The 115,343-nt window shown below is 28.8% G+C and carries 122 protein-coding genes, 4 tRNA genes and 1 other RNA gene (2 of these 127 running past the window's edge); 48 read left to right on the top strand and 79 right to left on the bottom strand.

The annotated features are described in order from the left end of the window. On the top strand, nucleotides 1-911 hold the final stretch of the coding sequence (locus MARPI_RS08165; protein ID WP_014297124.1) for a DUF1858 domain-containing protein. 961 nt of this gene lie to the left of the window's left edge; only the last 911 of its 1,872 coding nucleotides appear in the window; the start codon falls outside the window, past its left edge; the stop codon is at nucleotides 909-911. A gap of 179 nt (nucleotides 912-1,090) precedes the next feature. On the opposite strand, the gene MARPI_RS08160 is transcribed toward MARPI_RS08165, so the two are convergent. From MARPI_RS08160 to MARPI_RS11335, 6 genes are all read right to left on the bottom strand, one after another. Next, nucleotides 1,091-1,813 (bottom strand): ABC transporter ATP-binding protein, encoded by a 723-nt coding sequence (locus tag MARPI_RS08160; protein WP_014297123.1) that lies wholly within the window; start codon nucleotides 1,811-1,813, stop codon nucleotides 1,091-1,093. Between the two features lie 11 nt (nucleotides 1,814-1,824). Continuing rightward, entirely contained in the window at nucleotides 1,825-2,637 is an 813-nt protein-coding gene (locus MARPI_RS08155; protein WP_014297122.1) for an ABC transporter permease, read from the bottom strand. 163 nt (nucleotides 2,638-2,800) lie between these two features. After that, nucleotides 2,801-2,950: a hypothetical protein gene (locus tag MARPI_RS11155; protein WP_014297121.1), complete on the bottom strand. Its 150-nt coding sequence runs from the start codon at nucleotides 2,948-2,950 to the stop codon at nucleotides 2,801-2,803. Nucleotides 2,951-2,963: 13 nt separating this feature from the next. Beyond that, a complete protein-coding gene (locus MARPI_RS08150; protein ID WP_014297120.1) occupies nucleotides 2,964-4,292 on the bottom strand; it encodes a radical SAM/SPASM domain-containing protein in 1,329 nt (442 codons plus the stop codon). A 538-nt stretch (nucleotides 4,293-4,830) separates the two neighbouring features. Further along, nucleotides 4,831-4,974 carry a hypothetical protein gene (locus MARPI_RS11150; RefSeq protein WP_014297119.1) on the bottom strand — a complete coding sequence of 48 codons (144 nt, stop codon included), beginning with the start codon at nucleotides 4,972-4,974 and terminating at the stop codon, nucleotides 4,831-4,833. Nucleotides 4,975-5,065: 91 nt separating this feature from the next. Continuing rightward, complete coding sequence (locus tag MARPI_RS11335) at nucleotides 5,066-5,197, bottom strand: hypothetical protein (protein WP_255370588.1); 132 nt, start codon at nucleotides 5,195-5,197, stop codon at nucleotides 5,066-5,068. Nucleotides 5,198-5,493: 296 nt separating this feature from the next. On the opposite strand from MARPI_RS11335, the gene MARPI_RS08145 reads away from it, so the two are divergent. Further along, the gene (locus MARPI_RS08145; RefSeq protein ID WP_014297117.1) at nucleotides 5,494-6,936 is read left to right on the top strand and encodes a hypothetical protein; all 1,443 of its coding nucleotides are present in this window, start codon (nucleotides 5,494-5,496) and stop codon (nucleotides 6,934-6,936) included. Nucleotides 6,937-6,983: 47 nt separating this feature from the next. Here MARPI_RS08145 and MARPI_RS08140 read toward each other — a convergent pair whose 3' ends face one another. The 26 genes from MARPI_RS08140 to MARPI_RS08015 form a co-directional block, all read right to left on the bottom strand. Beyond that, the gene (locus MARPI_RS08140) at nucleotides 6,984-8,591 is read right to left on the bottom strand and encodes a permease (RefSeq protein ID WP_014297116.1); all 1,608 of its coding nucleotides are present in this window, start codon (nucleotides 8,589-8,591) and stop codon (nucleotides 6,984-6,986) included. Nucleotides 8,592-8,603: 12 nt separating this feature from the next. Beyond that, complete coding sequence (locus tag MARPI_RS08135; RefSeq protein WP_014297115.1) at nucleotides 8,604-9,356, bottom strand: ABC transporter ATP-binding protein; 753 nt, start codon at nucleotides 9,354-9,356, stop codon at nucleotides 8,604-8,606. A gap of 21 nt (nucleotides 9,357-9,377) precedes the next feature. Next, nucleotides 9,378-10,124: a LytR/AlgR family response regulator transcription factor gene (locus MARPI_RS08130; protein WP_014297114.1), complete on the bottom strand. Its 747-nt coding sequence runs from the start codon at nucleotides 10,122-10,124 to the stop codon at nucleotides 9,378-9,380. Further along, on the bottom strand, nucleotides 10,121-11,143 hold the full coding sequence (locus MARPI_RS10810) for a sensor histidine kinase (protein WP_014297113.1): 1,023 nt from the start codon (nucleotides 11,141-11,143) through the stop codon (nucleotides 10,121-10,123). Before MARPI_RS10810 ends, MARPI_RS08130 begins: the two co-directional genes overlap by 4 nt. Continuing rightward, on the bottom strand, nucleotides 11,133-11,777 hold the full coding sequence (locus MARPI_RS08120) for a hypothetical protein (protein WP_014297112.1): 645 nt from the start codon (nucleotides 11,775-11,777) through the stop codon (nucleotides 11,133-11,135). The genes MARPI_RS10810 and MARPI_RS08120 overlap by 11 nt, the downstream gene beginning before the upstream one ends. 14 nt (nucleotides 11,778-11,791) lie before the next feature. After that, nucleotides 11,792-12,433 carry a hypothetical protein gene (locus MARPI_RS08115; RefSeq protein ID WP_014297111.1) on the bottom strand — a complete coding sequence of 214 codons (642 nt, stop codon included), beginning with the start codon at nucleotides 12,431-12,433 and terminating at the stop codon, nucleotides 11,792-11,794. A gap of 13 nt (nucleotides 12,434-12,446) precedes the next feature. Next, nucleotides 12,447-13,277, bottom strand: a complete 831-nt coding sequence (locus tag MARPI_RS08110) for a hypothetical protein (protein WP_014297110.1) — start codon at nucleotides 13,275-13,277, stop codon at nucleotides 12,447-12,449. Between the two features lie 12 nt (nucleotides 13,278-13,289). Next, on the bottom strand, nucleotides 13,290-13,928 hold the full coding sequence (locus MARPI_RS08105; protein WP_014297109.1) for a hypothetical protein: 639 nt from the start codon (nucleotides 13,926-13,928) through the stop codon (nucleotides 13,290-13,292). Nucleotides 13,929-14,086: 158 nt separating this feature from the next. Then, on the bottom strand, nucleotides 14,087-14,815 hold the full coding sequence (locus MARPI_RS08100; RefSeq protein ID WP_014297108.1) for an AIR synthase related protein: 729 nt from the start codon (nucleotides 14,813-14,815) through the stop codon (nucleotides 14,087-14,089). Continuing rightward, nucleotides 14,812-15,363 carry an alpha-ribazole phosphatase gene (cobC, locus tag MARPI_RS08095; protein WP_014297107.1) on the bottom strand — a complete coding sequence of 184 codons (552 nt, stop codon included), beginning with the start codon at nucleotides 15,361-15,363 and terminating at the stop codon, nucleotides 14,812-14,814. The genes MARPI_RS08100 and cobC overlap by 4 nt, the downstream gene beginning before the upstream one ends. Continuing rightward, nucleotides 15,363-16,103, bottom strand: coding sequence for an adenosylcobinamide-GDP ribazoletransferase (cobS, locus tag MARPI_RS08090; RefSeq protein WP_014297106.1), 741 nt, complete (start codon nucleotides 16,101-16,103; stop codon nucleotides 15,363-15,365). The genes cobC and cobS overlap by 1 nt, the downstream gene beginning before the upstream one ends. Nucleotides 16,104-16,113: 10 nt before the next feature. Beyond that, nucleotides 16,114-16,674 carry a bifunctional adenosylcobinamide kinase/adenosylcobinamide-phosphate guanylyltransferase gene (cobU, locus tag MARPI_RS08085; protein ID WP_014297105.1) on the bottom strand — a complete coding sequence of 187 codons (561 nt, stop codon included), beginning with the start codon at nucleotides 16,672-16,674 and terminating at the stop codon, nucleotides 16,114-16,116. 141 nt (nucleotides 16,675-16,815) lie between these two features. After that, complete coding sequence (gene rpsB / locus MARPI_RS08080) at nucleotides 16,816-17,622, bottom strand: 30S ribosomal protein S2 (RefSeq protein ID WP_014297104.1); 807 nt, start codon at nucleotides 17,620-17,622, stop codon at nucleotides 16,816-16,818. Nucleotides 17,623-17,718: 96 nt separating this feature from the next. Next, nucleotides 17,719-18,078 carry a ribosome silencing factor gene (rsfS, locus tag MARPI_RS08075; protein WP_014297103.1) on the bottom strand — a complete coding sequence of 120 codons (360 nt, stop codon included), beginning with the start codon at nucleotides 18,076-18,078 and terminating at the stop codon, nucleotides 17,719-17,721. 15 nt (nucleotides 18,079-18,093) lie between these two features. Beyond that, on the bottom strand, nucleotides 18,094-19,920 hold the full coding sequence (gene glmS, locus MARPI_RS08070) for a glutamine--fructose-6-phosphate transaminase (isomerizing) (RefSeq protein ID WP_014297102.1): 1,827 nt from the start codon (nucleotides 19,918-19,920) through the stop codon (nucleotides 18,094-18,096). A gap of 12 nt (nucleotides 19,921-19,932) precedes the next feature. Further along, complete coding sequence (plsX, locus tag MARPI_RS08065; RefSeq protein ID WP_014297101.1) at nucleotides 19,933-20,925, bottom strand: phosphate acyltransferase PlsX; 993 nt, start codon at nucleotides 20,923-20,925, stop codon at nucleotides 19,933-19,935. A gap of 2 nt (nucleotides 20,926-20,927) precedes the next feature. Continuing rightward, nucleotides 20,928-21,113 (bottom strand): 50S ribosomal protein L32, encoded by a 186-nt coding sequence (gene rpmF / locus MARPI_RS08060; RefSeq protein WP_014297100.1) that lies wholly within the window; start codon nucleotides 21,111-21,113, stop codon nucleotides 20,928-20,930. A gap of 32 nt (nucleotides 21,114-21,145) precedes the next feature. Beyond that, a complete protein-coding gene (locus tag MARPI_RS08055; protein WP_014297099.1) occupies nucleotides 21,146-21,700 on the bottom strand; it encodes a YceD family protein in 555 nt (184 codons plus the stop codon). Between the two features lie 70 nt (nucleotides 21,701-21,770). Further along, entirely contained in the window at nucleotides 21,771-22,694 is a 924-nt protein-coding gene (locus MARPI_RS08050) for an RluA family pseudouridine synthase (protein WP_014297098.1), read from the bottom strand. Continuing rightward, nucleotides 22,673-23,131 (bottom strand): signal peptidase II, encoded by a 459-nt coding sequence (gene lspA, locus MARPI_RS08045; RefSeq protein WP_014297097.1) that lies wholly within the window; start codon nucleotides 23,129-23,131, stop codon nucleotides 22,673-22,675. The genes MARPI_RS08050 and lspA overlap by 22 nt, the downstream gene beginning before the upstream one ends. 2 nt (nucleotides 23,132-23,133) lie before the next feature. Then, nucleotides 23,134-23,952 carry a CheR family methyltransferase gene (locus MARPI_RS08040; RefSeq protein WP_014297096.1) on the bottom strand — a complete coding sequence of 273 codons (819 nt, stop codon included), beginning with the start codon at nucleotides 23,950-23,952 and terminating at the stop codon, nucleotides 23,134-23,136. 11 nt (nucleotides 23,953-23,963) lie between these two features. Continuing rightward, nucleotides 23,964-24,752: a hypothetical protein gene (locus MARPI_RS08035; protein ID WP_014297095.1), complete on the bottom strand. Its 789-nt coding sequence runs from the start codon at nucleotides 24,750-24,752 to the stop codon at nucleotides 23,964-23,966. 63 nt (nucleotides 24,753-24,815) lie between these two features. Continuing rightward, on the bottom strand, nucleotides 24,816-25,568 hold the full coding sequence (locus MARPI_RS08030; RefSeq protein WP_014297094.1) for a YebC/PmpR family DNA-binding transcriptional regulator: 753 nt from the start codon (nucleotides 25,566-25,568) through the stop codon (nucleotides 24,816-24,818). 12 nt (nucleotides 25,569-25,580) lie between these two features. Beyond that, nucleotides 25,581-26,993, bottom strand: coding sequence for a PP2C family protein-serine/threonine phosphatase (locus MARPI_RS08025; protein WP_014297093.1), 1,413 nt, complete (start codon nucleotides 26,991-26,993; stop codon nucleotides 25,581-25,583). Next, nucleotides 26,986-27,354, bottom strand: a complete 369-nt coding sequence (locus MARPI_RS08020; protein WP_014297092.1) for a response regulator transcription factor — start codon at nucleotides 27,352-27,354, stop codon at nucleotides 26,986-26,988. The genes MARPI_RS08025 and MARPI_RS08020 overlap by 8 nt, the downstream gene beginning before the upstream one ends. Beyond that, nucleotides 27,347-27,901: a TIGR03936 family radical SAM-associated protein gene (locus MARPI_RS08015; protein ID WP_014297091.1), complete on the bottom strand. Its 555-nt coding sequence runs from the start codon at nucleotides 27,899-27,901 to the stop codon at nucleotides 27,347-27,349. The genes MARPI_RS08020 and MARPI_RS08015 overlap by 8 nt, the downstream gene beginning before the upstream one ends. 89 nt (nucleotides 27,902-27,990) lie before the next feature. Between MARPI_RS08015 and MARPI_RS08010 the strand changes: the two genes are divergently transcribed. The 5 genes from MARPI_RS08010 (at nucleotide 27,991) to MARPI_RS07990 (ending at nucleotide 33,693) form a co-directional block, all read left to right on the top strand. Continuing rightward, the gene (locus MARPI_RS08010; RefSeq protein WP_014297090.1) at nucleotides 27,991-29,979 is read left to right on the top strand and encodes a transglycosylase domain-containing protein; all 1,989 of its coding nucleotides are present in this window, start codon (nucleotides 27,991-27,993) and stop codon (nucleotides 29,977-29,979) included. 4 nt (nucleotides 29,980-29,983) lie between these two features. Continuing rightward, on the top strand, nucleotides 29,984-30,820 hold the full coding sequence (locus tag MARPI_RS08005; protein WP_014297089.1) for a cyclic nucleotide-binding domain-containing protein: 837 nt from the start codon (nucleotides 29,984-29,986) through the stop codon (nucleotides 30,818-30,820). Between the two features lie 2 nt (nucleotides 30,821-30,822). Then, a complete protein-coding gene (locus MARPI_RS08000; RefSeq protein ID WP_014297088.1) occupies nucleotides 30,823-31,317 on the top strand; it encodes a hypothetical protein in 495 nt (164 codons plus the stop codon). A gap of 141 nt (nucleotides 31,318-31,458) precedes the next feature. Then, on the top strand, nucleotides 31,459-32,496 hold the full coding sequence (gene tdh / locus MARPI_RS07995) for an L-threonine 3-dehydrogenase (RefSeq protein WP_014297087.1): 1,038 nt from the start codon (nucleotides 31,459-31,461) through the stop codon (nucleotides 32,494-32,496). A 12-nt stretch (nucleotides 32,497-32,508) separates the two neighbouring features. Then, entirely contained in the window at nucleotides 32,509-33,693 is a 1,185-nt protein-coding gene (locus tag MARPI_RS07990; RefSeq protein ID WP_014297086.1) for a glycine C-acetyltransferase, read from the top strand. A gap of 46 nt (nucleotides 33,694-33,739) precedes the next feature. Here MARPI_RS07990 and MARPI_RS07985 read toward each other — a convergent pair whose 3' ends face one another. Further along, complete coding sequence (locus MARPI_RS07985) at nucleotides 33,740-34,915, bottom strand: ABC transporter permease (RefSeq protein WP_014297085.1); 1,176 nt, start codon at nucleotides 34,913-34,915, stop codon at nucleotides 33,740-33,742. Between the two features lie 116 nt (nucleotides 34,916-35,031). Between MARPI_RS07985 and upp the strand changes: the two genes are divergently transcribed. Further along, on the top strand, nucleotides 35,032-35,667 hold the full coding sequence (gene upp / locus MARPI_RS07980) for a uracil phosphoribosyltransferase (protein WP_014297084.1): 636 nt from the start codon (nucleotides 35,032-35,034) through the stop codon (nucleotides 35,665-35,667). 33 nt (nucleotides 35,668-35,700) lie between these two features. On the opposite strand, the gene MARPI_RS07975 is transcribed toward upp, so the two are convergent. From MARPI_RS07975 to MARPI_RS07965, 3 genes are read right to left on the bottom strand one after another with little or no spacing between them, the layout of a single operon-like run. Further along, entirely contained in the window at nucleotides 35,701-36,798 is a 1,098-nt protein-coding gene (locus MARPI_RS07975; protein ID WP_014297083.1) for an extracellular solute-binding protein, read from the bottom strand. Beyond that, the gene (locus MARPI_RS10805; RefSeq protein WP_014297082.1) at nucleotides 36,795-38,255 is read right to left on the bottom strand and encodes an HD-GYP domain-containing protein; all 1,461 of its coding nucleotides are present in this window, start codon (nucleotides 38,253-38,255) and stop codon (nucleotides 36,795-36,797) included. Before MARPI_RS10805 ends, MARPI_RS07975 begins: the two co-directional genes overlap by 4 nt. Nucleotides 38,256-38,257: 2 nt before the next feature. Then, nucleotides 38,258-39,373: a THUMP domain-containing class I SAM-dependent RNA methyltransferase gene (locus MARPI_RS07965; RefSeq protein ID WP_014297081.1), complete on the bottom strand. Its 1,116-nt coding sequence runs from the start codon at nucleotides 39,371-39,373 to the stop codon at nucleotides 38,258-38,260. Between the two features lie 148 nt (nucleotides 39,374-39,521). Here MARPI_RS07965 and MARPI_RS07960 point away from each other — a divergent pair, with 148 nt between their 5' ends. Beyond that, nucleotides 39,522-41,303: an ABC transporter permease subunit gene (locus MARPI_RS07960; RefSeq protein ID WP_014297080.1), complete on the top strand. Its 1,782-nt coding sequence runs from the start codon at nucleotides 39,522-39,524 to the stop codon at nucleotides 41,301-41,303. Then, nucleotides 41,303-43,912 (top strand): sugar ABC transporter permease, encoded by a 2,610-nt coding sequence (locus MARPI_RS07955; protein ID WP_014297079.1) that lies wholly within the window; start codon nucleotides 41,303-41,305, stop codon nucleotides 43,910-43,912. The genes MARPI_RS07960 and MARPI_RS07955 overlap by 1 nt, the downstream gene beginning before the upstream one ends. Before the next feature lie 62 nt (nucleotides 43,913-43,974). On the opposite strand, the gene MARPI_RS07950 is transcribed toward MARPI_RS07955, so the two are convergent. Both MARPI_RS07950 and MARPI_RS07945 read right to left on the bottom strand, forming a co-directional pair. Then, nucleotides 43,975-45,618 (bottom strand): ATP-binding cassette domain-containing protein, encoded by a 1,644-nt coding sequence (locus MARPI_RS07950; RefSeq protein ID WP_041638577.1) that lies wholly within the window; start codon nucleotides 45,616-45,618, stop codon nucleotides 43,975-43,977. Between the two features lie 5 nt (nucleotides 45,619-45,623). After that, the gene (locus MARPI_RS07945; RefSeq protein ID WP_014297077.1) at nucleotides 45,624-47,180 is read right to left on the bottom strand and encodes an ATP-binding cassette domain-containing protein; all 1,557 of its coding nucleotides are present in this window, start codon (nucleotides 47,178-47,180) and stop codon (nucleotides 45,624-45,626) included. A 547-nt stretch (nucleotides 47,181-47,727) separates the two neighbouring features. Between MARPI_RS07945 and MARPI_RS07940 the strand changes: the two genes are divergently transcribed. Continuing rightward, entirely contained in the window at nucleotides 47,728-49,335 is a 1,608-nt protein-coding gene (locus MARPI_RS07940) for a hypothetical protein (protein ID WP_014297075.1), read from the top strand. A 42-nt stretch (nucleotides 49,336-49,377) separates the two neighbouring features. Here MARPI_RS07940 and MARPI_RS07935 read toward each other — a convergent pair whose 3' ends face one another. Continuing rightward, entirely contained in the window at nucleotides 49,378-50,904 is a 1,527-nt protein-coding gene (locus MARPI_RS07935; RefSeq protein WP_014297074.1) for an AAA-like domain-containing protein, read from the bottom strand. Between the two features lie 178 nt (nucleotides 50,905-51,082). Between MARPI_RS07935 and MARPI_RS07930 the strand changes: the two genes are divergently transcribed. Both MARPI_RS07930 and MARPI_RS07925 read left to right on the top strand, forming a co-directional pair. Next, nucleotides 51,083-51,820, top strand: coding sequence for a hypothetical protein (locus tag MARPI_RS07930; RefSeq protein WP_014297073.1), 738 nt, complete (start codon nucleotides 51,083-51,085; stop codon nucleotides 51,818-51,820). A gap of 36 nt (nucleotides 51,821-51,856) precedes the next feature. Further along, nucleotides 51,857-52,468 (top strand): hypothetical protein, encoded by a 612-nt coding sequence (locus MARPI_RS07925; RefSeq protein ID WP_014297072.1) that lies wholly within the window; start codon nucleotides 51,857-51,859, stop codon nucleotides 52,466-52,468. A 41-nt stretch (nucleotides 52,469-52,509) separates the two neighbouring features. Here MARPI_RS07925 and ssrA read toward each other — a convergent pair. From ssrA to MARPI_RS07910, 4 genes are all read right to left on the bottom strand, one after another. Then, nucleotides 52,510-52,870, bottom strand: a transfer-messenger RNA (tmRNA) gene (gene ssrA, locus MARPI_RS10960). A gap of 31 nt (nucleotides 52,871-52,901) precedes the next feature. Then, on the bottom strand, nucleotides 52,902-53,939 hold the full coding sequence (gene mtnA, locus MARPI_RS07920) for an S-methyl-5-thioribose-1-phosphate isomerase (protein ID WP_014297071.1): 1,038 nt from the start codon (nucleotides 53,937-53,939) through the stop codon (nucleotides 52,902-52,904). Further along, the gene (locus MARPI_RS07915) at nucleotides 53,936-54,757 is read right to left on the bottom strand and encodes an Mrp/NBP35 family ATP-binding protein (RefSeq protein WP_014297070.1); all 822 of its coding nucleotides are present in this window, start codon (nucleotides 54,755-54,757) and stop codon (nucleotides 53,936-53,938) included. Before MARPI_RS07915 ends, mtnA begins: the two co-directional genes overlap by 4 nt. Before the next feature lies 1 nt (nucleotide 54,758). After that, on the bottom strand, nucleotides 54,759-55,175 hold the full coding sequence (locus MARPI_RS07910) for an OsmC family protein (RefSeq protein ID WP_014297069.1): 417 nt from the start codon (nucleotides 55,173-55,175) through the stop codon (nucleotides 54,759-54,761). A 187-nt stretch (nucleotides 55,176-55,362) separates the two neighbouring features. On the opposite strand from MARPI_RS07910, the gene MARPI_RS07905 reads away from it, so the two are divergent. Next, nucleotides 55,363-56,409, top strand: coding sequence for a hypothetical protein (locus MARPI_RS07905; protein ID WP_014297068.1), 1,047 nt, complete (start codon nucleotides 55,363-55,365; stop codon nucleotides 56,407-56,409). On the opposite strand, the gene MARPI_RS07900 is transcribed toward MARPI_RS07905, so the two are convergent. Continuing rightward, nucleotides 56,393-57,406, bottom strand: coding sequence for a polysaccharide pyruvyl transferase family protein (locus MARPI_RS07900; RefSeq protein ID WP_014297067.1), 1,014 nt, complete (start codon nucleotides 57,404-57,406; stop codon nucleotides 56,393-56,395). The genes MARPI_RS07905 and MARPI_RS07900 overlap by 17 nt on opposite strands. 62 nt (nucleotides 57,407-57,468) lie before the next feature. Between MARPI_RS07900 and flgB the strand changes: the two genes are divergently transcribed. From flgB to MARPI_RS11190, 4 genes are read left to right on the top strand one after another with little or no spacing between them, the layout of a single operon-like run. Beyond that, nucleotides 57,469-57,873, top strand: a complete 405-nt coding sequence (flgB, locus tag MARPI_RS07895) for a flagellar basal body rod protein FlgB (protein ID WP_014297066.1) — start codon at nucleotides 57,469-57,471, stop codon at nucleotides 57,871-57,873. A 5-nt stretch (nucleotides 57,874-57,878) separates the two neighbouring features. After that, entirely contained in the window at nucleotides 57,879-58,304 is a 426-nt protein-coding gene (gene flgC / locus MARPI_RS07890; protein WP_041639029.1) for a flagellar basal body rod protein FlgC, read from the top strand. Nucleotides 58,305-58,320: 16 nt separating this feature from the next. Then, entirely contained in the window at nucleotides 58,321-58,629 is a 309-nt protein-coding gene (gene fliE, locus MARPI_RS07885) for a flagellar hook-basal body complex protein FliE (protein ID WP_014297064.1), read from the top strand. A gap of 16 nt (nucleotides 58,630-58,645) precedes the next feature. Next, nucleotides 58,646-59,128 (top strand): cupin domain-containing protein, encoded by a 483-nt coding sequence (locus MARPI_RS11190; protein WP_014297063.1) that lies wholly within the window; start codon nucleotides 58,646-58,648, stop codon nucleotides 59,126-59,128. 32 nt (nucleotides 59,129-59,160) lie between these two features. On the opposite strand, the gene MARPI_RS07875 is transcribed toward MARPI_RS11190, so the two are convergent. Both MARPI_RS07875 and tig read right to left on the bottom strand, forming a co-directional pair. Beyond that, a complete protein-coding gene (locus MARPI_RS07875; protein WP_014297062.1) occupies nucleotides 59,161-61,314 on the bottom strand; it encodes a Tex family protein in 2,154 nt (717 codons plus the stop codon). Nucleotides 61,315-61,395: 81 nt separating this feature from the next. Then, a complete protein-coding gene (gene tig / locus MARPI_RS07870) occupies nucleotides 61,396-62,682 on the bottom strand; it encodes a trigger factor (RefSeq protein WP_014297061.1) in 1,287 nt (428 codons plus the stop codon). Nucleotides 62,683-62,978: 296 nt separating this feature from the next. Here tig and MARPI_RS07865 point away from each other — a divergent pair, with 296 nt between their 5' ends. The 3 genes from MARPI_RS07865 to purB are packed head-to-tail and all read left to right on the top strand — an operon-like array spanning nucleotide 62,979 to nucleotide 66,579. Next, the gene (locus tag MARPI_RS07865; protein WP_041638575.1) at nucleotides 62,979-64,577 is read left to right on the top strand and encodes a GGDEF domain-containing protein; all 1,599 of its coding nucleotides are present in this window, start codon (nucleotides 62,979-62,981) and stop codon (nucleotides 64,575-64,577) included. A gap of 46 nt (nucleotides 64,578-64,623) precedes the next feature. After that, entirely contained in the window at nucleotides 64,624-65,283 is a 660-nt protein-coding gene (locus MARPI_RS07860; protein WP_014297059.1) for an MBL fold metallo-hydrolase, read from the top strand. A 3-nt stretch (nucleotides 65,284-65,286) separates the two neighbouring features. Beyond that, complete coding sequence (gene purB, locus MARPI_RS07855; RefSeq protein WP_014297058.1) at nucleotides 65,287-66,579, top strand: adenylosuccinate lyase; 1,293 nt, start codon at nucleotides 65,287-65,289, stop codon at nucleotides 66,577-66,579. 35 nt (nucleotides 66,580-66,614) lie between these two features. Here the strand turns inward: purB and atpC are convergent, their stop codons facing one another. The 11 genes from atpC to MARPI_RS07800 are packed head-to-tail and all read right to left on the bottom strand — an operon-like array spanning nucleotide 66,615 to nucleotide 74,160. Continuing rightward, nucleotides 66,615-67,010 carry an ATP synthase F1 subunit epsilon gene (gene atpC, locus MARPI_RS07850; RefSeq protein ID WP_014297057.1) on the bottom strand — a complete coding sequence of 132 codons (396 nt, stop codon included), beginning with the start codon at nucleotides 67,008-67,010 and terminating at the stop codon, nucleotides 66,615-66,617. 12 nt (nucleotides 67,011-67,022) lie between these two features. After that, entirely contained in the window at nucleotides 67,023-68,432 is a 1,410-nt protein-coding gene (atpD, locus tag MARPI_RS07845) for a F0F1 ATP synthase subunit beta (protein ID WP_014297056.1), read from the bottom strand. Nucleotides 68,433-68,456: 24 nt separating this feature from the next. Beyond that, on the bottom strand, nucleotides 68,457-69,293 hold the full coding sequence (gene atpG / locus MARPI_RS07840; RefSeq protein WP_014297055.1) for an ATP synthase F1 subunit gamma: 837 nt from the start codon (nucleotides 69,291-69,293) through the stop codon (nucleotides 68,457-68,459). Between the two features lie 14 nt (nucleotides 69,294-69,307). Further along, nucleotides 69,308-70,825: a F0F1 ATP synthase subunit alpha gene (atpA, locus tag MARPI_RS07835; RefSeq protein WP_014297054.1), complete on the bottom strand. Its 1,518-nt coding sequence runs from the start codon at nucleotides 70,823-70,825 to the stop codon at nucleotides 69,308-69,310. A 6-nt stretch (nucleotides 70,826-70,831) separates the two neighbouring features. Then, on the bottom strand, nucleotides 70,832-71,386 hold the full coding sequence (gene atpH / locus MARPI_RS07830; protein WP_014297053.1) for an ATP synthase F1 subunit delta: 555 nt from the start codon (nucleotides 71,384-71,386) through the stop codon (nucleotides 70,832-70,834). Continuing rightward, nucleotides 71,383-71,874: a F0F1 ATP synthase subunit B gene (atpF, locus tag MARPI_RS07825; RefSeq protein ID WP_014297052.1), complete on the bottom strand. Its 492-nt coding sequence runs from the start codon at nucleotides 71,872-71,874 to the stop codon at nucleotides 71,383-71,385. The genes atpH and atpF overlap by 4 nt, the downstream gene beginning before the upstream one ends. A 44-nt stretch (nucleotides 71,875-71,918) precedes the next feature. Next, complete coding sequence (locus tag MARPI_RS07820; protein ID WP_014297051.1) at nucleotides 71,919-72,215, bottom strand: F0F1 ATP synthase subunit C; 297 nt, start codon at nucleotides 72,213-72,215, stop codon at nucleotides 71,919-71,921. Nucleotides 72,216-72,257: 42 nt separating this feature from the next. Next, the gene (atpB, locus tag MARPI_RS07815; protein ID WP_014297050.1) at nucleotides 72,258-73,082 is read right to left on the bottom strand and encodes a F0F1 ATP synthase subunit A; all 825 of its coding nucleotides are present in this window, start codon (nucleotides 73,080-73,082) and stop codon (nucleotides 72,258-72,260) included. Nucleotides 73,083-73,098: 16 nt separating this feature from the next. Beyond that, a complete protein-coding gene (locus MARPI_RS07810) occupies nucleotides 73,099-73,458 on the bottom strand; it encodes a hypothetical protein (protein WP_148265164.1) in 360 nt (119 codons plus the stop codon). Then, entirely contained in the window at nucleotides 73,394-73,693 is a 300-nt protein-coding gene (locus tag MARPI_RS07805; RefSeq protein ID WP_014297048.1) for an AtpZ/AtpI family protein, read from the bottom strand. The genes MARPI_RS07810 and MARPI_RS07805 overlap by 65 nt, the downstream gene beginning before the upstream one ends. Continuing rightward, nucleotides 73,690-74,160, bottom strand: coding sequence for a chemotaxis protein CheX (locus MARPI_RS07800; protein ID WP_014297047.1), 471 nt, complete (start codon nucleotides 74,158-74,160; stop codon nucleotides 73,690-73,692). Before MARPI_RS07800 ends, MARPI_RS07805 begins: the two co-directional genes overlap by 4 nt. A gap of 209 nt (nucleotides 74,161-74,369) precedes the next feature. On the opposite strand from MARPI_RS07800, the gene MARPI_RS07795 reads away from it, so the two are divergent. The 4 genes from MARPI_RS07795 to MARPI_RS07780 all read left to right on the top strand — a co-directional run bounded on the left by MARPI_RS07795 (nucleotide 74,370) and on the right by MARPI_RS07780 (nucleotide 78,254). Next, nucleotides 74,370-75,392: a 6-phosphofructokinase gene (locus MARPI_RS07795; RefSeq protein ID WP_014297046.1), complete on the top strand. Its 1,023-nt coding sequence runs from the start codon at nucleotides 74,370-74,372 to the stop codon at nucleotides 75,390-75,392. Nucleotides 75,393-75,423: 31 nt separating this feature from the next. Continuing rightward, nucleotides 75,424-76,320, top strand: coding sequence for a riboflavin biosynthesis protein RibF (gene ribF / locus MARPI_RS07790; protein ID WP_014297045.1), 897 nt, complete (start codon nucleotides 75,424-75,426; stop codon nucleotides 76,318-76,320). A gap of 146 nt (nucleotides 76,321-76,466) precedes the next feature. Then, complete coding sequence (locus MARPI_RS07785; protein WP_014297044.1) at nucleotides 76,467-77,069, top strand: hypothetical protein; 603 nt, start codon at nucleotides 76,467-76,469, stop codon at nucleotides 77,067-77,069. Nucleotides 77,070-77,090: 21 nt separating this feature from the next. Beyond that, nucleotides 77,091-78,254: a S41 family peptidase gene (locus MARPI_RS07780; RefSeq protein WP_014297043.1), complete on the top strand. Its 1,164-nt coding sequence runs from the start codon at nucleotides 77,091-77,093 to the stop codon at nucleotides 78,252-78,254. 11 nt (nucleotides 78,255-78,265) lie between these two features. Here the strand turns inward: MARPI_RS07780 and lepA are convergent, their stop codons facing one another. Next, nucleotides 78,266-80,086, bottom strand: coding sequence for a translation elongation factor 4 (gene lepA, locus MARPI_RS07775; RefSeq protein ID WP_014297042.1), 1,821 nt, complete (start codon nucleotides 80,084-80,086; stop codon nucleotides 78,266-78,268). A 145-nt stretch (nucleotides 80,087-80,231) separates the two neighbouring features. Between lepA and MARPI_RS07770 the strand changes: the two genes are divergently transcribed. Genes MARPI_RS07770 through MARPI_RS07730 form a run of 9 tightly spaced genes read left to right on the top strand, consistent with a single transcriptional unit; the run spans nucleotide 80,232 to nucleotide 87,833 of the window. After that, nucleotides 80,232-81,071 (top strand): hypothetical protein, encoded by an 840-nt coding sequence (locus tag MARPI_RS07770; protein ID WP_014297041.1) that lies wholly within the window; start codon nucleotides 80,232-80,234, stop codon nucleotides 81,069-81,071. Then, on the top strand, nucleotides 81,061-82,197 hold the full coding sequence (hemW, locus tag MARPI_RS07765; protein WP_171814213.1) for a radical SAM family heme chaperone HemW: 1,137 nt from the start codon (nucleotides 81,061-81,063) through the stop codon (nucleotides 82,195-82,197). Before MARPI_RS07770 ends, hemW begins: the two co-directional genes overlap by 11 nt. After that, the gene (locus tag MARPI_RS07760; RefSeq protein WP_014297039.1) at nucleotides 82,194-82,715 is read left to right on the top strand and encodes a deoxycytidylate deaminase; all 522 of its coding nucleotides are present in this window, start codon (nucleotides 82,194-82,196) and stop codon (nucleotides 82,713-82,715) included. Before hemW ends, MARPI_RS07760 begins: the two co-directional genes overlap by 4 nt. Before the next feature lie 14 nt (nucleotides 82,716-82,729). Next, entirely contained in the window at nucleotides 82,730-83,557 is an 828-nt protein-coding gene (locus MARPI_RS07755) for a 2-oxoacid:ferredoxin oxidoreductase subunit beta (RefSeq protein ID WP_014297038.1), read from the top strand. After that, nucleotides 83,554-84,150, top strand: a complete 597-nt coding sequence (locus MARPI_RS07750; RefSeq protein ID WP_014297037.1) for a 2-oxoacid:acceptor oxidoreductase family protein — start codon at nucleotides 83,554-83,556, stop codon at nucleotides 84,148-84,150. The genes MARPI_RS07755 and MARPI_RS07750 overlap by 4 nt, the downstream gene beginning before the upstream one ends. Then, complete coding sequence (locus tag MARPI_RS07745; protein ID WP_014297036.1) at nucleotides 84,150-84,593, top strand: diacylglycerol kinase family protein; 444 nt, start codon at nucleotides 84,150-84,152, stop codon at nucleotides 84,591-84,593. Before MARPI_RS07750 ends, MARPI_RS07745 begins: the two co-directional genes overlap by 1 nt. Then, on the top strand, nucleotides 84,586-85,632 hold the full coding sequence (locus MARPI_RS07740) for a protein-glutamate methylesterase/protein-glutamine glutaminase (protein ID WP_014297035.1): 1,047 nt from the start codon (nucleotides 84,586-84,588) through the stop codon (nucleotides 85,630-85,632). Before MARPI_RS07745 ends, MARPI_RS07740 begins: the two co-directional genes overlap by 8 nt. Next, nucleotides 85,632-86,456: a LysM peptidoglycan-binding domain-containing protein gene (locus MARPI_RS07735; protein ID WP_014297034.1), complete on the top strand. Its 825-nt coding sequence runs from the start codon at nucleotides 85,632-85,634 to the stop codon at nucleotides 86,454-86,456. Before MARPI_RS07740 ends, MARPI_RS07735 begins: the two co-directional genes overlap by 1 nt. A 3-nt stretch (nucleotides 86,457-86,459) precedes the next feature. After that, on the top strand, nucleotides 86,460-87,833 hold the full coding sequence (locus MARPI_RS07730; RefSeq protein WP_014297033.1) for an N-acetylmuramoyl-L-alanine amidase family protein: 1,374 nt from the start codon (nucleotides 86,460-86,462) through the stop codon (nucleotides 87,831-87,833). Nucleotides 87,834-87,961: 128 nt separating this feature from the next. Here MARPI_RS07730 and pgl read toward each other — a convergent pair whose 3' ends face one another. After that, a complete protein-coding gene (gene pgl / locus MARPI_RS07725; protein ID WP_014297032.1) occupies nucleotides 87,962-88,654 on the bottom strand; it encodes a 6-phosphogluconolactonase in 693 nt (230 codons plus the stop codon). A 202-nt stretch (nucleotides 88,655-88,856) separates the two neighbouring features. On the opposite strand from pgl, the gene MARPI_RS07720 reads away from it, so the two are divergent. Next, complete coding sequence (locus MARPI_RS07720) at nucleotides 88,857-89,426, top strand: methionine synthase (RefSeq protein ID WP_014297031.1); 570 nt, start codon at nucleotides 88,857-88,859, stop codon at nucleotides 89,424-89,426. 4 nt (nucleotides 89,427-89,430) lie between these two features. Next, nucleotides 89,431-91,779 carry a homocysteine S-methyltransferase family protein gene (locus tag MARPI_RS07715; RefSeq protein WP_014297030.1) on the top strand — a complete coding sequence of 783 codons (2,349 nt, stop codon included), beginning with the start codon at nucleotides 89,431-89,433 and terminating at the stop codon, nucleotides 91,777-91,779. A gap of 16 nt (nucleotides 91,780-91,795) precedes the next feature. Here MARPI_RS07715 and MARPI_RS10800 read toward each other — a convergent pair whose 3' ends face one another. The 18 genes from MARPI_RS10800 to MARPI_RS07625 form a co-directional block, all read right to left on the bottom strand. Beyond that, complete coding sequence (locus MARPI_RS10800) at nucleotides 91,796-93,763, bottom strand: peptidylprolyl isomerase (RefSeq protein WP_014297029.1); 1,968 nt, start codon at nucleotides 93,761-93,763, stop codon at nucleotides 91,796-91,798. Between the two features lie 83 nt (nucleotides 93,764-93,846). After that, nucleotides 93,847-94,821: a thiamine pyrophosphate-dependent enzyme gene (locus MARPI_RS07705; RefSeq protein ID WP_014297028.1), complete on the bottom strand. Its 975-nt coding sequence runs from the start codon at nucleotides 94,819-94,821 to the stop codon at nucleotides 93,847-93,849. Nucleotides 94,822-94,836: 15 nt separating this feature from the next. Further along, nucleotides 94,837-96,006 (bottom strand): 2-ketoisovalerate ferredoxin oxidoreductase subunit alpha, encoded by a 1,170-nt coding sequence (porA, locus tag MARPI_RS07700; RefSeq protein WP_014297027.1) that lies wholly within the window; start codon nucleotides 96,004-96,006, stop codon nucleotides 94,837-94,839. 15 nt (nucleotides 96,007-96,021) lie between these two features. Then, the gene (locus tag MARPI_RS07695; protein ID WP_014297026.1) at nucleotides 96,022-96,330 is read right to left on the bottom strand and encodes a 4Fe-4S binding protein; all 309 of its coding nucleotides are present in this window, start codon (nucleotides 96,328-96,330) and stop codon (nucleotides 96,022-96,024) included. Next, entirely contained in the window at nucleotides 96,323-96,898 is a 576-nt protein-coding gene (locus MARPI_RS07690) for a 2-oxoacid:acceptor oxidoreductase family protein (protein WP_014297025.1), read from the bottom strand. The genes MARPI_RS07695 and MARPI_RS07690 overlap by 8 nt, the downstream gene beginning before the upstream one ends. Nucleotides 96,899-96,922: 24 nt before the next feature. Beyond that, entirely contained in the window at nucleotides 96,923-98,509 is a 1,587-nt protein-coding gene (locus MARPI_RS07685) for a glycoside hydrolase family 57 protein (protein WP_014297024.1), read from the bottom strand. Next, nucleotides 98,506-99,300, bottom strand: a complete 795-nt coding sequence (locus MARPI_RS07680) for a DUF4912 domain-containing protein (RefSeq protein WP_014297023.1) — start codon at nucleotides 99,298-99,300, stop codon at nucleotides 98,506-98,508. The genes MARPI_RS07685 and MARPI_RS07680 overlap by 4 nt, the downstream gene beginning before the upstream one ends. Nucleotides 99,301-99,440: 140 nt before the next feature. After that, the gene (locus MARPI_RS10795) at nucleotides 99,441-99,896 is read right to left on the bottom strand and encodes a ComF family protein (protein WP_148265163.1); all 456 of its coding nucleotides are present in this window, start codon (nucleotides 99,894-99,896) and stop codon (nucleotides 99,441-99,443) included. 148 nt (nucleotides 99,897-100,044) lie between these two features. Continuing rightward, on the bottom strand, nucleotides 100,045-101,319 hold the full coding sequence (locus MARPI_RS07670) for a HEAT repeat domain-containing protein (RefSeq protein ID WP_014297021.1): 1,275 nt from the start codon (nucleotides 101,317-101,319) through the stop codon (nucleotides 100,045-100,047). Between the two features lies 1 nt (nucleotide 101,320). Next, the gene (locus MARPI_RS07665; protein WP_014297020.1) at nucleotides 101,321-101,761 is read right to left on the bottom strand and encodes a type II secretion system protein; all 441 of its coding nucleotides are present in this window, start codon (nucleotides 101,759-101,761) and stop codon (nucleotides 101,321-101,323) included. After that, the gene (locus tag MARPI_RS07660) at nucleotides 101,758-102,300 is read right to left on the bottom strand and encodes a hypothetical protein (protein WP_014297019.1); all 543 of its coding nucleotides are present in this window, start codon (nucleotides 102,298-102,300) and stop codon (nucleotides 101,758-101,760) included. Before MARPI_RS07660 ends, MARPI_RS07665 begins: the two co-directional genes overlap by 4 nt. Beyond that, on the bottom strand, nucleotides 102,300-102,542 hold the full coding sequence (locus tag MARPI_RS07655) for a DNA-directed RNA polymerase subunit omega (protein ID WP_014297018.1): 243 nt from the start codon (nucleotides 102,540-102,542) through the stop codon (nucleotides 102,300-102,302). The genes MARPI_RS07660 and MARPI_RS07655 overlap by 1 nt, the downstream gene beginning before the upstream one ends. 2 nt (nucleotides 102,543-102,544) lie before the next feature. Next, on the bottom strand, nucleotides 102,545-103,168 hold the full coding sequence (gmk, locus tag MARPI_RS07650; protein ID WP_014297017.1) for a guanylate kinase: 624 nt from the start codon (nucleotides 103,166-103,168) through the stop codon (nucleotides 102,545-102,547). Next, the gene (locus MARPI_RS07645; RefSeq protein WP_014297016.1) at nucleotides 103,165-103,458 is read right to left on the bottom strand and encodes a DUF370 domain-containing protein; all 294 of its coding nucleotides are present in this window, start codon (nucleotides 103,456-103,458) and stop codon (nucleotides 103,165-103,167) included. The genes gmk and MARPI_RS07645 overlap by 4 nt, the downstream gene beginning before the upstream one ends. Nucleotides 103,459-103,487: 29 nt before the next feature. After that, the gene (locus MARPI_RS07640; RefSeq protein ID WP_014297015.1) at nucleotides 103,488-104,363 is read right to left on the bottom strand and encodes a YicC/YloC family endoribonuclease; all 876 of its coding nucleotides are present in this window, start codon (nucleotides 104,361-104,363) and stop codon (nucleotides 103,488-103,490) included. 52 nt (nucleotides 104,364-104,415) lie between these two features. Beyond that, nucleotides 104,416-105,750 (bottom strand): sensor histidine kinase, encoded by a 1,335-nt coding sequence (locus MARPI_RS07635; RefSeq protein WP_041638569.1) that lies wholly within the window; start codon nucleotides 105,748-105,750, stop codon nucleotides 104,416-104,418. Then, on the bottom strand, nucleotides 105,725-106,387 hold the full coding sequence (locus MARPI_RS07630; protein ID WP_014297013.1) for a response regulator transcription factor: 663 nt from the start codon (nucleotides 106,385-106,387) through the stop codon (nucleotides 105,725-105,727). The genes MARPI_RS07635 and MARPI_RS07630 overlap by 26 nt, the downstream gene beginning before the upstream one ends. Before the next feature lie 10 nt (nucleotides 106,388-106,397). Beyond that, nucleotides 106,398-106,847: a hypothetical protein gene (locus tag MARPI_RS07625; RefSeq protein ID WP_014297012.1), complete on the bottom strand. Its 450-nt coding sequence runs from the start codon at nucleotides 106,845-106,847 to the stop codon at nucleotides 106,398-106,400. Between the two features lie 120 nt (nucleotides 106,848-106,967). Between MARPI_RS07625 and hslV the strand changes: the two genes are divergently transcribed. The 3 genes from hslV to ispE are packed head-to-tail and all read left to right on the top strand — an operon-like array spanning nucleotide 106,968 to nucleotide 108,849. Then, entirely contained in the window at nucleotides 106,968-107,501 is a 534-nt protein-coding gene (gene hslV, locus MARPI_RS07620) for an ATP-dependent protease subunit HslV (protein ID WP_014297011.1), read from the top strand. Beyond that, a complete protein-coding gene (locus MARPI_RS07615) occupies nucleotides 107,498-108,082 on the top strand; it encodes an NUDIX domain-containing protein (protein ID WP_014297010.1) in 585 nt (194 codons plus the stop codon). Before hslV ends, MARPI_RS07615 begins: the two co-directional genes overlap by 4 nt. Beyond that, nucleotides 108,082-108,849 carry a 4-(cytidine 5'-diphospho)-2-C-methyl-D-erythritol kinase gene (gene ispE, locus MARPI_RS07610; RefSeq protein WP_014297009.1) on the top strand — a complete coding sequence of 256 codons (768 nt, stop codon included), beginning with the start codon at nucleotides 108,082-108,084 and terminating at the stop codon, nucleotides 108,847-108,849. Before MARPI_RS07615 ends, ispE begins: the two co-directional genes overlap by 1 nt. A gap of 10 nt (nucleotides 108,850-108,859) precedes the next feature. Here ispE and MARPI_RS07605 read toward each other — a convergent pair whose 3' ends face one another. Then, nucleotides 108,860-109,390, bottom strand: a complete 531-nt coding sequence (locus MARPI_RS07605) for a GNAT family N-acetyltransferase (protein ID WP_014297008.1) — start codon at nucleotides 109,388-109,390, stop codon at nucleotides 108,860-108,862. A gap of 879 nt (nucleotides 109,391-110,269) precedes the next feature. On the opposite strand from MARPI_RS07605, the gene mnmE reads away from it, so the two are divergent. The 9 genes from mnmE (at nucleotide 110,270) to MARPI_RS11145 (ending at nucleotide 114,477) form a co-directional block, all read left to right on the top strand. Continuing rightward, nucleotides 110,270-111,613 carry a tRNA uridine-5-carboxymethylaminomethyl(34) synthesis GTPase MnmE gene (mnmE, locus tag MARPI_RS07595; RefSeq protein ID WP_014297007.1) on the top strand — a complete coding sequence of 448 codons (1,344 nt, stop codon included), beginning with the start codon at nucleotides 110,270-110,272 and terminating at the stop codon, nucleotides 111,611-111,613. Between the two features lie 11 nt (nucleotides 111,614-111,624). Beyond that, nucleotides 111,625-112,332, top strand: coding sequence for a hypothetical protein (locus MARPI_RS07590; RefSeq protein ID WP_014297006.1), 708 nt, complete (start codon nucleotides 111,625-111,627; stop codon nucleotides 112,330-112,332). 92 nt (nucleotides 112,333-112,424) lie between these two features. Then, nucleotides 112,425-112,500: transfer RNA gene (locus tag MARPI_RS07585), tRNA-Pro, on the top strand. A 20-nt stretch (nucleotides 112,501-112,520) separates the two neighbouring features. Beyond that, nucleotides 112,521-112,596, top strand: a tRNA-Gly gene (locus tag MARPI_RS07580). Then, nucleotides 112,597-112,673: transfer RNA gene (locus tag MARPI_RS07575), tRNA-Arg, on the top strand. 20 nt (nucleotides 112,674-112,693) lie between these two features. Further along, nucleotides 112,694-112,768 (top strand) — tRNA-His (locus tag MARPI_RS07570). A gap of 252 nt (nucleotides 112,769-113,020) precedes the next feature. Beyond that, nucleotides 113,021-113,605, top strand: coding sequence for a CPBP family intramembrane glutamic endopeptidase (locus MARPI_RS07565; RefSeq protein WP_014297005.1), 585 nt, complete (start codon nucleotides 113,021-113,023; stop codon nucleotides 113,603-113,605). 99 nt (nucleotides 113,606-113,704) lie between these two features. Continuing rightward, the gene (locus tag MARPI_RS07560) at nucleotides 113,705-114,322 is read left to right on the top strand and encodes a hypothetical protein (RefSeq protein WP_014297004.1); all 618 of its coding nucleotides are present in this window, start codon (nucleotides 113,705-113,707) and stop codon (nucleotides 114,320-114,322) included. Between the two features lie 11 nt (nucleotides 114,323-114,333). Further along, nucleotides 114,334-114,477: a hypothetical protein gene (locus tag MARPI_RS11145; RefSeq protein WP_014297003.1), complete on the top strand. Its 144-nt coding sequence runs from the start codon at nucleotides 114,334-114,336 to the stop codon at nucleotides 114,475-114,477. A 63-nt stretch (nucleotides 114,478-114,540) separates the two neighbouring features. On the opposite strand, the gene oraE is transcribed toward MARPI_RS11145, so the two are convergent. After that, nucleotides 114,541-115,343, bottom strand: the 3' portion of a protein-coding gene (gene oraE, locus MARPI_RS07555; RefSeq protein WP_014297002.1) for a D-ornithine 4,5-aminomutase subunit OraE. It continues 1,396 nt past the right edge of the window; only the last 803 of its 2,199 coding nucleotides appear in the window; the start codon falls outside the window, past its right edge; the stop codon is at nucleotides 114,541-114,543.

The following is a 115,343-nucleotide window of genomic DNA, read 5'->3' as shown; positions in this document are numbered from 1 at the left end:
AAGATAATGGAAAACCAACAGTAACTATTCAATCTGCAACACCTGTGGGATATCCGATAATAATGAGATTATTACAGTCAAAACGATTAAAAAAGGTTGTAAACATTAAAGAGTTAAAAATCTGGGAAGAAACGGAAAAACATCTTGGCTGGATTGTAAATGGCAAAGCTGATATTAGTTTTTCTGCTTTAATTACTGCAGCAAAATTAAGAGACGTTGATGTAAAAATGCCTGTTGTATTTGTATGGGATAATTTTTCTATTATAACTCGCGGTTATAAGGCTAAAAGCCTTGAAGATTTAAAGGGCAAAACCATACATCTACCTCTTTTTGAAGATGCACCACCAGCAAAAATAACAAAATACTTAATTCAGGCAAAAGGTTTAAATATAGAAGATTTCAACTTTTCATACGGTAATCCTTTTGGAAGACCAAAGGAGATTATGATGGATTTCCTTTCAGGGAAAGTTGATACCGTATTATTAAGAGAACCAGAAGCAGGTTTTGTTATGCAGGCACTCGAAGAAAGTAATATAGAATATTCTGAACTTGATTACGGAAAGATCTGGAATGAAATTAATGATGGTTTTGGTTTGTTACCAAATGCTGGAATGGTTTTAAAAGGCGATTTAGTTAGAAACTATCCTGAAATTACAAAGGTATTATTGGAAGAATTGGAAGCTGCTATAAACTGGGTAAATGAAAATAGAAAAGAAGCTGCAAAACTTTCATTTGACATGATGAGAGCACCTATAAAGAATGTAGAAAAATTCCTTGAAAGGGTAACCTTTAAATATGTTTCTGGCAAAGAATTGGAAGAAAAAGTATATAATTTCTACGATATCCTCATAAAAAACGATATTATAAACGCTACACTCGATGAAGAATTAATGGAGATATTTAGAATTTAATTTTATAAAAACAGAGCCATTTCTTTGATAAACTCATTAAGAGGTTTTTAAAATAACCTTTCCAGAAATCTGGAAGGGTTATTTTAATTCAATTTCGACGGACTTTCAAAGTTCGTTTTTATAAACCACACATTCTACTCTTCAATTATACCATATCAAAGCAAAATGAGGCTTTCGCCTCATTTGATTAATTCCAGCAATTTTTCTTCATTTTTTCTCGTTGTTTTTTCCAGGATTTCTCCTGTTTTTTTATCTGCTGTTATTTTCCCTTTTTTTAATACCACTATCCTGTCTGTTTTTTCTATTTCACTTACATCATGGCTGGCTAAGATTATTGTTTTTCCTTTTTGACTTAATTCTTCCATTATTTCATATATCTTTATTTTCGTTTCTATATCCACTCCATTTGTCGGTTCATCAAGTAAATATATTTCCGCTTCTTTTATTAATGCCCTTGCTAGATTTAATCTCCTTTTCATCCCCGTTGATGCTTCCATATACTTTATTTTCCTGGTTTCGTATAGCCCCATTTCTTTTAATCCTTTTTCCACTTTCTTTTTTAATTCTTTTCCTGTTAGGTTGTTTAACATTCCAAAGAAGTTTAGATTTTCTTCTAAGCTTAATCTGTAATAGAATGACCTTTCATTTGATGTCGCTATTGATATTAATTTTTTTATTTTTTTTGATTCTTTTTTTATGTTATATCCTTTTATTGTTATTTTTCCTTTATCCGGTATTATGAACATTCCTATTGTTTTTATTAATGTTGTTTTTCCTGCTCCATTTGGTCCAAATATTGTTATTTTTTCTCCTCGGTTTATTGTTAGATTTATATTTTCCAGTGCTTTTATTCCATTTTTGTATATTTTTGTCAGGTTTTTGATTTCTATTATTTTTTCCATTGTTTCACTTCCTAATACTGCGATATTGTGCCATATTTCCTGGCTTTGTTAAATGATTCTCTGAACCAGTATATCCCTATTGGTAATATTATTGCTGTCATTATTATCAGGATTATTATATCCTCTTTTATTTCGTATAGACTGTATCCTTTTATTAATGTTTTTCTCAATCCATCCATTGCATATGTTGTTGGTAGTATATACGATACTCCCCTTATCCATTTTGGCAATATTTCCACCGGATAGTATATCCCTGAAAACATTCCTGTTAAGAATGAATATACCCAACTTACCGGGTCTCCTTTTTTGGTTAGCATTATGAACCCTGCACTTAATAACCCTATTCCACTTAAACTTATCATTGTTATTATCAATAATATTATTGATGCTATTATATTCATTTTTATTTCTACATCAAATGTGTATATTAAGAATATAAATACTATTCCTGTGTTTATTATTGTAAATACCAATCTTGAGAAGATTGTGTATATAAATACTTCCCATAATGGTGTTTCCGACAGGAGCAGGTATTCTATTGTTCCCATTACCTGCTCCTGTCTTATTACACTTTTGAATGTTGTTAAGGAGAGAGTAGTGTAACTCATGAATACGCTTCCTGATATGAAATATGCTAGTATGTTTCCTCCATACTGCTCTATCATTGGAAAGTAATTCCCCTGGGCTATAAACCTTCCCATGAATCCAAATTGCAATAATCCCAGGAATCCACTCAGTATCCCCAATACTGCCTGTGTTTTGTAGCTTTTCCATATTAATACATCTCTTACCAGAAAATACAGGAATTTTTTTATTGTTTTCATGGTTTCACCGGATTAATTAAAATTTTTTTTACAAAAGTTTTCACCTTTACAATCACATAAAATTATACATAGTTCACACCAATGTATTAAACAATGAGGTCCTTTACAAGGACACCATATTTCTTCTGAGAATTCATCATTTCTCTCAATCCACTTCATTATTTCACTCCCTTACTTCAAGACAAACTCCTTCGCCTTCACAATTACATTCAAAAATATGAAAAGTATGTTTAAACCAATCAAAAAAATCGTCTAACCATTTGAACCAGCAAATTTTTTCTTCTGGTTTTTTTGGTTCCTCTATCCATGACATAAAAATCCCCTCCTTATTTTACTGGTATTGGTAAAAAGCCTTTTTTCAATTTTGCTTTCAGATGCATTTTTAACATTTCTTCGAGATTATATTTATACATTGTACATCCTTCTTCTTGTATTCCATTATACTTAAATAATGTTTTATCCGGACAGCCCCCCATACATAATGGTAAAAACTTACAATTTTTACATTCTTTGTAATTTAAAGGATTAAATGTATTCCATTTTAAATATCTATCAAAATTTTTATTCTTTTCATTTCCTTTTATATTCCCTATCGCTAATGCTTTTATTCCCACTTCATGCCAGCATTTATACATATATCCTTCTGGATCTATTACAAAACTATTTGGTTTTACTGCACCGCATTGCGAATACATAGGAGTTGGATATTTTATAATATTTATACCTTCTTCATACGCCTCTTTTACTCTTTCTATCATATATTCTGAACGATTTTTTATATCAATACAATTTATTTCTATATCTCTACATACTTCTGTCGATACATCTACAAATGCAAGATATGGGCTACAATTTTCTTCTGTTAATCCTTCATTTTTTAAATATTTTAACAATTCAATTATTTTACCTTCGTTTGTTTTATCTATGTTAATCCTTATACTTATATGTTCAAAATATTCCTTTGCTCCTTTTATATTATTTATTATAGTTTCAAAGCTTCCTTTTCCATTTATTAAAGGTCTTCTTTTATCATGAATTTTTTTTGGACCATCTATTGTTATTTGAACAGTTTTTATTTCTAAATTTTTCAATTCTTTTGCTACTTTTGAATTTAATAAATATCCGTTTGTTACTATTGATGCGGTGTATTTTATATTATTACTTTGACACAATTTTATAAATTCTTTTGACAGTTCTTTTATAGTTTTTAAATCTAGTAAAGGTTCTCCGCCATACCATGACACTGATAAATAATTTATTTCATTTATATTTTGTTTTACAAAATCCACAATTGAGTTTTTTACTTCTTTATCCATAAATACTTTTTTTCTTAGTTCGTAACAATATTCACATGCAAAATTACAATTCATTGTTGGGGCAATGGTTAACCCTAATCCTTTTTTTTCAAATTTTAATGAGTTATATATAAAATTTATATATTTTAATTCATCAAAATCAACAATAAATTTCCCTTTTTTTAATTCTTTATAGATTTTTTTATTTTTTTCTTTGTTTATAAATTCTTCTAAATCTTTTTCTGAAGATAATGCTTTCTTAACTTCTGGTTCAATTATTGCAAAACCTCCGCTCAAAGCATTATATATAAGAATATTTTTTTCATATTCAAATATAAAATTATATTTTGAAGGTTTCATATTTCTCACCCTTTCTCATTACATATTCCATTTCCATCGCAATTACATGCAATTAAACATTGAATACCGAAACACAAACAAATAAATTTTAAAATTTTACATCCTCCACACATAAAATAATCATTATAATTTTTTTCGATCCATTTCATATTTATTCCCCTTTCTACATTTTAAGGAGTTAATTGAGAATAGCATACATGTTTCCATTCGCAATGATATTTACACGCCCCGCCATAACAGGTGCAACTTTTAAACAAACATATTTCTCCTCTACAAGGACACCAAAAACTATTTAATAAGTTATTATTTTCATCATTTTCAATCCAATACATTATCAATCCCCTTTCTACCTTAATTATTGCTTAAATTAAAAATGTTGCTCATGACATGAATGATCTCCCTGACAATGACACTTAAACAAGCAACTTTCCCCATAGCATGGACAAACGATTGGTAAAATATTACAAGAAAATTTAAAATCAAGTTCAAATTCATTGTCTTTTTCAATCCATTTCATAAATTCCACCTCCAAAAATTCTTATTGAACTATTGTACAGGCTTCATAACATCCTCCTGGTCCATTACAAGTACATAATATCCAACAATCTAAAAAACACACAGGTCCTTTGCATGGACACCAGAATTCTTCTGAATATTCATCATTTCTCTCAATCCATTTCATTTTATCACACCTCCTTTCTCCTATTTTGGTATTGTATATTTTTTGATATAATATCTACGTAGATATAAAATAGAAAATAGATTTTAGTTGATTACTCAGAAAATTCAATTTGGATTTGAGGATTGTATGAATCTGTTTTATATTTTTTATCGTTATCTCCTGCTAATACTATTGATGAAAACATGATTATTCCTATTAATATTAAAATAATTATCTTTTTCACTATCCCACCTCCTGCTTTAAATTTTACCATTTCTAACATGGTTTTCAAGTGTCTTTTTCAAAATAAAAATCCGCTTTTTATCAGTGTTTCAAAATTTCATTTTTGTTGTATTTTTATTAATTTTCTTTTTCTTAATCTTCGTAATTTAACCGTAAAGTTTTTATGCAGGGCTTATTTACGTTTTTTTAGATATTTCACATTTTCATCTGAGATTTTTTATATTCTAATTAAGCTTAAGTTCCTTAGATTTTTATTTTGTATGTAACAAAATAGTTAATTTAAAAAGGGTGATTGATATGAACTCTTCTACGAAGAATATTATTGATATTATTAGTTTTGGATATTTTTCTTATCCCGTAATCAATTTTTTATTTGAGAATACAAAAGATATTTCTTTAAAATTTTATTTTCTGTTATTAAAATCAAAATGGAAAAGAGATTTTGATTCTGCTATATTTTATGCAAATAAAACTATTTCAACAACAACAACAACAACAATATTAAAAGAATTAGCAAGATTTGAACTCATTTCTTTGTACTATAAAATAGGAAAATCTGATTTAGCGAAAAAAGAAGTTATTATATTAAGAAACAATTTTGAAAACCTTCCAGCTTATGCAAGATGTTTAATATTACCAGGATTGAATCTATTTAATAAATCATATAATATAACTAATGATTTTAAAATATATTCTGATAATTATGAAAAAAATAATGTAGATAAGGCTATTTTAAAATATTCTCATGCAAGAGAACATATTAAAAATGAAGAATATAATAAAGCATATGAATTATTCATAGAAGGTTATTTTCTTGCAGAAGACTTTCCACATCCAACTATGATGTGTAATGGTTTAAATGGTGCTGCATGGTGGATGAGAAATGAAGATAAAAAGAAGGCTTTAATTCCTGCAAATTTACTTGAATATTATATTGGCTATTATTTCGATGATTTAAATTATACCTATAACTGGTTTGATACGATTTTTGAGGTATATAAAATAAATAAGTCTTTAAATTTATTTGATATTTCATCCGTTGTTATGAATTATAAGAATAATGTATCTTTTGAGATTAAATCTGATTTTGAAGAGGTTTATAATAATAAAAGCTTTTTCAGAAATAGAAGTTTTAAAAAAATTATCTCTCATAATTTCAGAGATAACCTTTCCATCATAGAAAAAATTAAAAATCATAAAATCCCAATATTATTCTTCTCAGCATATACAGCATTAATAGAAAAACCATTTTTTACAAAGAGTCATATTTTGAAATTGATTTTTGAAGGTAATAAAGATAAAATCATTAAATTCTTTTCTGCTAATTATGAGAAGATGTATTTTTTTAATGTTATGATGAGTGATTTTAATTTGAAGAAAGTTGAAAGAAGATTATTGAATTCTGAAGATGTTGAAGATGCGGAATATAATATTTCACCATTTTATTTAGCAAGAAAAAAACTCATCACTGAGCTTTTTAAGAAAACAAAGAACTTTAAGGAATTTGTTTTTAATTATTTTAAGCTCAGTGATGAGGAAATGAGAATATTTGATGTGTTTTTAAGAAATTGCGTTCGATACGATATTAAATGGCCCATTACTCCTTATCCAAAAGGAAAGGTTCGTGATTTTGCTCTTAAATATGGTTTAGGCTATAAGCGTGTTGCTCTTGGTTATTACTCTTTTGAAGATGATGAAAGAGTTTTACTTGATGATATTATTGAGAGGTTTTTAAAATAACCCTTCCAGAATTTCTGGAAGGGTTATTTTTAACTTCTCAAATTTTTTTATTCCCATGAAATAAGTAACTTGTGAATTTTCTTTGTTTCCTTTACAATTAGATATATTGTAAGGCAGAGTAGAAATATTGGTATCCCGGCGCCTATAAAATGATATAAAAATGGCGAATCAAAAAGCCAGTCTATAAATTTATCTTTCATTGAAGGGTTTTTTAATGATGCAATATAAAGATTTCCAAGAACAAAAATACCTAAAGTAAAACTTAAACTAATTCCTTCAAGAATAAACACTTCTTTACCATTGAGAACATTTTTTTGCGATAAGTCTCTTTTTGGATTTTTTAAATACATACTTACTCCCAAAATAGCTGAATATAATATAATAAGAAATATTGGAATTATACTATAAAATATAATAGATGATGATTTTTTCATTAAAATTATAGCTATCACTAATATTACATATTCCAATGTAAATATAAATACTGGTATCAAAACCTTAGAAAATATAAGTTCCCATGGTTTTAATGGATACAATTTTGGAATTGGCCAAATTTTTCCTTCATAGGTTACCGAATATAATGCAATCATAGCAGCATACATAGAGGATAATAAAACATACATTGTTCCTATCATTTCAAGTGATTCAGATGTAAAAATAAATATTATTGGCAAAAATATTGGATATAAAATTAAAAAGAATGTTTGTGAATCTCTAAATAACAACTTGAAATCTTTTTTAAACATCGGGAATTTTGAATGTTTTATAGATATTTCTTTTTGAGAATGCTTTTCCTTTTTTCCTGAAGATGTATTAAACTCCATTGTATTAGATATTCCATATATAAAATAACCAAGAATAGATATAACTACATATAAAATTGCTAAAAAGGTAATGCTCCCATTCATAGCCTTTAAAACCCATGTATGTGGCCAGAAATCATTTAATATGAGCCCTATAGTTTTATTAAACGCAGCTACAAGTTCTTCAAGGCTATTATCAGCAACAAGTGAAGGTAATAGATTAGTCCCGCCAACATATAAAAATATACTTACAAAATACATTATCATTGTCCAGCGTTTTGCAGAAGTTTTTGTTAAGAATCTTGAAAGAATTACTCCGCCAAAATTCGATAATAACATAAGAAATAAAATATAACCTAATCCAGCTAATATCGTTAAAATTATATTTGTTTTCATGAGCATAGCATATACAACAAATACTGGTATCATCATTCCCAAAGGTATTCCAGCCATTATAAGGCTATCTATCGCACTTGCTGTATATATTTCAAATCGTTTTACCGGCATTACAAGGAGCAACTGTGTAATTTCACTTTCAAATAAATTCGCAACTATCGCCGGAGAATAGTTTAAGAAAAACATAAATCCCATTGTAAGAAACCACATTCCAAAAATTATATCAAGCAAATTCCATGGAGTATTCATACCAAATTGCGATAATGGTACATTTAGATTTTTAAACATGAAATAAACTATAGGTGCTAAAGTTCCCCCAAATATAACCATTGGGAATAAATATGCAAACAATGCACCCCATGGACCTCTTCTTTTAATAATACCTTTTTTATTTTTTCTGGGTCTTACTTTATTTTGATATGAATATTTTAATATTAACCATATTTTGCTTTTCATTTTTTCACCCCATTATAGCTCTTTTATTATGTCATCCAATTCTCCAGCACCAGTTAATTCAAGGAATAAATCCTCAAGTGATTGTTTTTCGTCTGTTTCAGATAAATGCTTTAATTCTTCCAATGTACCCTCGGCTATAAGTTTTCCTTTTGAGATAATCCCTATTCTATCACACATTTTCTCTGCTATTTCTAAAATATGTGTTGTCATAAATATGGTTGCACCTTCTTTAGCATACTTTTCTATTAACATTTTTAAAAGTTTTGCCGATTTTGCGTCAAGTCCAACTGTAGGCTCATCAAGGAATATTACTTTCGGTTTTCTCATTAATACAGAAGCCACCATTAATTTTTGTTTCATACCATGTGAATAATCTCCTATAAATGAATCGAGATAATTTATTTCAAATATTTCACATATTTCGTCAAATCTTTTTTTTGCTTCTGTTTTATCCACTTCATATATATTCATTATGAATTCTATAAATTCTGTTCCTCTAAGATTTTCGTACATTCTTGGTTCATCTGGAACTACTCCTATATTTGCTTTTATTTCAATTTCTTTTTCTTTCATGTTCATGTTCAATATTTCAACTTCACCACTTGTAGGTCTTAAAGTACCTGTTAGCATTCTTATAGTTGTTGTTTTTCCTGCTCCATTTGGTCCAAGAAATCCATAAATTTCTCCTGGTTTAATATTAAGACTTACATTATCAACTGCTGTAAAATCTCCAAATTTTTTTACTAAGTTTTTTGCTCTTATCACTAATTACACCCCCAGAATTTATTAAAATCCAAATTTTTCTTTTAATTCATGCAAATAGCTTCTTCCTATCTTTAACTCTGTGTTTTTTAAATCATTTAATTCAACGATATATTCTCTTATAAATAATCGTTTGAATTTTTTTATATAATTTATTGAAACTATATAGCTTTTATGTATTCTTATAAATACTTCTGGATCTATTTCACTTTCTAGTTGCTTTAATGTTCTGTTGTAATAATATTCCTTATTTTTGGTGCATAAAAAGACGTATTTTTCTTCCGCTTTAAAATATACTATATCCTTTTCCGGTATTACCAGTATTTCATCATTATCTTTTACTGTAAAAATCTTCTGGTAGTTCGCTTTTTTATTTATGAATTCATCGATTTCAACAATTTTTTCTTTTTTAATTCTTGGTTTTCGTTCATATATTCTTTCAATTGAGCTTTTTAATCTTTTTAAATCAAATGGTTTTAATAAATAATCTATAGCATTTTCTTCAAATGCTTTTATAGCATATTCCTGATATGCCGTTATAAATATCACAAATGGTTCATAGGAAATGGATTTTAAAACTTCAAATCCATTTTTTCCAGGAAGATTTATATCTAAAAATACAAGTTCTGGTCTTTCTTTTTCGATAAGTTCAACGCCTTCATCTCCATCAAATGCTTTACCGCATATCTGTATATCTTCAAAATTTCCCAACATCTTTTCAAGCCTATTTGAAGCATGAATTTCATCTTCAATTATAACACATTTTATCATTGTTCATTCCCCTTTATATTTTTTATTAAAATAATCACTTTTACGCCAGAAGGTTTATTTTTTAATATTTTTACTTCAGCATTATTTTTATATATAAGATTTAATCGCTCTATTACGCTGTTTATTCCAAAACCATACTGAATATTTTTATGTGTTCCTGAACCATTATCCCAAATTTCAAGAAAAAGCGTATTTTTTTCTAAGTATGTTTTTATTGTTATGATTCCTCCTTCTTTTTTTGGAGATATTCCATGAATAACCGCGTTTTCAACAAAAGGTTCCAGAATAAATGGAGGAATTTTTAATTTTAATGTTTCTTTTGAAATTTCAAAATTACATTTTAATCGACTTCCAAATCTAATTTTTTCAATTTCAAGATATTCTTTTATCAAAGATATTTCTTCCTCTACTGTACAAAAATCCTTATCTGATGAATATAATACCTTTCTATATATATCTGAAAGGTTTATCACCACCTGTTCAACCTTTTCTGGTGATGTGTACGCAAGATCAATTATGGTATTTAACGTGTTAAATAAAAAATGCGGATTTAGCTTTGAACGCAATGCTTTTAATTCAGCTTTTAACTTTTCCTGTTTTAACTTTTCATTTTCCTCTATCTTATTTTTAAGCTTATAATATATTATTATCAAAAGTAAAGTTAATATCAATACAATTATGCTATATATTAAAAGAACATACTTCTCCGTAGAAAAAAAAGTATATGATAGCAATCTTGAAATGAGGTCTTCAGCAATAAATACCCCTGAAAAAAAGCTAAATACAAAAATAAGAATTTTTATTATACGTCTTAAAAATTTTATTTCTATTTTTACTGTATGAAACAACATTTCTGTTGAGATATAGTATATTACACCTATAGTTGTAACAAATAATTCCGTAATAATCAGACTAATTTGTATATTAAAATATGGCGTATAAAGATATATAAAATATGTAATTGATAAGGCTATTAATTGTGTTATCAACAAAACCTTTAATAATCGTCTATTTTTCATCATACACCCTTTTATAATATATAGAATTTTTATACTCTTTTAATTCGTTAAAATATTTTTGAGATTTTATAGGAGAAACTTTTTTATATAATATTCCCAATTTATATAGTACTTCTCCAAAGTCATACCTTTTTAAAAATTCTTTCTTTTCCTGAACTCTTAAATATATGTATTCAAAATCTTTTAATGAAATTTCATGTGCAAAATTATATTCGGATATATCATATGCTGTTTTTGCACGAATATATCTATATGTTAAATTATCAAAATCCTCTTCTATTACATGTTTCATTTCAAGCATCCCGGTATATATATAATAATATTTTAAAGGTAAGAACCATTCATATTTTGCTTTTTTTACCAATAAGCTTCCCCTGATTTCTTTTAAAATAGCATATGAACAGGTATCTATTATTTCACTGTTTAACTCAAGCAATTTATCTATTAGTGATATATTTAAATCATTAAAATTCTTTATGTAAAAATCTTCCAGATCCTTTATGTATTCTTTTTTAAAAGGATTACTTTTAAGATTATTTTCTATTTTTTCAAACTCTTTTTCAATTGGAGTTGAAAAGGTAATAATATTTATCAGATATATAATTAAAAATATATAAATATTTTTATTTTTCACTTATCCATCCCCTTTTAAAATCCCCACATTACACCTGCACCTATTGTGTAATAATAATAATTAGTTGGTAATGTATCTTTTAAATTATATGTATTTTCTATTTTCCAGCCATCTGATGAAAAGCCATATATAAAATTACCATGTACTATTATACTAAAAAATTCAGCAAGATTTAAATATATTTTAGCCTGTGTATTTAATGCAAACATATCTGTATTTAAAGATACTATATAAGGCACTTTTTGAGGTGAATTTACGAAATCATCTATAGTATTTGCATCTCCATCAACAAATTTTTTTATTGCTATTTCGCTTCCACCAAATCCCAGACCAACTTCAAAAGATAATATTTTAAATGGATTTAAATGTGTTCCGAACATAAAGAAACCCTGATTTATACTAATTTCATATTCGCCTGTTCTTAAACTACCAGATTCACCCTGGCCTCCAATATAAATTCCATTTGCAATTCTTCCTGCACCACTGCCACCATATAATACCATTCCTCCATTAATTTTTAAATCATTTAAAGGTATTAATTGTTGCAACGAGCTTTCTGGAATAAACTGTATCTGGGAACCTCCCCAACCAAAATTAAATGCGAAAATTATACTGGTAGAAAGAATCATCATTAAAATTATTATATTTTTTTTCATAGAATTCACCTCTTTAATATTTTTTTATTTTTCCCTTGAAATCAATTATTCCGGGATTTTCTTTTTTTACATATATAATTAAATTATTTGAAATTTCATTACTTTCTAATCTACGAATTCCATCCCACATATCAAGATAATATATTTCACCACTAAGTGTTGTTGATGAAATTTTTATATTTTTTAAATTTTTACATTTAAAGTTAAGTTTAACACTTGTTCCATCTATATATAATTCATGTACATTTATTTCCCCTTCAACACTAATAGTTGTTCCATCAAGATCTATTAAATCAGCTGTTATTAGAGTATTTAAAAATTTTAAAGATGTTGTATCCATATATATCTTTTTGGTTTTAATATAACTGTTGATTATAGAAACGCTTGTTCCATCCACTTTAAATTCTGTATTGTTATTAATTTCAAAATCTCGAAATTTGATGTTCATAGAATCAATATCAAAAAATTCTGTATTTAACTTTCCATATATCTCTGCTGAAGCTGTATCTATAATTACATTTTTATATCTTTTTTTAGTCCCGATAACAATTTCAATAATGTTCTGACTTCCAAATAATGACGGGTTACTACTTCTTACTTCAACCATATTTTCTTTTTTCACAAGTATTATTTTATCTGAAAAATATATTTTATTACTTTCGGGATCAAATTTTATCCTAACCGCTGGATAATTAATCTTTATAATATCTATTCCATTAATTTCAATTGATTTATTCGGTTGTATTACCTGAGAACTCACATTATAATTTTCCAGATTAAAAGAGAAAATCATTAATATTAATGCTGTTATCGGAAATAAAAACCAATATTCTCTGATATTCATTTTGTTCCCTCCTTAATATAAGGAACCAATTTCAAGAAAGACAGAAATATCATACCATTTTAAAAAGTTATTCGTTTCACTGCTATCTCTTACTATATACAATGAAGGATCATCTTCAAAATACCATCCAGATTGAGAATATCCAAAATTATATGCTCCCTTTAAAAATAATCCAAAATGTTTTGTAAAATAAATATGCATTCCCATTGATGGAGATAATATATAATAATCTTTCGAAAGCTTTATATAATGAATAGCAGTATTATTTTTAAAATCTTCTAATGTCTTCCCACCATCAACTACTTTTAGAAAACTTTGAGTGTAATGTCCTCCTAATATCCCAAGATCCACTCCTATTTTGTTAAATATATTAAAAATATATCCAACTTTTCCTCCTTCATAAGATATTTGAAGACTATTGGTATTATTTTCCATATTCATAGTTCCTTCAATACCAAAATAAAATTTATCTACATTCATCCTAAAACCATACAAAGGATATAATACTCCATCATGTAAATCAATTGAATTATCAGGACTTTTTATTTCTGATACAGGAATATACGACATTCCCAAATAAAATCCACTGCTTCCTCCAAATACGATAAGTGATAATAAAAATATTATAATCAATAACCACTTAGGCTTCATTTTATCACCTCCACAATTACTATAATATATAAAAAATATTTTTAAAAACTTTTTCTGATATTCTGTCATTTATTGGAATAAAATTATTTTATTTCTTTTTATTCTGTCATAATACATAAAAACCGGTTTTATCACAACCGGTTTTTATGTGGAATTATTTACACTAACTTTCCTATTTCAACAACTGGAAGACTTATAGCTTTTTTTAATTCTGGAATATTTTCTTTTTTTAATGTAACCAGCACACATGTCGAAGGTCCTGCGCTTTTTGATAAATCTATTTTTATGTTTTTATTAAAAACAAATTTGTATTTCCCTGATTTTTCAATTTCCTTTATTTCATGAGTTATTCCTTTTGAACCAACTGGTATCATCTCATGCACAAATTCCAGATTTCTTATTTTTAATATATCTTTGATTGTCACAATATCCCTACTTTTTAGCACTTCTTCTCCAACACGCGGAATTCCAATTGCAACACAATAATCATTTTTATTTGATACAAATTCTATACCTTTATTGGTAATTCCTATAATTGTCACACCTATTCCGGTTTGAACGGTAGGAAAATTTTCTTCGGTACTGCCTGTTATAATATTTTCTTCAATATTTATTTCCTTTAATAATTTTTTTATTCCATTTATAATCTTTTTTCCTGTATTATTCATTTCAACAGAAAGAGTATTAACTACAACTATTGGTTTAGCACCATAAGAAATAATTTCAGCCATTGCAACATGAGTAGCATAATATCCAACTATTTCAGGTTCTGTTTTTACTATATCAAATTCTTTATCACCTACTGCCCCTGAAGAATCGCAGGCTATTACAAGTTTTTTATTTTCCATATCAATAATAGTTAAATCTCTAAATTTTTTTATTTTCATTTTATATTCACCTCTATATATTTTCCATTTTCACATTGTATCTCCCACATTTTATCAATATCCCAATTATATATTTTTGTTAATATTACTCTAATTACACCAAGATGAGTAACTATTAGATATGTCTTATTTGCACCTTTTTCGATGCTTTTCAGGAAATAAGAAATTCTTTCATTAAAATCTTCAAAACTCTCACCTTCAGGAAATTTAAAGGTCTTATAATTATCCAACCATTGTTTACATTCATCAGGAAATTCTTTTTCTATTTCCTGGAAGGTTTTTCCTTCAAACTTTCCAAAATTAATTTCTTTTAATTCTTCATATACTCTCACTTTAATTTTCTTCTGTTCAGCAATTATTTTTGCAAGATTATATGCTCTTGGCAATGGGCTGGTAAATACCCTATCAACAGGTATTTTTTCCAATTCTTTTACTATATTTTTCATCTGTAATTTCCCTTTTTCAGTTAATGGATAATCTTTCCAACCATTAAATATACCTTTTATATTTGCTACTGTTTCTGGATGTCTTAGCAATAATAATTTCATTAATTTACTCCTAATAAAATTATATATGATAAAAATAAATATATTCCTTGAGATGATTCTATAATTAACCCGGCTATATCTCCTGTTATTCCGTTTATTCTTTTTTCAATATACTTTAAAATCACAAACGAAAATATGTATGTTCCTATAACGGCAAAAATTAATTTTATGTTTAAGAAAACAGCTACTAAAATTACCATTAAAAATGAAATTATGGATTTTTTTAAATTACAATTGTCTATAAAAATATTTCCTAATCCATCCTTTTTACCTGCATATATTGTTATTGAGGATATAAATATAAGCACACTTCTACTAACCATAGGCATTATAATTACAGAATATGTTGAATAATAACTCATAAGGATTTCAAATCCCAAAACAATTAATAGCCCAATCACTCCAAATGTTCCTATTCTACTGTCTTTCATAATTTCAAGAATTCTTTCTTTTTTTCTATTGCTAAACAACCCATCAAAACTATCTGCAACACCATCAAGATGTATTCCACCTGTAATCCATATATAAAAAATCCATGTAAAAAATATCACTATATTTCTATCAATATAATTGGATAATTTCAATATTAAAAACATAAGTTCTCCTATAAATAATCCTATAATTGGAAAAAATATTATTCCCTTTTTAAAGTACTTTTCAGAAAATTCAAATTCATATTTTATTGGTATTCTTGTAAAAAAGGTTATTATAAGAATTATCCCTTTCATAATATCTTTCATTTTTACACCCCTATTTTAATTTAAGTGGTATACCTGAAATAGTGATATATACTTCATCTGCTCTTTTGGCTATATATTGATTCACTCTTCCTGCAATATCTCTGAAAATATTTCCAGACATATATGCCGGGACTATACCCATTCCCACTTCATTTGTTACTATTACTATATATTTATTATATTTTCTCACTAAATCCAATATAACCTCAACTTCTTTTATAATCTTTTCTTCTATATTTTCAAGCTTTTTATAGTCAATGTTTTCAAAATCTATCTTTTCATCCATTAAAATATTGGTTATCATTAGAGTAATGCATTCAAAAATAATCCCATTTGCATTTAAGAATTCTGGTTTTCTCTCAATATTTTCAAAGTTTTTGTATTGTTCTATTGTTTTCCATGTTTTTGACCTCATTTCCTGATGTTTTTTTATTCTATCTTTCATTCCTGCATCAAAAGGTATTGCAGTGGCTATATATAAGATATTTTTATATTTTTTGCTTATTATTTCCTGCGCAAATGTACTTTTTCCACTACGAGCTCCGCCTGTAATTAAAATAATTTTGGCCATTTTTCACCTCTTTATTTTATTATTAACTCATTTATTTTTCATTTAATCAACTAATATTATATCATGAATATTCAGTTTATGTATATAATATAAAAAATCCCGAGAATAAAATATTCTCGGGATTTATGTTAATTGTTATTATTACTCTTCTTCTTCAACAACATCTCCGTATTTTTCTTCTGCTTCTACTTTAGCTTTTGTTACTTCTTCTACTGCATCTACAACTTCTTCTTCTGCTGCTTCTGCTGCAGCTTCTTCTCCCATTCTTCCTTCTCTTCCTTCGATGTATGCATCTGCAATTTTTGAAGAAATTAATTTTATTGCTCTAATTGCATCATCGTTTCCTGGAATTACTATATCTATTGGATCAGGATCACAGTTTGTATCAACTAAAGCAATGATAGGAATACCTAACATATTTGCTTCAGCAACTGCAATTTGTTCCTTTCTTGGATCGATTAAGAATAATAAGTCAGGAATTCTTTTCATTCCTCTTAAACCACCAAGGTTTTTGTCAAGTTTTTCGTATGTTTTCTTGATTTTACTCTGTTCTTTTTTAGGTAATTTTTCAAATTCTTCTGAATTTACAAATTCATCTAATTCTTCTAATTTTTTAATTCTCTTTTTGATTGTTGGGAAGTTTGTTAATAACCCCCCTAACCATCTGTTATTTACGTAGTATGCTCCTGCTCTTTTTGCTTCTTCAGCAATAATTTGCTGTGCCTGTTTCTTTGTACCAACGAACATAATAACCTTACCTTCTGCTGCTTGATCTCTTACAAATTCGTAAGCTTCTTCTACAGCCTTTAATGATTTTTGTAAGTCAATGATGTAAATGCCTTTTCTTTCTGTGAAAATATAAGGTTTCATTTTAGGATTCCATCTTCTTGTTCTGTGACCGAAGTGAACACCTGCTTCTAATAACTGTTTCATGCTAATAACTGCCATTTAAAAACACCTCCATTTTGGTTTTTACCTCCGCCGTTTTTCTGGCTTCCGACCCTTTTAAGGGCACCGGGGAAACCATATACCCGGCGTGCGAGGTTAATCTATTTTAATTCTTTCTGATTCCACCCATAATCCTTCTAAATCATAAAATTCTCTTGCTTTTTCACTAAATAAATGAACAACTATGCTACCGCCATCAACTATAATCCAATCTGTTATTCTATCTCTATCGTAATATAATAATTGATGATCATTTTTCTTAAACTCTTCAACAACAGCTTCTTTTATTGCATTTAAATGTGTTTCTGAATTTCCTGTTGCAATTATAAAGTAATCAACAAGAAGAGGGCTGTTTTTCATATCCAATACTTTTATATTTATTCCGTCTTTTTCATCAATTACTTTATATATTTTTTTTGCCAATTCAAAAATTTCCTCTTCTGATTTTATCTTCACTAATTTTCACCTCCATTACTCTACTGTAACACTTTTGGCAAGGTTTCTTGGTTTATCAGGATCTAACTTCCTTAATACTGCTACATAATATGAGAATAACTGTATAATCGGCGCTATTACTAATGGATATAACGCTTCTTCTGCTTCTGGTACAAATAGATATTCATTTGTAAGTTCTTTTATTTCGTCGTTTCCTTCTGTTGTTATTGCTATTATATTTGCGTTTCTTGCTCTTGATTCCATTAAGTTTGATTTCATTTTTTCATATAATGAGTCTTTGGGTATTATTGCAAATACTGGAAATTGTTCATCTAATAATGCTATTGGTCCATGTTTTAATTCTCCTGCCTGATATCCCGCTGCATGTATATAACTGATTTCTTTGAGTTTTAACGCTCCTTCTAATGCTGTTGGATATCCAAATCCTCTTCCTATATACATCATGTGCTGATAATTTACATATTCTCTTGATAGTTCTTTTACTTTTTCTGCATTTTTTAATACTTCTTCATATATTTCTGGCATTTTTTCTATATCTGATAATATTTTTTCTATTTCTTCTGTTAATCCTTCTGTTATTTCTATTATTTTTGCACCCAATGCATATAATATTGCTATTTGTGCTGTATATGTCTTTGTTGCTGCTACTCCTATTTCTGGTCCAGTATTCATGTATATTGCACCATGTGATTCCCTTGGTATTGTTGATCCAAATACATTGCTTATTGTTACTACTTTACTTCCTTTTTCTTTTGCTATTCTTATCCCTTCTAGTGTATCTATTGTTTCTCCTGATTGGGATATTGCTATTACTAATGTATTTTCATTTACATGTGGATTCATGTACCTGAATTCTGAGGCTACTTCTATATCCACGTCTATTTTTGAATATCTGTTCATGAAGTATTTAAATGCTAATCCTGCATGATAACTTGTCCCACAGGCTACTATGAATATCTTTTTTAAATCTTTTTTTATGAATTCTTCTAATTCTTTTATTTCTGATATTATTGGTTTCCCATTTTTTATCCTTCCAGCTATTGCCGATTTTAATGCTTCTGGTTGTTCAAATATTTCTTTTAACATAAAGTGTTCGTATCCGCCTTTTTCTGCTGCTGCTTCATCCCAATCTATGTGTACAGGTTCCTTTTCTATTTTTTCACCATTTACGTTATAAAATTCTATCTTTCCTGGTTCTAATACCGCCATTTCATTGTCATTCATAAAATATACGTCTTTTGTATATTTTAATATTGGTGTCACGTCTGATGCCAATAATGAATAATTTTCATTATGTGCAACTACTAACGGACTTCCTTTTCTAACTGATACTATTTTCTTTTCTTCAGCATGTATTACTCCTATGGCATATGCCCCATCTAATCTTTTTATTGCTTTTAATACCGCTTCAAATAAATCTCCCTCATAATATTCTTCGACTAAATGCGCTATTACTTCTGTATCTGTTTCTGATTTAAATTTATGTCCTTTTTCTTTTAATTCTTCCCTTAATTCCTGAAAGTTTTCTATTATTCCATTATGAACCAATGAAATTTTTCCTGTACAATCTGTATGTGGATGTGCATTTTCATCTGTTACTCCTCCATGCGTAGCCCACCTTGTATGTGCGATACCTATATTTATTTCTTTTTCTAATTGAGAGTTTAATTCTTTTCTTAGATTTTCTATTTTCCCTGTTTTTTTAACAAGCTCTACCTTCCCATTATTTGAAAATGCTATTCCTGCAGAATCATATCCTCTATATTCTAATTTTTGTAATCCATTTATTATATCCTTTACTTTTGCTTCTTTTTTCCCTACAAGTCCCACAATTCCACACATTTTTAATTCCTCCTATAACAATTCCTTTATCTTTGACACTATATCTTCTTCCACTGCTTTTTGAGCTACTTTTAGTGCATTTGCAATGGCCTCAGAATCAGAAGAACCATGTGCCTTTACAAGTATTCCGTTAATCCCTAAGAAGAAGGTTCCTCCGTATTGTCTATAGTCAAGACTGGATTTTAAGCCTTTTAATGCATTTTTCATTAATAACGCACCTATTTTTGCAAAAAATCCACCTTTTGATATTTTTTCCTTTAATTCAGAAAGAATATAATATGCTGTTCCTTCTACTGTTTTTAAAACTGTATTTCCTGTAAAACCATCTGTAACTATTACATCTACATTTTCTTCAAAAATGTCTCTTCCTTCAACAAATCCATCATATACTATTTTTGAATCTTCTTTAAATATTTCTGAAACTTCTTTAACCAATTTTGTTCCTTTTTCCTCTTCGGTTCCTATATTTAATATTTTTACTTTTGGATTTTCTATTCCCAGAAACTTTGCAAAGGCAATTCCTTCTTTTGCCAACGAAACAAAATGTTTTGGTTTTAATTCTGCATTTGCTCCGCCATCAACAAGAACTCTTACCTTTCCTTTTTTCCCAGGTAATGGTATTACCAATGCTGGTCTATCAATTCCCTTAATTCTACCACAAACAAATGTTCCCGCTGCCAATAAAGCGCCTGTACTTCCAGCACTAACAAATGCATCTATTTCACCATTTTTCATCATTTCATTACCTATATAAATAGAACTTGTTTTTAGTTTTAATACATCTGTTGGTTTGGTATTATTGGTAACTGTGTTTTCTGCTTTTATAAATATAAATTTTTTATGTAATTCTTCTGGTATTTTTTCTTTTAAACTTTGATCTCCCCCAATTAAGTATACAGAATCGACAAAGTTATTTTTTAATGCAAAAATCGCGCCCTCAAGTGTAGCGTTGGGCGCGTTATCTCCACCAAATAAATCCAAGCCGATTCTGGCTTTTTCAGGCATTATTATTCTCCTATTTCTAAGATCTGTTTTCCGTTATAGTATCCGCAGTTTAAACATACTCTGTGGGGGAGTTTTGGTTCGCCACAGTTTGGACATTTTACTACATTAACCTTTACTGCTTTGTATAAATTTGCTGCTCTTCTTCTGTGTGTTCTTGCTCTTGATGTTTTTTGCTTAGGTACAGCCATTTATAATCCCTCCTAAAATTTATTTATTTTTATTATTCTTCGTCGCCAAATATATCAAGCAATTTAGCCATTCTTGGATCTATATACTGCTCTTCATGTTTATGATCTGGATTTTCGTTTAAATCTATCCCGCATATTGGACATAATCCTTTACAATCTTCTTTACACAATGGTTTTTCTGGAATTTCCATCATTATTGCTTCTATTATCCTATCGGTTATATCAACCTTCATATCAGAATAGAATATTATGTTATCCAGTGTTTCCAATTTTTCATTTTTGGTGAATATATCCTGAAGCCTATCGTCTATATAATATGCTTCTATCTCACCATTTATATCCTGCTCATATTCTTTTAAGCATCTTGAACAGACAAGTTTTACAGTTGTTTTTAGATTACCTTTTAATATATATCCCTGAGATGTTTTTGTTATATCAAATTGTATTTTTATAGGTTTTACTATATCCACTACACCTTCTGGTGTATCTAATTTTTCCCATGTTATTTCAAATGTATATTCTTCTTTTTCTTCTATTTTATCAAGATCATATATTAATTTTTGGTCATGTAATTTATCATTTAACATAAAATAACACCTCGCGCTTTATTTTACGACAATATCTTTTAATATATAACAAGAGTATGTTAATTTTCTGTTATAATTTTTCTATATTGACAATAGCTTTTTTAAAATCTTCTGGTAATGGTGCCACAAATTCCATCCATTCACCGGTTCTCGGATGAAAAAGACCTAATTTTAATGCATGAAGCATCTGTCTTTTTATTCCATATTTATAATCTTCATATGCTTTACCATATACTTCGTCACCAAACAATGGATGCCCAATATATTTAAAATGTACTCTTATTTGATGCGTCCTTCCTGTTTTAAGGTGTATCCATGCAAGCGACGCTTTATCTCCAAATTCTTTTATTATTTTATATACCGTAATTGATTCTTTTCCTCCCGGCACAACCGCCATTTTTATTCTTATTTGAGGATGTCTCGCAAGTGGTTGATTTATTTCACCCTGCTTTTTCTTTAAAATACCTTTTACCAAAGCTATATATGTTTTTTTAGTTTTTCTATCCTTAAACTGAGCACTTAGCGATTGATGTGCTCTATCATTTTTAGCAACTACAATTGCACCTGAGGTATCTTTGTCCAGTCTATGAACTATACCCGGTCTAATTTCTCCGCCTATTCCCTGTAAATCTTTGCAATGATAAAGTATAGCATTTACAAGTGTTCCACTAACCTTATTTGCAACTGGATGAACTATCATTGAAGGTGGTTTATTTATTACTATAATATCTTTGTCTTCATATATAATATTTAAAGGTATGTTTTCAGGTAACACCTCTATTGTTGGTGGTTTATCTGGAACTTCTATTGAAACCACTTCACCATTTTTTACTTTATATGATGGTTTTTTCAGTTCTCCATTTACTATTATTTGCCCCTGTTTAATAGCTTTTTGAACATATGTTCTTGATATCCAATCAGGAACCTTTTCCACTACAAATTTATCAAGTCTCCACCCATCTTCTCTATTAGTTACCAGGAAGTTTTCTTCCACGTATAATTTCTCTCCTTTTTTATAAAATATATTGCCAGTAAAATACCTCCAATTGTAACAAATGAGTCAGCAACATTAAAAACTGAAAAGTATTTTACACTAAACATATCAACAACATATTCAAATCTTATTCTATCATAAAGGTTTCCCATAGCTCCCCCTATAATAAAAACCGTGGCTATGTCAAATAATAACGACTTGTTATTATTCATATAAATTTTTCTATAAATATATATAATTGTCACAATTATCGTTGAAACTAATCCAAGATAAAAGGAATGGCCTTTTAACATTCCAAACGCCATTCCTGTATTTGTTACATATGTTAATGTTATATAATCTCCTATTATCTCTATGTTTTTTCCAATAAGATATTCTCTGGCAAGTACTTTTGTAATTTGATCTAAAAACAAGATTATAGGTATTAACCAGTCCAAGTTTAATCACTCACTTTTTGATAGAAGAACGGTTCAATTACTTCGAGGCCAAGACTTCTATAATTAAAAATTCTTTCTGTTGAACCAACGAATAACACTCCACCTTTTCTTAATGAAGCTGCAAAATTTTTATATAATCCATTTTTAGCTTCCATATCAAAATATATTACAACATTCCTACATACAATAAGATCAAGATTTTTTTCAAATGGATCCATTAATAAATTATGTTGTTTAAATACAACTCTTGATTTTATTATTGGAGATACTTCATATGAATCAGGCCCAACCTTTTTAAAGTATTTATTCTTTAGATCTTCTGAAATATTCACGAGCGATCTTGAAGAATAAACTCCTCTTTTAGCTTTTGCAATAACAAATTTATCAAGATCTGTAGCCATAACTTTTATGGTTTTTGGCGCTTTTAATTCTTCAAGTATTATGGATAATGTGTACGGCTCTTCACCTGTTGAACAACCTGCACTCCATAATTTGGTTTTTGATCCACTTTCTTTCATTAAACGCGGTAAAACATTTTTCTTTAAATATTCCCATTTTTCTGGATTTCTGAAAAATTCTGTAACGTTTATTGTGAGTTTATCAAGAAATTCATCCCATTTCTTAGGATCTTTTTTTAAGTCATTGAAATATGTTTTATAATCTTTATAAGAATATTTCCTCATAATCATGTCTATTCTTCTTCTAACCCTATGCTGTTTATAACCCCTTAAATCAAGTTCAAAATGTTTCGCTATGTTGTCCAATAGCCATTTATATTCGTTGTCATCATATGGTGATGTGTAAAGGCTTTTTTCGTTCATACTTATTCCTCCTACATTTCTAAATTAAAAGTAATTCCATAAACCTTTTTAGGCAGTATTGTAAAATATATTCTATCTTTTATTATTGGAATATTTATTTCAAATTTTCCAGAATTTATATTAAAAAATTCACTGTATATATTATTTTCATTTTTGGACAAAAATGTATATTTTAAATTTATATTTTTATTTATGATTTCTACATCTATCTCTTCTTTTGAAAAACCTATCATCCATGTATTTCCAACTACTAAAAAAATTCCATAATTATATTTTTTATTAATTGAATTTGAAAAAAAACCCACTTTAAGTTCAGATCCATTATAATAATATCCAATTGCTAATTCAGAAAAATTCGATGAATTTATCCAGTAATAAAAGTTGTTTTTTCCATTATACAAATTTAATCCCAACATTCCATTTGAAACTACATATGCCACTGGATATTTATAAAACGCATTTTCGAAAGTTATTATAAACGATTCATTTACCCATTTAAAATAATTATAATCATCAAAATTTGGATTTTTATATTTATACTTTATACTAAAACCGGGTTGTGAGAAATCAAGATATTTTAAAACTTTGTTTAATTCAGAAACTTCAATATTATTTTCAAAATTTTCAGCCTTTAAATCTATATAAAAACTTAACCCGGCAACATATAAGTCTGTTGCTTCAAATGTAAAGTCAAATGTTGTTCTCAAATCACCATTATTTTTATATGTAAATTGTATGTTCTTTGAAAATGTAATTATTCCTAATGTTATCATTATTATTATAACAGATATTCTTTTCATTTTGACTCCTCATTTTATTTTTATTAAAAATAAAGGGGCATAGATGCCCCTGAATTATTGAAATTACATTTTTTGTGCTAATCTTTCCATTTCTTCATCATCAATTTCAAAATTTGCAAATACTTCTTGAATATCATCGCTATCTTCAAGAGCATCTATTAACTTTAACATTTTTTCAGCATCGCTACCTGCTATCTTTACTGTATTTTTAGGAATATATGTTAATGATGCTTTCACTGTAAAGCCTTTATCTTTTAATGTATCTCTTACCTGAACCATATCTTCTGGTGCAGCTATTACCTGTATTGTTTCGTCTTCTATAACATCTTCTGCTCCCGCATCTAAAGCTTCCATCATAAATTCGTCAAGATCTGCTACTTCTTCTTTTGGAACTGTAATCATAGCTTTTCTTTCAAAATTCCATGCAACAGCTCCACTTTCAGCAAGACTTCCTCCATTTTTTGAAAGAATATGTCTTACTTCTTGAGCAGTTCTGTTTTTGTTATCTGTTAATGCTCTCATTATTATTGCTACACCTGCAGGACCATAACCTTCATACATTATTTCTACATAAGAATCTGCATCTGTTCCTCCAGCACCTTTTTTAATTGCAGCTTCAATCTTATCTTTTGGCATATTTGCATCTTTTGCTTTTTCAATAGCTGTTCTCAATCTTGGATTTGCTTCTGGATCATCTCCACCTTCTTTAGCAGCAACTGTTAATTCTCTGATTAATTTTGTAAAGATCTTTGACCTTTTTGCATCCTGAGCTGCTTTTCTATGCTTTATATTTGCCCACTTGTTGTGACCTGACATAATAAAACCTCCTTATACTTTTGATTTAACTATCATTATTGTAGTATCATCGTGTTGTGGCGCCCCGCCAACAAATTCATCGAGTTTCTTTATAATTCGTTCCAGCGTTTCTTTAGAACTTAATTCTCTCGACTTAACAAATAATTCCGTGAGTCTCTCTAATTCAAATTCTTCTTTTTCCATATTTCTTGCTTCAGTTATACCATCTGTGTAAATAGCTATATTAATTTCATTCTCATATTCTAATGTTTGACTTTCAAAGAAAAAACCATCCATAATTCCAACAGGCATATATTCAGCTTCAAAACTAAGTAATTCTCCGTCTTTTATTATCAATGTCGGATTATGCCCACAATTTATCATTTCCAGTTTCTTTTCTTTGTAATCAAGAATAATGAATATTGCAGTAACAAACCTATCCTGCGGAATTTCTTTTGAAATGTAATTGTTTAATTTATATACTATAGTTGTTAGATCGTTATTAGACTCCAGTTCGTGCCTTAAAATAGATCTAAATGATGTCATAATCAATGCTGCAGGTACGCTTTTACCTGAAACATCTGCAAGAACTAAAAATGCCTTGTCATCATCCATTTTTACAACATCATAATAATCTCCACCTATATCATATGCTGGTCTATAAAATGCATGAATATCCACATTTTCAAATTCCGGTAAAGTTTTTGGAAGTAATGATTGCTGAATCTCCGAAGCTATTCTCAACTGTTCTTCTAATTTTTCCTGTTCAATTTTTTTGTTTAAGAAATCTAAAGTATCATAACTAAAAGCTATTTGTTCCGCAACAGATTCCATTATTTTTCTATTACCTGCTGTAAATAATCCTTTACTTGAACCATAAAAAAGGAAGAATCCCCATACTTTCATTCTGGATTCTATTGGTATAAACATTATAGGTACTTCTTCATGAGTTATTGGATGTTTTTCAAGAATTATAGGTTTTATTTTACCTTCGGCATTTAAGTAATCTATTATTTGAACTGTTTTTTCAAAATCCAATATGGTAAAATCAGCATGCAGTATACTAAAATCTTTTCGTGGAGGAAAATCGGAAAATTCTCCCACAATAATATCATTATAGCTTATTATATCTTTAATTCTTTTTATTATACTTTCCATCGAACCATGTGGATCTAATGTTTCATTTAAAATTTTACCTATATCAAGAACAGCGGTTAATTCTTCATATAGTTTGGATAACTCTTCAACCTGTGCTTCAAGTTGAAGCGAAAATTCCTCTAATTGCGTTCTATAACTTTCCCCTTCTTCAAAAAGCACATCTATCAAAACTTCTATACGTTTTTTTATTTCTTCTAAATCTTTGGGTTGATCTTCTTTTTTATAATATGCCAGCTTTTCGTTTAATTTGTTATATATTTCAAGTCCATACTGGGTACTTTTATCCATTTCCCCCCACCGCCTGTTTTATTATATCCACTATATTTTTAGGGCTAAATGGTTTTGTTGCAACTTTAAAAGCTCCTAATGAAAGAGCTAATTCCTCATCTTCTTCCCCACCTTTTGCTGTAAGAACAAGTATTGGAAGGGATATATTTTCTTCTTTTAATTTTTTTAAAACAGTAAAACCATCCATTTTGGGCATCATAATGTCCAAACATACTGCATCAGGTTTTAATTCTTTTATTTTTTGAAGTCCTTCTTCACCATCCCTTGCTTCGTGAACTTCAAAACCTTCTTTTTTAAAATTAAAATTTAATATTTTTCTCAACACATCAGAATCATCTACTATAAGGATTTTTTTACTCAATTTTCTCCCCCCAAATCGCATCATATACTATGGGATAAAACAAAAAGTCTTCTTTTGTATCGGAAAAAGTTTTCCATATATTATATACTTTATTGTACTCCTGTTTATATTTTAACACATAAATCCCTTTTTTGTTTATATAATATTCAAAATCAATAAATCGCTCTTTCATTTTGTTATATTCTTCAATAAATTTATCGAACAAATTTCTGGAAAGATAAACCCTGAAACTGTAATATTTTATTTTTATTTTAAAGTTATCCTCCACCTTTTTATAATCTAATAATCTAAATCCTTCTGACATAAAATCATTTAATCTGGAAAAATCATATTCTTCTATTGTATTAAGGGTTACATATAAGCTTCTATTTATATATCCCAGAGGAATAGCCTGGGCTATACTCATTTTTGGTTTTGAATGAAAACCTTTTGTAAATTCCATTTTTATTTTAGCACGTCTAAAGATACGTTCTATTTCTTCCAGTGTATCATTATGCGAAATATAAGCAGATTTCCCGGATTTCTTAAATCTCAAAAGATATTTCAAGTTCCCACTCCCAATATGATATAATATTAATAGCGTTTTTATTATATACTACTTTTATTAAAAAGTCTTTAAATATGGAGGAATATGCTTTGAAATATTTTTTTTCTGGTGTTATTGTCTCATTACTTATCAGTATTATACTACTTGGATACTCTTATTCTATATATAAATCACGTTCTATTTTTTCTATAAACAATAATTATAATACATATCTCTTTTCTGACGGAAATGAAATATTTCCACCTAAGTTTAAGTATATTGAGTTTAAAGATATTCCCGTAGATTTAACTTTTATATTATTATGGTCAGAAGATAGGGATTTTTATGGACATCCGGGGTTTAATTTAAAAGGGTTTACAAGAGCTATTATAACAAATATTTTGCACGGAACTTCATATGGCGGAAGTACCTTAACCCAACAAATTGTTAAGAATATTTATCTAACAAGAAAAAAAGTTATTACCAGGAAAATTATAGAAATATTCATCTCTTTCTGGGTTGAGAGAAATTACACAAAAAATGATATACTTGAAGCTTATATAAATACTGCTTATCTTGGTAATGATATAAATGGATTTGGCGCTGCAGCCAAAAGATACTATAATAAAGAACTAAAAGACTTAAATATGGCTGAAATTTCTGTACTCGTTGGAATATTAAATGCACCAGAATACTATAATCCTTATAAACACCCATTAAAAGCAAAAAAACAGGGGCTTATTATACTTGACTCACTATTCACAAATAATTTTTTATCAAAAGAAGAATATAAAAATTATACTCAATTGTTAAATGAAATGACCTTTAAAAAACCTGATTTTGATGATAATAACTTACAACTTGTTCTTGCAATAAAGGAAGAAGCCGATAGATTGGGTATTAAAAATGGTGGGTATATTATTAAATCTACTATTAATAGAGATTTATTTGAAACAGTAAAAGATACCTGGGATGCTTCAAAAAATGCTATTTTATTAAATAACAAAACCGGAGAAATAATTTCTTTTTTTGGCAGCCAATATGATGTTTTTAAATCAAAACGTCAAATCGGTTCTAATATAAAACCTTTTTATTATTTACTGGCAATAGAAAAAGGTTTTTCTCCGGAAACTCAATTAATAGATGAACCTTTAAAAATTGGAAATTGGGCTCCTAAAAATTTTGAAAAGACATTTAGAGGCAGTGTATCTCTCAAAGAAGCTTTGATTCATTCTATTAATATACCTTCAATACAATTATTTCTAAAGCTTGGAAATAGTCCAACCGAATCAATAAAAATCGTTGAAAACTTTCTTAAAAATGAAATTGGTATGGACGCATATTATCCTGATGATATTACTATTTCTCTTGGAACTATTGAAAGTAATACCTACAATATAGCTCGCGCTTTTACAATATTCCCTAATTTTGGATTAATACCTAAAATTTATATAATCGATGAAATTATGGATAAAAACGGAAATGTTATTTATAAAAGACAACCTAAAATTGAAAGAAAGATTAAAACCATTTCTAATACTTCTTATAATACAATGAATAAACTATTAAAAGAGGTTGTTGAAGAAGGAACTGCCAGAAATTTATTTGCGTCTAAAAGAGATTTTTATGGAAAAACAGGAACGGCTGATAACTCTGTTTGGTTTTCTGGATTTGACGGAAAGATAACTATATCCACAAGAGTTGATGGAAAATTCTTATTATCAACAACACACGCAATACCAGCCGCCAGAAAGATTTTAGGAAATTATTATTCATATAATTCATTTGCACATGTCCCATATTATTATTTAGAATTAAGCAATAAACAGAATGATTCATTAACAACGTTTTTATCTACAAAATTTAATATTTCAGAGTTGAGATATAGTAAATCAGGATATATAAAAAATATTCAAAATTATGAATTCCTATTTCCAGATTACTATTATAAATCAAACAAATTATTAAACAAAGATAGTAATCCTCATATTTTCGAATATGAAAATATTCCTAACCAAACACAAATAGACAAAGATTCAACTGATATATTATTCATGGATACAGAGTTTCCTGATTTATATTTTAAAATTAGAAGGTGATTTTATGAAAGACTTTTTTAATCCTGGCGAAGTAATTTTAAAAGAAAATGAAACGTATAATTTTTGTTATTATATTATCTCCGGAAAGGTTATGACTTCTTTAAAAAACAACGAATTACAGCCAGGTGATTTTATAGGTACAATGAGTTTTATTACTGGAAAACCTTTGCTTGAAAGTTATATAGCAAATACTCGGGTTGAAGTTTTAAAAATAAGCAAGGAAACGCTTATAAAATTAATTGATGAAAAAGAATTCGAAAAATTTTTTGAGCATATTTCAAATCTTTACATAAATTTATTTTATAAAAGTGTTTTTGGAGTTATTCCTGATATTTCAGAACTTTTAAAAATGAAAGCTCGCGCCCTTAATAAACGCGATGTATTGGATGATTTAATTTTAGATGAAACAGACGCATTATTATCAGAATTAGATCAAATCTTAAATGCCGGTGAAATATTTGAAACTGAATTGCCGGATGATCCTGATGTTGCAGCTGAAAGTTTTAAGGCTTTATTTGATAAAGATAATTTAGACCTTCCCGGAATAATAGTATATACAACAAATTATATAAGAAAGAATTTAAGCAATAATGTATTGTGTGAGGACTTAATATATGCTTTTGAGAAATCAATAGAAATAGAAGACAGAGCGCTTGTAAAATATTTTTTATATCTATCTACCATTTTTTGTAAAGATAGAGAAAGAATACAGGAAATTTTAGAAGAATACCTTGAAATATTGCGTTTCTGGGGGATTCCTTCCTGGGGAGAAATGTTAATTAGAATAGAAAATTATGAAATGTATCTTAACTTATTTAATAAAAAGAATGAAGGTGAATAATCATGGAAGTTTCTTTAATTACAAACCTTTCAAAAGAAGTTCAGGAAATTGCATATATACAAAGCGGCGTTGTAATTTCTGTATTAAAATATGGAAATGATGAAAAGATGGGGCAGGTATTTTGCGAAGATGATTATTTTGGTCTTGATTCATTAATTTTTGGATTAAATATTATTGATTATTATAAAGTTGGAAAAACTCGTTTTAAAAAAGATTCTTATTCTTTATTTAGAGACCTTTTAAAGGATCCAAATTACATGGAACAATTCTTTTTTAATTTAAAAATAATCTTTATGGAAATAGCTTCTTTTATGAAAAAACCAGAAGAAGAAATATTATTATTAAATTTAAAAAAATTACATAATAGAAGTCAAAAAATAAAAGGATTACCCAAAGAATTTGTTTTAACATATATTTCTCAGGATAAAATACAAAAATTACTATCCAGCGAGCTAATTACTGAAGATGAAGAATTGTATTATTATAATCCTAAGTAAATCACACATATTTAACCTTCATTGTTTTTTAAAACATCTAATTGCACGTAACCTGAAAAAAATGACATTGAAATTTTTTTCATTTTTGCGATAAACTTAAAGTACGAAAACTAAAAAGGATGGTGAACTCTGTTGGGAACAATGAAGGCTATTGTCAAAAAAGAACCTGGAAAAGGATTTTCGCTTGAAGAAGTTGAAATTCCTGAAATTAAAGAGCCAAATGATGTAAAGGTTAAAGTTTTAAATGCTTCCATATGCGGAACTGATTTACATATCTGGAAATGGGATGAATGGTCACAGCAAAGAATTAAAACTCCACAAATTGATGGTCATGAATTTGTTGGTGAAGTTGTTGAAGTTGGTCCTATGGTAAAAGGATTAAAACCGGGAGATATTGTTGCTGCAGAAACACATATTCCATGTGGCGTTTGTAAACAATGTAAAACTGGTAAAATGCACATATGTAAAAATATGCAGATATTAGGTGTGGATAGAGACGGTGTTTTTGCAGAGTATGTTGTAGTACCTGAAATTGTGTTATGGAAACTTGATCCATCTATACCAAGAGAGTTTGCTTCTGTTATGGAACCCCTTGGAAACGCTATACATACAGCTACTGCAGTTGATTTAAGAGGAAAAACCGTTTTAATTACAGGTGCAGGTCCAATTGGAGTTATGGCTGTTCAGGTTGCAAAGGTATCTGGTGCTGCTACAATAATAGTAAGTGAACCTTCAGAATATAGAATGAATATGGCTAAAGAAATGGGAGCAGATTATATTATAAACCCTCTTGAAGAAAATCTTGTAGAAGAAGTTATGAAATTAACAAATGATGATGGCGCAGATGTTTTACTTGAAATGTCAGGTAATCCTAATGCTTTAAATCAAGGAATAAATGCTTTAACTAATGGCGGAGATGCTGTTATACTTGGCGTTTTTCCAACTAATCCTGTTCCATTTGAAATGAATACTGCCGTATTTAAAGGTATAAATATACATTGTATTACAGGAAGAAAAATGTTCGAAACATGGCAAATAGCATCAGAATGGCTAAGAACAAAAAAACTCGATCTTTCAAAGGTTATTACACATGTATTACCAATGGAAGAATTTGAAAAAGGTTTTGAAATTATGAATTCTAAAAAAAGTGGTAAAATAATCCTTAAAATCTCTGAATAAGGGGGAGAGAAAATGAATTTCTATGAACAACTTGTAGCTGAAATGAATGAATTAAAGGAAAATGGATTATTTGTAACTATTAGAACACTTGAAAGCGCTCAGGGTGCATGGTTTGAAGTTGATGGAAAAAAAGTTTTAAATCTTTGTTCAAATAATTATCTTGGTTTCGCGAATAATGAAAGAATGAAAAAAGCTGCTATAGAAGCAATAGAAAAATATGGAGTAGGTCCTGGTGCTGTAAGAAGTATTGCAGGTACAATGGATATACATACACAACTTGAGAAAGAACTTGCTGCATTTAAAAAAACTGAAGCAACTTTAGTTGTTCAATCAGGATTTAATGCTAACCAGGCAGTTATTCCTGCAATTACAACTAAAGATGATGCAATATTATCAGATGAATTAAACCATGCAAGTATTATAGACGGTGTAAGATTATCAAAAGCAAAAAAATACGTATGGAAACATAAAGACGTTAAGGATCTTGAAGAAAAATTAAAAGAAGCTAAAGAAGCTGGAGCAAGAAGACTCTTAATTATCACAGATGGTGTTTTCAGTATGGATGGCGATTTAGCTCCATTACCAGAAATTGTTGAAGTTGCTGAAAAGTATGATGCTATTGTTATGGTTGATGATGCACACGGAGAAGGAGTTCTTGGTGAAAGTGGAAGAGGAATTGTAGACCATTTCCACCTACACGGAAGAGTTCATATAGAGGTTGGTACTCTTTCTAAAGCATTTGGTGTTGTTGGAGGCTTTGTAGCTGGTAAAAAGGAATTAATAGACTATTTAAAACAAAAAGCAAGACCTTTCTTATTTAGTAGTTCATTATCCCCAGCAGAAGCAGGCGCTGCTCTTGAAGCTGTAAGAATACTTGTTGAAAGCGGAGAAGTTGTAGAAAGATTATGGGATAATGCAAAATACTTCAAAGAAAAATTAAATGCACTTGGGTTTGACACATGGCATAGCGAAACACCTATTACACCTGTAATGTTATATGATGCAAAGGTTGCAAAAGAGTTTAGTTTAAAACTCTTTGAAGAGGGCATTTTCGCTCAATCAATTGGATATCCTACAGTACCAAAAGGATTAGCAAGAATCAGGGTTATGATTAGTGCAGCACATACAAAAGAAGATCTTGATTTCGCTGTTGAAAAATTTGAAAAAATCGGTAAAGAATTAAATATTATAAAATAAATAAAATAGCAATGCCTTTGGCATTGCTATTTTATTATAATTTTAATCATCTTCTTTCAACATGTGATAGAGATAAATAACTTATAAAAAAGGCTATAATTGTAAATCCAACCATAATGAATATATCTTTTTGAATCATAGAAAGATTATAATTTAATAAAGCTACTTTTCTTAAAGAATCTATGGAATATTTTATAGGTAATGCATATGACCATTTATACCATACAGATTCCTTAGGAATGGAGATTAATACATCGCCAAATAAAATCATAACTCCAATAAATATAGCGAGCATAAATGTTGTTGTTCTTGTAGTTTTGGCAATAGATGCTATTAACAGCCCAAAAGTAGCAAACATTATTACATTTAATGTTATTAAAATTACTAAATTAATTTCACTCCCAGCAAAATTTGTTCCATAATGTTCAAAAACATACCAGGTTATAAAACTTGAAATTAACCCAAGAAATACATATGTCAATAACTTATATACTGAAAATTCCCAGATTTTAAGCCCATTTGCTCTATATATATCAAGTAATCCATTTTCTCTTGTTTGTGAAACAGATATACCAATTCCTCCCATTGAAAATATCAATATTAATACGAGTATTGATGATGGAGCTAGCATATCCTGAAAATCCAATGATGCACCTTTAACATTTTTTAAAGATCCATCTTTTATATCGGGGATCTTTATGGTAATTTCCGGAGGTACTCTATCCTTATCTACTGAAATACCTCCTTTTAAAACAAATTGCGTTGTTGAACCAACTGAAATTTCAGGAATTCCTGCCAATTCATTAAATAATGCTTTTACCACGGTATAAATAGCAACACTGCTATTTAAATCGTTCGGGTTGGGAACAATTATTAATTGTGTTTTTTTGTAATTCTTTAAATCATTCATAAATCCTTTTGGAATAATTAGAATTGAATCAAATTTATTTTCTTTAATGGCTTCTGTCATCTCTGTTTTAGAGGAAAGCTGTACAGCATCTTTCCATTTAAAAAATTGACTTAAAAACATAAATCCAAATTTACCCAAAAATGAATTATCCTCATTATAAACAGCAATTTTATAATCTGCCAGCATATTTTCTGGAAACAAATTAGAACCAAGATATGCTAACAAAAACGGAATTAGAATTATTGATATAATAAATCCTTTATTTCGAAAAATTTTTATGAGTTCATATTTCATCAGGCTAAATATTTTCATTTTTTTCCTCCTTCTAATTTGACATCATCTTTTTATATTTTATCAAAATTTTTTCACACTTCCAAGTATATTTTATGATATAATGTTAAAGAATTTAAATATAGGAGGTTAAAGTTATGGATTTTAAAAACCTTACTGTGGTAAACCACCCTTTAATCAAACACAAACTTACAATTATGAGAAACAAAAACACCGGTCCAAAAGAATTTAGAGAATTATTAAATGAAATAACTCTATTATTAACTTACGAAGCAACAAGAAATCTGCCAACAATAGATGTAGATGTAGACACACCTATTCAAACAACAACAGGTCAAATGGTTGAAGATAAAAAAATCACCATAGTTCCAATATTAAGAGCAGGTCTTGGTATGATGGATGGTATTTTAAGCCTTGTACCAAATGCCAGTATAGGTTTTCTTGGAATCTATAGAGATCCTGAAACCTTAAAACCTGTAGAATATTATTTAAAATTTCCACCATTTACAGAAAATCACTATGTTTTCATAGTTGATCCAATGCTTGCAACAGGATTCTCAATTAAATATGCCATTAAAAAAGTTAAAGAATTTGGAGTTAAAAATATTATTGTTATGTCATTGTTAGCCGCTCCAGAAGGAGTTAAAAATGTAGAAGAGGAACATCCAGATGTTAAGATTTTTACTGCTGCAATGGATGAAAAATTAAATGATCACGCATATATTATCCCTGGACTCGGGGACGCTGGAGATAGGTTATTTAGAACAAAATAAAAATTAAATTAAAATAAGGGGTTTTAAAACCCCTTATTTTTTATATTTTATTTTATTAAGCCAGCTTTCAAATAATTTTTCCTCACTTATTTTATCGTTTAAATATTCCACAAATTCATTGGAAAAAAATTCATATAATATATAATCTGTGTTTTTATCTATTTTAACTGCATCTTTTAATTGTGAGGCTACAATATTTCCACTTTTCTCCAATCTTTCTATTAACCCTTTATTTGGCATCAGTGTACTGTTATATTCATAAAACTTTTCTGCAACATAATTAGAACCCAAATACTCAAATGCTTTCTCGGTATATTTATTATCTTTCAATAATACCCATTGCTGCCCACCCATAGGTGAAAATCTTCCAGAAAATCCACGAGGTGTATAATAAACTTTAAAATCTTTACCTTTTTCTCTTAAAGTTGAAAAACTCCATGGACCATTAAATATTATTTTTACATCACCAGAAATAAACATTCTCATCATTTCTTCATAAAAATCCGAACACACTCTCGGAATTAAACCATTTTTGTAATAATATTTTATTCTTCTTGATATAGAAATAAAATTTTCCTTATCGGCATTTTCCGTCAAAAAATTCCTATCATTACTTCCATATAAAACACTCATCCACCACCCAGAAACATATGGAATATAAACTGCATATTGCATAATTTTATCTTTATCAAAACCTTTATCCTTAATTGTCTTTCCATTAATATCTACAGTATTATTTTCAATAAAATCAAAAAAATCATTAATAGTTTCTGGCGGTTTTATTTTATCATTCGCATCATAAATCATTACAAGCGTGTCCACTGCCTGCAATACAGGTTCTGATTTTACATATTTTTTAAACCACTCCGGCATTTTTATATCAACACGTGCAATATCAATATTAATATTTTGTTTTATCATTTCCTGAATTCTTGAAAAATGGCCGGAAAAAGGAACTCTTATTATATTAAATTTAATAAAATGAAACATCTCATAATGTTTTAATATTTTTTCTAATCCTATTATTTCTTCTTCAGACATTTGAGTTACAATATTTATATTTTTTCTTGGATATAATATATATACCCCTATTAATACTAAAATCAGAGCTATTCCAAGAATTTTTTTCATTCTTTTTCCCCCATGTTTTTATACAGGTTTCTAATTTTATCTATGTTATTCACAAAAATCTCAACTATTTTCGGATCAAAATGTTTTCCTTCACCGCTCATAATTATTTTTACACCTTCTTCAAATTCAAAAGCTTTTTTATACGGTCTTTCTGATAACAAAGCATCAAACACATCACAAACCGCTACTATTCTTCCTTCTATAGGTATTTCTTCTCCCTTTAATCCTTCTGGATACCCACTCCCATCGTATTTTTCATGATGATATAAAGCTATTTTACTTGCCATTTCAAATAATTCATCATCAACCTTTTTTAATATTTCATATCCTATTGTTGTATGCTTTTTCATTATTTCAAATTCGTCATCATCTAATTTTCCGGGTTTTTGCAAAATTGAATCAGGAATACCTATTTTTCCAATATCATGTAATTGTGCAGCATAATAAATCATTTCTACCTTTTTTTTATCTTCAAATACCTCTTCTGCAATTATTCTTGAAACTTTTCCTACTCGTATTATGTGGTTTCCTGTTATTTCATCTCTAAATTCCGAAATATTTCCAAGGAGTTTTAAAATTTCCTGAATAAGCTTCTTATTTTTTTTCATATATTCTATATTTTGCAAAAACATCATAAATAATGTTTTCCCTATATCATCTATTTCTTTTATATTTGTCTTAGGCACTTCAAATTTTGTATCTTCACCATGAATTAATTTTTCTCCTATAATCTTTGATTTTTCAGAAAATTCTTCTATATTCCTTCTAATTTTTTCATAATGTGATTTTTCTATATAAAAAACAATTATAAATATAATAAGTAATATAGCAATCCATTGTATAGAAGTTTTTATAATATAATCCCATATATGCACATTAATATCTATTAATAAATAAAACGGATAATATGTAAATGTATCATTATTAAATCTCGAATAATAAAATGCATCACCTATTTTTACCAAACCTTTTAAATTAAGATTTTTATCTTTTAAATTTACGTTTTTTTCTATGTTAGAATAAATTATTTTTTTATTATAATCTACAACCATAAAATTCTCTTCAAACTCTAATTTCCTTGCCACATTTTTTATTATATTTGGAAGAAAAACTCTTTTTACATAGTAACTATCATTAACTTTATAAAACGTAAGCAGTTCCTTATCTTTAATTACCGAATATCCACCTAAAGATCCCACATCTTTTAATGCATTTTCAATATTATTTTCTACTATTGAGACCTTTTCAGCCTTTTCGGTTAATAATTGATTATTTATTTCTCTTGTAATTTCTGTAAAAAAGAAATTTGATATTTTATCGTAAATTTTTTCCTTATAACATGTTTCTTTTCTTATATTCATGTATATATTCGGTGGCAGTAAAAGAAGCATTATCAAAAATAAAAATATTAAACTCATTCTATCAAATAGCTCTCTTACTGAGTACTCTCTTCTCATTTTTATACCCCTTCAAAATAATATATATACGCCTCGTGATTTCCATTTATTATTTTCTTTTTATTCTTTGCTTTACTTCCAAAAAAATCTTCAAATTCTTCATGTGAAGTAATGATAGTATATTTAAAATCAGGATATTTTCTTTTTAAATATCTCATCTGTTCATAGATTTTTTCTGCATGATCTTTATCCTTTAATCTATCGCCATACGGCGGATTTGTAATTATATGTCCTTCTTTATAATCAAGATTTATACTTTCCATATTTGCTTTTACAAAGGTTATATATTTATTTATATCAAAATTTCCAGCATTTTTTCTGGCAATTTCTATCATTTTATATGCTTTGTCATAACCATATATTTTTAACTCTTTATTATAATCAATTTCTTTTAATAACTCTTTTTTCATTCCATCAAAAAGATTTGAATTAAAATTATACCAGTCATTAAATGAAAAATCTCTATAAATTCCCGGCGGAATATTTAAACCATACAATACACCTTCAATAGGAATTGTTCCGGAACCACAAAATGGATCTATTAAAGGATATCTTCTTTTCCATCCACTTTTTAATATCATCGCCGCTGCAATTGTTTCTCTCAATGGCGCTTCGCTCACATATTTTCTATATCCCCTTTTGTGCAAGCCATCTCCTGAAGTATCGAGCGCCAAGGTTACTTTATTGTTTTTTATATATACCCTTATTTTATATACGCCTTTTTCTTCATTATACGTGTTTATTTTATATCCTTTTTTTAAATTTTCAATTATTGATTTTTTTACAATTGATTGAATTGTTGATTTATTATATAACTTTGATTTTGAGCTTCTTACCTTGTCAATAATTATTTTTCCATTTTTTGGTAAATACTGTTTTAAATCAATATCCAAAATTCCATCAAATAATTCGTCAAACGTTTCTGCATAAAATTCTCCTATTTTAATCATAACTCTTTCTGCAGTACGCAATAAAATATTTAATTTATAATAATCATATTCTTTACCATAAAATTCAACAATTCCATTATTTGCATTTTTTAATTTATATCCCATTTTTTTCAATTCATTTGAGAGAATTTTTTCCAAACCTATTGAACATAACACCATATATTCCATAATATCACCACACTTAATTTTTTCTATATTATAACATATTTCTTTGTAAAAAGTATGGTAAAATAGCTATTTTTATGTTATAATTATTAAGTATCAACGTTTAAAAGGAAATATATAAAAAATTTACTTATTTTAAGGGAGGGACACCATGAAATTCATCGGCAAGGCATTGTTGTACTCATTTATCGCACTTCTAAATGCCGGATTAATCTGGACTATATTTATTTTATCTGGATTGGGAAATTACGGTCTGGCAGTTGTTATTGCAGCATTTACTATACTCGCAAATATTGCAATATTTTCAAAAAAAGGATACCCATATCGTTATACCTTACCTGCAATGTTTTTCCTATTTATTTTAACAGTATACCCTATTTATTACACAGTAAAAACTGCTTTTACCAATTATGGAACAGGACATTTATTTACAAGAGATCAGGCTATTCAAATTTTATTGGAAGATCCAAATTATTTATATGAACCACAAAATGGTGAAAATTTTAATTTTAAAGTATTTGTTGTTATGAAAGATTTTAAACCAACAGAAGATTTTTTAATACTTTTATATAACGATGATAAATTACTTTTAGCACAAAAACCTTCTGAAATAAAAACAGATGCAAAGGGAAATACCAAATTAGCAGTTTCAGAATTATATGAAATTTCTAAGGATAAATTAAAAGCAAATATTAATGGCGAAATTTATACAGCATTCACAAGAATCGCTATAGACGAAACCTTCAAAGAATTGCCTTTAGAAAAAAAGGCCGAAGAAATTATAGGATTTGAAACGGATTCTGGAAAGAAATATGTATATTTTTATTCACCTATAGACAGAGAAACTTTCAAAAATGCCGCGTTTTATAATTCTGTTCTCAGGCAAAAGTATATAGGAGCTCTTGAATTAAAAACACCAGAAGGAAAAAGTTACAGACTGTCTTCGAGATACATATATAAGAAATTTAATGAATCGTATAGAATATATGAATTAAGAGTCAAACCTATATACAAAAATAATAAAAAAACATACAAAACTATTATATTTAATACCAGAACCAATAGGGAATTAGTAGAAAAAGATGGTGCTTTCTGGGATTATAATGAGAACGGAAAATTAGAAAGACTTATAGGTTATTCGCATTTTGTGGGAGCATATCAATTCAAGCGTATAAAAGATGACCCAAAGATTTCCGGTCCATTTCTTAAAATCTTTGGTTGGACATTTACTTATGCAGCTTTAAGCGTGTTGTTTAGTTTTATTATAGGTATGATTCTGGCTTTAATGCTTAATGATAAAAATATGAAAGGTAGAATATTATATAGAACTCTTTTAATAATACCCTGGGCAGTTCCGGCATTTATTTCTGTATTAATATGGAGAAACGGCTTTTTCAATGAAACATATGGTATATTAAACAGATTTGTTATTACAACGTTGGGACTGGAACCTATAAAATGGTTAAATGACCCATTTTGGGCAAAGGTAGCTGTGTTGATTGTAAATACATGGCTTGGATTTCCATATATGATGACAATAACCTTAGGTGCTTTACAGAGTATTCCAGATGAACTTTATGAAGCAGCTTCTATTGACGGAGCAACACGTTGGACACAATTTAAAAAGATTACTTTACCATTATTAATGGTTTCCCTTACACCTTTACTTGTAAGCAGTTTTGCATTTAATTTCAATAATTTTGTTAATATATATTTGTTAACAGGTGGTGGCCCTGCAATGCCAGGAGCAACAACACCTGCAGGTTCAACAGATATACTCATCTCATATACATATAAATTGGCTTTTGAAGGTTCTCGAGGTCAGGATTTTGGTTTTGCAAGTGCTATTTCAATATTAATCTTTGCTATAGTATCCGGTATTAGTTATTTCAACTTTAAATTATCCGGTGCATTTGAAGAGGTGAGCAGATAATGGCTATGATACAGAAGAAAAATTATATATTAAGACATATATTTCTTATTATAATCACTATAATTGTGCTTTTCCCTTTAGTTTGGGTTGTTACAACATCTGTAAGACGAGATAATGCAGCATTTTCTCCAAAATTATTTTCATCAAGAATTACATTTAATTATTATAGAGATTTATTGTTCCCAAAAGCTACTGTTCCGGAATTAATAAAAGATATGAACAGTACTGCACATTTTATCGGTGAAAATTCTTCTCTTTCATTTGATGAAGCCAGAGAAAAGTTAAATACACAAATCTCTGATTTTGAAACATATATATCAGAAACAAAACAATATTTCGAAGATATAAATTTAAGATTTGAAAATATCCTTACTAATATTAACTCAAAATACTCAAATGAAATATTAAATGACATTAATACTGCAAGAAATAATGAAGTAAAAAATCTTTCCGAAATTGAAAAAGAATTAGTTAGGGGAATGGATTTATCAGAAATAAATGAAAATATATCCTCTTTAAAAACTAAAATCAATGAATATTTGAAGCTTAGAGATGAAGCAAGAACCATATTAAACCAAATCTCTATAACTCCAGAAAATAAAACATATATATCTAAAACTTTTGATACAATATATGGCTTAAAACCAGGCTATACGCTCTGGAACATAAGAGTATATAAAAAATGGAAAAAGTTACAACCTGATAATTCAGAATTACAAAAATTACCAGCGATTATAAAATCACTATATGCAAATTGGAAGGATATTACTAAAACAGCTGAACAAGTTGATGATTACTTTGCAACTCTTGAAAATGAAAAATACGGTAATGAGCTTTCAAAACTAAAAGATTATGAAAGTAAAATTAGTTCTTTACAGAAAAAATCAAATGAATTATCTTCAAAAATTAGCGAAAAGAATAAAGAAATATTAAAATTAAATGGTGACTTAAATGCATTATTGGAAATCTACGCTCCATATGGCGAAAAACTTTCCTCGGCAGTTGATATATTTAAAAAGTACAATTTAAAGGAAAAAAAGATTTATACATTGGAAATGCAAAAATTAATGGATAATGCAAAATATCTTTCAAATGCATTTACTACAATAAATGAAAATTTTGTATTATTCGATGATTTTAAAGAATACAAAACCTACATTGAATCATTTGCCAGTTCTTTCATATGGATAAATGATAATGCAGTAAAAATTTATTCAAATAAAGATGTGGAATTTTTAAATCCCGCATATAAAACAATTACAGGTGTAATTGAAGCTATTAATCCAACAATAAAAACCTTTGAAAATCTTGTTTTAACCTTAGCAACGAATATAAAAGAAGCTGAAACATTGGATAGCGAGTATTCAAGGATAAAAACTGAATTAGAAAAATACAATAATGAATATAACACTTTATACAATTCTCTTAAAACTGAATTTGATAAATTTGATAAATTAAAGAATTATGGCGAATTATTAATGGTAAAGGAATTTATAAACGCTGATGTTAATAATTATGAAGAAGCACAATTTATTTCAACGTTATTAAATTCTAAAATATTTAAATACTACAAGCCAGATAAGAAGGATATAAACATCTTCACATTAAAAGAAAATATTGAAGAAGCCAATGAAAAATTCCAGAAAAGTCTTGTTTCATTTAATAAAATAATAGAAGAATTTGAATCACAATTAGCAGAGTTGAAAAACAATTCTGATGATTACTTAAAATTAAATTATGGTGGATATACAGCAGATATTTTGCCTATTATGCAAATTTCATCTATATACAACTCAAAATACGGTCCTGCAAAGGCTGATCTCTCAAGATCCTCAAGAATTGTATCAGACCTTTCTGATTCTGTAAAATATAAGGCTTTAAAATCAGATTTAAGAAAAATAGATGGAAATATATATAATCTACTTGACAAATGGAATCCAAAGCAAAGAAAGCCTTTCTTAAGATGGCTCATGAACTCTATAATCGTGGCTGGAATTACTGCAATACTAACAGTTTTAATGACAGCTGTTGCAGCTTATCCATTTAGTAGAATGAGATTTAAAGGAAGAAAAGAAGGGTTATTATATTTAATGCTTATTCAAATGTTCCCTGCAATTATGTATATGGTTGCATTATATGGAATCCTTAAATTCATGGGTGATTATTTTGGATTTATAGGTCTCGATACGTTATCAGGGTTGATATTTGTTTATCTTGGTGGTGTTGCATTTAATATGTGGCTTATAAAAGGGTATTACGATACTATTCCAGATTCTCTTGAAGAATCTGCCATGATTGATGGCGCTACAAGATTCCAGACTTTCTGGTTAATTGTATTGCCTCTTGCATCACCAATTTTAGCAGTTGTAACTATATTATCATTTATGGGAACATTCAATGAATTTGTTATGGCAAGAATAGTTCTTGCAAGTGAACAGAACTTCACATATGCTGTCGGATTACAAACATTCTCATCAGGTCCATTTGAAACTGAATGGGGTCTATTTACAGCAGCAGCATTATTAGGTGCAGTTCCAATGGTTATTCTATTCCTTTCCATGCAAAAATATCTTGTAGGTGGATTAACTCAGGGTTCAGTAAAAGGATAATTCACATAACATAAATAAATCCCCGTGTAATTACACGGGGATTTATTTTATCAAATTTGATATCATTTTTCATTGCTATTTACTGCTAAATATTTTTCAATATCAATAATCTTTCCCAATTTAGTTATGTCATCATCATGTGTAGAAATTATAGCTATTTTGTTTTTAAAAAACTCGTTTAATCTATCCAATATTTTTTGTTTTGTTTTTTTATCAACTCCGGTTAAAGGTTCATCAAGCAATATTACTTCTTTTTCTTTAGATATTAATGTTCTGGCAAGTAATATTCTTGATTTTTGCCCCCCGGATATATTTTTCCCATTTTCTTCTAATTCATAATCTAAATCAAAATCTTTTAAATCTAAAATTTGTAAAATCCTTTCCACTTCTTTTTTATCTATATCTCTTCCAAGAGATATATTTTCATATATACTTTCTTTAAATATATAATCATTTTGATTCATATATGCAGTTTTGTTTAATATACTTTCTTTTAATTCTTTGCCATTAATTCTTATTTTACCATCTAACAACGGAAGATTCCCCACTAATACCTCAAAAAATGTAGTTTTTCCACTACCGCTTTTTCCTTTTAATATAATCACTTCATTTGATTTTGCTTTAAACGTTAAACCTTCTATTATTTTTTTATCCTCATATCCATAACCAGCTTTATCAATTTCCAATGATTTTATACTTTCATTAAACTTTTCTATTTCATTTTTTTGTGAAATATCTGTAACTTTTTCTATTTCATTTTTAGTTGGAATGCTTATATATTCCTGTAAAATCTTTTTGGTTGACAATGCTTTTGAAATTTCACCTGTTATTAATGATAATTGCGATGCAATTATCAATATTGTTCCTGAATAACTCATTATCATCTGAAAGGTTCCAAAGGTTATTTCTCTCTTTATTAATTGATTAATTGATATTATTAAAATCAATACGAATGCTGTATTTCTAATAAATTCAGGAAACATATTTATATATTTATGATTAATTGAATATGCTTTTTTTGCTTTTTGAGTATAGCTTCCAAACCTATTATTCAATTTAACATCAAAAAAATGTTTTATCTTATTAAACAAATATAGATCAACCCTGGCTTTCAATAAATTTTCTGTATATGCTTTTATTTCCCTTTCTTCATTTCTTAATTTTTCAAAACCTTTTGAATTTATTTCCCAGGCTTTTCTGAAATACATAAATACTACTATTATATAGGCTATTAAAATTACTGTGTAAACCTTATTTATCTGGAACATTATATAACTTGATAATATTATATATATTATAGACAAAACACTTAAAACAATTCTTGGATTCATTATTGATAAAAATGTTTCTATATCAGTAAATATTATTGCCTGTATATATCCTATTCCATTTTTAGATATATCTTCTCTCTTATTTTCTATAATATTTTTCAGTATTCTTTTTCTTAATTCCTTTTCAGATAAAAGTTGAGAATATACAGATAAAACCTTTGAAATTGATTCCGATAGTTCTGATAATATATAATATAAAAATAGCATAATTATCAAATTTAATTCAAAATTTTTATTTTGAATTACTCCATCCAGTATTTCTTTTATTTGCATTGGAACCTTTACCTGAAAAATCATACTTGATACTCCAAATATTACTGAAATAAAAAAGAGAAACAGATTTTTATATCCAACATTTTTTATAATTTTCCACATACTTCTCACCCTAACTCCAATATTTTGTCAGCTTTAGTATCAAGGATATGATCATGAGTTATTACTATACACATTTTCTTCTCTTTTATTTTTTCCAATATCTCAATTATTAATTCTTTATTTTTATTGTCTATATTTACAAATGGTTCATCAAAAATTACTATTTGAGAATCGTCTATTATAGTTCGCCCAATTAATACACGTTTTAATTGTCCTCCTGAAATATTTTCTCCGTTAAAATCTATTGTATAATTTACATCTAAATCTTCTAAGCCCGTTTTTCGCATTGTTTCTTTTATTTTCTCTTCTTCATGATTTCTTCCAAAATCTATATTTTCTTTTATTGTTCCTCTAATATGATAACTATCCTGCATCAAAACCTTTATATTTCTTTTCAGATATTCCGGACTAACCTCTTTTATATTTTTCCCATTTATTAATATATTTCCGTATTCTGGCTCAAAAAATTTTAATAGAATTTTTATCAATGTACTTTTTTCTATTCCACTTTTTCCTCTTATTAAATATAATCCTGGCCCTGAAAATTTAAAATTTAAATTTTCAAATATTTTATTCTTCCCATTATATCCAAATTTTAATTTTTCAACTGCAATTTCAGGTTTTTCTATATAATCATTTCCTATTATTTCATAAGTATTTTCTGTAGAAATTTCCTCTATTTCTTTAACTTTTTCTCTACTTACTTTTATCTTTTTAAATTCGTTTAATAAGAAATATAATACTTCTGGTGGATCTGTTATATCTTCTTTAAACTGGAAAATCATAAAATATGTTCCAAGAGTTAAAATTCCAGTTTTTATATCATTTACCAATAAATATACCATCATTACATTATATATTACTGTTGATATTGAATTTAAAAGATTTCCAAAAACATATTTTATATAATATTTCATTTGCTCTTTTATATTCTTAATTTCATGTTTTTCCTTTAACTTATAGAAGCTATCAAATATATTATATTGGTATATAACCTTATTTCCAGAAATAAAATCCAGATAATGATCCATAAGATTTTTATATGCATTATTTATTTCGTCATACTTTATTTTATGAATAATATATGAATTTATTCCCAATACTGCTAAATATATCAATGATATTAAAAAATATTTTAATCCGGCTATATACCAGATTATTCCAAAAGCTATAAATGTTTTTATTAATCTTGCATATAGCATTGCAAAGAATATCTGTGTTGGTTCAACTACATTATATGAATCATCAAATATTATATTTATTAATTTTCCATTTTCATGTTTTTTGTTTTTATCATATAATCCCTTTAATATTAAACTTTTTATTTTCTCAGTATAAAAATGTGGCCATATATGCCTATTCTTCACTCCAAAATATAACAATAACATCAACTCAATAAGCACCATTGCTGAATAAATATACGCTCCGTACAATGCCTTTTCAGGACTTTTTATTGACATATCTATTATCCACTTTAGTAATAAGGGAATTGCTATTCCATATCCTACTCTCAATAATATTTCTAATACAAATAATATATTATTTTTTGTTTTTAGTTTCATAACTCACACTCCTATTTCCAAAGTTATTGCTTCCTTCAGATAATCTTTTTCACTAAATTTTTGATATAATATCTACGTAGATATAAAAAGAGAAAAATAGAAATAGATTATTTATTATTCAGAAAATTCAATTTGGATTTGAGGATTGATTGAATCTGTTTTATATTCATCATCATTATCTCCAGCAAAAACAATGTTTGCTGACATTAGTAGTAAAATAACAAATAAGGTTATTATTTTTTTCATTTTTTAAATCCTTCCCCCCTTTTATGTGTTTTATTTTTCAAGACACTAATATTTTACCAATTCTAACATGGTTTTCAAGTGTTTTTTCTAAAATAAAAATCCTCTTTTTATCAATGTTTTAGGATTTGCATTTGTTAATTTTATTATTAATCCATTTTCGTTATTTTATTGTAACAATCTAAAAAATAATTTTATAGCGATTATAAGAATCTAATACATTTATTTTTTTTGAGAATTATTATGAATTAAATAACAAAAATAGATGTAAAAAAAGAGTTACAAATTATTTGAGGTGTTTTTAATGAAAAAAGAAATTTCTCTAAAATCGATAATTGATATTATAAATTTTGGTTATTATTCCCATCCTCTAATTAATTTTTTGAGTTTAAACATATCAGATGTTTCTGTACAATATTATTTTTTATTGTTAAAATCAAAATGGAAAAAAGATTTGAAATCCGCAATATTTTATGCGAATAAAGTTATTGCAACAACAACAACAACAACAACAACAACAACAATATTAAAAGAATTAGCAAGATTTGAACTTATTTCCTTATACTATAAAACAGGAAAATATAAAATTGCAAAAAGGGAATTTGCAATTTTAAAAAAACGTCTAAGTAATATACCGGTATATGCAAGATGTTTAATACTCCCTGGATTAAATTTGCTTAATAAAACCTATAATATAATTGATAATTTTAAAGTCTATTCAGAAAACTATGTTGAAAATGATTTAGATAAAGCAGTTTTTTTATATTCTAATGCAAGAATTTTTATCAAAAGGGAAGAATACTATAAAGCATATGAATTATTTATAGAAGGATATAATCTTGCAAAAGATTTTCCTCATCCTACAATGATGTGTAATGGTTTAAATGGTGCTGCATGGTGGATAAGAAAAGTAGATAAAAAGAAAGCTTTGATTGCTGCTGATTTATTAGAGTATTATATTGGTTATTATTTTGAGGATTTATCTAAAATATATAACTGGTTTGATACGATTTTTGAGGCAAAATATCTTAATAACGATATAACGATATTTGATATGTCAAATATCGTTATTAAATTAAATAAGAACAATAAGGTTAAAATAAAAAAGAAATTTTTTCATTTTATCCATGACTTTACTGCATCAACTTATAATATAACCGACGAATTAAAAAAATATATTTTAAAATATGCTGATTTAAAAATAAAAAAAGGAATTATAAATTCAAAAAGCTTACTAAAAATCATAAATTCAAGAAAAGTAAATTATACTTCCAGAAAACCTTATGCTATAAAAAATGAATTGTATAAATTACATCAAAAAAAATTGTTTAATCATTCTATAGAAAAATTAAAAAACAAAAAAGAAACAAAAATCCCCCTATTATTCTTCTCAACATATACAGCATTAATAGAAAAACCATTTTTTACAAAGAGTCATATTTTGAAATTGATTTTTGAAGGTAATAAAGATAAAATCATTAAATTCTTTTCTGCTAATTATGAGAAGATGTATTTTTTTAATGTTATGATGAGTGATTTTAATTTGAAGAAAGTTGAAAGAAGATTATTGAATTCTGAAGATGTTGAAGATTCGGAATATAATATTTCACCATTTTATTTAGCAAGAAAAAAACTCATCACTGAGCTTTTTAAGAAACCAAAGAACTTTAAGGAATTTGTTTTTAATTATTTTAAGCTCAGTGATGAGGAAATGAAAGTTTTTGATATGTTTTTAAGAAATTGTGTTCGATACGATATTAAATGGCCCATTACTCCTTATCCAAAAGGTAAGGTTCGTGATTTTGCTCTTAAATATGGTTTAGGCTATAAGCGTGTTGCTCTTGGTTATTACTCTTTTGAAGATGATGAAAGAGCTTTGATTGATGAGATTATTGAGAGGTTTTTAAAATAACCCTTCCAGAAATTCTGGAAGGATTATTTTTATTGAATTATCTTAATTCACTTTCGATGGACTTTCAAAGTTCGTTTTTATAAACCACACATTGATTTTTACTCCATCTATTTCTTCTATTTCATGTTTGAAATCTTCTATTGCTTCTGAATATATCACAAGCCAGCCTTCTTTTAAGCCACTTCTTTTTAAATATTCCACTAATTGCTTTTTCGATTTTTCATATTCATTTCCTGTTAGATTTGCTTTTATTTCTATTAGATATTCTCTATTATTTAGATTTATTAATAAATCTATCCTTCCTCCTCCTACCTGTGTTTCTGGATATACCTTTCCTTCTGCTGCTTCTACATATAAGCTTAAGAATTGGTCTAAGTTATATTGATATACTCCTTCATAATAATTCCTTCCTTTAAACATTATCGCTCCTCTTAATTTGATATATTCTGTATATCTTTCGAGTAATTTATTTAAATCAAGACTTCCGTCTTTTTTTATGTATGGCTTTATTGTATCATTTATTGTTGCCATATAGTTTTTTTCTCCGTTTATTTCCGGCATAAATCTTGTATATAACGCTTTGTAGTATAATGGTACTCTTACACAGCATTTACCTCCACAATTATCTATTACTCCGTGTTGATATAGAAAATTTATTCTTTTATCGTATATTGAAAATTTTACTTTTCCAGGCTCAAATAGTATTTTCATTATTAATTCCTTTTCTTTTTCTGCTTTATGCAATATATTGGCTATATTTTTATCAATATAGACATACATATAATCTTCAAGTGTCTTTTCAAAATGCTCCACTGTTATAATCTTTTCACCAGGAGCTTTTTTAGTAACTAAATCATATGCAAGACCATTGGTTAGTCCAGGTTGCCCTGCTGCGTTATGCCATATTAATTCTTTTACTTTTTCATCGAATATTTGCCCTGTTTCTTTTTCATGTTGGCTTAATAAATCATATACCTGTTCTTTTGTAAAGTATGGTACTTCCATATGTTCTGCTATGTTAAATGGACTTGCATTGTCTTCCAATACTCCGCTTAAATAACTTACACTGATTAATATTACACTTCTGAGTTTATATCCATGTCTTGAATGATATATTTCTCTTATTACGTGTAGAAATTCATTCATTAATGTTTCGTTTAACCTTTCAAATTCATCTATCATTAAAATTACATCTTTTCCAAACTTTTTATTTATGTCCATTATATACTCATCTAATTCACTTATAGCTGATATTTTTTTTGGTTCAAAATCTATATCCATATTAAACTTAAAAAAATTCTTAACCTTTTTATTGAAGTTTTTTATAAACATCTCTTCTGTTTTTATTCTTCCAAAACTTTCAAATGATATAAATATTGGCAAATATTTCTCTTTTACTTTTTCTACAATATCCATCAACAATGTGGTTTTTCCACTCTGTCTTGGTGCAGATACTGTAAAATATCTCCAGTTTTCTATATGATCAAGCGCTTCTGCCATTATATCCGGTCTTTCAACATAATAACATGTTTTCTTATCAACTGGTCCTGACGTACAAAATGTTCTCATCGTTCCACCTCCGCTTCAATTATACCATATCAAAACAAAATGAGGCTTTCGGCTTATTTTGTTTGTATATAAATCTTTTTATATAATATGTTATGCTATAATTTACTTGAAGTTTATTCGACGAATATTTTTTATAAAAATTCTAAAATTAAATATTCTTCAGGAAGGGGAGAATAAAATGAAAAAAAAGTTTATTATCATTTTTATGATTTTAATATCTATCAACATTGTGGCTTTTTTTTCTAAAGTTCCATCTCCTTTTAGAGTTTCTTCATATAAAAAAAATACATATGTATTTATTCTCCTGGATAAATTTTCCTGGGAAAGCAATGATGATTATTATTTTCGATTTGGATTTTCAATTGAAGATTTTAATCTTCCAAATGAAAATGGCATCTATATAAAAAAAGACTTTCAAAATATATTTGAGTTACCTATTGACCTTTTAATAACACTGGGAGGTTATTTTGATTTTTCTGCTGATTTTGGTAATTTTATTGTAAGTTTAATGAGTTATAATGCATATACTTTTTTTCATCGCCATAATTCAAAATATATAAATATTAATATTGGAACAGAGCTTGAAAATACTATTTTTTCTCTTGGACTGGAAATAAGAAAAATTTATGATGTTAATTATAATACTTTAGAAATAATGAAAGAATATGAACCTATTTATACAGGTTATGGTACTTTTTCCTTTAAACTTAATTATGAAAATTATATTACTGTAGAATTTTCAAAACCTTTTTTTTATGAAGAAGATATACCGCTTTTTGATTTACATCCTATGATTTTTATTCATTTTAATAAAAAACTCTTTATAAATAATGAAAACAATGTTGAGATTTTAACAGGAGTTAAATGGATGGAAAATTCTTTCAAAGTTAGAACTGGTTTTTTAATTAATTTATAGGTGCTTTATACATAATATTAAAGCGAGTGTGATCCAATGAAAAGAATTATCTTATTTGTAATTATAATAAAATTGTTTTATATTATTTCATTTGGAATATTTATAGATTTTCACGAGCCATTTATTGAAGAATCTTCTTTTCGTTTGGCATATGGATTATCAACTCAATCAGCGATTATAAAACTTTATTATGAATTTGATAAAAAAATAGAAGGCGGAATAATTCTTTCTAATAATGATAGCGATACTTATCAAATAACTTATTTTTTATATGGTAGCAAATATACTCTTTTTAATATTCCGCTTAATATTGCAATTGGTTATGAAGATTTTGTGGAGAACGATAATATTATGAATATGTTTTCTATTATAATTGGAAGAAAAGAAGATTTTTATTCATTATACGGAGGATTAAAAATAAGTCATTTTGATTTATTATATTCATATTCTGTATATTCTGTCAAACTCGTTGAAGATTTATTTTTAAATATTGGAATATCATTTGAAAATAAATTTGAAACTTTTAATTGTTTTGTTGGTTTTTCTATTTCTGAAGAAAACAAAAGTACACAAAAATTTCAGGCATTTTTTTCTACAAATAAAATAGATAAATTCCAATATGAATCAGATATTAATTTATTCAAATAAAAAAATCGTGCGGTTTTCCGCACGATTTTTTTATTTGATTTTGGTGGAGGCGGCGGGAGTCGAACCCGCGTCCGAAAGTAGAGTAAGCCGGACGTCTCCGAGCGCAGCCTGTGTTTTGCTTTCGCCTGGCGTTCGCCCACAGGCAGGCTAACGCCAGACTATCTCCCTGAATTGTCCCCGAAATCCCGGGAGAATGGATTTCAGGTAAGGGCCAATTTTATGACGCCCTTGCTAACCGCTCGGCCCCAACGGTTAGAAGGACGGCTGCGTTATATTATATTAAGCAGCTAATGCGTAATTTTCTTCGGCAATTCTCTTTTTGACCGATTGTTTTACGTGGTTACAGTCTTCCACGGCTCGCTTTCCGACTTACTCTACCCCCGTCGAAACCGTTTCGCCCCCGATACAACGCAATATTATATCATAAATTGTTTTATTTTTCAAAGAGTTTTTTCAAATTTTCATTATATGGTGGTCTTACAACGCCTTTTTCTGTAATAATCGCTGTAATTAATTCGTTTGGTGTAACATCAAAAGCAGGATTATAAACTTTTATTTCTTCAGGAACCATTTTTGATTTATGACAATACCTAACTTCATCGTGTGATCTTTCTTCAATTGGAATTTCATTTCCTGTTGGTGTATCAAGGTCTATTGTAGATAATGGTGCTGCCACATAAAATGGGATTCCATGCTCTTTTGCAAGCACTGCAACTGAATATGTTCCTATTTTGTTTGCAGTATCTCCATTTGCAGCAATTCTATCTGCACCAACAATTACAGCATTTATTTTTCCCTGTTTCATTACCCAACCGGCCATATTATCGGAAATTAATGTTACATCAAATCCGTCTTTATATAACTCCCATACTGTAAGTCTTGCACCCTGTAGATATGGTCTTGTTTCATCAGCATATACCTTTATATCTTTTCCCATATCCCTTGCGCCTCTGATTACTCCAAGTGCCGTTCCATAATCTACTGTAGCAAGGGAGCCTGTATTACAATGGGTTAAAACGGTATCTCCATCATTTAATAACTCGCCACCAAATCTCCCCATTGTTTTATTGGCTTCTATATCTTCAAATGCAATATCAAGAGCTTCTTTTTCAATTAATTCAACAATATTTTCTTCATTTTTTATTTCATTTAGTCTTTTTTCCATTCTTTCAAGAGCCCAGAAAAGGTTTACCGCTGTAGGTCGTGTGTTGGCAAGTGTTTTTTTAACCTCTTTCATTTTTTCTTCAAATTCTGGCTTACCTATAAATTCTTTTACGCCAAGAACATATCCAAAGGCTGCAGAGGCTCCTATTGCAGGAGCACCTCTAACAACCATATCTTTAATTGATTTTGCAACTTCTTCATATGTTTTACAGGTTACATATTTTTCTTCTAATGGTAAATATCTTTGATCTATTAATATGAATTCTTCACCAGTCCATTCCATGGACATAGTTTTTAACTTGCTCATTTTTCTTCATCCTTTTCCACTTCAGCAATTACCTTTTTAGCTAATTGAACATATGGAGCTACATGTTCTGGTTTTCCAAAGTATGCTGCAGGCTTTCCGTTATCCATATTTGTTCTTATTTCTTCACTAATTGGTATTTCTGCTAAAATTGGAAGATTATATTTTTCTGCCAGACTTTTTGCACCGTTTTTACCAAATATGTAGTGCTTTGTATGGCAATTTGGACATTCAAAGTATGCCATATTTTCAACAAGTCCCAATACTTTTTTGTTCATTACTGTAAAGAAATTAATTGCTCTTTCAACATCATCTTTTGATACTTCAGAAGGTGTTGTTACTATAATTGCACCATCAAATCTTTTTAACATCTGCATTACTGTTAATGGTTCATCACCTGTTCCGGGAGGTGCATCAATAACGAGATAATCTAAGTCTTCCCATTCAATATCGTTAAAGAATTGTTTTATAGTTCCTGTTTTTATCGGACCTCTCCATACTATTGGTTTTCCTGATTCCGGTACAAATTGAGAAACTGATATAACTTTTATTCCATTTACTTCTGGCGGTAAAATCTTTTCTCCAACCTGGTATGGATGATCTTTTTCTGTTCCACCAAGCATTCTCATTACGTTTGGACCATGCATGTCAATATCCATTAATCCAACCTTTCTTCCTTCGAGAGAAAGGGCTACAGCTAAATTTACAGCTATTGTAGATTTTCCAACTCCACCTTTACCACTCATTACCATTATTATGTGTTTGATATTTTTTAAATCATCCTGATTTAGTAAATTAAATTGAATTTTTTTATCTGCCATATTATTCCTCCTCAACAATTATCTCATATGTAACTTCTGCCACACCTTTTACAGTTGCAGAAGCAGAGCAATATTTTTCCTGAGATAATTTTACTGCTCTTTCTAATTTTTCCATTGGAAGATCTTTTCCTTTAAAATAATATTTGATATTTATTTTTGTAAATGCTTTTGGATGATCTTCTTTTCTTTCTGTTTCTAATTTTACTCTTAAATCTTTATAATTTACTTTCATTTTCTTTAAAATCAATGCTACATCTATTCCTGTACATCCACCAATTCCTGCTAAGAATAATTCAAGAGCTCTTGGCCCTGTATTTGCTCCTCCAACTTCAGGCGAGGCATCTATTATTACATCGTGTCCAGAAGGTGTCTTAGCTACAAATTGCATTCCACCCATATGTTTTAATTCTAATTCCATATTTAATACCTCCTGTTTTAAATATGATTTTTTCTGTCATATATATTTATATTATACATATATTGTGATTAATTTTAAATAACATAAAAATTAAGAGTTAAAAAAACTATAAAATATTATTTGGTTGGTAAATATAAAATTTTGATGTATAATTATAAGATGAATGTTATTATCCAGGAGGTTGAAGATGAAAAGATATTTATATATTTTTATAGTAATTTTATTGGCAAGTATAAACATATTTGGTTCGCCTGATACATTTCAGGTTGTTGATAAGATCCCCGTTGGCGAAAGAACCTTTCATATAGACATTTATGGGAATTATGCTACAATTTGTAATTATAGTGGAACAGCTAAAGTAGTAGATTATGTAAATGGTGACACTGTATTGTATGTGGACAACGGAATACTTTCAATTCCAATGGCGGGATATTATATTAATAATTATCTATATGTTATAGACAACGGCGACCCTTCAATAAAGGTTATTAATAAATGGGGAAGTTTGAGCAGGAAATTAAAGCTTTACGCGAGACCTATTAATATGAAATATTCAAATGATAAATTTTATATTACTACAATTAATCCTTATGGTTTATATATAATAGACAAGCAAAAGCTTAAAATCGATAATTTTTATAAATTCCCTGTACGTGCTCCTTTTATTTCAATTATAGATGATGACATTATGGTTCCTATGTATGAAAACGAAAAGGATGACATTTTAAAAACTTATAAATTGCTTTTCGATCTTTCAAAAGAAGATTTTATAATAAACTTAAAACGTATTTTGTTCCCTATTGATATTGTAAAATACAATGATTATTATTATTTAGGTGAATATTTTGAAGGTGGAATTTTTGAATTTTCTGATAATTATCAAAAAAAGATCGCACAATTTGGAAAAAATCTTACGAATATAGGAATTTTCAATGATATGATTGTAGGTAATTCCCATTACGGCGGATTGTATTTTTATTCTTTTAAAGATAAAAAGATTAGACATATCCTAAAGGATATTCCTATTGTAGATTTTGCTTATAATAAATCAAATGACTTTTTATTTGCTATTTCTCATATTACAGGAGAATTTTTTGTAATTGATAAAAACCTCAAGGTGTATGAAAAACTAAAGATTGGAGATTATCTTATAGATATAGAGGTCCCAACAGATAATATAATACTGGTATTGGATACGGAAAATAAAACTCTTAATATTATAAGAAGGTTTTAATTAAATCCAGATGTTCGTGATGAGATGCGTTTAGCATTAATAAAAATTTACTTTGGAAAATCTCAAAATCAAAATCATTTAGCATTGCTATAGGATATAATATATCTTCCTCATTTGAAAAGAAGAGATTATATTTATAGTCTATAGATTTAAATACCCTGAAATTTTTCTTGTTTTTATATAAAATCACGGGAGTTCCCAGATATAATGATAATATCCCACCATGTAATCTATCAGAAATTACAAATTCGGATTTTAACATTTCATCTATTATTTTACTTTCATCTGTTATTGGAAAATTCATATTTATTTCTTTTTCAAATTGTTCAAAAAACTCATATGCATGTATGGAATCCTGAGATTTATTAAATACTATAGGGGTAAGTCTTTCAACTTTTAAATCTTTTAGTATTTTCACTATTTTAGACCAGTTTCTTTTGTTTTTTATTACTATAGAAACATGACCTTTTTGCGGATCACGCTTAAAGATTGTATTTTTATACTTCAAAACACCTATATCCACACCATATGCAAAGTTTCTAGAATATCTTTTTGCATATCTATAACTGGTTTTATCTCTTAAAATACCATAGAGATTTTTATATTTTAGAATTTTAGGTAATCTTCTTAATGCTGATTTGTGTTTAAAATGACCAAATCCCTGTGAAAAAAATACTATATTTTTTTTATAATGTTTTGCTATGTTTATTATAAATTCATAATACCAGAAACTTCTAAGAGAAGTCTCTGTTTGAAGAAGATTCCCTCCTCCAAATATAATTAAATTACTTTGATTTATTGTTTTTATTATACCTGGAATATCAAACTTTTCCACATTTGTAATTTTAAAATTTTCTTTTTCTAACGGTTTATCAGAAATAACATATATTTCTCCTATAAAACCTGATTCTTGAAGAAGATATAATGTTGATTCAAATAACATTTCATCTCCAAGATTCCCATGACCGTAATAACCTATAAGAAAAATTTTTTTCATATTTTTCTCTCCTTAGGGATTTTTTATGTATATATAGAATTATAATTCAGGAGGCGATTAAAATGTTTGTAAAAGACCTTGCATTAAATATTATACCAAAATCTCTCGATGCAGTTTCTGTTAGGCAGAGAGTTTATTCTCATAATATAGCTAATTATAACACACCCGGTTATAAAAGAAAAGACGTCTCCTTTGAAGAAGAGTTAAGAAAAGCTCTTGGAGATAGTAATGAAATAAAACTTAAAACTACAAATCAAAAACACTTAAAAAATATTCCAGATTTAAATGAAGTGAGTTATAATATAATCGAGGACAAATCAAGAAGCAATAGAGAAGATGGAAACAATGTTGATATTGACGTTGAAATGGTAAAAATGATGGAAAATACTTTACAATACAACGCTTTAACAAGGTTAATAAATTATAGATTTAATGATTACAAGACAGTTATAGGAGGCATTAGATAATGAATATAAACGCATTTAAAATAATGGATATTGCAGCAAGCGGGATGACTGCAGAAAGATTTAGATCAGAAGTTATATCAAATAATCTTGCTAATGCCAACACCACAAGAACAGAAAATGGTGGACCATATCGAAGAAAGATTGTAACCTTTAAAGAGGTTTTAAATAAAGAAAAAGCAACAAAGGATGAGCAATTATCTGGCGTAAAAGTCGGGAAATTGGCTGAGGATAAAAGCCCTTTTAGACTTGTTTACGATCCCGGACATCCTGACGCTGACGAAAACGGATATGTAAAGTATCCAAATGTTAATGTTTTACGTGAAATGGTCGATTTAATTACAGCACAGAGAGCTTATGAAGCAAATGTGGCTGTGGTGAATTCGGCAAAATCAATGTTTAATTCTGCATTATCTATTGGTCGTGGAGCATAGTTAGGAGGTGCAATAAATGATTGAAAAGGTACCAGGTATTTCAGGAATAAATGGAATTAATAATATAGCACGGACGCAAAAAAAGGATCAAACAAAACAGGGAAATCTCAATTTTGCAGATATCCTTAAAAACGCTATTGAAGATGTTAACAAAACGCAAAAGGTGGCTCAACAAATGAGTGCTGATTATGCAGCTGGTAAGATTGATAACATTCACAATGTTATTATTTCTGCCGAAAAGGCTTCTTTATCTTTAAAACTCACAACCGAAGTTACTAACAAGATAGTTCAGGCTTACAAAGAAATTATGAGAATGCAGATTTAATAAGTGAGGTTATTCGATGGAAAGATTGGAAAAAATTATTTCAATGGTTGATACTTTTTTTGAAGAGAATCCAGATGCATCATTTGATGATCTGGAGGATTTTCTTGTCAAAAATTTTGACAAAGAATCCATAGAAGAATATTTTCAACTACTTGGTGAAACAATGGTTAATCTTGAAAAAAAATTAAAGGATCCGGTGGTGAAAATGATGGATAATGAAATGGAAGTAAAAATAATTAAAAATCCTGATGAAGACTTATTAAAAAAACTGGATGTAGAAAAATGGCCAATTTGGACAAAGGAAGCTTCAAAATTTGATTGGTATTATGATGATTCTGAAGTTTGCTATATCCTCGAAGGTAAGGTAAAAGTATATACTGAAAACGGCGAGTATTTAATTGAAAAAGGTGACCTTGTACGATTTAAAAAGGGATTATCCTGCACCTGGGAGATTTTAGAAGATATTAAAAAACATTATAATTTCGGAATAAATATATAAGGCTCGAAAAATTCGAGCCTTATTTTATTATTTTAGCCACGTAATTTTAAATTTATTCTTTTTAATTCTTTATCCATATCAAGTATTTCTACATTTACTATTTGGTTTATGCTCACAACTTCTGAAGGATGTTTTATGTATTTTTCAGACATATTTGATTTGTGTATTAAACCATTTTCTTTTATTCCCAAATCTACAAATGCTCCAAAATCTGTTATATTTGTAACTCTTCCCTGTAAAATCATTCCAACCTTTAAATCATCAAAGGTTAAAACGTCTTCATACAATAATGGTTGAGGTAATTCATCTCTTAAATCCCTGCCTGGTTTTTGTAATTCTGTTATTATGTCTTTGAGCGTATATTCTCCTATTTCAAGTTGTTCGGCTAATTTTTTTAATTCATTTTCACCATAATATTTTTTTAACTTTTCTCTTAATGTTTCTAATTTTTCTGAATTTAATATATCTTCTGGTTTAAAACCTAAATATTCTAATAATTGTATTGTTTTTTCATAACTTTCAGGATGAATACCTGTAACTTCAAGCGGATTATTCCCATCAAAAATTCTTAAAAACCCTGCTGCCTGTTCAAAAGCTTTAGGACCAAATCCTTTTACTTTTAATAATTCCTTTCTTTCTTTGAAAAATCCATTTTCTTCCCTGTATTTTACAATATTTTCCGCAAGTTTTGGTGTAATACCTGAAATATATTGTAATAATGCTGCTGAAGCTGTATTTAAATTTACCCCAACAAGATTCACAACATGTTCCACTGTATTTTCTAACTTTTCTTTTAGCAACTTTTGATTCATATCGTGCTGATATTGACCTACGCCCAATGATTTTGGATCTATTTTTACAAATTCTGCAAGAGGATCCTGAATACGTCTTCCTATACTTATGGCTCCCCTAACTGTGACATCTAAATCTGGAAATTCCTTAGCTGCTAATTTTGATGCTGAATATACAGAAGCTCCGGATTCATCTGCAAATATATATTTAAGACCAAGATTATGTTTTTTTACAACATCTACTATAAAACTCTGTGTTTCTCTTGAGGCTGTTCCGTTTCCAATTACTATAAGGTTTAGATTATATTTTTTTATAAAATCCAATACTATCTTTTCTGATTTTTCAAATTCATTTTGCGGCGGAACGGGATATATTGTTGCATTTTCCAGAAATTTGCCAGATTCATCAAGAGCTACTACTTTACATCCTGTTCTATATCCAGGGTCTATAGCAAGAACTCTTTTGTTTTTCAACGGTGGGGTTAATAATAGTTCCTTTAAATTCTTGGAAAACAATTCTATTGAAGATTCTTCAGCTCTTTGTGTAAGTAAATTTCTTACTTCATTTGAAATAGACGGAAAGAGCATATTTTTAAAACCATAGTCAAGTCCTTCTTTTATTATTTTATTGTTTTCCTCGTATTTTGTAAGATAGAATTTGTAGAGTTTTTCTATATATTTTTCTTCCAATGAGAGTTTTACGCTTAAAACACCTTCTTTTTCCCCACGATTTATAGATAAAACCCTATAATTTGGTATTTTTCTTATTTCTTGAGAAAATTCATGATACATATCGTATTTTGTCTTTTCTTCTATGAACTTTTTCTTTTTATTTGATTCAATTCTTCCATATTTTAATAAGTCATCTCTTAAAATTTTTCTTATTTTTTCATTATGAGCAAAATATTGACCTATAATATATTTTACTCCTTCAAAAACTTCTTCAACGCTTTTTACTTTATCATTTATGTATTTTTGAGCTTCCTGCTCAATATTTTCAATTTCCTCGGAAAGTAATTTCTTTGCAAATGGTTCTAAACCATTTTCTATTGCAATATCAGCCTTTGTTTTCTTTCTCTTTTTATATGGCAAATATAGATCTTCTACTTCACTGAGTTTTTTAGCCTGTAATATTTTATTTTTTAATTCTTCTGTTAATTTTCCCTGCTCTTCTATTGATTTTAAAACACTTTCTTTTCTTTTTTCAAGATCTGTATAGTATTGGAATAATTCAGAAATTTTTCTTATGATTCCTTCATTTAAATTTCCTGTTGCTTCTTTTCTATAACGACTTATAAACGGTATTGTGTTTCCATCATTTAAAAGATTTACCGTATTTTTTACCTGCCAATCCTTTATTTTTAATTCTTCGGAAATATTTTTCAATATATCCATTCTATCACTCCCTTAAATTAATACCATGTAATTAAAACAGGGGATTTCTCCCCTGTTTTATTTAATTATACAATTATAAAATTAATTTTCTTCTGTATTTTCTTCTTTTTCTTTTTGCTTTTCTTCGAAGTTTTCAACTTCAACTATTTCTACTTTTTCCTTTAAGAAATCTGCAACCTTTTTGCTTAAGATATCCCACATAAGATTTCCTAAAATTTCTGCATTTGAATAAACAATTTCTCTTGCCTTGTCATGAGGAATTCTCCACATATGAGCAAATGAATGTATAGCTTCGCTTAATTCTTTTTCTTCAACCTTTAAATTATTATCTTCTGAAATTTTGTTAATTACTGTCATTTCCTTAATTGATCTTATAGCCTGTTCTTTTAATTCATCAAGATATTTTTCTTCTCCACCGTATTTTTCCACTTCTTCATCGTATTTTCCGCTATTTTTAACTCTTTCAAGAGTTTTTTCAACAAAATCTTCTATTGTTTCCTCTGATACATCTATATCAACATACTTGTGTAATTCTGCTAATATGTAATTTCTTACATAATCTTCCTTCCATACTTTAAATGATTCTGCTCCTTCTTTTGAGAGCTTTTCTTTTAATTCAAGAACTGAATTTACTTCGCTGTCTAATGTTTTTGCTATTTCATCTGTTAATTCAGGTACTATTCTTTTATAAACTCCTTCAACATTGATTTTATACACGTATTTTTTGTCTTCAAATTCTCTGTTTATTTCAACGTAATCTCCCTTTTTCTTTCCAACAAGATCCTGAACCATAGGTCTTTTATCTTCTTCGTATAATACATATTCGCTTTCTTTATCTTTATATAATTCTTTTCCGTCTTCTGTAACTACTGTATATTTTACTTTTACAAGATCATTGATCTCTGCTGGCTCTTCTTTTTCTTCAAGAATAGGATTTTCTTCTAATAAATCCTTTATTCTTTCTTCTACAAATTTTTCTACAACTTCTTTTTCTGTTGGGACCTCTACTTTCATTTCCTCAAATTTCATTGATGTAATTTCAGGATGCTCGTGAACTAATACTTCAACTTCTGCAAAATCATTATCAAGAGCAAATGATTCAATATATGGACCAAATAAAATCTTATCATCTCTAAATTCTTCTTCAACCTGATCTAATAATATTTCTCTAACCATTTCAACAAAATCTTCACCAAATTTGATTTTCATAACTTTCTTAGGCACTTTACCTTTTCTGAAACCATGAAATGTATATCTCTGGTTTAATTCTCTAACAATCTGGTCTTCTGCTTTTGTAATATCGCTTTTGTCAAATTTTACAAGATATCTTTTTACGTTTTTGTCTGTAGATAATACTTCTTTCTGCATTTTCAACACTCCTTTTTCTTATTTTGATTTATATATACTGATTATATTATACTTGCAAAATACTTTAATACTGTTAAAATTAAGTCAAATTAGGATTTCAGATAAGTAATAAATTTAATAAGAAGAAATATATTTTCTTTTGATTTTTTATAGAAAAAAAGGTATAATATGTATATAAAAAATTATTTCTGGTAGGGGGAAAAATTCATGGGGTAAATAATAAAAGTATTCGGGATATTTTATTTAAACAAAATCTGTTTATTATTATATCTATTGTTCTTGTTGTAGTAATCTTATTGCTATTTTCAATGAATATTATCTTTAAAAAATTATATACTTCAACAGTAACCAAAACATTAAATTCAATCACTTCTTTTTATAACTCTCAAATCCCGTTGCTAGATGTTTATAGTTTAAAAGCCGAAGAAATGACAGAAGTTATACTAAAAGAAGTTTTAGACGTATTTATAAATAATCCTGAAAATTTTAAAAACTTTTTTCAGGAATATAAATTTAACAAATTCAAAAACAATCCTTTTGTAAAGGACATAAACTATTATATTATCAATAAAAATGGAGAAATAATCGAGACTGATTATGAACCTGATCTTGGATTAAATTTGGCAAAAAGAATTCCTTCATACTGGAAGTTTATTCAAAAAAAGCTAAGTAAAACAGATCCATATATTAGTATGCTTTCTTTTGAAGTAAAAACAAACTTTCCAAGAATGTATGCTTATAAGACTTTAGATAACGGAAATATTTTCGAGCTGGGAATATTGTTAAATGAAAATTCTGTCCCTATATTCTTTAAAACAATTTCTGTTTTGAACTTTAATTTTATACAAAACATATATACTTATAATATAAACTATACACCTTTCTCAAGCAAGTTTCCTTTATTAAGCAAAGAAGAGAAAAATATTTTTGAAAATTCTCCTGTTAATACTGGAAAAGTTAATGATTACACTATAAGAGAATTATCAAACTGGAAAAAAGCTTATATCTACTTCAAATGGTCTCCACCAACTATAAATAATAGAAAGTTTAATTTTGTTGTTTTAACAAAAGTTGTAATGGATTTTTCTGAAATAATTTCTTTAAAAAATATCGTAGAAATTTTATTTATTATAATAACCTTTTCTGTTGCTATTATTGTTCTGATATTTAGTTACAGAAATGCTTTACGCGTAGAAAAACCTATTACAAATTTAATAAAAAATATTGAGGATGGCAATATTGGTAAAATCGATGATCATACCGGTGTTAGAGAAATAGATACTCTTATAAAATATTATTCGCATATAACAAAAACATTGGCGCAGAAATTAAGTGAAGAAGAAAGGGAATTTTCAAATCTTAAAAGAAAACTTGAATCAATGGAAAAAGAAAAAAACTTACTATACGATATGGCTTTAAAAGATACTTTAACAAAGCTATTTAATAAAAAAGGTGCAATGAATATAATTACTAAAATAATTAAAAATCAGGAAAGTTTCTGTGTTATTTATCTTGAAGTCGACAATTATTACCTTGTAAAAGATTCATTAGGAATAGAAGAAGCTAATGATATGATTTTAAATCTTGTGGATATCATGAAACAAACATTTAGAGATAGAGATTTTGTTTTCAGATTTACAGACTCTGAATTTGTAGTAGTTTTAAGATTTGTTAATCTGGAAATTTCTCAACGGGTTTTAAAAAGATTTGTTGATGCCATAAAGAAATTTAATATTACTACTGATGCCAAATACAAAATTTCAATAAGCTACGGTTTAATTGAATACAAAAATCAGAATATTGATAATTTATTTAAAGATGCACAGAAAAAAATGAAAGAAATGAAAGAATTAAAAAAGAGCCTGTTAAGAAAGATGAAATCTTCTAAACAATAAAAAATATTATCACCTAAATTAATTTTAAATTGAGGGTTGGTGTAAAATGGATTTAATACCTTTTTACGAAAAAGGGAATACAAAAGTATTTTTATTTATTCTTCCTCCTTTTGGCGTAAACACTTATGTTATTGACGATGATAATACATTGATTATAATTGATCCAGGAAAAGGAAATGATATAATATTTCAATTTTTTAATCCTGAAAATTATCCAGAAAAATATATTCTGATAACTCATGGCCATTATGACCATATTGCTGGTCTGGAAATACTAAAAGATAAAGGATTTAAAATTTTGGTTCCACATAAAGAAATAAGTTACTTAAACGATAGTTCTAAAAATCTAAGTTATATGTTTGGTGTTGATTTTAAATTAAACATTAATGTTGAAACACTTTATGAAGGTTATTATAAAATTGGCAATTTAAAATTTCTTGCAAAATATTTTCCGGGACATACTCCTGGTTCAATGATTTATGACTTTGGTAATTTTATATTTACCGGAGATTTTATGTTTAGTGATTCAATTGGCAGAACTGACCTTCCATATGGCGATGAGAAAATGATGAAAAGATCCATTTCCATATTTAAAGAATTTATAAAATCAAAAAAAGATACCACTATAATAATGCCCGGCCATATGAATATCTGTTATCTTGAAGAATTAAAAAATGACAATATCTTTTTAAAATATGGAGGTTAGAAAATGATTGAAAGGTATTCCCTATCCCCCTTAAAGGAATTATGGTCAGAAGAAGAAAAATACAAAAGATGGCTGGAAATCGAATTAGCAGTTATTGAAGCTTTTGAGGAAAAAAATATTGCACCAAAAGGTACTGCTGAAAAAATTAGAAAAAAAGCTGTTATTGATGTCGAAAAAATTCTTGAAATTGAAAGTGTAGTAGATCATGATGTCATTGCCTTTATTAAATCTATAACAGATGAAATGGGTGATGAAGCAAGATTCTTTCATAAAGGATTAACCTCTTCAGACATAGTAGATACAGCCTGGTCTTTGGGATTAAAAAGAGCTGGAGAAATAATTTTAAAAGAAATGTATACATTAGCTGATATTTTAAAAGATAATGCTGTTAAATATAAATATCTTTACACTGTAGGAAGGTCTCATGGTGTTCATGCAGAACCAACTTCTTTTGGTTTAAAGATGCTTTCCTATCTTGCTGAATTAAATAGAAATATTGATCGTTTAAAAAATTCTATAGATAATATTTCATTTGGAAAATTAAGTGGTGCAGTGGGAAATTACGCAAATATTGATCCGGAAATTGAAGAAATTGCTCTTAATAAATTAGGATTAAAGCCAGAAACTGTTGCTACACAGGTTGTTCCAAGAGATAGACATGCTGAATTTCTTTCAACACTTGCTTTAATTGGTGCCGGAATTGAAAGAATTGCAATAGAGATAAGGCATTTACAAAAAACTGAAGTACTTGAAGCTCAGGAACCTTTCAAAAAAGGACAAAGAGGTTCATCAGCAATGCCGCACAAAAAGAATCCTATACTCTGTGAAAGACTGACCGGTATGGCAAGAATGCTCAGAAGTTATACTGTTGGAGGATACGAAAACATTGCACTATGGCATGAAAGGGATATTTCTCATTCATCTGTGGAAAGAGTATTTCTTCCTGATGCAACATTAATTGCATATTATATGGTGAAAAAAACACAATATTTAATGGAAAACTTAATTGTTTACGAGGATAGAATAAAGGAAACCTTTCAAAGATCATATAATCTTGTTTATTCGCAAAGAGTGTTATTAGCTTTGATTGATAAAGGGTTAAGCCGTGAAGAAGGTTATAAATTCGTTCAAAAATATGCTCTTGAAGCATGGGATAACAGAAATGATTTTAAAGAAATATTATGGAATGACGAAAAAATACGTTCCTTATTTTCAAAGGAAGAGTTTGATAAATTATTTACTCCTGACTATTATCTTAGAAATATTGACGCCATATATAAACGTTTTGGGTTATAATAAATAAAAGCGCGGATTAATCCGCGCTTTTATTATTATTTTTTCGCAATTGATATTCTTACCATGTTCTTCTCAATTTCTGCCTGGACTTTTGCTTTTTCAACAGAACTTTCTGCATGATTTAATTTTTCTTTTGCAGCTTCAATTGCTTTCATTGCAGTCTCTACATCTATTTCATCAGGCCTTTCGGCTGCTGTGGTAAGAACTATCATCTCTTTACCGTCCATTTCAAGAATTCCGCCATGAACAGCAAATACTTCTTCTTTTCCATCTTTGTGTCTTACCTTTAAAGGAGCTACTTTTAATTTGGCAACAATGGGCAATCTATTTGTTAAAACACCCATGCCACCTTCTATTGTTGTAAATTCGGCATATTCTGCTTCAATTGTTGTTTTTACTCCTTTGGGGGTTACTATTTTTAAATCAAACATTTTACCCCCTCCTTAAACTTTTATTCCCATATTCTTTGCCTTTTCCAATGCCTGTTCTATTGTACCAACCATATAGAATGCCTGTTCAGGAATATGGTCGTATTTTCCTTCTAAAATTTCTTTAAATCCTTTTACTGTGTCTTCAACTTTTACATATTGACCTTCAATTCCAGAGAACTTTTCTGCAACAAAAAATGGTTGAGTTAAGAATCTCTGTATTTTTCTTGCTCTTTGAACTGTAAGTTTATCTTCTTCTGATAATTCTTCAATACCAAGAATAGCAATAATATCCTGTAAATCTTTATATCTCTGCAATACCTGTTGAACACCACGAGCAACACTATAATGTTCATCACCAAGAACTGCCGGATCAAGAACCTTTGATGTTGAATCAAGTGGATCAACTGCAGGATATAAACCTAATTCTGCAATTTGCCTTGATAAAACAATTGTTGCTTCAAGATGTGTAAATGTTGTTGCTGGAGCAGGGTCTGTAATATCATCTGCAGGAACATAAACAGCCTGAACAGATGTAATAGAACCATCTTTTGTAGATGTAATTCTTTCCTGTAACTGACCAACGTCAGTTGCAAGTGTTGGTTGATAACCAACAGCTGATGGCATACGTCCTAAAAGAGCAGAAACCTCCGAACCAGCCTGAACAAATCTGAAGATATTATCTATAAATAATAATACATCTTTTTTCTGAACATCTCTAAAGTATTCAGCCATTGTCAATGCTGTTAAAGCTATTCTAAACCTTGCTCCTGGTGGTTCGTTCATCTGACCGAATACAAGAGCTGTATTTGGTAAAACTCCTGATTCTTGCATTTCAAGCCATAAGTCATTACCTTCCCTGGTTCTTTCTCCAACACCAGCAAAAAGTGAAAGACCTTTATGTTCAATAGCGATATTTCTTATAAGTTCCATAACAAGAACTGTTTTACCAACACCTGCACCACCGAAGAAACCTATCTTACCACCTTTTGGGAATGGTGCAAGAAGGTCAATAACCTTAATACCTGTTTCAAGTATTTCAATTTCTGTTGATTGTTCTTTTAATGTTGGTGGTTCCCTATGAATTGGCCAATATTCTTTTGCATTAACATCGCCTCTTTCATCAATTGGATCACCAAGAAGATTGAACATTCTACCAAGTGTAGCATCACCTACAGGTACCTTAATAGGTTCTCCTGTATCTACAACTTCAAGCCCTCTTTTTAAACCGTCTGTAGAATCAAGTGCAACACATCTAACTGTATTATCACCAATTAATTGTTCAACCTCTAAAACAAGTTTATGATTAGTATATGGATTTATAACTTCAAGTGCATTATAAACTTCTGGAAGTTTACCTGTATCAAATTTAACATCCACAACGGGGCCTATGATACTAACTACTTTTCCTATATTTTTTTCCACTTATTACACCCCCAAAAATTCTTATTATTCTTCTTGCAATGCCTGTGCTCCGTTTACTATTTCGATTAATTCCTGTGTAATTGAAGCCTGTCTTGCTTTATTATAAGCTAATGTGAGCTTTTCGATTAAGTTCTTTGCATTATCTGTAGCATTATGCATTGCATTTTTCCTTGCATATAATTCACTAATCTTTGTTTCATACAAAATCATATACATTTTTGATAAAAGATATAAATATGCAGCTTCTTCAAATAGTTCTTTTGAATCTGGTTCATATTCATATCTTGATTCATTTTTGCCTTCAAAAGATACAGGAAGCAAATCAACTATTTCAGGTTTTTGGACAAGGGCATTTTTAAATGCACCATATACTACTTTAACCTTTCCTATACCTTTTTCTTCAATAATATCAATTATATCATCAAGAACATATTCTGCATTTTCCTGCGTAGGAACATCGTATAGTTTGGTTCTGGATAATATTAATTTGCCTGTTTTTTTAAGTTCTATTTCACCTTTTGTTCCAATATTTACAAAACCAACAAAATCTTCTGTTTTATTTGCTAAGTTCATAGCTTCTTTCGCTAATTCCATCGGGAATGCTCCGCACAACCCCATATCTGGTGTAACTGTTACTATTAAAGTGCCAGGCTTTTTTGATGTATATATACTATCTTCAACAGGAGATAATTTTTTTATTACCTTTTCTGCATAATATGCATAATCTTTTAATGCCTGAATATCTTTTACAATCTTGTTGGCTTTTGCCGCAGCAACCATTTCCATTGCTTTTGTAATTTTCATAGTTGACTGCGTTGAAGCACGCCTTTGTTTTAATATTCTAAGTTTTCCACGACTCATGGCCTTTCACCGCCTTAAGCCTGAAAACCCTGTTTAAAGTCTTCAATAGCTTTTCTTAAGTCTTTTTCAAGTTCATCATCAATTTTCTTTTTAGTTTTTATTGCTTCTAAAATAGAAGGTCTATTTGATTTTAAGAATTGTAAGAATTCTTTTTCAAATTTTGATATGCTTGATGTTGGTATATCATCAAGATATCCATTTACACCAGCAAATACGACTGCAATCTGATCTTCAACATCCATAGGCATATATTGCCCCTGTTTTAATAGTTCAGAAAGCTTTTCACCTCTGATTAACTGTTTCCTTGTTGATTCATCAAGTTCTGTTGCAAATTGCGCAAATGCTTCAAGTTCACGGTACTGTGCAAGATCAAGCCTCAAACTACCAGCAACCTGTTTCATAGCTTTAATCTGTGCAGCACCACCAACCCTTGAAACTGATAAACCAACATTAACAGCTGGTCTTTGTCCTGCATAGAACAATGATGGTTCAAGATAAATCTGTCCATCTGTAATAGAAATAACATTTGTAGGAATATATGCAGAAACATCATTTGCCTGTGTTTCGATTATAGGTAATGCGGTTAATGAACCTCCGCCATATTTTTCATTTAATCTTGCTGCCCTTTCCAATAATCTGGAATGCAAGTAAAATACATCACCTGGATATGCTTCACGTCCTGGTGGTCTTCTCAAGAGCAATGAAAGTTCCCTATAAGCTGCTGCGTGTTTTGAAAGGTCATCATATACAACAAGTGCATCTTTTCCATTAAACATGAAATATTCGCCCATTGCACAACCTGCATATGGAGCAAGATACAATAATGATGCTGGATCACTTGCACTTGCTACAACAACTGTTGTATATTCCATTGCACCATGTTGCTCAAGTTTTGCAACTGTTCTTGCAACAGATGATGATTTCTGACCTACTGCAACATAAATACAGTGAACGCCTTTACCTTTTTGGTTAATGATTGTATCTATAGCTATTGCTGTTTTACCTGTTTGTCTATCTCCAATAATTAATTCCCTTTGACCTCTTCCAATAGGAATCATTGTATCAATAGCTTTTAAACCTGTCTGTAATGGTGTATCAACAGGCTTTCTTAATACAACACCTGGAGCTTTAAATTCTATTGGTCTTGTATTTTTAGCATTAATTGGACCTTTTCCATCTAAAGGCTGTCCCAAAGGATTAACAACTCTTCCTAATAATTCTTCTCCAACAGGAACTTCTGCAATTCTTCCTGTTCTAACAACTTTGTTTCCTTCCTTAATAACCTTATAATCACCAAGTATAATAATACCAACATTATCTTCTTCAAGGTTTAAGGCTATACCATCTATTACTTCACCTTCATCTGTATGGATTTCCACAAGCTCACTTGCCATTGCATCTCTTAACCCATATGCTCTGGCAATACCGTCACCAACCTGGATAATCCATCCAACTTCTTTTATTTCACCTGATTCATATGATTTAATACGTTCCTCAATTACCTTTTCAAGTTCATCAGGATTTATTCTCAAAACAAATCACCCCCGCTTGGAAGCGTACTCGCGTCCGATTTTTTCCAGTATTCCTTTTACTGAATAGTCAAATACTTTGTCTTCAAGTTGTAATTGCATACCACCTATTAATGATTCGTCTATTTCAGAATCTAACTCTGCTGTTCTACCGGTTTTTTTATGTATTAATCCTCTTAATTCTTCTATATTTTCTTTATTTAAGGCATAAGGTGTTATAACCTTTACCTTTACTACTTTTTTTAGTTCATTGTTTTTTTGTTCTAATAAAGTAAAAATCATTGGCAACATTAATTGCCTCTTCTTATAAACAATAGCTCTAATAAACTTATTAAAATCAACATCATCTATCTCTGCCGTTTTTGCTATCTCCATAGCAATATAATCCTTTGGAAGCAAAGGATTACCTATCATATCAGCAAACATATGATCATTTTCAATTTTTTCAACTATTTTCTTTATAGCATTAACATATTCTTCTAACTTATCCAATTTATTATTTTTTGATAAATATTCAAAAAAAGCATCTACATATCTTGTTGCAACTGAAATTGAAGCTTTCATAACTTTTCACCCTTATCCAAAGCTTCAAATGCTCTTTTAATTATTTCTTCGTTCACTTTTTCATCGATATTTTTCTTTAAAATCATTGATGCAATTGCAATTGATAATGAAACAACTTTATTTTGTATATCTTTATATGCTTCTTCTTTAATTTCAGCTGCTTCTTTTTCTGCTGCAGAAATTATTCTGCTTTTCTCATTCATTGCATCTTCTTTAGCTTTGGCAATTATATCTTTTGCAAGATTTTCTGCATCTTTTATAATATCTTCTTTCTTTGCTCTTATCTCTTCAAGCTCTTTATTTGCCTGAGCTAATTTCTCTTCAGCTTCTTTTCTGAGTTTTTCAGATTGATTTAACTCACTTTCAACTATTTGCCTTCTTTTCTCTGCAATATCAAAAAATGGTTTGTATAATGATACCCAGAGAAAATATAATAAAACAAAAAATCCTGCTAAATTAACCAATGACGTAAAATTTATATCTAACATTTACTTGCACCCCCTTTTATGGGGATTACTACCCCGAATATATATTATGGTAAAACGATTAACATCAATAATGCGATAACCAATGAATATAAACCTGTTGATTCTGTAACAGCCATAGCAAGCAACATTCTTGTTGTTAATGTACCAGCCATTTCAGGTTGTCTTGCCATAGCATCCATAGCATGAGCACCAACATTACCTTCTCCAACACCTGGACCTACAGCACCAATACCCATAGCTAAACCTGCACCAATAAATTTACCCATGTAGTATAAACCTGTACCTAATGCAGCTTCACTTCCTGATTTTACAATTTCCTGTGCTACCTGTTCAACAGCCATTTAAATCTACCTCCTTAAAAAGATTTATTGTTGATACAAAAATTATTCTTCAAGCAATGATCCCATATATGCTATTGCAAGCAACGAAAACACAAAAGCCTGTATAAATCCAACAAATATTCCAAAAAATCCCCATAAAAATACAGGTAATACAAAATATTTAATCATATAACTGATGATTAATACAAGAATACCTCCACCAAATATATTACCAAACAACCTTAATGAATGCGAAACTGGTTTTGCTATTTCTCCAATAAGATTCAAAGGAAATAACAAAGGTGTTGGTTCAAAAAACATCTTTATCCAGCTACCAATACCTTTAGCTTTAATTGCAAAGATATGACTTATTACCAAAACCATTACAGCAAATGTTCCATTTGTATTTAAATCTGATGTTGGAGTATACCATGTGTCTGTCAAAATTCCAAATTTTATACCTTCTTCCGTAGGAGCTACATTTATACCCGGAAAACCTGAAAGTAAATTAGCAACAAGAATAAATAAAAATAGTGTTGTTGAAATAGCAAATATTGCTTTTCTATATCTTTGATTTGGAACAGCGTCTTCCACTAATTCCCAAAAGTATTCCAGCAAAGCCTCCACTATCGATTGTTTCTTGTTTGGAATTAATTCAAATTTTACACCCGCAGCAAAAACTATCAATAATAAAATAATAAGTCCGGACATAATTAATGTCATTGGATTAATAGTATTCCAAAAAGAGGGTGTATCTCCAAACGTATAAGTCCATCTTAATCCTACACCTTCCAAATTAGCTGAAGGAAAAAAGATGAAATTTACAAGCCCTAATCCTAAATAGATCAGGAATAAAACAAGAAGTGTTTTTTTCTGACTTTCAGACATAATATATTCCTCCCCGTTATTTTGGTGAAAGTAGTGCAGCTATTTTCATATTTAATAATCCTAAAAATGTTAAAAACAATCCTACCTCAGAAAAAAGTGCTCCAACAAGTAATATTATACCAAAAAAAATATATCGTATAATATACCCTTTTGGAAATTTCTGTTTGCCGTTGGTTACTATTTTTTTAATATCTTCAACTATCATTAAAATTCCAATTACGGCTCCAAAGCTCCCCCAAAAAATCCATAATGATTTCAAACCAAAAAAAACAAACAAAATTACGACTTCTCCCAGAGAAAGGATTCCTATTTTAATCGCTATTTCCTTCATTTTTTCCAGTAGTTGTTTGTCTATTTCTTTGTTGTTTAAATTCATTATCCTGTTTTTCTGCCTCCTTCATTAATTCCATTATCCCTTGATATAAACCAGAAATAATACCTAAAAACAAAAAGATTATCTTCCACACCTCTGCATGTGTTATGGAAGATAATATATATCCTATTATGTAGCCAACAAATATATTTGCCAATACAGTTAAAGCAAAAAAATATACCAGATTAAGTTGCGCAAATATTTTAATATCTACTCCAAATTTATCTCGCCTTCTCATATCGCGCTTTTTAATACTACAAAAAACTCTTCAGAATACTTTCCTTCTATTGTTAACGGGAATCTCAAAGAAACACCATCTTTAATAAAGATAATGTTATTTCCATGCATAATCGAAGGAGGAGTAATATTTATCTTATAACCAAGCTGTTCAAGATTCACTGCTATCGCTCCGGATATCATATTTCCAAGTTCTCCTAAAGCACTTAAACTCATTTCATCAAGTTTTTCAACAGGCATTCCCATCATCATCTTAGAAACAACCGCTCTTGCTGATTCTTCAGAAAGACCTATATGAATATTCCCGTGTAAATCCCCTATAAAACCTATGGTAACAACAACTTCATAGGATCTTCCCTCTCCTTTATCAACAACAGGTTTCTGGATAGCAATATCCATATCATTTGTTGCCATCTTAAATGTTTTTGAGAAAGCATCGAGAATAGAATTAATTACTTTTACATTCATAGTATTCCTCCTTTAACTTATTCATACATATTATACTATAATTTTAATAAAATTACAATAATATCAAAAATAAATTTTATTAATTATAATTAGCCATTCTAACTATACAATATCTCCTGCATATGATATAATACTGTTAAGACGATTTGAATATTAAATATGAATTATAAATATTTTCTTTCATTTTAATATTTCAGGGAGGGAGAATTATGCGAATAGGAATTTTAACTGGTGGTGGAGATTGTCCCGGTTTAAATGCTGTTATTAGAGGTATTGTTAGATCTTCAGGCGAAGGTTATGAAATTTATGGAGTTTTAAACGGATGGAAAGGTATGTTATCAAAAGATGTTATGAAACTTGATAATGAAGATGTAGAAGGTATTCATATTTTAGGCGGAACTATTCTCGGAACTGCAAGAGTAAACCCATTTAAAAGAGAAGAAGATAGAATGCTTTTAGAAAAAAATTTTAAAGAACTTGGGTTTGACGCTTTAATAGCCATTGGCGGTGATGATACCTTATCAGTTGCTGCTAAACTTTCAAGTTTAGGATATCCTGTAGTTGGTGTTCCTAAAACTATAGATAATGATGTTTCAAATACAGATTATACTTTTGGTTTTCATACCGCTGTAAACGTTGGCGCAGATGCCATTGATAGATTGCATTCTACTGCGAAATCACATCAACGTGTAATGATTGTTGAACTTATGGGAAGAGAAGCTGGCTGGATAACCATTGAAGCTGGACTTGCGGCAGGAGCTCATTTAATTTTGATTCCAGAATTTCCAATGACTATAAATGAAATTGTAACATATGTCAATAGAAGAATGAAAAAAAATAGATATATGATAATAGCTGTAGCAGAAGGATTTAAACCAACAGAATTAGAAGAAGTGGTTGCAGATAAATCAACAATAGATGCCTTTGGACATATTAGATTGGGTGGTGTAGCTCATTATCTTGCAGAAATAATAGAACAAAAAACAGGTTATGAAACACGTTCTGTAGTTCTCGGTCATCTATTAAGAGGCGGAACCCCAACTGCATTTGACAGAATACTTGGAACAAGATATGGCGTAGAAGCTATGAATTTAGTCAAAAAAAGAGATTTTGGAAGAATGGTTGCATTAAAGGGAAATGAAATTATCTCCATCCCATTGGAATATGGTGTAGCAACCAAAAAACTTGTCCCTTTTGAATATTATAAACTTGCTCAAATTTTCTTTGATTAAAGATGTTAAATTATCAATATGAGGTGGAACTATGAATTATGCGGTAACAATTGGTACTTTCGACGGCGTACATAAAGGTCATCAGGTAATTTTAAAAAAAACTCTGGATTATGCGGAAAAACATCAATTAAAACCCAAAGCATATATAATGAAATATCCGGCTTTACATCATTTTTCCAATGATTTTGTTGGATTAATTTACCCATCATATAAAAGAGAAGAAATTTTGCAATCTATGGGTTTTGAAACAGAAGTATTTGAACTTCCAGATGTCATCAACATTACTCATGGAGAATACCTGGATTTTCTTTTAAATAATGGAATGAAATGTATAGTATGCGGAGAAGATTTTACATTTGGTAAAGGTAAAAAAGGAGATATAAATTTCCTTCTCGCAGAAAGACATAAGAAAGATTTTATAGTGGAAATAATAAACGATATAAAAACTTCAGAAACACGTATTAGTTCAACATTTATAAGAAGGTCTATACAAAATGGAAGAATTGAAGAAGCAAATAAGTTACTCGGAAGAAACTGGACATTGGAAGGCCCCGTATATGAAGATAGGCATGTTGGATTTAAACTGGGATTTCCAACAGCAAACATTGATATTAGATATAAAGAAAAAATTATTTACCCTAAATTTGGAGTATATCTTGTATATGGCGGGGTAAAAAATTCACCATACAAGTATTTCGGTCTTATGAGCGTTGGAATGAGACCAACCTTTAATCTGGATATAAAAGAACCAAAGGTTGAAATATATTTCCTTGATTATTTTGGTGATTTATATAATAAAGTCATTGAAGTTGAAGTTTTAAAATTCATGAGAGAAGAAATGAAATTTTCATCTGAAAAAGAATTAATCAGTCAAATGATAAAAGATGAAGACAATGCAAGAAAGTTATTGTCACAATTCCAAAACTAAAATTTCTTAACTATTGATTATTATAAAAAATCCTGAGAGAATTAACAACTCTCAGGATTTTTTTATTGAAAAAGATATTTTTTTTTGATATAATATTGTACAAGTTTGTTAAAAATATAATTTATTAACAAAAAAGGAGGGAAAATGTGGAATTTTATGATTCAAATGAAAAAAAAGATATTTTTTACTTCTTTGCTATTTTTCTTATGGTTTTGTATTCAAATATTGCATTATATATGCGTCTTCCTTATGGAAATGGCATTTTGAATTTTATTACAATATATATACTCTTTAAAAGCATAATCTCATTTACTAAAGAAGATGATTTATATTTTCTTAGAATAGATATCAACAGCGTACTAGAAAATTTTAAGGATACGAAATTGCTTTTGCTGATATTGGCATTAACGCTAATTCATGTTTTACATAATATTAAATATAACATATATGTTTTTTATAACAAATCCTCTATTATTTTTGCAATTATCCTAATTTATTTTCTATGTATAAAATTACGTGATGATATGGAACATGCATATCCAGACAGTATTATATCACCATTCTTAATAGCTTTCTTTGCATCATTATTTGTAAATGGATTGAAACTTACAAACAGTTCATTTTATTTTTCATTTAATAATGTTTTATTCACAGGATATATATATTCCTTTGTATTTTTTCTTTTGATGTATTATATTATAAAAAGATCCGATCATATTTATTGGGCACTTATTATTTATTTACTATAATCTTTTACAAGGAGGAATACTATGGGAAAAACAAAATTTATTTTAAATCTTTTAATCGTTGCTGCAATATTCTACCTTATATGGCTAAATACAGAATATAAACTTAAACTACATGAATCTAATATATTTGGAAAAATGTACAATTGCATAAAAAACAACTACTATCCAGAATTAACAGATGAAGAAATTGACGATATGTTATATAATGCTATACAGGGACTTCATACAAAATATAGCGATTTTATAAAATCCAATAAAGATTATGTTGATCTCGCATCAGATTATGCATATAAACTGGGTTTTACAGGAAAATATAATTTTAAAAAACAGGCAGTAGAGGTATCAGAGGTCTTTTTCGGTTCAAAGGTTTATAAAGAAGGTTTGCGTTCAGGAGATTATATAATAGCAATTAACGGCAAAGATGTTAGAAGAGATGATATTCCCTCATTCGAAAACACGGAAAATTTTACAATAACTGTTTTAAACAAAAATCGAGAAACATTTAACATTTCCTTTTCAAAAAGGACGGGTTTTTATAAAATGATGGATACAAAGGTCATTAAAGAAAAAGAAAAAAAATTTTTGATAATAAAAATAAACTATTTTGGTGAAGGATTATTTGAAGGATTTAATGATTATATTAATCTTGCAATTGAAAGAAAAATCGACAATATAATTATTGACTTAAGAAATAATCATGGTGGTTCTTTAAATGAAGCTCAAAAAGTCCTTTCGCTTTTATCTCCTCAAAATGTATTTTATAATATAAAACTTAAAAATAATTATTATATGCTCAGTCGAATTCAAAATATCAAATACAGAAAAGAATTAAATAATAAAAAAATAGTTGTAATTGTAAACAGATTTAGCGCTTCAGCTTCTGAATTGGTTGGATTATATCTCAGGGATAATAACCTTGCAACTGTTATTGGCGAAAGAACTTATGGAAAATCTGAAATTTTAAATACATTTTCTCTTGATGAAAATAGAAAAATAATAATACCTGTAGGACAATATATATCTTTAAATGGCGAAAATATTTCAGGAAAAGGTTTTGAACCAAACATAAAAATCGAAGATCCTGATTTTGGTATAATATATGAAAATATCAGAGAACCAGAAGAAGATCTTTTATTAGAAAAAGCTATTGATATTTGTTTAAAAAATCCCCCTTCATTATCCTGAAGGGGGAAAATTTATTTTTCTTCCTCATTTATTTTCAAAATTGCAAGAAATGCATTTTGAGGTATTGTTACCCTACCAATTTGGCGCATTCTTTTCTTACCTTCTTTTTGTTTTTCAAGCAATTTCATCTTTCTTGTTATATCTCCACCATAACACTTTGCAAGAACATCTTTCCTATATGCTTTAATTGTGGATCTTGCAATAATTCTTCCATCTGCTTTTGCCTGTATTGGAATTTCAAACTGATGTTTTGGGATGAGATCCTTTAATTTTTCTACCATTTTCTTCGACATTTCATATAATTTACTTCTATGTGCAATAAACGACAACGCTTCAACTGGCTCTCTATTAACAAGTATTGTAACCTTTAATAAATCAGATTTTCTAAATCCTATTAATTCATAATCCATTGAAGCATATCCGCGGCTAATCGCTTTCATTCTATCAAAGAAATCAAAGATTATTTCGCCAAGTGGAACTTCAAAATGCATAACTACCCTATCTTTACCAGCATTTGATACAGAAACAAATTCTCCTCGTTTTTCATTTTGAACTACACCCATTAAACCGCCCATATATTCTGTTGGTGTAATAATATCAAGTTTTACATATGGTTCATATACTTCTTCCAATAAATCCTGATCAGGAAATTGTGTTGGATCATGAATTTCTATTTCTTCGCCATTTTTCAATTTAGCCTTATAAACAACATTTGGAGCTGTTAATATAATGGCTAATTCAAATTCTCTTTCTATTCTTTCTCTTACAACATCCATATGTAATAATCCAAGAAAACCACATCTAAAACCAAATCCAAGCGCAGGTGAATGTTCAGGATTAAAGGTTAAAGCAGCGTCATTTAATTTTAGTTTATCAAGCGCTTTTCTTAATTCTTCATAATAATCTGGAACACCAGGATATATACCGGCATATACCATAGGTTTCACTTCTTTATATCCTGGCAATGGTTCATCTATTGGATCTGTTGCACTTGTTATGGTATCACCTACACGTGCAAGCTCAACCTCTTTGATTCCTGCGATTATATATCCAACTTCACCAGCAGATAATGAATCTGTTTTTTGCATTTCGGGATGGAATATTCCAACTTCAACAACTTCATATGTTTCTTTATTTGACATAGTCATTATTTTATCGCCAGTTTTAACTGTTCCTCCATATATTCTCGTATATATGATTACTCCTCTATATTTATCATACTTTGCATCAAATATCAAAGCCTTTAACTTATCTTCACTTGTTCCTTTGGAGGTAGGAGCTGGAATTCTCTTTATAATCTCTTCAAGTAGCTCTTCAACACCTTCACCTGTTTTTCCGGACACCTTTAACGCGTCATCTGCTGAAATACCTATTAAATCTTCTATTTCAGCCAATGTCTCTTCAACATTGGCATTTGGCAAATCGATTTTATTGACCGCAGGAATAATTTCAAGATCATTTTCTATTGCAAGATATGTATTTGCAACTGTTTGTGCTTCTACCCCCTGAGATGCATCAACGAGCAACACTGCTCCTTCACATGCTGCAAGACTTCTTGAAACCTCATATGTAAAATCAACATGCCCCGGTGTATCTATAATATTTATTTCATAGGTATTTCCATCTTTAGCTGGATACATAATTTTAACAGGTTGTGCTTTTATTGTAATACCTCTTTCCTGTTCAATATCCATCATATCAAGATATTGGTCATGCATTTTACGATTATCAATGCTTTTTGTTATTTCAAGTATTCTATCAACCAATGTTGTTTTACCATGATCTATATGCGCTATAATACTGATATTTCTTATCAATTCAGGATTATACATAACTTCACCTCCGTCTATTACAACAATGAAAATTTTCTATATTATATCAGAAAAGTTTTTCAAATTTGCTAATATGAAAATTAAAATTGTGATATAATTCTTCTTGGTGGAGAATTTTAAAATTTATTATATCAGGAGGTGCCTCATGAAAAAAAATATTTTAATCTCTCTTTTACTATTGTTATTTATCACTTCATTTTCCATTAATTATGAAATAACCAATAATTATCTCGAATTAAAAATACCGTTTTGGAGTACTAAAAATCAAAATCTTGGAATATCAGGAAAATATCCATTCTCTTACGATTTACACTTTCCAACACTTGGAACATATTATACTGGCTCCAAAGAATTTTATACATATCAAAAAATATTCTTTAAAAAAATAAAATTAAAAATCGGCGAAAGAATTTTTGATTTTGGAATAAAATACGATATAGAAAACAATTCTCCAGAAATTTTTTATTCTATAAAAAAATACTCCAATCAACTGGCAATGAAAAGCTTCTCATATTCATACAATTCAGTATTTAAAAACGGAAGTGAAACACGTAATCTTTCTTCTTCTAACATATTAGCAGCTACTATATTAAAGCTCACCACATATTCAAATAGTTTCAAATATAAAAATACAGATTTTTCTGTGTCAAATTACTCAGTATATGCACAAAGATACATGAAAATACCTTTTATTCTAGGTGAATCCTCTTTAGGTATTTCGCTGAGTTTACCTGTTGGAATATTAGAAAACAAGTATTTTTCTGGATTTTGGGGATACGGAGTTTTATATTCTGAAAATAATTATTATCCTTATTTCACATTTCAATCACCATTTAAAATAGATAAAAGCGAATATTATATTGGCATGCAGATGAAGATGTCCGAAGATGCTGGGTTCTTATTGTATCTAAGCAAAAACGATATTAAAAATCCTTTAAGCATAATAATAACCAATAATGGATGGTGTTTCTTCATTGAATACTAATAAAATTGGATTATATATACATATTCCATTTTGCAAATCAAAATGTTTATATTGTGATTATCCCATGACAACAAATTTAAATATTCAGGATAGATATTTTGAATCGCTTTTTAAGGAAATAGATTTATATAAGGACAAAAATCTGAAAATCGAAACTCTTTTTTTAGGCGGTGGAACACCTACTTATGTTGATATAAAAAATATAGAAAAATTATTTAAAAAATTATCAGATTCTTTCAATTTTCAACCTGACGAAATAACTATTGAAAGCAATCCTGAAATTCTTACTGAAGAATTATTACATACATATTTCTCACTTGGTATAAATAGACTGAGTATTGGTGTGCAAACTTTTGATAATGAAATCTTAAAAAGAATGAATAGAAAATACAACAACGAAGTTATACAGGAAAAGTATTATCTTGCTAGAAGGTATTTTTCAAATATAAATTTTGATTTTATCTTAGGATTACCAGGAGATAACTGGAAAAGTTTAGAAGAAAATATTAAATATATAGAAAAAATGCAGCCTGATCATGTCTCATATTATATTTTTGATAGCGATCATGAAACTCCACTTCGGAGTTTACTAAACAAAGGAAAACTTTCATTACCTGATGATGCATTTATAGAAGAAGGTTATGATTTTGTTATTTCTGAACTTTCAAAAGTAGGTTATCAACGTTATGAAATTTCCAATTGGGCAAAAAATAATTTTGAATGTAAACATAATCTAAAATACTGGAATAACGAAAATTATCATGGTTTTGGAATTTCTGCCGGTGGTCATATTGGCAATATAAGATATACAAAAACATGGATATTGAAAGACTATATGGAAAAATTAGCAAACAATGAAATTCCATATGATTATTATGTTCAAAATGAACCTTTAAATGAATTAACAGAAGAATTATTTATGGGATTAAGACTTATAAAAGGAATAAGCGTTAAAAATTTAGAAAAAAAATACGGAGATTTATTTTTAAAATTCATCAAAAATTTGAGTACTGAGGTATCTGATATGATTATTGTTGATGATTACGTCAGATTAAACGAAAAAGGCCTGGATTTATCTAAAATGGTATTTGAAAAAATACTGGAAGTGAGGGAAAATATATTATGAGTTTAAGGGATAGGGTAGATGAATATATAAAAAAAAATAAATTATTGGAAATAAGTTTTCCTGAAAAGAAAAATATTGAAGATTGGGACATTTATTTTATGAAAATAGCTTTTCTTGTTAGTGAGAGATCATCGTGTACCCATAGAAAGGTTGGAGCTGTAATAGTAAAGGATAAACGCGTATTGGCAACAGGCTACAACCAGCCACCATCAGGTTTTCCTCACTGTGATCAAATTACCTGTATCAGAGATGAATTAAATATAAAAAGCGGTGAACATCAGGAAATATGTTATGGATTACACGCTGAACAAAATGCTTTAATGCAGGCAGCAAAATTCGGAATTTCAACTGACGGTGCAACAATATATGTAACTCATCAACCATGTTCTGTTTGCGCAAGGCTTATAATAAACGCCGGTATTAAGCGTGTAATATATGGTGGAGATTATCCAGATTCATTAACAAAATTATTTTTTAAACTTTCAAATATTGAATACAGGCTATTCCAATTAAAATAAATCGGAGGTGCGGCATGCCTACTCAAAAGTATTTTCAGTATCTCAGAAAAGATAGACTTCCAAATGTATGGTGTCCAGGCTGCGGAAATGGTATAATTATGAAATCTTTTATTGAAGCAGCTGCTAATTTAAACCTTGATAAAAATAAGGTTGCTGTTGTTTCTGGTATTGGTTGTTCTTCAAGAGTTACAGGATATTTAGATTTTAATACTCTTCACACATTACACGGAAGAGCTATTCCATTTGCTACAGGTGTAAAGCTTGCAAGGCCTGATCTCGAAGTTGTTGTAATGGGTGGAGATGGTGATATGCTCGCTATTGGTGGAAATCATTTTATACACGCCTGTAGAAGAAATATGAATCTAACAGTAATACTATTTAATAATACAATATACGGCATGACAGGTGGTCAATATTCACCAACCACTCCTCATGAAGCAACTGCTTCAACAGCACCATATGGAAATGTTGAGCGCTCTTTTGATCCTGTTCAAATGGCTATTGCTTCTGGTGCTACCTATGTTGCAAGAAGTACAGTATATCATTACATGCAAAGCGTTAAATATATAGAAAATGCTATAAAACACAAAGGTATGTCTGTTGTTGAAATAGTATCAAATTGTCATACTTACTATGGAAGATATAATGGAATGTCAAAACCAACACAGTTTATGGACTACTTTAAAAATAATGCTATTACAATAAACAAAGCAAAAGATATGTCAAAAGAAGAATTGGAAGGAAAAATAGTAATTGGAGAATTCCATAAAGATGATGCTAAAAAAACCTATTTAGACTTATACGCAGAAATCTCTGCTAAATTAGGTGGTGTTGCTAAATGAAATTAAGAGAACCTTCAAGCATAAGAATTAGCGGTATGGGCGGTCAGGGTAATATTTTAATGGGATTAATACTTGCTGAATCATTGGTTAAAGAAGGGTATTGGGTTGTTCAATCTCAACACTATGGTGCTCAGGTTAGGGGAGGTTTATCATTTTGTGACGTTCTTTTTTCTGAAGAAACCATAGATTACCCTAAAGCTGAAACATTTGATGTATTATACTTAATGCATGATATTGCATTCTCTCATCTTTCAAAAGTTAAAAATAATGGTATCATATTCTACGACAGCTCATATATAAAAGCATTACCTCAAACTGTTGCAAGGGTAACAAAAAAGATTATCCCAATTCCTGCTTCAAAATTAGCTTATGAAAAATTAGGCAATTCAAATGTTGCTAATATGATAGGTTTAGGGGCAATTGCTAAAAATTGTGGCATTGTTAGCCTTGATACATTAGTAGAAGTAATGAAAAAGAGAGTTAATGAGAGATTTTATGAAATAGATGAAAAAGCATTAAAGATTGGATATGAATTCGTCGAAAAGAAATATGAAATAAAAAATAACGGACATTCAGTAGGAAGAGGTTTTTAATGAGAAAATTTTCAAAAAGTTTAAAATTTGCTATCCAGGGATTATTTGAAGTTTTTACAACCCAAAGAAATTTCAAAATACAAACTACATTTGCATTATTGGCTTTTATATTGGCTATTATATTAAATCTTGATGAAAGTCAGATACTATGGATATCTCTGGCAATATTCATGGTACTTATCCTTGAAACAATTAATACACTTGTAGAAAAAATGATGGATTTAATGCATCCAGAATATAATGCAATTGTTGGTATTATAAAAGATTTAGGAGCAGCTGCGGTATTAATCGCAGCTACTTTTTCTATTGTTGTTGCAGCTGTAATATTCGGTGGCAAAATGTTTAATTGGCCTCCCAAATATGGTATAATTATAGGTATACTATTCATTTTATTTATAATTATCGGCAGCATCCTGAAAAAAGGGAGGGATAACAATGGATGATAAAGTAATTAAAATATTAATAGTAGACGATTCTGGATTCATGAGAATGGTTTTAAAAGACATTATTGAAAAACAAAAGGATATGAAGGTCGTTGGAATAGCCAAAACAGGTCTTGAAGGTGTTGAAAAGGCTATTCAATTAAAACCAGATGTAATTACAATGGATGTCGAAATGCCGGAATTAAACGGTCTTGAAGCTGTAAAAATAATTATGAAAAAAAGACCTACACCTATTATAATGGTTAGTAGTTTAACTTCAAAGGATTCTGAAATTACAATTGAAGCACTGGAAAATGGCGCTGTAGATTTTATACAAAAACCTGCCGGAAGCGTTTCATGGACATTCAGGACTGTTGCTGACGAATTATTGGAAAAAATAAGAAATGCTGCAAAGGTTGATGTGACTAAAATGACTATGAGAAGGATCAAACCTAAAAAACCAAGAATATCAACAATGTTAAGAGGACAAAAGATTGTTTTAATTGCTTCTTCTACTGGTGGCCCAAGATCATTAGATACAATTATTCCTAACTTACCAAAAGGGATAAATGTTCCGGTGGTTGTTGTTCAGCACATGCCTCCAGGATTTACCAATTCTCTCGCAAAAAGATTGGATAAGATTTCCGAATTGCATGTAAAAGAAGCTGAAGACAATGAAGAATTAAAACCAGATACTGTATATATTGCACCTGGAAATTACCATCTTGGTTTAAAAGCTTCCGGAAGCAAGGTATATACATTCCTTGATCAATCAGATAAAATAAATAATGTTAGACCTGCTGCAGATTTTACATTTGATCTTGCCGCAGAAATTTATAAATCAAATATAATTGCCGCAGTATTAACAGGAATGGGTAAAGATGGTGCAAAAGGTGCATTTAAAATTAAACATTATGGCGGAAAAATAATTGCTGAATCAAAAGAAACCTGCGTAGTATATGGAATGCCTAAAGCTGTTGTCGAAGAAAATTATGCAGATTTTGTTCTTCCAAATTATGAAATAGCAGATAAAATCGTAGAGTTGTTGGGAGGAAAATAATGAAAAATCGGATTTTTTTAATTATTTTAACATTATTAATTACAACTATATTTTCTGTTAATACATACACATACACAGTAAAATCTGGCGATTCTCTAGAACTAATTGCATATAAACATAATATTCCCTTATCATTAATTGTTGATTATAATCCCGAACTCGCTTATAAGAAATATATATATCCAGGACAAAAAATTAAAATCCCGGAAGAACCTGTTTTTATATATACAGTAAAATCTGGTGATAATCTTTCATATATTGCCAAATCGATGTTTACAGACTTAAATCTCTTAATAAAATACAATCATATAACAAATCCAGAAAAAATATATGTAGGTCAGAAATTATTAATACCTTACAATTATCTTGGATTATCCTACAATAAAAAGGTTACTGTTTCATGGCCTGTATGGGGAGAATTAACCTCACCTTACGGTTGGAGAATACATCCAATTTACCACGAAAAAAGATTTCATAGTGGAATAGATATAGCTTTAAGCGAAGGATTACCTATATTTTCTTCTATAACCGGAAAGGTTGTAGAAGTAAAAAAAGATAAAGGTTATGGAATATATGTAAAAATAAAGGCTGGAAAACATTATTATATATTTGCACACATGTCCAGAGCGGATGTTGTTCCTGGAATAATTGTTAAAAAGGGTGAATTAATTGGAAGAGTTGGAAGTACAGGAATATCCACAGGTCCTCATGTTCATTTTGAAGTAAGAACACTTGATGAAAAGAGCGTAAATCCTATGATCTTTTTACCAGGAATGAAGTTTGCACATGTTGAAATAGATAAAAACTATATGGGTGGCGAGTAATGCATGAATTATAATAAAAAATTACCTCTTTTAATTTTCCTAATAATTATATTTTCAATACAATTATTTTCAAAAGACTTGTTTTTACAATGGAAAAAAGTAGATAGACTTAATTACATTGAGGAAAATGGAAAGATTTTCCTCAATGTTTCTTATTTAAAACATCTTGAATACGACGTAATTTCTACATCTGAAAATCTATTAATAATAAAATTTCAGGATACATGGTCAGCAGTTGTATTTCCAAATGCACAAATTGCCATATTGAATTCTTCTGAATCACTAACACTAGACAAAAATAATTTTAAATATATAAATAAAAATTATTATGTTGAATTAAGCACATTAGCCCAAATTGCAAATCTTGAATATTTTACTAATTCAAAGGGTTATTATTTAAATTACAACCTTGCAAAATTAAAAAGTATAGACGGCTTTTTAATGAATGAAAGATTGCGTGTTATTATGGAATTTTCAATGAAACCGGAAAAATATGAAGTATATTCGCTCACATCTGCACCGGGATATTTAATAAAAATATATGGTGCTGAGATTCCTGAAGTTTCCTTTTCAAAAACATATAACAATAAATTCCTAAAACAGATAAAAGCCATGCAACATTCTAAAAAAGAAATATGGGTAACCATAATACTTGGTGCCGAAGCAAAAAAATATACCAAAATCACAGAAAACGGAAGAATTATTCTTGATATAGAATTAACAGAAAAATTCACTGCACCTATAGTGGTTTTAGATCCCGGACATGGAGACTTTGATCCTGGTGCTCTTGGATATCTTGGAACGAAAGAAAAAGATGTCGCTTTAAAGGTTGCATTAAAAACACAGGAATTATTAAAAAATAAAAATATAAGGGTTTATCTCACAAGAAGCTATGATAAATTTGTAGAATTATATAATCGTGCAAAATTTGCAAATGATGTTGGGGCAGATTTATTTGTAAGTATACATCTCAATTCATATCTTGAAAATCGAAGTGTTCGAGGTTCAGAAATTTATTATTTCTCATTTTCAAACGATAAATACGCCAGAAAAATCGCAAGGAAAGAAAACCTCGACATGAAAAAAAATAAGGATATAATAGAATCAAGAGTTATAGAAAAGAAAAATTCAATTCCAGAAAGCAAAAAATTTGCAGAATTATTAAAAAAACGCATCAAAGAAAATAACATTCCTTTTAGATCCATACATGCAGCTGAATTTGCAGTACTGGCATATACTAAATGCCCGGCAGTATTATTTGAACTTGAATTTCTTTCAAATCCAACAGTAGAAATAAGCTTTAAATCCGGTGTATATATAGATTTGTTCGCTAAAATAATATCAGACAGTATTCTGGAATATTTTGGATTAAAATAATGAGGCTGTTAAAGCCTCATTATTTTATTAATTGCAGGAATTTTTCTTCATTTTTTCGCCAATATACTGAGGTTAGATTGATATTTTGATAGAAATTTAATAATACACCTTCAAATCACTAATAAAGATTACTTAGATATAAAATATATCAAATTCTCACGTGGTTTTATATTTCCCACCGGATATTCTTTCCCTCTAAAAACTTCATTTAATACTTTTATTTTTTCTTTTCCAGAAATTAAAAAAACAACGTTTTTACTATTATTTATAGTATTATATGTAAAGGTTATTCTTGGAACTAATGGATTTGCATTTTTTGGTATAACATAATCAATATACTTATTATTTGAAATTTCAATATCTGGAAAAATTGAGGCAACATGTCCATCATTCCCCATTCCCAAAAGAATTAAATCAAATGAAACATCTTTATCTTTCTTCTCAAAAAATTTCAATATTTGGTTTTCATAATCTTCTACACATTTTTCAATAGGTTCGATTTCTGTTCTTATTCTAAAAATATTTTTTGGGGGAATATCTATTTTTGAAATCAACGTTTCAAAAGCCATTTTATAATTGCTATATTCATTTTCTTTATCCACATATCTTTCATCACCAAAAAATATATATACATCATTCCAGTTTATTTTTAAATTATATTCAGATGCCAGAATTTGATACAGTAATTTTGGAGTATTGCCCCCCGCTAAGACCAGAGAAAAATACCCCTGTTTTCTTATGTAATAATCATAAAAGTTAAAAACAGTTTTTGCAGTTTCAAAACTCATTTCATTTATATTTTCGTATTCAAATATTCTCATTAAAACCTCCAAATCCTCTTCTAAGAGTAGTAATTACCTTATACTTCTATTAAATTATATTATATCATATCATCTCAAAATAAATAAATAGTTTTTATATAACTCACAATACGTTATTTTATCTTTAAAAATATATATGCTATAATAAATAAAAACTTTAATACAAGCATTGATTTTATTATTTATTAGTAGAGGTGATACGATGAATTTTTCTGAAATAGAAGAATATATTCCACAAAAAAGCGAATACATGCCTTCAAAACAAATATATCTGGCGCGTGCTGGAAGTATATATAAAAAAATTATTGATGATGAAAATCTAAATAAAATTGTTACCGAAATATATCTTAAAGGTCTTGAACTTGCAAGTCCACAATTGTGGCATAATATATATGAAATAAATAAAGTTCCCAAAGAAATAATTCCTTCAAAGTTCGTTGGTTCAAAAAAATTATCTATATTTCTTTCAACATTAGGTGAGAGAATTGATAAAGAAATTGAAAGCTTAATGGAAAGAAATAAAGTTCTTGAAGGAACGTTACTTGACGCATGGGCTTCTGAAGCTCTTGAAAAATTAAATAATACATTTGACCAAAAATTACGAACTAAATATGGAAAAGGTACTATGCGTTTTTCACCTGGATATGGGGATATCGATATTAGAGTAAATAAAATTATAGTTGAAATGCTAAATTTAACAGATAAAATTATGGTTCGTGAAAGTGGTATAATGATTCCAGGAAAAACAACAACCTGTTTAATAGGCTGGTGATAAGATGAATAGAAAAGAATTTTCTGAATTGTTAAATCAAAGAGTTCTTTTTTTAGATGGTGCTTATGGCACAGAATTTTTCAAAATGGGTATTAGAGGTAGAATGCCTATTGAATTGTTGAATATAACAAATCCAGATGCAGTATACACATTACAAAAAGCTTATGTAAATGCTGGTGTTGATTTTTTATTAACAAATACTTTTAGTGCAAATAGATTAAAAATGCAATCATTAAAGGTTAAAGAGAATATTAAAGATATTAATTTTCATGCTGTAAAAATAGCGAAAGATGCTGCTAAAAATTCTAACGTAAAAATTCTTGGAGATATATCCTCAACAGGAATATTATTAACTCCCCTCGGCGAATTATCATTTGATGAAGCATATGAGGTATTTAAGGAGCAGGGAGAAATTCTCTTAAACGCAGGTATTGACGGTTTTATAATAGAAACAATGTCTGATTTAAAAGAATTAAAAGCTGCATTTTTAGCATTAAGGGATCTGGATAATAATATTCCTATAATTGCACATCTTACATTTGAAGAAAATGGACGAACAGTAACAGGAACAAGTGTTGAAATATTTGCCACATTATTTAATGATCTTGATGTAGACGTTATAGGAATGAATTGTACTTTAACTCCTGAAGAAATGATTAAGGTATTTCAAACACTTTCAAAATACTCAAAAAAGCCCATAAGCGTTGAACCAAATGCTGGAAAACCTAAACTTCAGCCAGACGGAAGTGTAATTTACAATACAACACCTGAAAAATTTTCTGTATATATGGAAGATTTTGTTCATCTTGGTGCAAATATTATTGGCGGTTGTTGTGGCACAGGCCCAGAACATATCAAACTTATGAGAGAATTTATTGGCAAGACAAGAGTTAGAAAAAGAGAGACTATAAAAAAACAGTTTCTCTCAAGTAGAACTATATTAAGAGAAACAGAACCATTTCTTATAATAGGCGAAAGGATAAATGCTTCAGGAAAGAAAAATTTCCAAAATGCTATAAGGGAATATAATTTTGATAGAATGGTAAATCTTGCAACAGCTCAGGAAAAAGAAGGGTCACATGTATTAGATATAAATCTTGGTATTGAAAAATTGCTTGATAAAAAACATTTTGAAAAAAGTATAATAATTCTTGATAAAATAGGTTCAATTCCTTTATCTCTGGACATACAACAACCCGAATTTATGGAAGTTGCTTTAAAGGAGTATGTTGGAAGACCTTTAATAAATTCTTCAACTGTTGAGAAAGAAAAATTGGATACAGCTATAAGATGGTTAAAAAGATACGGCGGAATGCTGATTTTGCTTACAATGAAAAATAAAATACCAGAAACTGCTCAGGAAAGATTTGAAATTGCTATGAAAGGCATTAAATACCTTGAAGAAAATGGTATTTCAAAAGATAGAATCTTTGTTGATCCATTGGTATTGCCAGTTGGAGCAAAAAAAGATCCTTTTGTTACTCTTGAAACTATAAAATTACTTTCAGAAAAAGGTATTAAAACATCTATAGGATTATCAAACTTAAGTTTTGGACTTCCAAGCAGAGAAGGCATTAATGCTTCGTTTTTATCCCTTGCAATACACAATGGTCTTAGTGGAGCAATACTTAACTCAAAAGAAAGCAGCACCATGAATATTGTTTTTGGTTCATTGATATTGCATGGAATGGAAGTTTCAAGAGATACATCTACCTCAACAGGAGATGAATTAGCTGACTTAATATTAAAGAAAAAATCCAGGGAATTAAAGGAAAAGATTAATTTGTTGCTTAAAGATTATACCCCTCTTCAGGTGAGTCAAAACATTCTTGCCAAAACAATGGAATATATCGGTGAATTATATTCAAAAGGAGAAATTTATTTGCCACAATTAATTTTAGCTGCTGAAACGGTAACTCCTATTTTTGAATATCTAAATAATATGCTTAAAAAAGAAGAAAGTTCATCAAAGGGTACAATTCTTGTAGCTACTGTTGAAGGTGATGTTCATGATATTGGTAAAAAGATAGTAGCTACAGTATTAAAAAGCTCAGGATATGAAGTAATAGATATAGGAAAGGATATTCCAGGAAAGATTATTTTAGAAAAGGTAAAAGAATTAAAGTCAGATCTTTTAGGACTTTCTGCAATGATGACAACAACAGTTGGAAAAATAAAGGAGGTTAAAGATTTATTACTGGAAAATGGTGTTGAAATACCTATAATTGCTGGTGGGGCTTCTATGAACAAAGAACTTGCTTCAAAGTTCGGTGTATTTTATGCCAAAAATGCAAATGAAGCTTTAAAATATGCAAAAAGGTTTATAAATAATAAAAAAATCAGAGAGCTTTAGATGCTCTCTGATTTTCTTATTTATTAGTTGATGTTGCATTTTTCGTTGCTTCATATTCTTTTTCTGTTTCTTCAATCATTTTGTCTATTCCAGGATATTTTGGATCAAGTTTTTTGATTTCTTCCAGGTATCCCAATTTTGTGAATGGATCTGGACTAAATGTATCTGTGAAATCTAATAATGTTTCAAGTGCTTCTAATCTTGTATCTGTCGATGCTTTAGAGAATGCAACTCTATTTAAATTGAAACTAATTTCTCTAAGCTGCTGACCAAAATACTGGAACATTGAATTTGCATCTATATACTGTAAGTATTGTTTATACATGTTAAATTTATTTTCTGAATATTTTAAAGCAACTTCTGGATTTTGTGGTTCTTCTTTATAATAGAAATCAACTGTTTTTGTTGAGCTTGGATATTCTGCAAATAATTCATCTAATACTTTTATCCTTTTTGCTTTTAAATTATCTAATTCTTTTTGTAGTTCTACTTTTCCATTTGCTATTTCTTCATCAGTATAATCTTTTAATTCTGCCTTTAATTCAAGAAAATCTTTTGCATCTTCATATTTAAATCTTTCTTTTAATAATTTTGTATATTCTTCACCTGATACATTTTTCATTTTAGCTGTTAATTCTTCTATTTTCTTTGTAATTTCATCATGGCTGAGTTTTATTATTTCCGGATCAACTGAATCTTTTAAGGTTAAGTATTTTGTAAATTTATCCAACCTTGTTTCGTATATATCTTTTAATAATCCAGTTGCATAAACGTATATAGCCATTTCATTAACTGATACGTTTATTGCCAATTCACCTTTATCATCAAATACATAATTTTCCATCTCTGAAATAAATTCTTTTATTTTATTTTCATCTTTATCCTGTGAAAGTTTTGTATATTCATCATATAATTTTAAATCTTCCTCGAGATATGATAAAGCCAATTTTTCGCTTTCTTTATAGTTTTTCAACCATTCTATAAATTTATCGTTTTTAAGTGTTTTTTCTATTTCAGAATATATTTCTGGATATTTATCCATTATATCTTCTGGTTTATTAAAGATTTTTTTATCCTGTACTCTTATAATATGATATCCATAATTTGTTTTTACAGGTCCTACTAAATCTCCTACTGTTGCGTTAAATGATGCATCTTCAAATTCTTTTACCATTGCTCCATGTTTGAACCAACCTAATTCTCCGCCACTTGTTGCATTTGATGTGTCTTTTGAATATTTTGCTGCTGCATCTTCAAATGTAATTTCTTTGTCTTCTATCATTTTCTTAATCTTTAATGCTGTAGCTTCATCACTAACAAGAATATGTTGAGCTTTTACTTCTTCGTATTTCTTTTTTAAATCGTCAAAATTATCTTTTAGATATTTTAACCCTTCATCTTTTGAAACTGCTGATACATGATCTTTTACTTTATCGATAATTAACTGGATTCTATACATATTTTTATAGTTTGATTTAATTAAATTTCTAAGATTATCTTCACTTTTATAATAATCTAAATATTTCTTCCATGTATCCTCATTTTCTTTTAATTTTGCAATTTGATCATCTATATATTTGTTAAACGCTTTTTCAAGTTCTTTATCTGATGGTGTTAATCCATTTTGATCAGCATAATATTCTATTACCTTTATATCGAATAATTGTTTTACAGCATTGTAATTTAATGCTAATTCATCAAATACAGGATCAATTTTTTGACCATATGCCGCATATTGTTGTCTCATCTGTGAAACTTCATCACTTACTTCATTATTCATAATCCAATAAGGATAATCAAGTTCAGTTCCATCTTTTGTTAACACTGCTACAGCATTATCTTTAGATGGTTTAGCATTTGCTGCTGCATTCTGTTTTGATGCCCCCATATATGCTGCAACAGACCACCATACTATACCTGCTGTAAATAATACAACGATTATTATAACTATAACCTTTTCCCATTTGACAAACCAATCTCTCATCTAATAACCCCCTCTGTTACTGCATTTTTAGTGTTGTTATTATAGCCTAAAAACCGGGGGCAAGCCCCGGTTTTTAAGTTTTATTATCTTAAGTACATATCTTTTGTAACTTCTTCAAGTTTTAATAATCTTTCCCATCTTGTATCTACATATTTTTGCATTTCTGCGATCATATCCTGATATTCAGGATGTTGTAATGCTTTTCTAAATCTTCCAATTGATCTGATATATTCTTCAATTGGTTTGAAGTTTCTTGGTTTTCTTGTAATTTTATATACTCCTCTATCAATTTCGTATAATGGCCAGTATTTTGTTTCTACTGCTAATTTTGTAATTTTTGGACCATCACTTTCAGGAATTCTCCAGAATCTTACACATGGTGCCAATACTGCAATAAATGCTGGACCTTCGTGTTTTAAACCTTTTTCAACTTTTGCCATAAAATCAAATGGATCTGAAGTTGAAGCTGTTGCAGCATATACGTTTTCATGAGCACCAATTATTTCAACAATGTTTTTCTTAAATTGTACTTTACCGTTTTTAACTTTACCAACAGGTTCTGTTGTTGCGTCTGCACCTGGAGGTGTTGATCCTGATCTCTGGTTACCTGTGTTCATATAACCTTCATTATCATAAAGGATGTATAAGAAATCATGTCCTCTTTCAATTGCACCTGATAATGATTGAAGACCTATATCGTATGTTCCACCGTCTCCACCAAATGCTATAAACTTTATTGGTTTATCTGTCTTTAATCTTCCTCTGTTTTTTAATGATCTATATGCAGCTTCTGCACCAGAAATTGTTGCTGCTACATTTTCAAATGCGTTATGGATGTATGGAATATTCCATGATGTAAATGGATATATTGTTGATGAAACTTCTAAACATCCTGTAGCTGCACCTACTACTGGTTCATATCCTAAAGCTTTTGCTGTCATTGTTGCCCATTTTGCTACCATTGGTGCGTTACATCCTGGACATAATCTATGTCCCTGTGTAAATGGCCAATCTTCTTTATCTACCAAATTAATTAATTGCTTTAAATTTACAGGCACTATTATTCACCTCCATTATTCTTTTAAACCGAGATATCTTTCTTCGTTTGGATCAAGGTCGCCTTTCATTGCGTCTTCGAATGGAATGTGTAACATGTGTGGTGTTACATCTCTTCCACCTAAACCATATACATATGAACCTATCATTGGTTTTTCCTTTGCTTCATATAATGCTGATTTTATCAATGAATATAATGGTGCTTCTTTACCAAATGACATAGCTCTATCAAGTACCATAACTGCTTTTCTACCATCAAGAGCTTCTAAAATTTCTTTCTTTGGGAATGGTGTGAATACCCATGGTTTTACTAATCCAGCTTTTATTCCTTTTTCTCTTAATTCATCAACAACATATTTAGCTGTTGATGCAGCTGAATTCATAACAACCATTACGTATTCAGCATCTTCCATTCTATATAAATCTAAGAAGTCATATTTTCTTCCTGAAATCTTTTCATATTCTGCAAATACTTCAGGTAATGCTTTGTAAGCATTTTTTAAACCTTCTTGTTGTTGTCTATGATGTTCGAAATAGTAATCAAATAAGTCTAATGGCCCATGTGTAATTGGGTTATCAATATCTAATAATGGATATTTTGGTTCCCAAATTCCAACAAAGTCTCTTACAACTTCGTCATCTAAAATTTCTACACCTTCAACACCATGTGATGTAATGAAACCATCAAGGTTAACCATTGCAGGTGTTAATACTTCTTCTCTTTCTGCTAATTTTGTAGCAATAATTGTCATATCATATGCTTCCTGTGAATTTTCTGAGAATAACTGAATCCATCCAGCATCTCTTACAGCGTAAGCATCTGAATGATCTCCGTGTATATTAATAGGACCTGATAAAGCCCTGTTAACTATTGGCATTACAATTGGTAATCTCATTGATGCTGCTATATATACAATTTCAAACATTAATGCTAAACCGTTTGCTGCTGTTGCTGTCATTGTTCTTGCACCTGCTGCAGCTGAACCAACAACAGCACTCATTGCTGAGTGTTCTGATTCAACAGGTACCATTACTGTATCAACAGCTCCATCTGCAACAAATTGTGCAAAATATTCAACTATTGGAGTCTGTGGTGTTATTGGATATGCAGCTACAACATCTGGATTTATCTGTCTCATTGCATGAGCAACTGCAGCTGCACCAGTAATTGCTAATGTTTTAGGCATCTATATTCAACCTCCTTATTTTAAAAATTCCGTTTCAGGCTTCATTGTAATTGCATTTACAGGACATACTTCTGCACATGTTCCACAACCTTTACAATATGTGTAGTTGAAGCCTATCATTTCTGTTTTTCCATCTTCTTTTACTTTTCCATCTATTGCCATGTCTGGACAGTATAACCAACATTGCATACAATTTATACATGCATCTTTATCTACAATTGGTCTCATTACTCTCCATGTACCTGTATTGTATTCTCTTGCTGTTGCTGGTTTATCTATTACACCAGCAATTGGCATTTCTTTCCAGCTATCGTATTTAGGCATCGCCTTTCACCTCCTGATAACCGCGGTCAACAGCTCTTAAGTTTGCTTGAACTACTTCTTCGGAGAATTTCTTTTCAAATGTTTTTCTAACCTTTTCCTTTACAACTTCCATTGGAACAACATTTGTCAATTTAACAAGAGCTCCAATCATAACTGTATTTGGAATACCTCTTTTTATTTCTTCTAATGCTATATCTGTTGCTGGAATTGTATATATTTTTCCCTTGAATCCTGTTTTTTCTCTTACTTCTTCTGGTGACATAACTGTGTTAACCAACATAATCTTATCTTCACCGAGACCAGCTGTAATATCTGGCAATCCTAACATAGTATCATCGAATACAACAACAACATCTGGATTTTCAATACCGCTTCTTATTCTAATTGGAACATCAGCAATTCTGTTAAATGCTTTCATTGGTGCTCCTGATCTTTCTGCACCGTATTCTGGGAATGCTGTTGAGTATTTTCCTGCTTCTACTGCAGCTTCTGTTAAAAACTGAGAAGCACTTTTTGCACCCTGACCAGCTCTTCCATGCCATCTGATTTCAAAGTATTTTTCTGGCACTTTATGCCCTCCTTTCAAAATTGATCACATTATTTTACTATAATCAATGTTCTCAAAAATCTTATCTACCCACATATAATATTTTAACTTATTTTTTTCAATTTTTCCACTGTCAAGCATTTCATTAAGTTCAAAAAAACGTTTCACGTGTGTTTTGATTCTGTTAACGGCATATTCTACTGTCGTCCCTGAACTTATAATAAACGCCCAATCACTTGATTGCGTAAGCATTAGCTCTGTTATCATTTGTTGCAAAACACGTTTTTCCTGCTCTGTAAATTTATTGTTAATTTTCTTTTTCAAAACTTCAACCATTTCATATATTGCCGGATATATCCAATCATTATTGCCATTTATCCACTCTTCAAAATATCCGTTTATTCCCCACGTTGATTTTGAAGGTGAAAGCATTTGAATTTCTTCTATATCATTTAAAATTTCCATTGGCGTTTTTGCATTTAAGTTTTCTACTGCATCAAGATTTTCAAAAACTTTTTGTAAAAAAATAATTCCTTCATACCACCAATGCCCAAAAAAATCTGTATTAAATGCATAAACCATTGTTGGTTCTATTTCTGGATATTCGTTAGATAGCTTTTTTAACTGTTTTTTCCTTTTTTCAACGAAATCTTTTGCATGTTCTTTTACAACGCTATATGCTTCATCTATATCATATAATCCTTTTTCGAATAATTCTTTTTCCTTTCCTGTTATTTTATGATATTTTATTCCTGTGTTGCATCTTACTCCACTTTTATCAATATAATCTTTTATATACTCATATTCCCTATCAAATCCTATATCTCTATAAAATTCTCTATATCTTGGATCCGATGTATATCCATATTCCGGATCAAAAATCTCAAAATTATTTTCTTTATCTCTTCCAAATACAAATAATCCTTCATGTGTCATTATTGGATTATATACATTATACAGTGGATAACTTTCACCGTGTATCAGAGCTTCTCTTTCAAGTATTGTATATTCTATTCCAAATTCCTTTAATATTGCATCAAGTCCTTCATAATAAGCTAATTCAGGAAGCCAGAAACCTTTTGGATAATATCCAAATGCTTTTTTAAATGTTTCAAGACCATATTTTACCTGCATTTTAACTATATCAGGATATTCCTGATATATTGGAAGAACCGCATGAGTTGCTGCTGTGGTAATTAATTCGAGATAACCTTTTTCTGCATATTCTTTAAATGCTTCAAGAATATTTTTCTCATATTCTCTTTCAAATATAACAAGAATTTCTTTAAACCTATTTAGATAATAGTCTGCCATTTTATGTTTTTGTATCTCTTCATCTTTTGTTTTTATATATTCATTTTCTGCAAGTTTTATAATCTTTTTTAAATAACGAACATACTTTTCCTGTAAATCAATGCTACTCAACATTTCAATTAATGTAGGCGAAAAACTCATTGTTAATTTAAATTCTATTCCTCTATGTTCAAGCTTTTTAAACATCTGAATTAATGGCACATATGTTTCTGTTATAGCCTCAAAAAGCCATCTCTCTTCCATAAACTCTTCATAATCCGGATGTCTTACATATGGAAGATGTGAATGTAAAACAAATAATATATTTCCTTTTTTCATTTCTTTATCCCCCTATTTAAAGAATACAAGTTCCAGATAAATGATCCTCCACCTGATATAGGGGGTTTATCTCCCAATTGAGAAAATATCATATTTCCATTAGAGACTCCGGAAATTTTTTCAATTATATTAAATTCTTTTTTATGCTTTATTTTTCTTTTTTTACCAGTTTTTAAATTATACATATATACTGATTCTGAAAAATTTGGCTTATCAGATGGCATCTTCACTCTATTACTTCTAATTATCGCTATAAATTCTTTTTCCTGTGTAAAATACCCTAATTCTGCAATGTATTCTTTGTTAGGAACTGGTAAATAAAAATAGTAGTTTGTATATTCTTTTAAATCATTTGGATATTCATATGTTCTATGAGGTACATCTATATCCATTTCTATTCCTGTTATATCATAAAATCTCATTATAAGTTTTGTACTTTCAGAAATTTTATTTAATTTTTCTATTATTTCATTTGAAAATTCCCAAAATGCATGAACCCAATTTGCATTTACACTTGTAATAACAAGAATATTTTTATTTAATTTCTTCCCGTATTTAAGTATAGAATTTTTATTAATTGACTTCGTTGTAAAACTGTTCATAACCGTTGGATCTGTAATTAATCCTTCTTCCTTCAATTGTAATAGCTTGTTTTTTATAACTTTTATAATATCTTTTTTTCTCATTGATCTTTTTAATTTAATGCCCATATTTTTGGCAATATTTCTTAACTCTTGAATGCTGGGCTCATCATTTTCAAGCAACATGGATAGTTTTTTGTCTATTATCATTTCTATGACCTCCGATAGAATTTTGTCATTTAAATTCTATCATATATTTTTTTTTAGCAAACAAGAGCATATTTAAAAATTTTTCTTATAACTATATTTAATTATTTGTAATAACCAGATTTTCAACATTATGAACAAATTCATTTCTTTACATTTTTGCAAAGAGTTATAACAGTAATTTTACCTTTTAGTATATTTAATACCTCTTCTATTGTAGCACCTGTCGTATAAACATCATCAATTAGTATATAATCTTTTTTTTCTAACTCACTGACCAATACGAATTTTCCTTTTATTTGCTTTTTTCTTTCTTCAATCGTATTAGCTTCTACCTGGGATTTATTATACCCTTTTTTTACTGAAATTGCATGATTTATTTTAAAGCCTGTATATTTAGAAAAATTCTTTGCAATTTCCTTTACAGGATTATATCCCCTTATTTTATAATGACGTTTTATTGACGGAATATATAATATTTCTGGTTCATTTGAAAAATCTATTTTAAAATATTTATATGTTTTTAATAGCATTTTTGAAAGAAAATCAGCATAATGTATTTTTTCACGAAATTTGAATTCCTGTACTATTCTTTTCATTGTTTCCTCATAAAACGAGGAATGGTATATAATTGTGTTATTTAATACTGTTATTGAAGGATCAAATAACTTTTCTTTGCATTCAATACAAAGAAATTCATAGAAAGGTATTTTTTTCCCGCAGGAAATACATTTATTTGGAAATATCTCATTCAAGAACACTTGGAACAACCTCTGGATTTAATTTTAAAAGTGTTGTTAATGCTGCTAATTTTAAAGCACCATTTTCATTTTCATCTTTTAAAATATTATATGGTGTTTCCCAGAAATTGTTTGCTTTTAATATTTTTAATATATTTATGGCATTTTTCCTTAAATTAACTGGATATGATTTATTTTCTGCGATTTTAGAAACTTCCATTAAAAATTGTTCTGCCTTTAATTTTCTTATTATTTGCAATGCATAACCTTTTCTCTTTACTGAAAGTGATTCTAAAAACTCTGGAATTTTATCAAGTAATGTATAATCAAGAAAATGTAAAAGATAACTTACCGCACCGCTCAAAAATTCATCTTCTACGGTATCCAATATTTCCCTTGCATAATCTACATAATTCATATCATCCTTATCTGCTGCAAGTTTAAATCCAAAATTCTTAATTTTAGGAATTTCTGATTTTATAAATTCGTCTATTACCCAATCTTCTACTATATCATTTCCGCATATTTTCTTACCTTTATTAACCAATTCATATAATAAATCTATATCTTTTTCTTCTTCAATATTCTTTGTAAAGAAATTCTTCGATATTTCACACGGCAATGCAGACATATATTTTATTATCAATAATTTTATCTCTTTTGATGCATTTAAATACGCCTCACCTAATGCATTATATACAGTAACAGAGTCATTCGCTTCAAAAAATCGTTTTAACAATAACTTTTTTAATGTCATGGATATTTCTTCTGATAATAGGCTATCGTTTATTGAATCGCTATAATCCAACAATACTTTTATTTGCGCATTAGGTTCATCTTTAAAATAAGGTTTTATTTTTTCTATATCTTCTGGATAGAACTCTATAAATGAATTAACCAATTGAAATCTAACCTTGAAATCCGGATCTTTTGAAAGAGGATATATTTTTTCAAAGTTCTCACATCCAAGAGCTAAATATAATTTTACACTTTCTTTTCTTATTACCGGAGAAATATCTGTAAACAATTCTTCTAATAAGTCGCATCTTAATTTCCCCATTTTTTCCAGATATTTTAACGCAGAAAGACGTACATTTGCATTATGGTCTTTTAACATTTCCTCTATATGAGTTACTTCAACCTTTTGTTTAGAAAGTTCCTGTATTGATTTTGCTTTAACTGTGGAAACCTTTGATTCAAGCAATTCAAGATATGTTCTCATGTTTTCAATTCTTATTTTTTCCTGTAATAATTTGTATGCCTCAATTATTGGATTTGCCATTTTACCACTCCTCAGAATATATATTTAATTCATAATTATCAAATCTAAATTTCATTATTTTGTTTTGATAGTTTAAATCTGACATATTTACACTTCTATATAAATAATCTCTAGTTTTTTGACCGGCTTCATTGATATACACCACACTTAAATCATTTCCATATTTTTCTATTATTACTGGTTTATCTTCATTATTTAAAAATATCATTTGTTTAGTAAGACTGTATTCTTTAAATTCTATTGTTTCAGGTTTTATATCGTATTTTAATAATTTAAACAATGATAAAATTGAATTTTCTGCATTAAGTCTTTTAAAATCTTTATATAAAATCTCTTTATACATAACAATTGTCCTTGCACTAATTGCAAGGACAATTGCTGATATTATTGATAGTATCATCAAAGATATTACACTTTCAAGAAGAATATATCCTTTTTTCATTGTATTGGCTCCGAAAAATATATTGAAAAATCCTTTCTTCCATTTAAAAATCTAAATTCAAGTTTTAAATCATCTATGAAATCTTCTGGTGGTGGAACTATATAAGTTATCTTAAAAAACATATAATCGCTTAAATTAGTGGAATATGTTTCCTGTGAAAGCGGATAACCAAACCCTGCTTTTAAACTTATATTTTCCATATTTAATTTCAATCCTGAATATAAAAGATAAATACTTCTATTTTCTGTTGCATCTTTTGTAATTCTATCATTAAACCATGCAACACCAAAATTTATATTACTGGTATCGCTTATTTTAAGAATAGAAGTACTTACATCTATTAATGTTATAAAAGATAATTCAGGCTCATTTACATATGAAATATCTGTTAAAAATTCAAAGTTATTTTCGTCTAATCCCAGACGCAATCCCATATTCCAATTATCTTTCCCTGTTAATATAGACATACCTATATCAAAATTAATAGCACTTGCTATAAATGCAATGATTAAAAAAGTAAATAGTAAAGTTTTTTTCACTATTTCACCTCTGGTTTTAAGTCAGAAAGTCTATCTTTGTTTTTTAATCTTACATGTCCTTTCTCAATTTCTTTAAAAGCTATGGTAACAAGGTTATTGTCAGAAGTCTCTACAAGTGGTTTTGATGTCGCATCAAAACCTTCATCTTTTAATATCTGTACTCTTTTTGCAACCATAATTGGCACAACATATTTGAACCCAACTTTTTCCATTATTTTATCATAGTTAAAATCCATTGACATACTCATTCCTCCTCAAATTTAAAGAATGAATAATTACCAAGATGTTCGGTAACCCTTTCAGTCTTTATTTGTTCAGCTATAAATATTGAAATTAATTGGTTGATTGATTCGTTTAAATCCTCATTTACTATTAGATAATCAAATTCATTTATTTTAGATAATTCCCATTTTGCATCTTCAAGACGTCTTTTAAGATCTTCCATCTTTTCTGTTCCTCGATTTAAAAGACGCTTTTTTAATTCAGAATATGATGGTGGTGCAATAAATATAAGAACTGTTTCTTTTCTCATTTGTTTTACCACATTTAATGCACCCTGAACATCAATATCCAGGACTATACTGAAACCTTCATTGATTTTTTCTTTTATAAAACTTTTTGATGTTCCATATTTATGACCATGCACTTCGGCATATTCAAGAAATTCGTTATTTTTTACCATTTCATCAAATGTTTTTTCATCTACAAAGAAATAATCCTTTCCATTTACTTCGCCAGGACGAGGTTTTCTTGTTGTATATGAAATGGAAAAAGTAAATCCCTTAAGTCTTTTCATTGCTTCTTTTATAATTGAAGATTTACCTACTCCACTTGGCCCACTAACGACATAAAGTATTCCTTTTGTCATTTAGAATAAACCTCTCTCCTGATTTTTTCAAGAGCACTTTCAACATCATAAAAATTCTGCATAAATCTTCCACTAATTGTTTCAGGTTGTATAGCACTTAATATGATATGGTTACTATCAGTAATTACAATAGCTCTTGTTTTTCTTCCATATGTTGCGTCAATTAATTTTCCTTCTTCTTTTGCAATATCCTTTAATCTTTTTAATGGTGAAGATTCTGGGTTAACAATAGCGATAACTCTATCACCAATTACAACATTACCAAAACCAATATTAATTAATCCGTACATACACACACCTCCGAATATTTTGTTTTATATCAATGTATATTTTGAACCTGCTCTTTTATCTTATTTACATATAGCCTTCCATCAAGCGAAAAAGCTGTAATTTCTTTTAATTTTGATTTAGAAGCTATTGTATTAAATTCTCTATGCATTTCCTGGGCAAGAAAATCAAGATTCTGGCCTATTGATTCTTTTTCAGAATTTACAACTTCCTTAAATTTCTTGGTATGCATTTTTAATCTATCGATTTCTTCTGTAATATCTCCTCTTTCAAGAATTAAGGCTATTTCATATTCCAATCTTTCTTTATTGTATTCAATATTTAAATCCAGGTCTTTTAATGATTCTTTTAATTTATTTTTATAATATTCCTTCATTTCTCCGCTTTTTTCTTCTATTAATGTAGTTAATTTTTCTATTTCTTCTACATATTCAAGAATAACCCCTTTAATCTTTTCACCTTCAGACTCCTGAACACTTATAACCTTATCTATAGCAATATTAACAGCCTCTTCAAGACCTTCCCATATTACCAATAATTCTTCTTCATCAATTGAATACCTCATTATTTCTTTAAATTTTACCAGTAAATCAAGAGATGGACTATCACTAAGGTGGAGATATTGTGCAAGTTCATTTAATGCATCGTAGTAAGATTTTGCTAATGGCTTATCTATTTTTATAATACTTTTGGGTTGAAGAAGTCTAATATCAATATATACACTTAATGATCCTCTTTTAAAATTCTTTTTTAGAAGATCATTTACTTTTAATTCCAGTGAAGAATATATCCAGGGGAGATTTGTTTTAATATTTAGATGCTTTCCATTTAAAGATTTTATTTCAACAGTATAACTATAATTACCTATATTTTTCTCTATTCTTCCATAACCTGTCATACTTCTCATATTTTCACCTCTTAATATCATTATACAACAAAAAAATAAAAAAACAAAATTTTCAAGAAAATTTAATCTTAAATGAACTTCCTTTACCCAGAATGCTGTTAACCTCTATTTTTAATCCTAATTTTTCACTTAATTTCTTTGCTATTGATAATCCAAGCCCAAATCCTTTACCTGTTCTTGATTTTTCAGATTTATAAAATCTCTCAAAAATTTTATTAATCTCATCTTCAGGAATTCCAGGCCCTTCATCTATAATTTCAATTGTAGAATTATACATTTTTATATATACATTGTTTTTATTATTTTGCTTTGTGTATTTTATAGCATTTTCAAGAATAACTTTTATTATAATTCCAAGGTAATTACTATTTGTCTTTACATATAAATCCTTTAATTCATAATGTATATTTATATCCTCGTTTTTATATATATTTATAATCTTTTCTACTACATCCTTTACATTTAATTCTTCAAAAACTATATCTTCTTCATTTTTAGTAAGCAATAATAAATTTTCAACCATATCTTTTAAATACTCTGCAGAGTTTTTTATATTTTCAAGTGATTCCTCAAAAATTTGTTTATCCTCTTTTCCCCAACGTTCTATTAATTTTATATATCCAATAATAGATGTAAGCGGCGTTCTTAATTCATGAGATACATCAGATACAAACTGTTTCTGCAACTTATAACCTTCATCTATTTTTTCAAGCATTAAATTAATATTCTGAGTCAACTTGTCAAATTCATAATAATTTTGCTCTGGCATTCGTTTATTTAAATTTTCAACATTAATCTCCGCTATTTCTTCAGAAATAATCAATAACGGTTTAAGAGAACGTTTAGCAAAGTAATACGATACTAATAGCGATATTAAAATACTCAAAAAACTTAAATTAAGTGCCATAGAATTAAATGTTTTCAATAATGCTGTATATTCAAGGGATGGCCCACCTATAATCAAATCTGAATTATCAAAAATTTTTGTTTTTATAAAAATATAATAGATATCATCTTTTTCATATACAGCATATTTTTCTTTCATATTAAATAATTTTTCATCTACTATTCCATATGGGTCATTTACAATAATGCCATCCAGGATAACAACCTTATTAGCCAACAAGCTTGCTTTCAATCTTTCAGCATCCTTTAAAAGCGAAGGTCTTGACATCATTCTTCCCATAAAGTGTTGAGGCGTGTCTGAAAAACGTTCAACCTGCTGTTTTAAATAAATGGCATAAGTTTTCACAGATGATTTTTCAACAAAATATCGAAGAGAAAATATGATAGCAAGTAAAACCACTATCATAATTCCTGTATATATAAATGTAAGGCTCCAGACCACACTTTTTTTATTATCAATCCTCTTTAAATACGTAACCAACACCTCTTACTGTCTTTATTTTTTTTCCTTCTTTTCCAAGCTTTTTTCTTAAATAATTAATATATACCTCTACCAGATTTATATTTTCAAGATCATCATATCCCCATATTTCTTCAAGTAATTTTTCTTTTGATATTACCACATTTTTATTCTGCATAAAATACTTTAATAGATTGAATTCAGTAAGTGTTAAGTTTACAACTTTTTCATTAACCTTCACTTCCATTTTTTCAAGATCCATTTCTATATTCCCAACCTTCATACTTTCATGTTTTCCCAGCCTTCTTAATAATGCTTCTATTCGTGCAACCAGCTCTTCTATTTCAAAAGGCTTTACCATGTAATCATCTGCACCTGTTTTTAATCCTTCAATTTTCGAAGGCAGATCGCTTTTTGCAGTTAGCATAATTATTCCAACATTATGATCATAATTTCTAATTGAGTCAGCAACTTCAATACCATCTATTTCAGGAAGCATTAAATCAAGTATAATAACATCGGGCTTGAATTCCTCGTACTTTTCAAGCCCCTCTTTTCCTGTAAAAGCAACTTCTACAATATATCCTTCATGTTTCAATTCAAGTTCTAACAACCTTGAAATACTTTTATCGTCTTCAACTACAAGAATTTTATACATTAATTACACCTCAATACGTAAAACCAACAAAAATATCCTTTAATGTTGTTGATATAATCACATTTTCATTGAGCCCTTCTACAAAAAATCTAATTCCATATTTTGTGGAATATTCCAGATCAGAAGTAATAGGTTGTTCAATAAACATTGAAGCTTCTCTTTTTCCAAAGGTATAAATCACAGAAAATTCTGTTTTATATTCCAATGTATTAATTGAAGTTGCAAAATCAAATGTACCATTTAAATCAAAAAGATTGTATTTTATAAAAGGTACAAAAAAACCTGAAGCAAATCCATATTTTATTTCAGATGGACTTTTAAAAGACAAAATTCCTTCCATTCTTCCATCCAAATCCCTTAATGTTGGAAACACAACAGACATGTTAAAAACAGTTTTTGCTGAAAATGCCACGTTAAATATTAATACTGTCATAGCCAAAAATAAAAATACTTTTTTCATAATCTTTACCCCTCCTGTGATATAATTTGTATTGTTGATTAATAAAATTATAAGCAAAATTCTTTACGAATTAATTAAAAATGAGTATATTAATAAATAATAGAAAAATGAGGTGAAAGTATGGAATTTAGAGGAACAACTATTGTAGGAGTAAAAAAAGACGGAAAAACAGTAATTGCTGGAGACGGACAAATAACTCTTGGAAATACTATATTTAAAGGAACTGCAAGAAAAGTTAGAAGATTGGGTGAAGGAAAGGTTGTTGCCGGGTTTGCAGGTTCTGTTGCAGATGCATTAGCTTTATTTGAACGTTTTGAAGCAAAATACAGAGCAAACGCTGGAAATCTTTTAAAAGCTGCCGTTGAATTATCAAAAGATTGGAGAACTGATAAAATTTTAAGAAAATTAGAAGCTATGTTACTCGTTGCTGATAAAAACTATCTTTTATTAATTTCTGGAAATGGTGAAGTAATTGAACCAGAAGAAAACGTTATGGCTATAGGTTCAGGAGGACCATATGCACTTGCAGCAGCTAAAGCTTTACTTAAAAATTCCGATCTCGATGCAGAAAAAATCGCTACAGAAGCATTAAAAATTGCCGGTGAAATATGTATTTACACCAATCAAAACATCACTGTGGAGGTTGTGGAATGAAAGAAAAAGTCTGGGTTATAGATAATGAAGTCCTAAACGATATTGAATTTGATAACAGTTTTGCAGTAGTTGAACAAACCATTCTTGAAAAAATCTTTAAAAATGCATACTTTATAGATAGAGATATAGCTGAAAATGATGAATCGAAAAAACAAATTATTCCATATGTTGTTTTAAAAAATGAAAATAATGAAATACTTGTTGTAAAAAGAACAAAAAAACAAACAGAAAAAAGATTGCATAATTTATATAGTGTGGGAATTGGCGGTCATATAAATCCCGTTGATGAATCTGAAAACCCTGAACAAACATTTTATAACGGCCTTAATAGGGAATTAGATGAAGAAACAGATATTGAAAAGATCAAATCATTAAAATACGTGGGATTAATACTTGATGATACCACATCAGTTTCAAGAGTTCACCTTGGAATATTGTTCATTGCATATATAACAAAAGCTGAAATAAAAGAAAAAGAAAATTTTGAAGAAACCTGGATATCAGAAAAGGAATTAAAGAATTTTGATGGAAAATTTGAAGGTTGGTCTGAAATAGCATTAAAAGCTTTAGAGGTGATCTAATGCTATTTAAAGCATATGCCAAGGTTAATCTCTATCTTGATGTTGTTAATAAACGATCAGATGGATATCATGATATACTCACATTATTCCAGACAATTCCAATATATGATGAAATTGAAATAGAATTTTCAGAAAAAGAAGAATTTCACTCAGAACCAGAATTGAATTTTCCCTGGGAAAAGAATATTATAAAAAAGGCTATTGATACATTTAAAAAACTCACAGGATATAAATTTAATCTCAAAATTCAATTGCAAAAAAAACTTCCTCAAGGTGGCGGAATTGGTGGTGGAAGTGCTGATGCTGCAGCTGTATTAAAATTTTTAAAAGAACATTATAATATTTCTGATAAAGACATTATTGAAATCGGTACGAAAATTGGTGGTGATGTTCCATTTTTAATATTTGGTGGAACAGCAATTGCTGAAGGTATCGGGGATAAACTTACATTTCTTAATCCATTAAACCTTAATTTTGAATTTAATTTTCCAGGAATACATGTTTCAACACCGGAAATGTATGGTGAAATAGACAATAACTGGAATGAATTACAAAGATATGGAGATCCATACAAGCTTTATGAAGCATTAAAAGAAAAAAATTTTATGTTAGCCAGAGAAAATGCGTTTAATATCTTTGAACAGGTTGTATTTAAAAAATATCCTGAACTAAAAAAAATAAAATATGATATGTCAAAAAAATCTGTATTTTCTTTAATGAGCGGCTCTGGAAGCACTATATTCGCAATAAATAAGGCGCAACCTTAAAGGTAGCGCCTTATTTATTCCATTCTTTCCTCAATATCCCCATTATTACTTCATCGTGATATTTTCCTTCTCTAAAAATTTGTTCTCTTAGTATTCCTTCAACTTTAAATCCAACTTTTTCATATGATTTTATCGCTCTTTGATTAAAACTAAAAACATGCAACTTCACTTTATTTATATTCATTTCTTTAAAAACAAAATCAACAAGCAACTTCATAGCTTCTGTTCCGTATCCCTTATTAAAAAAAGGTTTCCCTATAAAAATTCCGACAGTAGCTACAGAATTTTTCCAATCTATTTCATTTACCCCACAACCACCTATATATTCTCCGGTTTTCTTTAATTCAATAGCAAAATCATACTTTCCTCCACCAAAAGGATTGAGTTTTTCATACCACTTTTCTTCATCTTCCATTCTAAAAGGATAAGGAATCCCCGGCATTAAATTCTTTCTAACTTCTTCATCATTAATATATTCAAGAACCTTTTCTAAATCATTTTTTGAATAAGCTCTTAATTTCACTAATTTCCCTTCTAACATAATTCCACCCCCATATTTCGTTAAGCTAATTATATCAAAAATTCTTTTTTCTGTCAATAATATAGATTTACTGAAATTAAAGTAAAAAAATATTTATTAGGAAACTTTATAAAAACATTTACTCTTGGAGCTCGATACTAATCCTCAAAAATTCTTGTTCCCACCGGTTGTTGCAGACTCACATCCATGTTCGTCCTTTTGTGTTGTTGATTGAGAAAAATAAAAACTCCCTCAAACAACTTGGTTGCTAATCCTCGAAAATCACTCATTCCCGGCTGTCGCTTAGATTCTGCATCCCTGCAGAAGCTGCGCTCAAAAAAACATCCTGTTTTTTTGACAGCCTCCATTCGTGATTTTCTCGGGCAACCTGCGAGTTTTCGTTCGTTTTTATTTTTCTCAATCATAGTTGTTTCTCTTCGGAATTTTCAAGTTTTCGCTCATATTATTATTTCTATTTTCTTATTTCTTATTATATTTTATTATATAAGTAAAACATAAAAAACACGAGTAAAAAGGTGAATGAAGGCTTGAAATTTCCCGAACGGAGATATTGCGTGAGCCGTAAAAATCACACGGATGTGATTTTTAGCGAAGCAGCGCAGGAGGCGATGTCTGAGCGGCGGCGGCAAGCAATATTGGAGTGAGGAATAAGAAATTTCACCGCCTGAATGAACCTTTTTAGGAGTGTTTTTTATAGAACAAAGATCAGAAATTCTTGTCGTCTGAGAGAATATTATTTTTCTACTTTTAAAATAACTTTAATATAAAAGATGATTTAATTTCAGTAAATCTATATTTACAATAAAAAATTATAATATTAAAAAAAGAAACTACATTAATATGATATAATAAATCAGAAATTTTTCAAGGAGTGGTTATATGATTTTTGATACTATTGCTGCAATTTCTTCGCCTCCAGGAACTGGAGCAATTTCAGTAATAAGACTATCTGGTGATAAAGTTATTAAAGTTATTAAAGAACTATTTAATATGGAAAATCCAAAACCCAAATATATGTATTATAGTTTTCTAAAACAAAATAATGAATTAATTGATGAAGTAACGTGGGTATATCATAAGGGACCAAAAAGCTACACAGGCGAAGATATGCTCGAAATATTTGGACATGGTGGTATTCTCCTTACAAAAAAAATATTAAATATAATCTTATCTTTAGGTGTAAGAGAAGCCTTGCCTGGCGAATTCTCTAAACGTGCTGTAATGAACAAAAAAATGGATCTTATAAAAGCTGAAGCTATAAATGAAATGATACACGCTAACTCAGAATATTCCTTAAAAGCTGCAGCAAGTCAAATAGACGGAAAGCTTTCAAAAGATATAAAAGAATTAAAAAGCGTCTTATACAATATTGCGGCAAGAATTGAAGTTGAAATGGATTATCCTGATGATTTTGAAGTTGACAACTTTGAATTTTTGGATTCCCTTAATTCTGTAAAAGAAAAACTCAATTATCTATATGAAAATGCTGATAACGGAATTGCAGCAGTTGAAGGAATTAAAATGGCTATTGTTGGAAAACCAAATGCTGGAAAATCCACACTTTTAAATGCACTTTTAAGAAAAGATAGAGCTATAGTGACTGATATTCCTGGAACAACCAGAGATACTATAGAAGAAAATTTAAACATTCGAGGTATATATATAAAAGTAATTGATACAGCAGGAATTAGAGAAACAGGAGATATTGTAGAAAAAATAGGCGTAGAACGTTCGTTAAAAGCTATTGAGGAATCAAAAATGATATTATTTGTTCTTGATAATTCCACTGGAATTGAAGATTATGATCTTGAAATCTTTGAAAAAATAAAAAACTATACAGACAAAAAAATTGTAATTGTAATAAATAAATCAGATATAAAAAATACCGATAAAATTGATATCCCATGGAAGGAATATAAAATAGTGAAAATTTCCGCTGCAAATGGTGAAATCCAGGAATTAGAAAATCTTATTTATAACGAATTAAAAGATGTGGTAATTACAAAAGAGTATACCCTCACTAACGAAAGACAAAAAAACGCTGTTAAAAAAGCTATCGATTCTATTGAAAATGCTCTAAATGGTATTCATTTAGGTCTTACCAATGATGCTATAATGTTTGATGTAAGAAAATCTATCGAATCTTTAAATGAATTAACAGGCGAAGATTATACAGAAACACTTCTTGATAATATTTTTGGAAATTTCTGCGTAGGAAAATAGGAGGTACGAAAATGAATTATAGTATTTTAGCAATATTATTTGGATTAACCCCATTATTGCAGTATTTTATAAAAGGTTGGGCTTTTTTCGGTGTTTCATTAATACTTTTTATAATATTCTATAGAATATTAAAACTTCAAGGAAAACAGGTATTTTCCTTTTTGGCAGGAACAATTATAGCAGCAGAAGCTATTGCATTGTTATTTGGATTTACTAACTTATTTATACTTGCTTATTTAATAACAGTAGCTATTATATTTCTTGTTGCAGCAAATGATGAGAAAAAAATTGATATTTTAAAAGAATATTTATCAGAAAGCGGTGAAAATGAAAAAGATTGGAATTTCTATCATTTATTTTTTGGTCGTGGTGAAGTTTCTTCAATAGAAGAAATTGGAAAGTTATTAGGAAGCATTTTAGGTATAAAAGATGGAAAAATCGCTTTTTCTGTTCAAATGCCAAATGGCGATTATTATAAACGCATTATAAATAAATCAGATATAAAAAGTTATAATCTATATGATATAAAAAGCAATCAAGAATTATACTACGTAAAAATACGTGATTTATTTATGCCGAACAGAAGGCTCAGAACCCTTCATAAACCGCACCTTGAAACATTTTGTTTAACTATAGAAACAATAGATGGTGAGGTAGTTTCCTTTTATGAAGAGCCTGATGTGTTACAAAAAATTGTAAAACAGCTCGATGAGCTATAAACTTGTAAAAAACTTGAAATAATTTTTAACTTGACAGAATTTGATTTTTGTGGTATTATAATTCTCGGACGTCGAATGAAGACGGTAAGTGGCGGAGCGTAGCGCAGATGGTAGCGCGCCGGTCTTGGGAACCGGAGGTCGCTGGTTCGATCCCAGTCGCTCCGACCAGAAGGTGGCGGTTTTTCTGTGCGGCTGTAGTTCAATTGGTAGAACACTGGCCTTCCAAGCCAGGGGTTGCGAGTTCGAGTCTCGTCGGCCGCTCCAGCGCCCATAGCTCAATAGGATAGAGCATTGGATTTCTAATCCAAGGGTTGGGGGTTCGAGTCCCTCTGGGCGCGCCACCTTTTTTTATTTAGTGATGGTGGCATTAGTTCAGTGGTAGAACGCCTGACTGTGGATCAGGATGTCGTGGGTTCAAATCCCACATGCCACCCCAACAAAAAAAGACCCATTATTTGGGTCTTTTTTTGTTATTTCTATAATATTATTCTTCCATTTTTTCTTTTAATTTCTTTGCAATAAATGTTGCGATGCATCCATATTATATTGTTATTATTTAATCAGTTGATATATTAATTATAAATTTAAATATTGGAAATATAAGGTAAAATTTTTTATTTGTATTGATTTCTTTTTTTCTTTTGATATAATTAAAAAAAATATAAAAATACTATAAATGTGAAAATTTATGATAAATAATATGGAAAATCAGTCATTTAGAATAAAAATAATAATATTTTTTCACATTATTGCTATAGCTTACGTTGGAATCACTTCTACTATTTCATATTTTTGGGCTATAATGTTTCTTTTATATCTTATAGCGGTTTATATTGAAATAAAAGGCGATGAAACGTTAAAATTCTATTTTAAATTTAATAATTTTACTATTATATTTAAAGATAAATTGCTTTTATTTATATTGATATTTTATCTTTTCGGAATATATATAAAGATTAAAAATTTTGATTTTAATGCTTTTTTTTCAATAGATTTAATGAGTATAACCTGGGCACCTATATATGAAGAAATATTATATAGATTAATAGTGATAAGTTTTTTGGAAATTATATTTAAAAATAATAAGTTAATTTGTTTTATTTCAGCATTTATTTTTGCTGTCGTTCATGAACAATATACATTGTTAGATGGGAAATTATTTGTCTTTATCTCTGCAATAATTTATTATTATTCATTTAAAAAGTCTAAATCAATATATTCACCTATGCTTTATCACTTTCTCAACAATTTTGTAAAAGGACTTTATAATTAATAAAAATTAATTTCTGGCGCCAGATAAAAATATAAAAATCAGGAGGGATTGTATGAATAAACGTATTTTTGGTAATCTTTGTACGGAAGTGTTTTTTTTGTGAAAAAATTAATAATTGTGTTGGTTTCATTTATGTTTATATTATTTTTTGCTTCTTGTATAACAAATAATGAAATTGATGAAATGAAGAGAATAGATGAAATTTCAAATAGATATAATTTAAAAACTATAAAAAAAGATGAAATTCCAAAAAACATTATACCGATTAAAGTAGAAAATTCTTTTGAATTGGAATATTTGCTTAAAGAAATTTCAAAAACAAATTTGAATAAAAGTAATGTTAGATTTGAATTGACAAATAAACTAACTACAAAAGGATATACTTCTTATTATACTGCTAAATTTTCAAAAAAAATAACTAAGAATAATCTTAATATCGCAAATATATATTTTAATGTAATGGCAGACTTAAAAATTTTTAAAGATGGTTCATTTGGAGAAATTTTAAGTTACTCAAATGAAAGATGTTCTTTAACCGGATGGACCTTAGCAGCAAAATTAGAATATCCAAAAGCTTCTGTAGAAATAAGTTCGGATAAGCAATCCGCAACTTTGAGAGGAAGTGGAACTGTAAATTTATATTTGCTAATACAAAATTTAATAAAACTTTATTCATATGATGTAAGTGTTTCAGGAACGTATAAAATAAATTATTAGGGGGGAGTATAATGGACTTTAATTTTACAAGTTTTATAAATATTTTGAATTTGCTCTTTTCAATTGTAATATTGGTTGCGATAATAAAATTATCTTATATAGTAATGAAATTGCCATTAAAAAATGAAAATAATAAAAGAAATGATAAAAAATAGGTTGTTATTTTGAAAATTACAGAAAAAAACAACCCCTCTGCAGTGGTGCAGAGGGGTTTTATATTATTCTTCCATTTTTTCTTTTAATTTCTTTGCAATGAATGTTGCAACATGAGCTCCTTTTGTTCCTCTTCCAAATCCTGCGTCCATTCCATTTTCTTTTGCTAAATCGTCATTTAGCTGTGTTCCTCCAACTATTAATAACAATTTATCCCTTACACCTTTTTCTATTGCTAATTGATGCAATTTTTTCATGTTTTCAACATGTACATCATTATGTGTAACAATCATTGAAGCAAGTACAGCCTGTGCGCCAAATTCAATTGCAGCATCTATTAATTTTTCTGGTGGAACACTTGTTCCAAGATATTCATATTTTATACCGTATTTTTCTATACCGCCATGTTTAATATCGAGAATTTCCCTGATACCAACATTGTGTTCATCATTACCAACTGTACCAGCTACAACCTTTACCTTGTTTTTAGCAAAGAATTCAAATAATTCATCATCTGACATTACTTCTGCTTTTTTAGGCAATACAAGTTCGTCCTTCTTAATAGCAAATGGTACTTTTGCCTTTAACTCAAGATATGTTCCTTCTGTTGGGTGAAGAACTGTTTTTGCAATAACCTGTGCGTCTTCAAGTCCCATTCTCTTACAGATTTCAAGAGCGGCTGCTTCTGCATATTCTGGTGATTCAGGAATTGTCATATCAAGCTGAATGTAACCGTCATAACTCCATTCTACTTCTGGTTTGATTAAGTTATTTTCTCTGTATTCCCTTATTTTTTCAAGTCTCTTATATACATTATCCTCTTCATCAAGTTCGTCTATGTATTGGATCTTATCAGGATTACATAATG

It is taken from the genome of Marinitoga piezophila KA3 (assembly GCF_000255135.1).
Lineage (GTDB): Bacteria > Thermotogota > Thermotogae > Petrotogales > Petrotogaceae > Marinitoga > Marinitoga piezophila.
The sequence above is the reverse complement of the archived record's forward strand: the minus strand, read 5'-3'. Positions and strand labels throughout refer to the sequence as shown.

Coding starts and splice junctions, on each gene's coding strand:
- MARPI_RS07955 (WP_014297079.1), top strand. CDS start 41,303: ATGGCTATGATACAGAAGAAAAATTATATATTAAGACATATATTTCTT.
- MARPI_RS07760 (WP_014297039.1), top strand. CDS start 82,194: ATGAGTTTAAGGGATAGGGTAGATGAATATATAAAAAAAAATAAATTA.
- MARPI_RS08035 (WP_014297095.1), bottom strand. CDS start 24,752: ATGAAAAGAATATCTGTTATAATAATAATGATAACATTAGGAATAATT.
- MARPI_RS07755 (WP_014297038.1), top strand. CDS start 82,730: ATGCCTACTCAAAAGTATTTTCAGTATCTCAGAAAAGATAGACTTCCA.
- MARPI_RS10805 (WP_014297082.1), bottom strand. CDS start 38,255: ATGAGAAGAGAGTACTCAGTAAGAGAGCTATTTGATAGAATGAGTTTA.
- MARPI_RS07625 (WP_014297012.1), bottom strand. CDS start 106,847: ATGAAAAAAGTATTTTTATTTTTGGCTATGACAGTATTAATATTTAAC.
- mtnA (WP_014297071.1), bottom strand. CDS start 53,939: ATGAGCAAGTTAAAAACTATGTCCATGGAATGGACTGGTGAAGAATTC.
- cobU (WP_014297105.1), bottom strand. CDS start 16,674: ATGGCCAAAATTATTTTAATTACAGGCGGAGCTCGTAGTGGAAAAAGT.
- MARPI_RS07740 (WP_014297035.1), top strand. CDS start 84,586: ATGGATGATAAAGTAATTAAAATATTAATAGTAGACGATTCTGGATTC.
- MARPI_RS07860 (WP_014297059.1), top strand. CDS start 64,624: ATGGATTTAATACCTTTTTACGAAAAAGGGAATACAAAAGTATTTTTA.
- MARPI_RS07665 (WP_014297020.1), bottom strand. CDS start 101,761: ATGAAAAAAGGATATATTCTTCTTGAAAGTGTAATATCTTTGATGATA.
- upp (WP_014297084.1), top strand. CDS start 35,032: ATGGATTTTAAAAACCTTACTGTGGTAAACCACCCTTTAATCAAACAC.
- MARPI_RS08145 (WP_014297117.1), top strand. CDS start 5,494: ATGAACTCTTCTACGAAGAATATTATTGATATTATTAGTTTTGGATAT.
- MARPI_RS07680 (WP_014297023.1), bottom strand. CDS start 99,300: ATGATAATAGACAAAAAACTATCCATGTTGCTTGAAAATGATGAGCCC.
- MARPI_RS08025 (WP_014297093.1), bottom strand. CDS start 26,993: ATGGATAAAAGTACCCAGTATGGACTTGAAATATATAACAAATTAAAC.
- MARPI_RS08160 (WP_014297123.1), bottom strand. CDS start 1,813: ATGGAAAAAATAATAGAAATCAAAAACCTGACAAAAATATACAAAAAT.
- MARPI_RS07670 (WP_014297021.1), bottom strand. CDS start 101,319: ATGGCAAATCCAATAATTGAGGCATACAAATTATTACAGGAAAAAATA.
- MARPI_RS08150 (WP_014297120.1), bottom strand. CDS start 4,292: ATGAAACCTTCAAAATATAATTTTATATTTGAATATGAAAAAAATATT.
- MARPI_RS08115 (WP_014297111.1), bottom strand. CDS start 12,433: ATGAAAAAAAATATAATAATTTTAATGATGATTCTTTCTACCAGTATA.
- MARPI_RS08155 (WP_014297122.1), bottom strand. CDS start 2,637: ATGAAAACAATAAAAAAATTCCTGTATTTTCTGGTAAGAGATGTATTA.
- MARPI_RS07965 (WP_014297081.1), bottom strand. CDS start 39,373: ATGGAATATATGGTGTTATGTTCAATAGGTTTGGAAAAAATTCTCTCA.
- MARPI_RS07905 (WP_014297068.1), top strand. CDS start 55,363: ATGAAAAGATATTTATATATTTTTATAGTAATTTTATTGGCAAGTATA.
- MARPI_RS07770 (WP_014297041.1), top strand. CDS start 80,232: ATGAAAAAAAATATTTTAATCTCTCTTTTACTATTGTTATTTATCACT.
- MARPI_RS08040 (WP_014297096.1), bottom strand. CDS start 23,952: ATGAACGAAAAAAGCCTTTACACATCACCATATGATGACAACGAATAT.
- MARPI_RS07730 (WP_014297033.1), top strand. CDS start 86,460: ATGAATTATAATAAAAAATTACCTCTTTTAATTTTCCTAATAATTATA.
- pgl (WP_014297032.1), bottom strand. CDS start 88,654: ATGAGAATATTTGAATACGAAAATATAAATGAAATGAGTTTTGAAACT.
- MARPI_RS07780 (WP_014297043.1), top strand. CDS start 77,091: ATGGGAAAAACAAAATTTATTTTAAATCTTTTAATCGTTGCTGCAATA.
- MARPI_RS08055 (WP_014297099.1), bottom strand. CDS start 21,700: ATGTTAAATGATAAATTACATGACCAAAAATTAATATATGATCTTGAT.
- MARPI_RS07750 (WP_014297037.1), top strand. CDS start 83,554: ATGAAATTAAGAGAACCTTCAAGCATAAGAATTAGCGGTATGGGCGGT.
- MARPI_RS07735 (WP_014297034.1), top strand. CDS start 85,632: ATGAAAAATCGGATTTTTTTAATTATTTTAACATTATTAATTACAACT.
- porA (WP_014297027.1), bottom strand. CDS start 96,006: ATGCCTAAAACATTAGCAATTACTGGTGCAGCTGCAGTTGCTCATGCA.
- mnmE (WP_014297007.1), top strand. CDS start 110,270: ATGATTTTTGATACTATTGCTGCAATTTCTTCGCCTCCAGGAACTGGA.
- MARPI_RS07810 (WP_148265164.1), bottom strand. CDS start 73,458: ATGAATTTAAACAACAAAGAAATAGACAAACAACTACTGGAAAAAATG.
- purB (WP_014297058.1), top strand. CDS start 65,287: ATGATTGAAAGGTATTCCCTATCCCCCTTAAAGGAATTATGGTCAGAA.
- MARPI_RS08000 (WP_014297088.1), top strand. CDS start 30,823: ATGGAAGTTTCTTTAATTACAAACCTTTCAAAAGAAGTTCAGGAAATT.
- MARPI_RS07605 (WP_014297008.1), bottom strand. CDS start 109,390: ATGTTAGAAGGGAAATTAGTGAAATTAAGAGCTTATTCAAAAAATGAT.
- MARPI_RS11190 (WP_014297063.1), top strand. CDS start 58,646: ATGGAAAGATTGGAAAAAATTATTTCAATGGTTGATACTTTTTTTGAA.
- MARPI_RS08100 (WP_014297108.1), bottom strand. CDS start 14,815: ATGAAAATAAAAAAATTTAGAGATTTAACTATTATTGATATGGAAAAT.
- rpsB (WP_014297104.1), bottom strand. CDS start 17,622: ATGGCAGTTATTAGCATGAAACAGTTATTAGAAGCAGGTGTTCACTTC.
- MARPI_RS08105 (WP_014297109.1), bottom strand. CDS start 13,928: ATGAAGCCTAAGTGGTTATTGATTATAATATTTTTATTATCACTTATC.
- MARPI_RS08030 (WP_014297094.1), bottom strand. CDS start 25,568: ATGTCAGGTCACAACAAGTGGGCAAATATAAAGCATAGAAAAGCAGCT.
- MARPI_RS07640 (WP_014297015.1), bottom strand. CDS start 104,363: ATGAGAAGTATGACAGGTTATGGAAGAATAGAGAAAAATATAGGTAAT.
- lepA (WP_014297042.1), bottom strand. CDS start 80,086: ATGTATAATCCTGAATTGATAAGAAATATCAGTATTATAGCGCATATA.
- MARPI_RS07925 (WP_014297072.1), top strand. CDS start 51,857: ATGAAAAGAATTATCTTATTTGTAATTATAATAAAATTGTTTTATATT.
- MARPI_RS10795 (WP_148265163.1), bottom strand. CDS start 99,896: ATGAAAAGAATAGTACAGGAATTCAAATTTCGTGAAAAAATACATTAT.
- MARPI_RS08140 (WP_014297116.1), bottom strand. CDS start 8,591: ATGAAAAGCAAAATATGGTTAATATTAAAATATTCATATCAAAATAAA.
- MARPI_RS07950 (WP_041638577.1), bottom strand. CDS start 45,618: ATGTGGAAAATTATAAAAAATGTTGGATATAAAAATCTGTTTCTCTTT.
- MARPI_RS07820 (WP_014297051.1), bottom strand. CDS start 72,215: ATGGCTGTTGAACAGGTAGCACAGGAAATTGTAAAATCAGGAAGTGAA.
- MARPI_RS07975 (WP_014297083.1), bottom strand. CDS start 36,798: ATGAAAAAAATTCTTGGAATAGCTCTGATTTTAGTATTAATAGGGGTA.
- MARPI_RS07805 (WP_014297048.1), bottom strand. CDS start 73,693: ATGAGAAGGCGAGATAAATTTGGAGTAGATATTAAAATATTTGCGCAA.
- MARPI_RS07590 (WP_014297006.1), top strand. CDS start 111,625: ATGAATTATAGTATTTTAGCAATATTATTTGGATTAACCCCATTATTG.
- MARPI_RS08110 (WP_014297110.1), bottom strand. CDS start 13,277: ATGAATATCAGAGAATATTGGTTTTTATTTCCGATAACAGCATTAATA.
- MARPI_RS07900 (WP_014297067.1), bottom strand. CDS start 57,406: ATGAAAAAAATTTTTCTTATAGGTTATTACGGTCATGGGAATCTTGGA.
- fliE (WP_014297064.1), top strand. CDS start 58,321: ATGATTGAAAAGGTACCAGGTATTTCAGGAATAAATGGAATTAATAAT.
- atpB (WP_014297050.1), bottom strand. CDS start 73,082: ATGTCTGAAAGTCAGAAAAAAACACTTCTTGTTTTATTCCTGATCTAT.
- MARPI_RS08130 (WP_014297114.1), bottom strand. CDS start 10,124: ATGATAAAATGTGTTATAATTGAAGATGAAATTCATGCTTCAAATAGG.
- flgB (WP_014297066.1), top strand. CDS start 57,469: ATGTTTGTAAAAGACCTTGCATTAAATATTATACCAAAATCTCTCGAT.
- MARPI_RS07930 (WP_014297073.1), top strand. CDS start 51,083: ATGAAAAAAAAGTTTATTATCATTTTTATGATTTTAATATCTATCAAC.
- ispE (WP_014297009.1), top strand. CDS start 108,082: ATGCTATTTAAAGCATATGCCAAGGTTAATCTCTATCTTGATGTTGTT.
- MARPI_RS07745 (WP_014297036.1), top strand. CDS start 84,150: ATGAGAAAATTTTCAAAAAGTTTAAAATTTGCTATCCAGGGATTATTT.
- MARPI_RS07565 (WP_014297005.1), top strand. CDS start 113,021: ATGATAAATAATATGGAAAATCAGTCATTTAGAATAAAAATAATAATA.
- MARPI_RS07655 (WP_014297018.1), bottom strand. CDS start 102,542: ATGTCAATGGATTTTAACTATGATAAAATAATGGAAAAAGTTGGGTTC.
- MARPI_RS07685 (WP_014297024.1), bottom strand. CDS start 98,509: ATGAAAAAAGGAAATATATTATTTGTTTTACATTCACATCTTCCATAT.
- MARPI_RS07615 (WP_014297010.1), top strand. CDS start 107,498: ATGAAAGAAAAAGTCTGGGTTATAGATAATGAAGTCCTAAACGATATT.
- MARPI_RS07800 (WP_014297047.1), bottom strand. CDS start 74,160: ATGAATGTAAAAGTAATTAATTCTATTCTCGATGCTTTCTCAAAAACA.
- MARPI_RS11150 (WP_014297119.1), bottom strand. CDS start 4,974: ATGAAATGGATTGAGAGAAATGATGAATATTCAGAAGAATTCTGGTGT.
- MARPI_RS07915 (WP_014297070.1), bottom strand. CDS start 54,757: ATGGCAGATAAAAAAATTCAATTTAATTTACTAAATCAGGATGATTTA.
- MARPI_RS07715 (WP_014297030.1), top strand. CDS start 89,431: ATGAATAGAAAAGAATTTTCTGAATTGTTAAATCAAAGAGTTCTTTTT.
- MARPI_RS07720 (WP_014297031.1), top strand. CDS start 88,857: ATGAATTTTTCTGAAATAGAAGAATATATTCCACAAAAAAGCGAATAC.
- atpH (WP_014297053.1), bottom strand. CDS start 71,386: ATGAAAGCTTCAATTTCAGTTGCAACAAGATATGTAGATGCTTTTTTT.
- MARPI_RS07910 (WP_014297069.1), bottom strand. CDS start 55,175: ATGGAATTAGAATTAAAACATATGGGTGGAATGCAATTTGTAGCTAAG.
- MARPI_RS07990 (WP_014297086.1), top strand. CDS start 32,509: ATGAATTTCTATGAACAACTTGTAGCTGAAATGAATGAATTAAAGGAA.
- gmk (WP_014297017.1), bottom strand. CDS start 103,168: ATGACAAAAGGAATACTTTATGTCGTTAGTGGGCCAAGTGGAGTAGGT.
- MARPI_RS07875 (WP_014297062.1), bottom strand. CDS start 61,314: ATGGATATATTGAAAAATATTTCCGAAGAATTAAAAATAAAGGATTGG.
- atpG (WP_014297055.1), bottom strand. CDS start 69,293: ATGAGTCGTGGAAAACTTAGAATATTAAAACAAAGGCGTGCTTCAACG.
- atpC (WP_014297057.1), bottom strand. CDS start 67,010: ATGTTTGATTTAAAAATAGTAACCCCCAAAGGAGTAAAAACAACAATT.
- tig (WP_014297061.1), bottom strand. CDS start 62,682: ATGCAGAAAGAAGTATTATCTACAGACAAAAACGTAAAAAGATATCTT.
- MARPI_RS10810 (WP_014297113.1), bottom strand. CDS start 11,143: ATGAAAAATAGACGATTATTAAAGGTTTTGTTGATAACACAATTAATA.
- MARPI_RS10800 (WP_014297029.1), bottom strand. CDS start 93,763: ATGAGAGATTGGTTTGTCAAATGGGAAAAGGTTATAGTTATAATAATC.
- glmS (WP_014297102.1), bottom strand. CDS start 19,920: ATGTGTGGAATTGTGGGACTTGTAGGGAAAAAAGAAGCAAAAGTAAAG.
- MARPI_RS11155 (WP_014297121.1), bottom strand. CDS start 2,950: ATGTCATGGATAGAGGAACCAAAAAAACCAGAAGAAAAAATTTGCTGG.
- MARPI_RS11145 (WP_014297003.1), top strand. CDS start 114,334: ATGGACTTTAATTTTACAAGTTTTATAAATATTTTGAATTTGCTCTTT.
- plsX (WP_014297101.1), bottom strand. CDS start 20,925: ATGCCTGAAAAAGCCAGAATCGGCTTGGATTTATTTGGTGGAGATAAC.
- MARPI_RS07940 (WP_014297075.1), top strand. CDS start 47,728: ATGAAAAAAGAAATTTCTCTAAAATCGATAATTGATATTATAAATTTT.
- cobS (WP_014297106.1), bottom strand. CDS start 16,103: ATGAAAGATATTATGAAAGGGATAATTCTTATAATAACCTTTTTTACA.
- MARPI_RS07630 (WP_014297013.1), bottom strand. CDS start 106,387: ATGTATAAAATTCTTGTAGTTGAAGACGATAAAAGTATTTCAAGGTTG.
- hslV (WP_014297011.1), top strand. CDS start 106,968: ATGGAATTTAGAGGAACAACTATTGTAGGAGTAAAAAAAGACGGAAAA.
- MARPI_RS07960 (WP_014297080.1), top strand. CDS start 39,522: ATGAAATTCATCGGCAAGGCATTGTTGTACTCATTTATCGCACTTCTA.
- MARPI_RS07945 (WP_014297077.1), bottom strand. CDS start 47,180: ATGAAACTAAAAACAAAAAATAATATATTATTTGTATTAGAAATATTA.
- MARPI_RS07985 (WP_014297085.1), bottom strand. CDS start 34,915: ATGAAAATATTTAGCCTGATGAAATATGAACTCATAAAAATTTTTCGA.
- rpmF (WP_014297100.1), bottom strand. CDS start 21,113: ATGGCTGTACCTAAGCAAAAAACATCAAGAGCAAGAACACACAGAAGA.
- atpF (WP_014297052.1), bottom strand. CDS start 71,874: ATGTTAGATATAAATTTTACGTCATTGGTTAATTTAGCAGGATTTTTT.
- MARPI_RS07795 (WP_014297046.1), top strand. CDS start 74,370: ATGCGAATAGGAATTTTAACTGGTGGTGGAGATTGTCCCGGTTTAAAT.
- tdh (WP_014297087.1), top strand. CDS start 31,459: ATGAAGGCTATTGTCAAAAAAGAACCTGGAAAAGGATTTTCGCTTGAA.
- MARPI_RS07645 (WP_014297016.1), bottom strand. CDS start 103,458: ATGTACGGATTAATTAATATTGGTTTTGGTAATGTTGTAATTGGTGAT.
- MARPI_RS08005 (WP_014297089.1), top strand. CDS start 29,984: ATGAAAGACTTTTTTAATCCTGGCGAAGTAATTTTAAAAGAAAATGAA.
- cobC (WP_014297107.1), bottom strand. CDS start 15,363: ATGAAATTATTATTGCTAAGACATCCAGAAACAGTAGCAAATATAAAA.
- ribF (WP_014297045.1), top strand. CDS start 75,424: ATGAATTATGCGGTAACAATTGGTACTTTCGACGGCGTACATAAAGGT.
- MARPI_RS07935 (WP_014297074.1), bottom strand. CDS start 50,904: ATGAGAACATTTTGTACGTCAGGACCAGTTGATAAGAAAACATGTTAT.
- MARPI_RS07695 (WP_014297026.1), bottom strand. CDS start 96,330: ATGCCTAAATACGATAGCTGGAAAGAAATGCCAATTGCTGGTGTAATA.